This is a genomic window from Pedobacter sp. CAN_A7 (assembly GCF_015752175.1).
Lineage (GTDB): Bacteria > Bacteroidota > Bacteroidia > Sphingobacteriales > Sphingobacteriaceae > Pedobacter.
In genome coordinates, this window is the sequence record NZ_JADOUW010000002.1 from 403,700 (window position 1) to 519,042 (window position 115,343).

Here is a 115,343-nt window from a genome sequence, read left to right on the forward strand (position 1 = left end):
GATCAGTTCCTGATTGCTGAAATGGGTAGTAAGGATGTTGCTTTTGTTTCTTATGGGCTGATTCCAGCGCAACCTGGAGCTTATAAATTGCATAAGCTGTATGTATTGCCAGATGCACATGGCAAAGGTCTTGGCAAGTTCCTCATCAATGAGGTGGTCAACAAAGTGCGCCTGGCCGGGGGACAATCACTAGCATTAAACGTAAACCGGGCCAACAAGGCTAAAGATTTCTATGAAAGGGCAGGCTTTATAATCAAAGAAACCGTTGACCTGGATATTGGCAACGGTTTCTTTATGAATGATTATGTGATGGAGATCGCTATTGTTTAGGAATCCTGGTTGGGGTATCCGCACCACTGATAATCGAAGTGGCACTTTGGGCAATCGCCTTAATCGTAATGTAAATGTTTTCTGTAGCCAATGATGAATACTCATCATCTACCGTATGGTACAGTTTATCCGTATCAATCTGGTCAGTACTAATCGTATGTGCCGGAACACCTAAGGCAGCTAAAGTAGCATTATCGCTTCTGTAAAACAGGTTCTGCTCCAGGTAAGGGTCTGGATGAAAGGTAAAAGGACTTCCTTTTAAGTTTTTCTGTAGGATATTTCCAAAATCGGAGCGTTCAAAACCCGTAATAAAAGCAGCATTTTTACCAAACTTACTTTCCTTGCCAATCATTTCGATGTTAAACATGGCCGTCACGTCATCAGGGTTAAGCTGGTGAGAGAAATATTGTGCACCGAAACCGCCAATCTCTTCGGCAGTAAAGGCTACGAAGATTAAAGTGCGTTCATTGTTATTCAATTTCTTGTAGTATTTAGCCAGGGCAATCACAGCCGTCGTTCCCGTTGCATTATCGTCGGCACCATTGGCAATGCTATCCCCATCAACCGGAGGCATAATGCCCAGGTGATCGTAGTGGCCAGAGAAAACCACGATTTCTTTAGCCCTGGATTTCCCCGGAAGTACACCTGCCACGTTAAAAAGCGGCATTTTTGTAATGTTGTTTTTTACAGCTACTTTAAAATCTTTAGCCACCGTATCCTGGGTTAATACCATCACCAATGCATTGGCAGTGGCAGGCTTTAAATCTTTTTCGTTCACATAACTTCCACCCTTGCTACGGTTTTTCAACTGACCGAAAAAGTTCGCAAACTTGGCGTCTACCAATACCAGTTGTTGTTTTTTGCTGCCCATTAAGGCACGGTATTGTGCCATGAAAGGTTTTTCAGGATCCATTTTGGTCCAGCCGGCACTGTTACTTTGGTCAAAAGTAAGGTCGGCAGCTACATTGCCCAATACCACTACCTGTTCTGCCGGTATGGCTTTCCCGTCAATCGTTACTTCGGCTGATGTAGGTTTAACCTGGTATTTGTAAAAAGTCTGTCTGTAGTCCTTTTGATCTGGTAATGTTTTTAGTCCTATTTTCTTAAATTCTGCTTCTATAAAAGTTGCCGCACGGTCTATCCCTGGCGTGAAGGTGGCTCTTCCTTCCATCTCATCACTGCTTAAGGTTTTAATTAATCCGTCTACATAGTCTTTGGTAACAATTTTATTAATGTCCTGAGCGGACACCGGTCCTGCGAAAAGCAGTGCCAGAGCAGCATAACGTAAGTGTTTAATCATCTTTTATCTATAGTTTTTATTTATTCCAATCGTAGTTGTGCAAGTCGTGTTCGGCCTTGCCTTTAATAATTACTTTTTGTTTCTCCGTCTCCGTTTGTACCCTGGTGTCCTGCACCGCATCGGTGACGTCCACCTCAAAGTCGCGGTTCCTGGTAGAAGAATTGTTTTGTGCATCTTCTATATTCTCTACAGAACGGTCATACGGGCCCCTGCTGCTCATCATTTTTACAAATACAGGCAAACATTCAAAGAAGATGAACAAGAGGCCAATAAAAGTTACTGCCATGGCAGTAGCCGTATCGCGGGTGCCATCAGGGTTAAAACTTAACTGCCCTAAAGCCCAGTTACGATCGGCAAAACCTGCATGGCTGGTCAGGCTGTCCAATTGTTTCCCCGTATATAGCCTTTCTGTCATTAAACCATCAAAGTTCTTGCGGTCATCTACAAAACGCTCCAGTCGCTGCACATCAGTAGTTAAGGACTCCAGATTTTGCGTGCGCTGCTGTAGCTCCGCTTCCTTTCTTTTCGCATAAGGGCCATAACCCATCACCCCCGATGTTTCGTTGGTTTTATTGCCAAATATTTCAAAGTTCAGCTTCTGGCGGTCAGATTCAATGCCACTGGCTAAAGAATCGCGCCTGGCCTTGGCTTCATTCAATTGATTCAATTCAAAGGTATACTTTTTATTAAAGGAACTGTTAAGGGTGTCGATTCTGGAACGCTGGCTATTGATATAACTGATTTTTAAGCGCTCTTTAATCTCCTTATCGAAGATTTTAAGCTCCAGAGGCCGGGATATTACAATCCCGATCATAATAGCCAGTAAAATTCTTGGGGTGGCCTGGGCAATTTGTTTCCAGGTAGAGGCGTTCTTATTAATACTGGATACAATGTAGCGGTCCATGTTAAAGATGGCCAGTCCCCAAAGCAACCCAAAGAACAAGGCGAAAAATACAGCGCCGGGGTCGCCTTTAAAGACAAAATACATGGCATAACCGCCAGACAAAGCTGCGAATAAGCCAGTAAAAAATATGGTGGCACCAATCCCCACGTATTTGTTGTGTTCTGTAGGGTGTTTCTCCAGCGTAGCGATGTGTATGCCAGAACAGAACCAGAAAAAACGGTAGATGTTATTCATGCTGAGCTCTTAAATTAATAAAGACTTATATTAAACGCCGCCGAAACTTACTTGTTACAGTAAAGGACTTAAAATAAATTCGTTATAACCAATTTATTTCGCCTTTTATCGCATTTGTTATAAATGAGTATATTTGATAAAATTTTAGGAGATGAAAGAAGTTACCGTACAAGAACTGAAACAGAAAATAGATAATAAAGAGGATTTTCAATTGATCGATGTTAGAGAGACTTTTGAGTATGAAACCTCTAACCTGAATGGAGAAAATATTCCATTGGGTGGTTTGTTGATCGAAGCAGATAAAATTTCAAAAGATAAACCTGTAATCATGCAGTGCAGAAGCGGTAAAAGAAGTGCTGCAGCAGTGATGCAATTGGAACAAATGCTGGGTTTTGACAATTTATATAACCTTAAGGGTGGGATTTTAGCGTGGCAGGAAGCGTATGATCCAAATATGCCCGTTTACTAAGTAAAGAATGAAGAAACAAATTGCAATGAACGTGTTTTACACGTTAGGTATAATTGTGTCGGTACTCGGCATAAAATGGGGTTTTGAAAATAATCAACAGGTAGCTGGTGGATTTTTTATCGTAACGACCATCTTCTTTTTATACCTGAAAATAAAATTAACCAAGGACTTCCGCAAAGCGCTTAGAGACCGGGCCAATCAATCTTAATTCCTTCCAGGCCAAGGCCTGGAAGATTTTTTAACACATACCTGCCATCCTTCATTTCAGGATGATCAAAAGGGTTGTTTTTCGTTAACCAGGGGCCATCCAAATCGGCCCAGTCGCATAATGGAGCCAGTGCTGTGGCGGCCAGCGTTGCACAGGAAGTTTCACTCATACAACCAATCAACACTTTCATGCCGAATTTGCGGGCTTTCAGAATCATCTGATGGGCCTCATACATGCCTGCACTTTTCATCAACTTAATGTTAATGCCATGATATGCACCTTTTAACTGGTCCATATCCGCCAGGCGCTGCACGGCTTCGTCGGCAAGGATCGGAATCGGACTTCTGCCAGTTAACCAAGCATTACCATCCAAATCATTTTTATCCATCGGCTGCTCAATTAATACCACCCCCTGGTCGTGTAACCAGTAAATGGTTTCAATGGCCTTTTTACGGTCAGACCAGCCCTGGTTGGCATCCACATATAAAGGCAGGTCGGTTAAACTTCTAATCGTGTTAATCAGCTCCCGGTCATTGTCTCTGCCCAGTTTAATCTTCAGTACTTTAAATCCATTAGCATCCGCTACTTTTTCTTTGATCACTTCCGGACTGTCGATTCCGATAGTGTATGATGTCACCGGCATGGTTAGCGGGTCGGCACCATAAATCTCATAACAAGGCTTATTTTTTATCTTGCCATTGATGTCATTTAAGGCAATGTCAATAGCCGCTTTAATGGCCGGATGGCCGGGAGCCAGGCTATCGAGGTAAGCTAAAATTTCCTCAAAATCGAAAGGATACACCATGCGAAGCCAATCTACCTGATTCAAAAAAGCTACGGCTGTTTCAAAACTTTCACCCATGTAAGGCACCATTGATGCTTCTCCATAACCGTCCACATGTTCGTAACGCAATTTTAAAATCAACAGGGGCGTGCTGGTTCTAGAAAATTTAGCAATAGCGAAGGGGTGTTTTAATTCGAGGTTGTAGGAGATATAGGAAGCTTCCATGAGGTGCGAGCCGTTTAGTAATATCAAAGTTAAAAAAAGATGTGCCGGAGCTAATGTAAAAATAATATGCCTAATATTGCCCTATCTTATGAACAGCACCGTATACCAACCGTTTAAAAACTTCGACTTCAAATATAAAAACTGCTTTTTAAGTGGTGATATTTTCTCTGCTCCGGTAGTGGAAACGAATGTTTTACCCGAATGGTTGTTGGCGGTGGCCAATTATACTGGCGAAGAGCGCATTAAACTTTTAGATGAAAGTGTGCGTTCCTACAATACGCTGAAAGTGCCGGTAAGCACAGAAATCCAGGAGAACTTTATACAGCCCCTGGAAGATAAAATTGCCCATGCTTTCTCGATCGGTTACGAAGCCGTAAGTCAGCTTCCGGAAGAGGATCTATTCAAGTGGATCGGTAAGTTTATGTACAGCCTGATCTATATTGAGATGAATGCCGCCATTAAATTGCAACAGTTAAGTGGCGATGGCATGAACATGTCACAGGGCCTGATGCATAAATTCGGGCACCTTAATACCATGGTGCAAAGTGTATACCGCGATGTGGTTTATGAAGGCTTTACGCCCTGGTCAATTATAGTGGTTCCCTTAGCGGATACTGATCATTACTTCAGCTTCCGCGATGAGATCAATACCCTTACCTTTTCCCTGAAATTGAAAGATTTCGGCATCATTGCCTGTTTGCAAGACAATGGTACCAATAAAAAGTTTCACCAGGAAATACTGGACAACATTGCTGGTAAAGCGCTGAGCGAACAGCAATACGAAGAGCTTTGTGCCCGTTTCTTTTACTCTGCTTATTTGTTTAACCGACTGCCAGAATACAATGTGATGGCCGTAGAAGGTAGCGTATACATCGATGCCATGCCTTTAAAAGGCGCATTTAACAAACCCTTGTTTGATGTATGGCAACATAAAACCTATGCCCAGGTGCTGGAGAATTTCTGGAAGCCATGGGGACAAACCCTTTTTGAAATTATTAAAAATCCCAGAGCTCCCATTAGCTTCTTTGATCCCCCTTGTTTACCCGAAGCGGGTTAACCGATTGCGGTCAGTAATTGCCCAAAGAAATGCGGGATGATTTTAGGCTCTAAGATGATGGTAATAATAACCCCAGAAATGGCGCCATAAAAGTGGGCGTCGTGGTTAATGTTATCCCTGGAGTTCCTGGACATATACGCGCAATAGATCAGGTAAAGTACCCCAAATAAACAGGCCCAGATGGGTATTGGCAGAGGAAAGATCATCAGGGTAGAAAAAGGATAAAACAGAATATAGCTGAATAATACTGCTGATACCGCACCGGAGGCCCCAAGACTGTTGTACCAGAAATCATTCTTGTGTTTCACTACCGTAGGCAGGTCGCTTAAAATTAAACCCAGCATATAAATGGTGGCAAACTGCCAGTGCCCTATGGTTTCTTCCAGGCGGAAAGCGAAAAAGAAAAAGGTAAACATGTTAAAAATAAGGTGCATCCAATTGGCATGGATCAACCCGCTGGTAATTAAGGTAAAAACTTTGTTTTTACGGTATACACTATATGGATGCAGCATAAACTTTCCGTATAAAACATTGTCGTTAAAGGCGTAAATGCTGGTGATGATGGTAAAGATGAAAATGAGGGAGGCTACTGGTGTGTTATTAATATATTCCATTCTGTTATTTTAAAACTAGGTTTATGTCTTTCTCAAGACGGGTAATGGGGTAACGTTTGTGTGTTTGCTCGTAATAAGCAGAGTTTTTGTATATAAAATCAAGTTGTGCAGCCGGGTTCTTTGCAAACTCCGGGTTATTAGCTTTCTCTTTCTCCAATTGTTCCTTTAAAGCTGGATTTTCTTTCAGGAGCGCTGCTGCAGTATCCTCAAATACATAGGCCGAGTAATGTTCTTTCTGTCCCAATACCGAATCAAAAAAGTTCCAGTTAAAAAAGGAATCTGTTGCTTGCGGTTCCAAAGTTTCCACAATATACCTGTTTTGAGGCTGATTCACATAAACTACATAATCGCCGGCAACATAACGTAGCTGTTGTTGCACCGTTTGAAGCTGTACCGCGGAATGTAAATAGTGTCCCTCGTAAGGGTAGGCGCTGGTTTTAAAATCTTTTAGGTAATAGGCATCCACAGGCAGGGTCATCTCTTCACGAAGCTCTTTCACCACCACATTGTTCAAGCGCAGCAGCTCCACCACACGGTCCCAGGCTTTAGGAATAATATAAGCAATGGGTTTATTTACCGTTACCGCAGGTTGAAAGCTGTTCCACTCCTTAATAGTTTTAGTATAAGGGGCCTTCCTGTCGTAATACAGGCGGTCGGCACCACTCACCTCACTCTTTTTGTACTTTGCCGCATACCCTTTAAAGGTCAGCGCTGTGGCTTCTTCCTTATTTAATTTCCATACCAAAGGGAAAGCGGTTTGTGCCGCTACGGCAGCATCTGCTTTGGCTTTATTTGCGCCAATCACCTGCGCATCGCGTACCATGATGTCAATATAAGTTTCCAGCAATTGGTAAGTCGACTTTACCCTTTGATCAAAGGGCTTAAGCATATGTGTTTCGGGCATAAAACCAATCACATTGTGCAGGGCAGCATACCCTGTAGAATAACGCGCATTTTCCAAAAAGCCCTCAATGCCTTCATCGGGTGTTTCTTTTACGCTGTTAATGTAGGGGATCAGCTCAAAGCCCTTTTTTGCCATCTGCTTATACAGATCGGGCAACATGGTTTTGCTCAGGTAATCAGCCAGTATAGGGTTCAGCTTGTCCTTTTGAGTCGGAATCAGCGTCATTGTATATTGGTAATCTGCCCCGTTGCTGGTATGGGTATCTACAAATACCTCTGGCTGCCAGGTATTAAAAATTAACTGGAAAGTCTGCGAATTTTTAGAGTCTGTTTTAATAAAGTCGCGGTTCAGGTCGTAATTCTTGCTGTTTCCCCGGAAGCCATAAGCTAAAGGGCCGTTTTGGTTGGCTCTTGATGTACTGCTGCGGTTATAACTTCCGCCAATATTATAGAGGGGAATAATACAGATGACCACATCGTCAGGCAGTTTATTGTTTTTAAGTAAATCGCGCGCCAGCATCATGGAGGCATCTACACCTTCAGGTTCGCCGGGATGGATGCCATTATTGATCAGTAAAATTCTTTTGTTATTTTTTTTAAGCACCTGCGGATCGAAAAGCCTGTCTTTCGACAACACCATCAGGTGTAGTGGTTTCCCAAAGTCAGTCTGCCCGTAACTTAGCAGTTTTGCCTGGGGGTAGGTTTTTGCCAGCTGTTCATAAAAACTGATTACCTGGGGGTAAGTAGCTGTTTCTTGTTTTTTACTGCTTTCAAAAGGGCTAAGCTGTGCAAAGCTGTGGAGGGTAGAACAAACAAGGATCAGGAAGAGTAGACGCATTCGTTAGTACTTTTTAAAGGTTTTTTGTGATACACCTTCCGGACCGAAGTTGTATTTAATGCCAAGGCTGAAGAAGGAGAAGATATCAGGTTTTCCGTTTTTAAAGGTGGCGATAGTGGAATCATAACCGTCGAGGCCTTCGCCAATAGCGATGTTGCTTTGAATATTGATATTGGCTACATAGCGGTACTGTCCATAACGATCGGGAAAAAAGTAGTTCAAACCGATATTTAAGGGAATGATAGGTTCTTTGGTAAAAGGAATATAAACCTGTTCTGGCGCATTCTCTATGCCACGGTCTAGTTGATTTACCCTGTTCTGGATAAATCCAAAGCCTGATCCTACATATAAACCCTTCAGGTGATTAAACCATACATTGTTTTTGTAATCGACTAGATTACCCAGGGCCAGTTTTCCGTTGATCGTGATGGAACGGTAGTCGTTAGTAAACCGGCGACCGTAAGGATCTACCTTGTTTTGACCACCTTTTACCTCTCCTTGTTGCACTTCCAGGCCCAGGCTAATAAAGGGTGTAAATAAATAATCGACGGTACCATAAGCGGCAACTGCATTATTCTTTTCAGGCAAATCGGCATAAGAACGGGTAATACCTGCACCACCACCTAAACTAATTTTATAGAAACTGGATTGCGCCGTAACACAAAACGAACATGCGAGAAAGATGCTGGTGAGTATTATTTTCAATTTCTTTACCTTTACGTTTTTTAGAATTATGCTAAAATATCAAAATAAAACCGAATCACTGGCAGATCGCTTTAAGAAGTATGTGCAAATTGATACACAGTCAGACCCAGATTCTGCAACAATACCCTCTACAGAGAAGCAAAAAAACCTGGGCCGTGTACTGGTGCAGGAGCTCTTGGATTTGGGCATTTCCGATGCGCACATCGACGAATACGGTTATGTATATGCCACCATTCCGGCAAACACCAACAAAATAGTTCCGGTCATTTGTTTCTGCTCGCATATGGATACTTCGCCAGATTGTAGTGGTTTAAATGTGAAGCCAATTGTGCATCACAATTACCAGGGACAGGATCTTATACTGCCTGATGACACAACTATTGTTTTAAAACAAAGCGAACACCCTGATCTGCAAAATCAGGTAGGAAACGATATTATTACCGCCAGTGGTACCACCTTACTGGGTGCCGATAACAAGGCCGGTTTAGCAGAAATTATGGAAGCTGCTGCTTTTCTAATGCAGCACCCGGAAGTAAAACATGGTAAAATAAGGATCTTGTTTACGCCCGACGAAGAGATTGGCCGTGGGGTAGATAAAGTGGATCTTGAAAAACTTGGTGCCGATTTCGCCTATACCGTTGATGGGGAAAGTCTGGGTTCTCTGGAAGATGAAACCTTCTCTGCCGATGGTGCTGTGTTAACCATACATGGCGTAAGTTCACATCCCGGTTTCGCCAAAGGTAAAATGGAAAGTGCCATCAAAATATTAAGTGCCATTCTGGATCGTTTACCTAAAGACCGGTTAACACCTGAGGCCACAAGTCATCAAGAAGGTTTTATACACCCGGTTAGTATACAGGGAAATGTAGAAACGGCACAAGCGCATTTCATCCTCCGCGATTTTGACGATGTGCTTTTAGCGCAGCATGGCGAAACGTTAAGGTCAACGATAGAAGAGGTGTTAAAAGCTTACCCGAAATCGACTTACCAATTGGACATCACCGAGCAATACCGCAACATGAAGAGTGTGTTGGATCAACACCCCCAAGTAATTGCCATTGGCATGCAGGCCATTGAAAGGGCAGGTGTTAGCCCAAAACAGCAAAGCATCAGGGGTGGTACAGACGGCTCACGTTTATCCTTAATGGGGTTGCCTTGCCCGAATATCTTTGCCGGTGAGCATGCGTTTCATGGCAAACAGGAATGGGTTTCGGTGCAGGATATGGAAAAAGCTGTGGAAACGATAATTAACATTGCTGCCATCTGGGAAGAGCAGGCATAAGCTTTTCCTTATTTCAGGGTAAGTTGTGCCAGGTATTGGTCGCTGTCATCCTCCATCACAATGTGGCTATTCCAGCCTGCTGCGGCAGCCACATCAGTTAACGTTTTCTGATCTAGATATACCCAATTGAACCATTTGCCTAGCTGTTGTTTGTACTCATAAGCAAAAGCCACTTCACCGAAATAAACATTTTCAGGCATGGGTACCTCCTGGTAGAGATAAGAAATATCGGAGCTGTCGAACAGCAATTGTCCCCCTGGTTTAAGGTAAGTTTTTGCTTTTTGCAGAAAGGCTTCAAAGCCACCCACACTTCCAGTTACGCCTATGCCATTCATCATAAAAAGCAACGTGTCATAAGGTTCGGTTAGGTGTAAGTCGAAAATATTTTGTTCTATAGCATCTTTAACGCCTCTTTTTTTCATAATGGCCACTGCCGTGGTCGATATGTCTAAAGCCGTAACTTCGATATTTCTTTGCTGTAAAACCAACGCATGGCTTCCAGCACCAGCACCAATATCTAATACGCGGCCGCGGCAAAGTTCCAGTGCCTTAAGTTCCAGCTCGGGCATTTCATCTTCATTCCTAAAAAACAAATCAACAGGCATCTCCTCGTCTTCGCCATAAGAATTATGTACCCATAGTGTTTCGGCTATTCCTTTTTCGAAATGATCCTGCAATGCTGCGCCTAAAATATCCATTGGCCAAAGGTAAGCTGATCTTAGGAATTTCCTTTGTATTCCAGCCTTGTTTTTGGTAAACTTTCCGGATAATGATCCCTGACGAAGGCCAGCATATGCTCTCTTACATCGCAGCGGAGGTCAAATGCCTGACTAGAATTCCGGGCACTCATCAAAAAGCGCACCTCAATGGTTGCTTCTTTATTGTCTGTTACCTGAACCACATTTACTCTTTTATCCCATAGGGGATGTACGTGTAATACCTTAGTCAGTTCTTCCCGTAAAGTTGGAATAGGGGTGTTATAATCGAGGTATAAAAATACCGTACCTAGCAAGTCGGCAGATACCCGGGTCCAGTTCTGGAAGGGTTTTTCTATAAAATAAGTGATGGGCAGGATCAGTCGCCGCTGGTCCCAGATGTTCACCACCACATAAGTAAGCGTAATTTCTTCTACCCGGCCCCATTCGCCTTCCACAATCACCACATCGTCAATTCTAATCGGTTGTGTAAAAGCAATCTGGAAACCTGCCAGCAGGTTAGCCAGTGTTTTTTGTGCGGCAAAACCAATGATAATACCTCCAATACCGACTCCAGTAAGTAAGCCGGCACCAATTTTACGCATGCTTTCAAAACTTAATAAGATAATAGCGGCGGTAACAATAAGAATCATCGAGATGGCGAATTTCCTGATAAACTGCAGTTGGGTGCGCAGTTTTCTTTCTTTGAGGTTATCCTCTTTATTCAGGTCGTAGGAGTGAAAAAAGCTTTCCTCCAGAATCTTGATGGTCTTGATCAGGATGATGCAGAAGTTGATAGTTAGCGCAATTTCCAGGGCCCTGTTCAGCTGGAGGTAGGCTGTGGCATCAAGTTTCATGAATTCAAGGGAGGAATCAAGCAGCACCAGCGGGATGAAAAAACCAACTGCGGTGTTGAGGTATTTGACCACCACATTTAGCGTGAAAGTAGCCCAGTACCTGGAAAAGAACAGAAACATTTTTTTCAGAATGAACTTTAATAGCAGGCCAATAATGATAGCCGCCAGTGCTATACCGAAGTTTTCGGCAGACTGCCTAACCAGGGGGCCACTGAAGCTATTAAAATCTATCATGTTTAAAGTTCGTACGTTTTATGCTGTTCAGGGATGGCTACATTTTTAAATCCAACATCGATTAATTTCTGCGCGAAACGTTGCTGTACCTCATGCTCTCCATGCACCAGAAACAGGCGTTTAATAAGTTCTGGGTCCTGGCAGGATATAAATTTGATTAAATCTTCGTAATCGCCATGAGCACTCATCGATTTAATAGAACGTACTTCGGCTACCACATCATATTCGTCCCTGAAGATTTGTACAACTTTATTGCCAGCTAATAACTTACCACCTAAAGAACCTGGTTCGCAGTAACCTACCATTAAAATAGTATTTTTTTGATTGCTGATGTTATTTCTAATGTGGTGCTTAACGCGGCCACCTTCGGCCATACCAGATGCTGATATAATGACACAAGGCCTGGTATCAGTGTTCAATGCCTTCGATTCTTCAATGGTTTCAATGAAACGCAGTCCTTCGAAACCAAAAATGTCATAATCTACTTTAAGTACTTCCTGTACTCCCTTATTGAAAACTTCCGTATGGTTTTTCAACACTTCGGTGGCCTTCTGGGAGAGCGGACTATCGACATAATAGGCTACATCAGGTAAGCGATTTTTTAGGGACAGTGAATTGAGTACGTAAAGCAGTTCCTGGGTGCGCCCCACACTAAAAGCAGGGATAATGACTTTACCTTTTTTAATATTGCAGGTATGGTTAATAATGTCAAGCAGACTTTCTTCAATAGGCTCAAGGTCTTTGTGAAGCGAATCGCCATATGTAGATTCCAGAATCAAATAATCTGCCTGAGGGAAAGGTTGTGGGTTTTTTAAGAGGAGGTCGCCATAACGTCCAACATCGCCGCCAAAGGATATTTTGGTTTCCTTACCGTCGTCTACAATAGTTAAATGAACAGCAGCGCTTCCTAAAATATGTCCGGCATCGGTAAGGCGTAAGCTGATGCGTTCATCAATTTTAAAGTCTTCATTGTAGTCCACCACCTTAAACAAACTGAGTGTTTTTACCACATCATCATCCGTATACAGTGGCTTTTCCTCTTCTTCACCTTCCCGCAGGTGTTTGTTGAGGTATTCCGCATCCTGCATCTGGATCTTAGCCGAATCCATTAATAGAATCCTCGCCAGATCCATCGTGGCTGGTGTGCTAAAGATATTACCGGCAAAACCTTCAGCTACCAGGCGGGGTAATAGTCCGCAATGGTCAATATGGGCATGCGATAAAATGAGGTAGGTAACGTCGCTGGGTTTAAAGCCAAAATAACCGTTCAATTTGTCGGTTGCTTCGCCCATACCCTGGAAAAGGCCGCAGTCTAATAAGATTTGGGTTCCATTAGTGAGGGTAATCAGGTGTTTGCTGCCCGTAACAGCACGGGCAGCACCATGAAAGGCTATCTCCATGTAGTCGTTAGGCGGTTACTTTAGAAATAGAGTCTTTTACGGTATCTGTAGCAGTAGCTAACCTGTCTTTAGAAGCATCGATAACATCAGCTAACCAGTCCGAAACGGTTTCTTTTAAGTCGCCACCTTTATCACTAGATATAATTAAAGCAACAGCAGCGCCTAAGGCAGCTCCTGCCAATAATCCTGCAATGATTTTAGTTTCTTTTGTCATGATTTTCGTTTTAAAAAGTTTGTAATTATATTTGTATATAGGTTTAAACAAGTAAAGCGCTTTTTAGTTTGTTATTTTAAAAAGAGGGCAGAAAATAGGTGCTGGAAACTCGCGGGCAACTGATTGCCAGGTCTAAATACCATATTTTTAACTATAAGTAGAACTCCTTGCCATCAAACTGCTTAACATTCATAAATCAGCGACAAATTTCTCAACATTTGCCTGTTATAAGCGATACAATCTGCGAAGTGGAGTTTGAGTGTAGCTACACGTCCATCCATATTCAGTCCAAGTTCAGTCCAAGTTGAAACCGTGTATTCTTAGAAATACTCGGACTCAATATGTAGTTTAATGATAAGGAATTTGGAATTAGGTGTAGCTGCTGTGCTGTTCGGGCAAGTTCCTTTTATTTAACAAGAATTGTGGGTAATCAATATCTACAAGTCTGGAGATGGAGTGGGATAGCCAATGTGTTAGTGGCTTAGCGTTGGCAAAAGCTTTTTTTCGCTTGGTAATAATTTATAGGCCTTAAAAGAATCCATAATATAAAACAAGAAACCCTCCTCATCCATTTTTTCTAATGCACGAAGCGTGGGTCTGTAAAGGACCATAAAGTTATCAAGTTCCTGATCCCGTAGCCTTGTTAATTTTGTTACTGTAGCTACATTAAAACGAGCGTCGATTTTCCTTTCTATTTTCTCTTGCTCCAGCCTCTTTTTAAATCGTCTGGCATTCTTTCCTTCTTTGCCAAAGAAACTGGAAGGGCTAAAAGAAAGCGGTTGATTTTGACTTAAGCGAATGGCCCTGGCTTTCTGGTATACTTGGTGATAGTCGACCACTGGATTAAAAGCTTCACCTTTAATTTGAACCGTTTTCAGCATTTGATCATTTGTAACCAGGTAGCGCCATACCGGATTTAGGTCTATTATAAGAAGGGTATCAGGTAAATACCCCGGTTGATAAAACAAGAGCAACTGACTTATGGCCGCCGGTATCGTAAATTCACCTTTGGCATTGGTAAGGGTTTGTTTGTTCGAGCTTAGATTTTTAACAATCACATTTTCTAGTCTTAAATCAGTAGCTCTGTCTTGAACAACACCCTTTATTTGCTGGCCATAGGCAGATTGTAATGAAAACAACATCAGTAAAAGAAACTTCAGGCAGTTGCTCATATTCAAATATAGTCTTTTGGCCCAAATCATTTTTATCCAATTTTAGCTTATTAATTTCTTTTTGCCTGAGTATTTGATTTATAAAAGATTTCTATCTATCTTTGCAGTCCCTAAATTTTAGGGGGAATAAAAGAATTATTAACAAATTAAATACAAGCAAGTGAATACGTTAAGTTACAAAACTGTCTCAGCCAATGCTAAAACTGTTAACAAACAGTGGGTTGTTGTTGATGCTCAAGGCGAGATTTTGGGGCGCTTGTCATCGAAGATCGCTATGATCATCCGTGGAAAAAACAAGCCAGAGTACACCCCACACGTAGACTGCGGAGATAACGTTATCGTTATTAATGCAGACAAGGTTAAATTGACCGGAAATAAATTCAGCGAGAAACAATACGTTTCATACACTGGATATCCAGGTGGTCAACGTTTCATTTCTCCGAAAGAGTTAATGGCGAAACACCCTACGCGTGTTATCGAGAAAGCCGTTCGTGGTATGTTACCTAAAACAAAACTTGGTGCTAAGTTATACACCAACCTTTTTGTTTACGCAGGAGCAGAGCATCCTCACCAGGCACAATCACCAACAACCATTACACTTTAATTAAAGGAAGAAAGAAATGTCAGTTACTAACACTTCAGGAAGAAGAAAGACTGCTGTTGCACGTATCTATTTAAAAGATGGCAACGGCGCCATTACCGTTAACGGTAAAGACCACAAAGTATATTTCCCTACATTACCTTTACAATATATCGTTAATCAATCCTTAGAAGTTTCTGAGTTAGTTGGTCAGTATGATATCAATGTAAACGTAGCAGGAGGTGGCATTAAAGGCCAGGCAGAAGCTATTCGTTTAGCTATCGCTAAAGCTATTGTTGAATTAGATGCTGAGAAAAAACCAGCATTACGTGCTAAAGGGTTAATGACCCGTGATATGCGTATGGTTGAACGTAAGAAACCAGGTCGCAAGAAAGCTCGTAAAAAATTCCAATTCAGTAAACGTTAATCTTAAGGAGACAACACAATGGCAAGAACAACATATCAAGACTTATTGGATGCAGGTGTACATTTTGGTCACCTTACCCGTAAATGGAACCCTAAGATGGCGCCCTACATTTTCATGGAGCGCAATGGAATCCACATTATAGATTTAAACAAGACTTTAACTAAAACTGAAGAAGCTGCTTCTGCGATTAAACAAATCGTAAAATCTGGTCGCAAGATCTTATTTGTAGCAACGAAAAAACAAGCTAAAGAAATTGTTGCTGAACAAGCAAAAAAAGTAAACATGCCTTTCGTAACTGAACGTTGGTTAGGTGGTATGTTAACTAACTTTCAAACTGTACGTAAGTCGATCAAAAAGATGTCTAACATCGACAAGATGACTAAAGATGGTACTTACTCGATTCTTTCTAAGAAAGAGCGTTTAATGATCCAACGTGAGCGTATTAAATTAGAAAGCTTATTAGGTGGTATCGCGGATTTAAACCGTTTACCAGCTGCTATCTTTTTAATTGATGTTAAAAAAGAGCATATCGCAGTAAGCGAAGCGTTGAAATTAAACATTCCAACTTTCGCTATGGTAGATACTAACTCTGATCCGTCAAACATTGATTTCCCTATTCCAGCGAATGATGATGCAACTAAATCAATCTCTTTAATTACTGATATCATTATCAAAGCAATTGAAGAAGGTTTAGATGAGCGCAAACGTGAAAAAGACGACGAAGCAGAAAAAGAAGCTGTAGCTGCTAAAGCTGCTGCTGACGCTCCGGAAGTTAAAGAACCAGGCGAAAGAAAGAGAAAAGTAAGTGCTGAATCTTCTGAAGAAGGTACTAGCGAAGCGTAAATAATATATTTTGGGTTGTATGTTGTGTGTTGCGGGTTTTACTTACAACTAACAATATACAACCCATTATTTTTTTATAAAACTTAAAAGGAAACAAAAATGTCAGTACAAATTACTGCTGCAGATGTAAATAAATTACGCCAACAAACCGGTGCCGGTATGATGGATTGCAAAAAAGCATTAACAGAAGCAAATGGCGATTTCGAAGCAGCCGTTGATTACTTACGTAAAAAAGGTGCTAAAGTAGCAGCAAGCCGTCAGGATCGTGATTCTAACGAAGGTGTTGTTATTGCTAAAGCGACAGCAGACGGAAAACGTGGTGTTGTTATTGAATTGAACTGTGAAACTGACTTTGTTGCTAAAAACACTGATTTCGTTGCCTTAGGTAATAAATTTGCTGATTTAGCAATCGAGAAAAACCCTGCAACTTTAGAAGAGCTTTTAGCTTTAGAAATTGATGGCGTTAAAGTTTCTGATATCATTGTAGAAAACACTGGTAAAATTGGTGAGAAAATTGGTATCTCTAAATTCGAAACTGTAACAGGTGAAAAAGTTGTTCCTTACATCCACGGTAACTACCGTTTAGGTGTTTTAGTTGCTTTAAATCAAGATGTTGCAGGTGTTGACGAAGCAGGTAAAGACGTAGCGATGCAAATTGCTGCCATGAACCCGGTTGCTTTAGATAAAGACGGTGTTGATTCAACGCTTATCGAACGTGAAACTGAGATTGCTAAAGAACAAATCCGTGCAGAAGGTAAACCAGAAGCAATGATTGAAAAAATCGCTGCTGGTAAATTGAATAAATTCTACAAAGACAATACATTGTTGAACCAGGAATTTGTTAAAGATTCATCTAAAGATGTTCGTAAATTTTTAACCGATACGGCTAAAGATTTAACCGTTACTTCTTTTAAACGTGTACAATTAGGTGCATAACCTTTTTGTAATGAATATAAAAAAAGTCCCTTATGGGACTTTTTTTATGCCTTATATTTACGAAAATAGATTTGCCTTATGATAGCAATTACAAACGGAAAGTTATTTACAAAGCATGGTTTGGCAGCAGACCAAACGGTTATTATAGAAAATGGAGCGATTAAAGCGATTAGCGACGGTACCATACCGGCCGACTATACCACTATTGATGCCGGGGGTAGTTATATCGTCCCTGGTTTTATAGACCTTCAAATTTATGGTAGCGGAGGGAACTTGTTTTCTGCATTTCCAACGGTGGAAACGCTGAGACAGATGGATGCCGACTTAATTAGCAAGGGTACCACCGGCTTTCTGGTCTGCCTGGCCACCAACTCCATGGAAGTTTTTTATGCGGCCATAGACGCTGCCAAGGCCTACCGTGCCGAAGCAAAAGCTTTTATGGGACTGCATTTAGAAGGCCCTTATTTGAATCCAAAACGTTTAGGTGCTCATATTCCTGAGTTTGTACACCTGGCAACATTAGCGGAAGTAAAAGCGCTCATCGAATATGCGGAGGGCACGGTTAAAATGATGACCCTGGCGGCTGAGCTACAGGATGAGGAAGTGATTAATTACCTGCGTGAGCAGGGCATCGTGTTATCACTTGGGCATAGCGATGCTACCTTTGAACAAGCTACCGACGCCTACAACAATGGTTTTACAACCACCACACACCTGTTTAATGCCATGCCATCCATACACCACCGCGCACCAAATTTGCCAGTAGCGTTGTTTAGTCACCCCAAAGCTGCTGCCAGCATTATCGCTGATGGACAGCACGTCAGTTACGAAATGGTAAAGATGAGCTATAAACTGCTTAAAGAGCGCTTATTTCTGATTACCGACGCGGTGACGGCCTGTGAAGTTGGACCATACCAGCATCGTTTGGTGGGTACTAAGTTTACCATGGCTGATGGCACGCTTTCGGGTTCCAATATTACCTTATTGGACGCCGTTAAAAACTGCGTAAATCATTGTGATATCCCATTGGGAGAGGCAGTTAATATGGCCAGCCTGCACCCGGCAAGGGTAATGGGCATGGCTGAACATATAGGCGTTGTGGAGCCTGGTAAATCCGCCAATCTGCTGCTTTTAAATGAGGAGCTGACTTTGCAAAAGGCTTTTGTTGCCGGAGTTGAACATTTGATCGTTAATAATTAAAACAAATAGCTATTTTTGGAGTCATGAAGTATAAAAGGATCCTTTTAAAGTTAAGCGGCGAATCGCTGATGGGCGATAAGCAATACGGTATTGACAATGAGCGCGTTAGACAGTATGCTGAGGATATCAAAGCAGTGCATGCCCAAGGACTTGAAATTGCAATTGTTATTGGTGGCGGCAATATATTCAGAGGTTTAAGTGCCGAAAAGTCGGGAATGGATCGCGCGCAAGCCGATTACATGGGGATGTTGGCTACCGTAATCAACAGTATGGCTTTACAGGATGCTTTAGAAAAAGTGGGTTTAAAAACCCGTTTACTTACTGCCATCAAAATGGAACAGATCTGTGAGCCTTTTATTCGCAGAAGAGCGGTAAGGCACCTTGAAAAAGGCAGGGTTGTGATTTTTGGTGCAGGAACAGGAAACCCTTACTTCACCACGGATTCTGCAGCGGCTTTAAGAGCCATTGAAATTAAAGCAGATGTGGTATTAAAAGGTACCCGTGTTGATGGTATTTATACTGCCGATCCGGAAAAAGACAGTACAGCTACCCGTTACAGCAATATCTCTTTCAAAGAAGTCTATGCAAAAGGGCTAAATGTAATGGACATGACCGCTTTTACACTTTGTGAAGAGAATGAACTTCCCATCATTGTTTTCGACATGAATAAACCTGGTAATTTCATGAAAATTGCTCAGGGCGAAGAAATAGGAACACTGGTTAAAGGTTAATAATTTTTTAATTTGCACAAACAACACCTCATATGAATGACCTCATAAAGAAACAATTACAGGAAGCACAAGCGACAATGGATAAAGCAATTTTACATTGCGAATCGGAGTTGACAAAAATACGCGCAGGTAAAGCTTCTGCAGGTATGCTGGATGGAATTACGGTAGATTATTATGGTACACCAACAGCATTGAGCCAGGTAGCCAGTATCAATACTCCTGATGCTCGTACTTTGCTGGTTCAACCCTGGGAGAAAAACTTGCTTACGCCAATTGAGCGTGCTATTATGGAAGCTAATATCGGTATCAACCCACAAAATGATGGGGTAGTGATTCGTTTAGTGGTTCCGCCACTAACTGAAGAACGCAGACGCGACTTGGTTAAAAAAGCAAAAGAAGAAGCAGAAAGAGGAAAAATTGCCATCCGTAACATCCGTAAAGATGCAAACGAAAAGATCAAACGTTTGAAAGGTGACGCGGTTTCTGATGATGAAATTAAAACTGGCGAAGGCGAAGTACAAAAAATCACTGATGTTTATATCCTTAAGGTAGATAAACACATGGAAGCTAAAGAGAAAGATATTTTGACGGTATAAACACCCAATTATATTTTTATTATCATAAAAAGGGAATGTAGCGAAAGCTGTATTCCCTTTCTTTATTTTTGCACCGAATGAATTTACTGCTGCAATATCTAAAAAATCACAAATGGACGGTTGCCCTTGCCCTCGTGCTGGCAGCCATTAACATCGGCTTTTCCTTGCTTGACCCTTATATTACGGGTCGTATTGTCGACCAGTTTATCGAGAAAAAGGATATACTGAGCAGAAGTGAGTTTGTATGGGGCGTACTGAGTTTAGTAGGCCTTGGCGTTGGTGCGGCCATGGTATCGCGACTGGCTAAAAACTTCCAGGATTATTTCACGAGCATCGTCGTGCAAAAAGTAGGCGCCCGCATGTATGCCGATGGCCTGAAACGTTCGCTGGAATTGCCTTACCAGGTGTTTGAAGACCAGCGCAGCGGTGAAACCTTAGGGATTTTGCAGAAAGTGCGCATCGACACAGAGAAGTTCATTACCTCCTTTGTAAGTGTAATTTTTGTGAGCATCATCGGTATGGTTTTCGTGATGGTGTATTCCACTTCCGTAAGTTATAAAGTGACGCTGATTTACCTGGCTGCAGTACCTACCATTGGTTTGGTCAGTTGGTTCCTCAGCAAAAAAATAAAGGTGATTCAAAGAACCATTGTAAAAGAAACGACTGCCTTAGCGGGTTCAACAACCGAATCACTACGAAATATTGAATTAGTGAAAAGCCTTGGCCTGGTAAACCAGGAAATAGAGCGGTTAAATAAAACTACTTACCAGATATTAGGTTTGGAACTGAAGAAGGTGAAATATGTGCGCAGCATGAGTTTTGTGCAGGGTACCACCGTTAATTTTGTACGGAGTTCCATGGTGGTGGTGTTGCTCATCCTGATTTTTGAAAATACCATTTCACCGGGGCAGTACTTCTCTTTCCTTTTTTATTCTTTCTTTTTATTCGGCCCACTACAGGAGCTGGGCAATGTGATCCTTTATTGGCGTGAAGCGGAAGTATCCTTAGCTAACTTTAAGCGCATTCTGAATACACCGGTAGATAAAAAACCTGTGAACCCGGTGCCTCTTGATAAAATTACACGACTTTCCTTTAATGGGGTCAGCTTCCGTCACCTGACGGGTAAAAGCAATGCCTTAAATCATATTAGTTTTAGTACTGACCGTGGGGAAACCATTGCTTTTGTGGGCCCTTCTGGCTCTGGAAAAACCACATTGGTGAAGCTTTTGGTGGGCTTATACCAGCCGGTTGAAGGTGAAGTTTTTTATAACGAAATATCCAGCGGCCAGATCGATCTCGACCAGCTTAGGGAGAAGATTGGTTTTGTAACCCAGGATACGCAACTCTTTTCAGGTACCATTAGGGAGAACCTACAATTTGTGCGGCCTCATGCTACCGACGAAGAATGCCTGCATGTATTACAGCAAGCTGCTTGTCAGAACCTGATGGCCAGGGCAGAACATGGACTGGATACCGTGATTGGTGAAGGTGGTGTAAAAGTATCCGGTGGCGAAAAACAACGACTTTCTATAGCCAGGGCATTGTTACGCCAGCCAGATATCTTAGTATTCGATGAGGCCACTTCTTCTTTAGACTCGCTCACCGAAGAAGAAATTACCGGAACCATCCGGGAGATCTCTTCTAAAACCAGTCACATCAGTATTTTAATTGCTCACAGGCTTTCGACCATCCGTCATGCCGATCGCATTTATGTGTTGGAAAAAGGCCATATCATTGAACAGGGAAAACATGAAGACCTATTAACTGAAAAAGGACTTTATTATGCCATGTGGCGCCAACAAGTTGGCGAGCGTGTCGAAGTGTAAACCTCAACACGCTGTTTGCTATTGATGGTTAAGGCATAGGTTTTAAACCCTCCCATTTTACATTCCACTTGCCGTTTTTCGGAAAGCCGGGGTTGTTCTCGGTTTGCCCGTCCCAACCTGCACACATCATGGCTACCGCCGTGAGCAGACCTCCATTGCCAGGCAGGTACAGGCGTAATCGCTCATCCTGGTAATTGTGGCCGTTAACCAGATACCTATTGGTTTGCACATTCATCATTAAGGCATCAATGGCCCGTTCAGGAATATTCAATCTGGCGGCTGCCATGGCCGTCATTGGGAAATCCCAGCCCCAGGTATCATTCCAGCTCCAGGTATCCCACACCAGGTCGAATGTCTTGCGCATGACTTTTTTATCCAGTAAAGGGGTTTCCGGCAACATGCCGTAAGTACCCAAAACCGAAGGGTGATCTGTTTTAAACTCAGGGTTGGTGTAAGAATCTTTTGCACTTTCGGTGGCCAGATAAACGCCGTCCTGCACAGGCAGTGGTGACAGTTTAGCCATCACGTCATCCAATTTGGCCGATCTTTGTAAACCTAGTCGCTCGCGCCATTGCTGTGCAATATTCAATGCCCAGTGCCAGTATGCCAGCTCGTAGGTAGGGTTAAAGGTTTCTTCCGCTTTAAAACGTTCCTGGGCAGGAATAACACCCGGACCTAAGCGATATTTTCCCGTCTCCTTATCTAAATAAGCAAAGGAAGCCATAAAATCGGCGGTACCAAAGACCAGGTCTTTGTATTGTTCTAGTGTTTTTTTATCGGGATGCGCCCGGTAACCCAGTTCGGCGAAAGTGATTAGGTGAGGTTGTTGCCAGATGAGGAGCGCACCAACTGATGACGGACTTTCATTACCATTGTTGTCGGTCATCTTTTGCCAGCGCAAGCCATCAAAACCCTGGCGTTCCGCTAATTTCTTTGCGCCGCTCGCCACTTTATGGTACCAGTTGGCCGTCTTTTCCATAATTTCTGGCCTTCCCCATAGGGCAAAATGCACCATATGCCACCAGGTCATTTCCAGGTGAGGTTTTCCAAACCAGCTGTTATAGGTTAAACCTGTTTCTTGGGGTGGGTAAGAGCCTGCACACTGTACTTTGGTGAGGTATTGTGATAAGATGACCCTACGCTCCAGTTCATGTGCCCTGGGGTCGCTGCTGCCAGCAAAATCAACGGCACCACCGCTTTGCCAGAATGTTTTCCAACCATGTATGCTATTGCTTTCGGTTTCTTTGAATGTCGGAATTGCTTGCTGTGTTTCTTTTTCCTGGAACCAGGCGGTTAATTCTAGTGTGTTTGATTTTCTATCGGGATGAAGCACGATATAATGCTTATCCTTAGTGGTGAGGTTTGCGTTCCCTGTCCATTTCAAGGCGGTGATGTAACTCGCCGAATCCAGTTGACGGGTAATCACCGCCGAACGCGCCGCAATTCTAGTCAGCTGGGTTTTATGTTTATCGACATTTGCATGGTTATTGCCTACATCCATCCATTCGGCAGTTGGGTAGGGATAGCGCAGTTTGACTTTCAGTCTGCCCGTGGTAAGTAGGTTGGAATTGATTTTAGTGGAAATCAGGTCATCCTGCTGGTGCGAAACCGTAAGCACTTCTACCTTTTCGCCCTCTACGGTAAAGTTGCTTTTTATGGTGCCTGTCCATAAGTTTAGTTCCTGATCAATATTTTTGATGTCGTCAGGACCGGCTGCTTTGCCATTTTTCAGGGTAATTTCTAAACCCAGGTTACCTAACTGCAGGCGGTGTACGTTTTTCCTGAACCAGTCTGAAGCATTTTTATTGCGCTCCGGCGTTTTTACCTGTACGGCATAAGTAATGTTGCGCCCGTATTGCTGGTATTCGCGCAACGATTCTTCAAGTGTAAAGTTTTCTGTGTTTTTGAAGGTATTCCAGCCCCATTCGGTTTGAGTACCCAAGGGGACGCCGTGTTGGTAACGGTCTGGGAAAGTTTGTAAACCTGTGGCATCTACTGTAAAAGCAAATTTACCATTGCCAACAGATAGGGAGGCTAAAGAATCTACCTGTTTTACCTTCACGTTGTGGCGGCTTACCAATGCCTGGCGGTTAATTTTTTGTGCTTGCAGGGTTAAACCTGCAAACAGCAAACAGCTGGCTAAATAATATTTAATCATCATCGTCCTTAAAGCGTCTATTTGGTTTGTTCCAAGATAGGGAAAAACGCTCCCTTAACTATCCTGTACAAACCTGCTCTCCTTAAGGCTTAACTTAGTAGGGCATGGAAATCCTCATAGGCGTCACGCAGGTTGGGCGACTGGTTAATGGCGGCCGATGCTGCCAGACCAAAGATCCCCGTTTCCATCAGGGCTTCTACATCTGCAAGTGTTACACCGCCTACTGCCAATACTGGAAAATCGATGTTTAATGCTTGTAATTGTGCCATTGCGGCTGTATATCCCTGGATGCCCAGTAAAGGGGAATTGTTGGGTTTTGTGGTGGTGATGTTAAAGGGCCCAAAACCAGCATAATCGGCACCTTCCTCAAATAACCTGATTAGTCCGGCTACTGTTGTTGCCGATCCACCGATGGTGGTTTCTTCGCCAAGCTGTGCCCTTAAGGCTTTAAAATCGGCGTCGAAATCTTCCACATGAAAACCTTGTATATCTGCTTTTCCTTTCAGCTGCACATGATCAGTGACGATCAGGGTAGCCCCCCAATCGTCACAAATCGATGCTATTTGATGTATTTCATTCAACAGCTCGTCCCCACTTTTAGATAAACAGCGGTACTGTATCCATTTAGCACCTGCTTCACAAGACTGTTGGGTCTGCTCTACATGACTAAAATCAGGCAGGTCATGGGTAATGAAATGTAGTTTCTCTATGTATTTTTTCATTTATCAATGCTGTTTATTTGCGGCGAGAAGCAATCATCAATTAAATAGCTTCATCAGGTTAATCTGGTGTTAAACAATTAAGCTCATGTGCTTGATTGCTGTCAACTAGAACTTCAAATTTACTGAAAGTAAGAAGTTTGTACCTGCCTGAGGGAAATAAAAGTTCTCTGTGGTAGTTATACCCTGGTAAATAGAACCATAGGTATAACCATTGCTTTCATATTTTTTATCGAATACGTTGTTTACCAAAAGGGCGAGGTTGATGTTTTTAACCCCAAAAGCTGTGAAATCATAGGCTGCACGCAGGTTGCTTACAAAATAAGCGGCCAACTTTCTCGATTCATTTTGTGTATTATCAAGGTATTGTTTGCCCACATATTTATTTTGTAAGGCAACGGCGAAACCAGTAACCGGTTTATAAGCTAATTCTGCAAACAAAACGGCAGCAGGGGAAAAGGAAATATCTGTAGTGGTGTATGCCGTTTCTACCGTATTGCTAATGTCGCCATTATCGTCGTACTCATAGAGGTAATCTATATAATCGCTAATCTTGTTGCGGCTCAAGGCGGCATTGGCGTTTAATACCAGTTTCCTGCTCAGCACATACGATGCATCCAGCTCTACGCCAATGCGGTAACTTTCAGGTACATTCTGACGTATCGATTCTCCTACGTCGTTGATTTTTCCGGTTACCACGATTTGGTCTTTGTAGAACATGCCATAGACGTTTAGACCTGCATTAAATCGGTCATTTTTAAAGCGGTAACCTGCTTCCACATTGTTCAAGCGTTCTGATTTAGGGAATAATCCGGCGGTGGCATTCACATAATCATCGCGGTTAGGCTCTTTATTAGCTACACTATACGATGCATAAACATTGCTTTGCTCCGTCAGAAAATAAGTAGCGCCAACCTTGGGATTAAAGAAGTTCATCTTGTCGTTAAGGTCTATCAGGTCCAGGTTTTTATCTGTACCGGCCACCTCATAATTCAGGTTTCGGTATTGCAGGTCGGCAAAGAGGCTCAGCTTTTCTGTCGGACTGTAAATTACCTTTCCAAAAATGTTGAAATCTGTTTTGTCGCCCTGGTTATCGTAGTAATGATCTCCGTATTGGCCATTAGAAGCATATTGCGCCCAAATGATTTCACCAAAGTGTTTTCCTGCATATTCATTATAAGCACCCCCCAAGGTAAAGGTCAGCTTGTTGGAAGGCTGGTAGTTAAAGTTATAAGTTACCCCGTAAAAGTCGTTATCAAGCCACCTGCGGCGAATTAAATCTGTCCTGTCCAGCGGACTGCCACCCAGATTTACGTTATCCAGACCATAATTGCTAAACTTCTGGCCGGTTCTAAATTCTTCGTAATAACCGCGGCCGTCGGTATAATGCAAGGCGCCGTTAAAGGAAAACTGCTCATTAAACTGGCGAGCATATAACAGCTGGTAATGGTTTTGCCAGTAGTTATCGGTCTGGTCTTTATAGGTGAAAGAATTATAAGTGCGGTTTCCTGAATTTAAAAGCAGGTTTGCATCCGCTTCACTCAGGTAATTACGGTCGATATAAGCCTGCATACCGGCCAGGTCGCCATTTAAACGCGATTCGGGAATCCCGTTCCAGGCCTGGTAGGTGGTTTCGGCACCTGCAAACACATTGATCCGTAAAAGGTCCTTTTTACCATGGTAGGCACCCGATAAAAAGTATGATTTTAAGTCGGAGGCTGCACGATCAATAAAACCATCTGATTTGATGCGCGATAAACGACCATCAAAGCTAAATTTATCATTGATAAGTCCGGTTCCTACTTTTACCGTGTTTTTCCAGGTGTTAAAAGAGCCATAGGTATTGTTTATTTCCGCAAAAGCCGCTCTGGAAGGGGCGCTGGTTTGCACATTTAAACTTCCGCCAAAAGCACCAGCGCCATTGGTTGAAGTACCCACACCACGCTGGATCTGGATGTTTTCTACCGAGGATGCAAAGTCGGGCATGTTAACCCAAAAACTTCCCTGGCTCTCGCTATCGTTATAAGGAATGCCATTCACCGTCACGTTGACACGTGTGGCATCGCTACCGCGAACCCTGATGCTGGTATAACCAATGCCAGATCCGGCATCAGAGGATACTACCACACCAGGTGTATTATTTAAGAGAAAGGGCAGGTCTTGTCCAAAGTTGTTTTCGCTGATTTCTTCCTTGCTCAGGTTCCTGTAAGTGGTGGCCGATTTCTCGGTGGCCCTGGTGCCTCTCACAATCACTTCATCGGCCAGGAAGGCTGAAGGTGCCAGAGCAACGTCTAAGGTAAGGTTGGATGTTAAATTTATGGTTTTCTCCTGGGTTTCGTAACCTATGTAGGAGACCACTAAAGTGTAATTTCCAGGTTGCAGGTTTTTAAACTGGTATTCGCCAGAACGATTTGCGGTGGCACCACGCTGTGCAGATTTAAGCTTCACGCTTGCGCCGGATAAGGGTTGTTTAGCATCAGAAACAGTTCCTGATAGGGTAAATTGTGCTTTCGTTAATAACGGAAACAGCAACATGGCAAGGGCCATGAATAGTAATTTTTTCAATTTTAAAAATTGTTTTTAGTTAAACAAGCTGTAAGCAGGGGTACTCACAGTTTAGTTAAACTCCATAACTCCAATCCCTCCGCCGGCATTATCCGGATCAGGTGCATACATCCAAACCTATATGTTGTTTGATGTAATGGGTATGTTCTCAGCCTGTTTTTGTGTTTTTTACAAAACAAGGCACCCCTTTTTGATGGTACAAATGTATAAAAATTATTTACATCTGCAGAAAATGATCAACTGCAGCTACGGCATGGGCAAAACGGTCGTTAGTGCCGCTCACCACCACATAATTAGCCTGCAGATTTTGCAGTTCTCGGTGCCATACCTGCATAAAGTGCTCCCTGAGGTCTGGGAAATCCCGCAAGGGGTCTTCTTCCCAGGGCAGGTCGATATCCATGAGCAGGTATAGGTCATAAGGGCGGGCATGTAAAGCATCGAGTACCAGTTGTGGCGTTTCTCCAAATAGGTGATCGGTCCATATTTTAACCGTGAGGAAGGTCGTATCGCAAAAAACAAGGTCTTTTTCTGTGGATGCCAGCACAGAATCTTCTAGGGCCACTTGCCCGTGAAACATGTTCATTTCATCCTGCAGCGTGCAGGGGCCGTTTAAGGCCGCACAATAATAGCGAGCGTATTCTGCTACCCAGGGGCTATGATATTGCCTGGCCAGCTGTTGGGTTAGGGTTGATTTGCCGGTACTTTCCGGACCAACGATGGCAATTTTCTTTACTGATTTATTCACGATATGTCTTTCTCCGATTTAATGGCCTGCAGTTGCGTTACAAGCCGTAGGTATTGGTGGCCTAACCAGCGGCAAATTAAGTGATACCGGCATGATAATGCAAAAAAAATCCGGCATAAGATAAACTTATACCGGATAATAAACCAAACAAACTATTTATGAAGAATATCCTTCCTAGGGAAGAATGCGTTTAATCTTAATTAACCGTGTTAGGCGAAGAGCTGAAACTTAATGCTGCTTTAACGCTTACATCGGTGGTTACACCACTTCTTAACACATATTCTGCTCTGATGCGCAGGCTGTTTCCTTTGATGTAATTATCTAAGAAACGTGAATTGTCGATGTCTAGTACAAGCGATGATCCGATATTTTCAGCAATATCATTTCGTGACGCTACCATGACTTCTCCACTATTTCCATTAGAAATAAAAACTTTTACCGATTTGAACATACCCATGCTCTGGGTGTTTGGATTTGAGGCATTAATCTTTGCCGAAGCAATTCTTACTTCTTTGATGTAGCTATTTCCACCCTGATTTCCGAAAATTTCATCAAAACTACTGGCTGCACTGGTAGCAGAAACGGTAGTATTGGCTTTTGTTGATGCTGGAATAATCAGTGTTGCCGTATAGGGAAAGCTGGATTTGATAATTGATTGTACAGTGGCACATCCGCTAATGCCTATAGAAACGGCCAAAAAGGCAATGATTAGTTTTTTCATGTTAAGGAAAGAACAAAATTTGTTCCAAAGGTGTTTTTTGTGCATCTTTAAGCTATAACGGCTAAATCATATTTCTATGAAAAATATCGCCTACGCCTCCATCATTGTTTTCTTTTGTGCCTCCTTTGCTTTTAAAGCAGCAAACAGTGGCGCCATACAAGGAAAAATCAGTCCGCCGGAAGGTATTGCGGAGATCCTGGTAATTGCCGGAACTGACACCTTAAAAGTGCCACATCAACAGGGTAACTTTGAAGTTAAAAGCCTCAAGGCGAATACCTATACGGTACATGTAAAGGCCATTGCGCCATATCAGGACTATATTTTAAATGATGTGGCTGTTATTGACAGTGCCACTACAACTATCGGGCAGATCAAACTGCTGCCTAAGTAATCCAAATTTTTTAAAAAACGTATCCAGTTTATGCGCTAAAAGCGTAACTTTGCACCCCGACAGAGTTGTCGGGATCTTTCTCTTCGTATTGAAAATCTCGCGAGCAAAACTTTAAAAAGCCATATGCCTAAAGACACTTCCATACGCTCCGTATTAATTATCGGATCCGGACCAATTATTATCGGTCAAGCCTGTGAATTCGATTATGCAGGATCTCAAGCAGCCTTATCTTTAAAAGAAGAAGGAATTGAAGTTTCCATCATAAACTCCAATCCTGCTACTATTATGACAGATAAGGTCATTGCTGACCATGTTTATCTTCGCCCTTTAACAGTCGACGCTATTGAAGAGATTTTAATCGAGCGGAAAATTGATGCTGTTTTACCTACTATGGGAGGCCAGACCGCTTTAAACCTTTGTAAAGAGGCAGAAGAACGCGGTGTTTGGGAAAAACATGGTGTTCGTGTAATCGGTGTTGATGTTGCTGCGATTGAAAAAACTGAAAACAGAGAAGCTTTCAAACAGCTGATGATCGATATCGGCGTGGGTGTTGCTACTTCCAGAATTGCCAATTCCTTTTTAGAAGGTAAAGAAGCAGCTCAGGAAATCGGCTATCCATTGGTTATCCGTCCATCGTACACCCTTGGTGGTTCAGGTGGTGGTTTTGTCCACAAAAAAGAAGAATTTGATTTAGCTTTAAAACGTGGTTTAGAGGCTTCTCCAACACACGAAGTGCTGGTAGAACAAGCGGTTTTAGGCTGGAAAGAATATGAGTTGGAATTGTTGAGAGACAGCGCTGATAACGTAATTATCATTTGCTCGATCGAAAACTTTGACCCAATGGGTATCCATACTGGAGATTCCATTACGGTTGCCCCGGCCATGACTTTGTCTGACCGTTGCTACCAGGACATGCGTAACCAGGCCATCAAAATGATGCGCGCAATCGGTAATTTTGCCGGTGGATGTAACGTACAGTTCTCGGTAAATCCAGCTAACGACGAAATTATTGCGATTGAGATCAATCCAAGAGTTTCCCGTTCTTCGGCTTTAGCCAGTAAAGCTACAGGTTATCCAATTGCCAAAATCGCTTCTAAATTAGCGATCGGCTATAACCTTGATGAAATAGAAAACCAGATTACTAAAACAACCTCTGCTTATTTTGAGCCAAGTTTGGATTATGTGATCGTAAAGATTCCTCGTTGGAATTTTGATAAATTTAAAGGTGCCAACATGGAACTAGGCCTGCAGATGAAATCTGTTGGTGAAGTGATGGCCATTGGACGTACATTTATTGAAGCCCTTCAAAAAGCTTGTCAGAGTTTAGAAATTGGCAGAGCCGGATTAGGTGCTGATGGTAAAAACGTTCGCAGTATTGACGAAATCATGTACGGTTTGGAGCACCCAAGCTGGAACAGGTTGTTCCTGATTAAAGATGCCATGGCTATGGGTGTACCTTTGGAGTCGATCCGTAAAGTTACCCGTATTGATAAATGGTTCTTATCACAAATTCAGGAGCTTGTACAACTGGAAACAGAATTAAAAAGATACACCCTAAATAACGTACCTAAAGACTTCCTGTTTACCTTGAAACAAAAAGGTTATTCTGATATTCAGATTGCTCATTTGTTAGGTAATGTAACGGAAGATGAGGTCTATGACCGCAGAAGATCTTTAGGAATCAAACGTGTTTATAAAATGGTTGATACTTGTGCTGCGGAGTTTGCTGCACAAACACCATACTACTATTCTACTTTCGAAGAGGAAAACGAATCTATTGCTTCCGACAAAAAGAAAGTCATTGTTTTAGGTTCGGGACCTAACCGTATTGGTCAGGGTATAGAGTTTGACTATTCTTGTGTACACGGGTTATTAGCCGCTAAGGAATCTGGCTTCGAAGCCATCATGATCAACTGTAATCCTGAAACGGTCTCTACCGATTTCAATATGGCTGATAAGCTTTATTTTGAGCCGGTATTCTGGGAACATGTTCGTGAGATCATTGACCTTGAAAAACCTGAAGGGGTAATTGTACAGCTTGGTGGTCAGACAGCCTTGAAAATGGCTGAAAAACTACATGAGAACGGCATCAAAATCATTGGTACGTCATTCAACGATATGGATGTTGCGGAAGACCGTGGCCGTTTCTCTGACTTGTTAAAAGAATTGGATATTCCTTATCCAAGATATGGCGTTGCCGAAAATGCTGAAGAAGCGATTGTGGTAGCTAATCAAGTAGGTTACCCGGTACTGGTTCGCCCAAGTTATGTGTTAGGCGGACAAGGCATGAGCATTGTCATTAATGACGAAGACCTGGAGAAAGCAGTAGTAAAGCTTTTAGGTGATCTACCTGGAAACCGCGTGCTGATTGACCATTTCCTTGACCGTGCTGAAGAAACTGAATCAGATTCAATCTGTGATGGCGAAGATGTACATATCATTGGTTTAATGGAGCATATTGAGCCAGCCGGTATCCACTCGGGAGATTCATTCGCCGTATTGCCTCCATTCAGTCTTTCTGAAAAGGTAATGAACGATATGGAAACTTATTCTAAGAAAATTGCCAGGGCTTTAAATGTAAGGGGATTATTAAACATTCAGTTTGCCGTTAAAGATGGTAAGGTTTATGTTATTGAGGCTAACCCAAGGGCGTCTCGTACGGTGCCTTTCATCGCTAAAGCTTACGATGTTCCTTACATCAATATTGCAGCGAAAGTGATGTTAGGCGTTAATAAGTTGAAAGACTTTACCATAGAGCGTAAGCTGGTTGGTTATGCCATTAAAGAGCCTGTATTCTCTTATGAGAAATTCCCTGAGGTAACAAAGGAATTAGGTCCTGAAATGAAATCAACGGGAGAATCAATCCGTTTCATTAAAGATTTGGAAGATCCTTATTTCAGAAAGTTGTACAAAGATAAATCAATGTACTTATCTAAATAAGTAGATAAAAATACGATACGAAGCGGGTGGTCATTAAAAGATCACCCGCTTTTTTTATAGAGTTTTTTGGAGATCAGAAAATTTGTAAAGGAGGACCCAAAGAATATTAACTTGCAGCATGACTAAGATAATGCCGTTTACTTGTCCATCCAGGATGGGCAAAGTCTTCATCGTCCTTGGAAATCTTTCAAAAATCTGGAACAGCTAAAACTGCGTGCCGGTGATCAATTGTTGTTAAAGAGGGGAAGCCGTTTCCTTGAAGTGTTGAGAATTTCTGGCCAGGGTGAAAAGGGCAATATCATTCGGGTTGATGCCTATGGCGAAGGTAATAAACCCCAGGTTCTTGCCCCTGATGCATCATTATATGCGGTATTATTGAGTAACTCGAGCTACCAGAGCATGCAAAACCTTGAAATAGTGAATACCGGGACACAGCCAATGGCCGGTACGGGGAACATTGACGCCAGGTTTTTAGCTATACTTATCCTGGACATTAAGGCGCTGTCAGCGGACGACATTGATGCCATGATACGTTCTGTTAACTTTATTTATGTTGCAGATTGGTTAAGTGCCTATGTGATAAAGCAGCATCCTAATCATGAAGTTCTCCGAGAGAGATGGATGTCTACTGATCACCTGATGGCTGCCCGCGCAGGCTGGAGCCTTACCAGCGGTAGGGTGGCAAGAAATCCGGATGGACTCGATATTCAGGCACTTCTTAATCTCATTGAGGCTGAGATGCCAAATGCAACGCTGGAAGTGCAATGGACAATGAACACTACGTTAGCCCAAATTGGAATACACCATCCTGAGTACCGGGACCGTGCTCTTGCTATGGGCGAGAAAATGGGCATATATCGAGATTATCCAGTTTCTAAGGGTTGCACTTCACCATTTGCTCCCATTTGGATCAACGAAATTGTTAGCCGGCAAGGTAACGTTGTTGCAATTATTATTTAACAGCTAAAAGTCTGTTTAAACTTCGCAAGGTAACTCCCAGGTAGGCGGCCATATCTTCCTTTGATATGGAAAGCTGGTGTTCAGACTGCAGCATCAATAACTTTTTCAACGCATGCTCCACACTATATAATTGCTGGAAGGAAGAGCGGCTACTGGTGTTAATGATGCGCTCTGCAAGTTCGGTCAACAACATGTGATTAAATAAGGGGTTATTTGCTAACAACGACTTCACTATGGGAACAGTTAACACATAGGCCTGCACTTCTGTTACGGCTTCTATATTACACAGGCAATTAATATTTTTAATCACCTCCAATTCTCCTGCTATTTCTCCGGCACCCAAAAATTCCAGGATATAATTTTTCCCATTCTCCTCACTGAAATAACATTTAGTGATCCCTTCGGCTACAATGAATATTTTACTGGCCTTTTCCCCCTGTTGTAACAACCTGCTTCCTTTTGGGAATCGTTTTAAATGAATTTCCTTATGATGCTTTTTAGTTTCATAAAGCTGTTGTATAAAGGAAAGAAATGAATTGTTGGTGCGTAACATAGTTGCGTTGGGACAAATGTCCTTTTAGTTAAGGGGGTGTCGCTTTATTTTTGTCTCGATGTCAAATATAGTAAATGAACCAAAACATAAATTTTCAATGATGAAAAAAGAAATTGATCTGATTAACTGGCCACGTAAGGACCATTATGAGTTCTTCTGTCAATTTGAAGAGCCATTTTTTGGCGTAACGGTAAATATTGATTGTACATTAGCCTACAAACAGGCTAAAGAAAAAGGCGCAAGTTTCTTTTTATGGTATTTGTACCGCGCCTTAAAAGCTGCTAACGTTGTAGAGGCCTTCAGGTATCGTATTGTGGATAAAAAGGTGTTTATTTTCGAAGAGGTCCATGCTTCTTCGACGGTTAATCGTCTCGATGAAACCTTTGGGTTTTCTTATATGAACTATCATGAGGACGAAGAACTGTTCTGTCAAAATGCCCAACAAGTGATGACGGAAGTTAGGCAAAGCAAAGGGTTACATCCTTCAGTTTCAGGTGAGAATGTAATACACTTTTCGGCTGTTCCCTGGCTTAACTTTACCTCTTTGTCTCATGCAAGAAGTTACAGCTTTCCTGATAGCATTCCGAAAATATCTTTTGGACAAATGACAATACTCAATTGTGTTCATACTATGCCAGTTTCCATTCATGTGCATCATGGTTTAATGGATGGGTATCACGTAGGGCTATTTGTAGAAAAGTTTCAGCAATTCATGAATAGTTAATCATTCATATTTAAGGGAGTCTACTGGGTTTGCCCTGGCTGTCTTATACGCTTGTACACTCATTGTAAGGAGCGCTAGGAATAATGTGCCAAACGCTGCGGTTGCAATCATCCACCAGCTGATCTCCGTACGGAATTCAAATCCCTGGAGCCATTTATTCATCGCATAATAACTTATAGGTATAGCTAAGCCAATGGCAAGAACGATCAATTTTATAAAAGACATTGATAACAATTGCATTAAACTGCTCACCGAAGCGCCAAGCACTTTCCTCACGCCAAATTCTTTGGTGCGCTGTTCGGCACTGTAAGCAACGAGTCCAAACAGACCTATACAGGAAACAAAAATAGCCAGTCCGCCAAATAGATTGGATAAAATGCCTAGTATTTTTTCTTTTTGAAGTAGCTTATCGTATGACTCATTTACAAAACTGAGTTGTACTGGAAAGGCAGGGTTTAGGTTCTTCGTGGTTTTTTCTATAATCTCCATGGTCTCCTGCAGGTTTTTATCCGGATTTAACCGCATCGTAATGTTTCCCGCTTCTCTGCCAAGATAAACGATCATTGGGTTATTGGATTGGTAAGGCGAATCCCATGCGTAATCTTCAAAAACACCTATGATGTTGAAATTTTCACCCTGAAATTTTATCAATTTGCCGATCGGATCAGTAAGGTTCATGACTTTGACCGCCGAACGACTGACCAGCAGTGCAGCACTATCCGATGCATACTGCTTAGCGAAATCCCTGCCTGCTATTAGTTTTAACCCGGTGGTTTCAATAAAATTGTAGGATGTTCCCATCTGCGTAAACATCATGCTGCTTTCAGCAGGTGTCATTCCTGGCCATACCAAATTATTAAAGTTCTGGCCATGGTGTAATAAACTTATACTTGTTTCTGTTGCTGATACAATGGCGCCTGCATTAATCAACTGTGATTTTAATAATTCAAACCTGCCTTTCAAGGCGCCTTCACTGGGCATCTCCACTAATGCATTCATATCTATTCCAACGGGTCTGTTCTTGATATATTGAATCTGCTTATAAATTACCAGGGTTGAAATCATTAGCATTACGGCAAAACAAAATTGCCCAACGATCAGCAACTGCCTTAAGCTGAAGGAGAAAAATTGCCGCCCTTTTACTTTTCTCTTTAATGCCTGAATTGGGTGGAAAGAGGAGAGGTAAAAAGCAGGATAACTTCCGGCGATAACGCCCGTGAGGAGTACTGTGGCTAGGATAACCAGCCAGGTTTGAAAGCTGAATAAGGAAACTTCGAATTTTATCTGGAGCAGATTGCCAAAAGCAGGGAGCAATGCTTCTACAGCGGCAATGGCAATAAATACACTGATGAGGGTGAGCACCATGGACTCTGTAAGAAACTGGAGGACTAATGAACCACGGGTAGCGCCTATCGTTTTTTTGATACCTACTTCTTTGGCTCGTTTCTCAGATTTCGCCGTAGCCATATTCATAAAATTTATGCAGGCAATGAGCAAGATACCAATGGCTAAACCCGTAAAGAGCCATATTTGATCAATAGCGCCGCCTACACTTTTTCCATTCTCGAATTTGCCATATAAGTGGAGTTTGTGCAGTGGGAATAAAAAAAAGGGAGAACTTTTCCAGCCTGTTTGTTTTTTAACAAGGGGATTTATCTTGTGATTGACGTTAAGCAAGTCGGCCGTTGGATTAAGCCTCACCAGCGTCACAAAACTATAGTTGTCCCAATTCAATGCTTTGGAAGAATGGTCTACCAAATCGTAAGATGACCAGGGCATCAAATAATCAAAGCGGTTAGAACTGTTGCTGGGTAGATCTTTAATTATACCAGTAATCGTTAAGGTGGTTTTATCTTCAAAACGCAGGGTTCTGTTTAACACATCAGTTTTACCAAATAGCTTTTTTGCCATGCTTTCCGTAAGGATTACTGAAGCAGGTTTTGTCAAAGCGGTCTTCTTATCCCCTGCGATAAAGTGGTATTCATAAATGTTTACAATATCAGCGTCAGCAAATTTAGCCGTCTTTTTAAAGCTGTTTTCACCGTTGGCGATTAAATGTACGCGGTCATAGCTAATCCGGGCGATATGTTTGATTTCTGGAAGGCCGGCTGCTAGTGTAGTGGCTAAAGAGGTTGGCGTGCCATCAAAAGTCATAATGTCTTTGCCAAAGTCATCGGTAACATGTGACATGGCTATGTATACCTGTTCTGCGTGTTTTGCTTGTTTGTCAAAAGTCCACTCATAAGAAACATAAACTAATAACATCAAACAAGCGGCTAAACCAATGGCCAGGCCGATGATGTTGATAAACGATGTCACTTTGCTTTTCCAAATGTTGCGTAGCGCAATTTTGAGATTTAAGAATAACATAAATATTAGTTTTAGTTAATCAGATGTTTCCTATTGTTGTCTTGCTGGAGACTAAGTTTGTGCCAGAATAGCGTTAGCTATTAATGTGTTGTTATACAAGGTAATATCGTGCTATTTTAAATGTCATTGTTCATTATTGAACAGGAGTTGTCCGCCAGCGAACAGCAGCCTCCGCTAAATGATGTGGGTTGTTTCTGTAAATCGTTAGGCACCCTAACCGTTCAGTTTAGAAATACTGATGTTTCGTAATTGGCTAGATTTGACCGTTTGGTGGGCAATGGATACCAAGATATCTGCTAAAGCATACGGTCAAGAATCTTAATCGGCTTTTCAATAAGCACGGTGTCAAAGTCTTCGCCTTCAACAGTAATTTTCTTTTGCGTTCCACTCACTTTCCAATTATTTTGGACTTTACAGATACCTATAGGGTAGATATCGATTCCTTTGTCATGAATTTTCATTCGCGTAAAGTTCTTAAAATTCGGCTCTGCCAAGGCGGACGATGATTCGTCATCATGCATGCCCAGCAAAAGGTTGGAGAGGTATAAATACACCCCCATGGTGAAAGCCGATACAGTGCCTCCACTAAGGCTAAAAATCACAATGATGATTGCATTGCCCCACCAGTGCCCCCAATAATCCATTAAATTGGTTTGTGCAAACCAATACATGGTTCCAAATAACATCATCGTCTGACCCACCGCATGAACAAGTCCTACCCAATAACTTCCACGTTTTTTTGAAACCCTGTCTACAAACAGCCAAAATCCCGCAAATAGGGCCCCAATGCTGATTGCTAATGATGGGCCGCCGACGAAATAGTCAAACATCGTTTCGAAAAACCGGTCAGTTGATATCCCGGTGAATCCACTGAGAAAAAAGCCGCCTTCTAAGGAGGCATGGTGACTTTGAAACAGCCAAAAAATGTAAAAATAAACCAGCCAGGCCAGGGAAGTAAAAGCAGGGTTTTTAAATGGGAAAAGAAAATTGCCTAAAAGCAGCCGCCTGGATGTCGATACATCCGGGAAAACTTTTTTCTGCGTAATAATATCCTCAGGTTTATTGCCCTTTATGGCGTCCAGCGTAGAAGGCAAATTGTGCGTAAGGTGCAGAAATGCACCTCCGCCTCCGGAAGTGATGTATTGATGGCCATTTTCTGTAAGGCAATACCGTGAATAATGGTGTAGGTCTCCGGTAATATTCACTGCAAGTTTGAATTTCTTCCCAATGATATGTTGTTCATCAAGAATATTTCTGGAAATAAAATATTTCAGCCTTTCAAAACTCTGGTCATTTCGTCTGATTTCATGATATACCCAGGCAGGTTCGGCCGTAACCAGGATAATCTTATCACCTTCCTGCATTTCTGCTTTGGCAATGCGGCTGAAATAATCAAGCTGAGGCTGGTCGATATTTGAATTTAGCTGGATATCTGTAGCCCAGATCCAGTAATTATGGGGAAGTGGAATTGCAAAGTAACTCCTTTTTTGAGCGGTCTGCCAGATCCCAATACGGCGTTGCTGGCAAAATAGTTTCATGAAATTACCAAGGCCATCATACCAGTCGTGATTGCCGGGGATGGCGAATAAAAGTGGCCTGCTCTCGTCAGTTAGTGGTTCTGTTCTATCGCCAGCGGCATCAAAAGGAATGCGGAATTTTGTATTATAAGTATCAAGGGTAGGAAAGGGATATACTTCATCGCCACCTAAAACCAACACATCGCCACGGTTAGTGGTATAGGAGGGGCTGTTGGGGTCATCTGTTTGCAAGACCAGGTTCTTTTGTGCCGCTTTTCTAGCTACCGAAAACGTGGAATCAAAACCGTCACCGGTGTCACAAATAATGTCAACCCAGATCTCTTTTTTCCCAGTCACCAACCGTTGCCGCAACCGCTCTGGTTCGGCATCTTCATCGCTGTTACTTAATGCCGCCTGAAGCTCCCTGCGATCGGCGTAATTACCGAAAGTGCCTGAAATAACCGATTTTAAAGCAACGTTGAGTAACATTGATGGCTGGAACCAGTTTGTCATCCGTGCTTTTTTATAGGGCTTTTCTTCCATGAGGTTAAGTTAGCAAAAACTTACTTGCAGAGGGTAACGAAAAACAGAAACGACTACCTTCTCCAATGGCAGATTCTACCCAAATGTTACCGCCCTGCGCTTCAATGAAATCTTTTGAAATGGCTAAACCTAAACCTGAACCCGATTTGTTATTCCCATCCGTAGGGACCTGAAAGTACCGCTCAAACAATCGCTTTTGATACTGTTCATCGATTCCTTTTCCAAAATCCCGAACCGAAAACTCTATTTGATGGCCATTTTCAATAACCTGAACCACAATTCTTGATTTTTCTACACTATAACGGAGTGCATTTGACAAGAAGTTCACCAATACCCATGCCGTCTTTTCCGTGTCTACATTCACTTGTGGCAAGTTATTCCGGCTTATCAATTCCAGTTCAATAATTCGCTGCTCCGCCTGAAAGCGCACGGCGTCCATGGCGTATATCGCAATTTTACGGGGATCTGTTTTTACAAAATTCAGCTGCAGGTTCCCAGTTTCCACCTGCGCCAGATCTAACAACTCACTGGTAATCTTTAATAACCGGCCGCAATCTTCTTTAATATGCTGTGTTAATTCCTTTTGTTCCGAATTCATCACACCAACCCGCTCATCTTCCATCAGCTTTAAGCTCATTTTTATCGAAGAAATGGGTGTCTTGAGTTCATGGGAAACCGTTGCAATAAAATTAGTCTTCGCTTCATCCAATTCTTTGTACCGGGTAATGTTTTTTAATATGTAAACTTCACCTGCCGCTTGGCCAACAGAACTTGCTTCTTGTACGGAAACACCAGCGGGCACTAATATCTGTCGGCGTTCAAGCTGAAAATACGATTCTTTATTATCGGCATATATTTTTAAAGGTTTCTCCAGGCTCTCCATTTGCAGAATCTTTTTTAGCAGGTCATTTTTATTCATGACATCGCTGGCATTTAAACCAATCGTTTCTTTCACATTCAGGTTCAGCAACTGCCCTGCAATTTTATTTAAAAATAAAAACTCATTTCGCTCATTCACGCCAATAATGGCGTCCTGCATGTGTTCAATGATGGCCTCAATCCGCAACTTTTCAGAGCTGATTTCAGATAGGCTACTGTTCTCCCAATGGTTAAGCTTTGCCGCCATCACATTAAATTCAGTAGCTAATTCTGAAAATTCATCATGTCCCTTAAACTGCAACCGTTGTTTGTAATTCTTCTTACTTATTTCCTTCAGGGCTTCAGAAAATTCCTTCAATGGGTTTGCTACAAAGCCTGGAAAATTAACACTAAATGATAACAAGATTAAAAAACAGGCAGAGGCAGAGAAGATGATATACAGGGTTGCTTTGTCTACCGCAGCTTGGGTAGCCCCGTTTTTCCTGACAATTGCATTCATATTGAGCTCGTCGATAAGCTTAATTTGCCTTCTGGCTTCTCTTAAAGCGGATTGCTTAAGAGGCACGGCTAAAGCTGGATCAACAATTTGTTTAAAGGCTGCCTCCAGTTTATGAACAGCTTCAGCCTCTCCTTGCTCCGTCAAGTTTTTTTGCTCTCCAGCAAGCTGTTTGGTAAACAAAACTTCTGCTTTTTCAGAAAGTGGTAAACTGTTTTCATCAAGTATAGCACGCATGTTGCGGGTATACTGTAATGTTTTGTAGTTGTCCTTTAATACAACCTTGGCGCTGGTGGAAATCTTGTTTACAAAAATAAGTGAAAATGCGCCAAACAGCATCACCATCACAAATAAGAACCCGAAACCCAGGTATAGTTTGGTTTTAATTTTCATTATGATACAATGACAAGGTCAGTTTCAGTTTCAGAAATCGTCTTCAATAACTGGTTAAAAATAGCTGTTCGCATCAGTATTTGAAGAAGATTCAAATGAGGTTTTCCAATGCAAATGGTGGTTACTTCTTTTTCTTTGGCTATTCTGCTTATGGTTTCAGTTACCTCATCACTTTTAACTTTTATCACTTCGGCGCCCAGCTCTGTGGCTAACTTAAAACTATTAATGAGGTGCCTTTGCAAATCAAGCTTAATCCTGTCGCCACCTTCCGTCGTTCTTTGCACATAGAGTACAATCCAGGGCGACCCATAATAGGATGCCAGCCTTGCTGTTTTGCGAATAATAACTTTCGCGGTCTGGTGATTAGTAGATATACAGGCCATAAACTTTTCCGGGCGAAGTTTAACCTGACTGGGAACTTCTATATTAATTTTTCTTTCCAGGTGATGGGCTACTTCTTTTAAAGCCAGCTCGCGAAGTTGTAATATTTTTCCGGGTTGAAAGAAATTATTCAATGCCCGTTCAATTTTACTTTGATCATAAATCTTCCCCGCTTTTAAACGTTCAATTAAATCATCAGCTGTTAAATCTATATTCACTACCTCATCAGCTGCTTCCAGAATCTTATCCGGGATGCGCTCCGTGACCCGAACACCGTTAATCACCTCAATCTCCTGGTTCATGCTTTCCAGGTGTTGAATATTCACCGCAGATATGACGTTAATTCCGGCATCAAGAATATCTAAAACATCCTGCCACCTTTTGGCATTTTTACTGCCTTCAATATTGCTATGTGCAAGTTCATCAACAATCACAACTTCCGGGTGAATGCTAATAATCGCATTCACGTCCATTTCTTCCAGTTGCTTGCCTTTATAATAGAGCTGTCGCCTGGCAATTACCGGAATGCCATGTAGTAACTCCTCCGTTTCTTTCCGTTTATGCGTTTCTATATAGCCAATCTGAATATTTATGCCATTTTTAAGTAAAGCATGGGCCTCCTGTAACATTCGGTAAGTTTTACCTACGCCCGCGCTCATTCCGATATAAACCTTAAACTTTCCTCGCCTTGATGTTTTAATCAAGTCGAGGAAGGTTTTTATAGAAGTTGAAGAATCTGCGTTCATCGTTTGTTTTTAAAAGGACACCGCAATACTAGCAGTAAGGGCAGTATTGCTGCGCGCTGCATCATATACTTTCCCTTCCAGCCTGATCACCGCATTCGTTACCGGAGCATAATCTACATTTAAAGAGTAACCAGTAGTTTTAAAACCTTCCGGGGAGTCTGTAGTAATAAAAATACCGTTTTTATCTTCATAATATTCTACCCTTCCGGCAATAGCCCATTGATCAGTCATCTTGTATTGGGCAATTGCTACAGTCGATATCACCTCATTTTTGTCGTCACTGCCTTTTGCTTTTTCCTGGGTACCATAATCCAGTCCAAGTGTCAGTCCGAATTGATCCGTTAGCTGAAATATTCCATAAACATTATGGTAAAAGCGTTTTACACGTACTGAATCTGCACCTTCTGTACCCAGGTAATTGCTGTAATTTAGCGTTACGCCTGTTGTCGGTTTCCAAGTAAGCTGTAATCCTCCCGCTGGCTGGCTGTTTCCATTTTGACGGTTCATTCTTTGCCATCCGTTAAGGTATAAGGCAGTAATCGTCATTTTTCCATCATCGGTACCGTAGGTAATTTTTGCCCCAGATTCATAATATGGCGTGTTTTCTGACGAGATATTGCGGGTAAGCACCCAGCAGTCTTTAGAAATTGCACTTTCAAATCCAATATGCGAGGAGAAAATACCAGCATCAAGCCATAAATTTGCAGTTTTAGATAGCTTTACCCCTGCATTAGCTTCGAAAATATTTTTTAGTACGCCTGGTTCAGCGGCCAGGTTAGCATTACTGTATGTTCCTGCCATTACCGCCAGGTTTGCCCTAAGGCTGCCATTGTCGTAACTTCCTTTGATGAACCCAATATTGAGGTTAACCTCATTGTGGCGGTTATGTGAGTATATAAAACCCGGCCTGTTATTGTCTGCTGGTCTGTTAAAATCATAGCCATAATAAGTTTCCAGGTAACCACTTACCTTAATCTTTGGCTCTTCCTGTGCATTGGCTAAAGTACCTATTGATAATGCTGCAGCTAATATTAAAAGTTTTTTCATGTTATTGTATTTATTGTTCTTGAATTTTCCAGTCCCGGCTGCCTGATCTTCTTGTTGGCAAACGCGTGATCAAGCAGCTAGGCGGAAAGGGATGTTGATATTATTTTAATTGATTTAGGGCCATATTTAATTGAAGTACATTAACCGTTGAAGGGCCAAATAAACCCATGAATGGACGGTTAGTGTGTTCAACAACCAGTTCTGCTACCTTCCGCTCGTTAATACCCCGATGTGCAGCGATCCTTTTGATCTGGATAATCGCACCTTGTTCTGAAATATTAGGGTCTAATCCGCTGCCAGATGCAGTAACCATATCTGCCGGGATGCTTTCTTTTTTCAAATAAGGGTGATACTTTAGCAAGGTGTCGATTCTGTTTTCCACTTCTTCCAGGTAGGCAGCATTGGATGGTCCTTTGTTACTACCGCCAGAACCTGCAGCATTATAGCCTGTGGCAGATGGCCTGCCCCAAAAGTATTCCGGTTGAGTAAATGATTGCCCCAGCAGTGCATAACCTTTAACTTTTCCGTTTACAGTCACCTTTTCTCCCCCGCCGTTACCTTTCGAAAATCCACCGGCAAAGGCTACCATTAAGGGGTACACTACGCATAGCAATACCATGAGCACAGCGGTAAGACGTATAGATTGTAATATGTATGTTTTCATCAGTTTATAATTTGTTTTTTATTTGTAATGAAGCTATCATAAGCTTATTTTTTGCTTTTTTGTAAGCTGTAAGCTTATGATGGTTTCATGTTTTTGAATGTTGTCTAAACGAATAGACCTACGACCATATCGATCAGCTTAATGCCGATGAATGGCGCAATTATACCTCCTAAACCATAGATGAAAAGGTTTCTGCGCAGTAGCGCACTAGCACCAATGGGTTTGTAATCCACACCTTTTAGCGCCAGCGGTATTAATATGGGAATGATGATCGCATTAAAGATGACTGCCGACATGATCGCGCTTTCAGGACTATGAAGGCCCATCACATTCAGACTTTGTAAGGCGGGTATAGCTGCGATAAACAAAGCTGGAACGATAGCGAAATATTTAGCCACGTCATTGGCAATGGAAAAGGTTGTCAGCGTTCCACGGGTAATTAACAACTGTTTGCCGATTTCAATAATCTCGATAAGTTTAGTTGGGTCATTATCCAGATCGACCATGTTTCCTGCTTCCTTAGCCGCCTGGGTGCCACTGTTCATCGCTACACCAACATCAGCCTGGGCAAGTGCCGGCGCGTCATTCGTTCCGTCGCCCATCATGGCAACAAGCTTGCCTTCAGCCTGCTCTTGTTTAATGTAGTTCATTTTATCCTCAGGCTTAGCCTCCGCTATAAAATCATCTACGCCTGCTTTATCAGCAATGAACTTTGCCGTCAAAGGGTTGTCGCCCGTCACCATCACTGTTTTTACACCCATTTTGCGCAAGCGCTCAAATCGCTCACTAATCCCGGTTTTAATAATGTCCTGAAGCTCAATAACCCCCATTGCCTTCTCATTCATAGACACCACTAACGGTGTTCCGCCATTTCCGGCAATTGTTTTTACAAAATCTTCCAGGTCTGAAGGGAAAGGATTTCCCGCCATTAAAACCAGGTTTCTGATGGAGTCAAATGCACCTTTCCGGATTCTGGTGCCATCGGGAGTATCTACGCCACTGGACCTGGTCTCAGCGGTAAATTTGATAAAAGTTGAACCTTCAGGTATTTCAGCGCTCCGGCGATTACCAGAATTTACTAGCTCAATAATTGATTTACCTTCCGGTGTTTCATCTGCAAAAGAGCTTAGCGTACAGGCAAGCATAAATTGCTCCTGGTCTACGCCTCTTGCAGGGTAAAAATGGGTGGCTTTACGGTTGCCGATCGTGATCGTTCCGGTTTTATCAAGCAACAGCACATCAATATCACCTGCAGTTTCTACTGCTTTCCCAGATTTGGTAATTACATTAGCACGTAGTGCACGGTCCATCCCGGCAATGCCGATGGCGGATAACAACCCCCCGATAGTGGTTGGAATCAAACATACAAAAAGTGATATTAATGCAGCCACCGTAATAGGTGTATTAGCAAAATCAGCGAATGGTTTCAAGGTTACACATACAATGATGAACACGAGCGTAAAGCTGGCCAGCAAAATGGTTAAGGCAATCTCATTCGGAGTTTTTTGGCGTGATGCACCTTCTACCAATGCAATCATTTTATCCAGGAAACTCTCTCCGGGCTGCGTATTTACCTGTACTTTTATCTGATCTGACAATACTTTTGTGCCGCCGGTAACTGATGACTTGTCGCCACCAGATTCACGGATAACCGGTGCAGATTCTCCGGTTATTGCAGATTCGTCGATGGTCGCAATGCCCTCGATAATCTCCCCATCCGTAGGGATGGTATCGCCGGTTTCACAAAGAAAGATATCTCCCTTTTTGAGGAAACTAGACGACTGGATGACTATGCTGCCGTCGCCTTGAATGATTTTAGCTGGTGTTTCTTCTCGTGTTTTTCTGAGCGAGTCGGCCTGGGCTTTCCCCCTGGCTTCTGCAATGGCTTCCGCAAAATTTGCAAAAAGCACCGTCAGGAACAGAATTAGAAAGATAAAGAAATTATATATGGGCGATCCCTGCCCGCTATGGCTCATCGAATAGAAGGTTACGTAAGCCATGATCACTGTACCTATGGCTACTGTAAACATCACCGGGTTCCTGATCATGGAACGTGGGTCTAGCTTAATAAAAGACTGTTTCCATGCGGTTTTTACTAATGCAGGTTCGAACAGTTTATTTGAAGATGGTTTCATCTGATTTTTATTATGTTGTTGATGAAAATATTATTTATATAGGGTAAAGTATTCTGCCAATGGGCCTAAAGTGAGTGCTGGGAAATAAGAAAGGGCATTCAACACCACGATGACCGCTAAGGTCATGACACTGAAAGTCAGCGTATCGGTTTTAAGCGTTCCTGTAGATTCAGGGATGAACTTTTTAGCACCTAATAGGCCTGCAATGGCGATAGGGCCAATTATTGGGAGGAAGCGGCCTAGCAATAGCACAAACCCGGTTGATATGTTCCAAAACACATTGTTATCGCCCAGACCTTCGAAACCTGATCCATTATTGGCGTTTGAAGAGGTCATTTCATACAGCATTTCTGAGAAACCATGTGAGCCAGGGTTATTAAGCCAGTTTTGTGGCTGTACAGCCCATGCGGCCTCCCCATGATTGTTAAATACATAAGTGGCGATAGCTGTTCCGGCAAGTATTAAAAACGGACTCAGTAAAGTGATGATCGCAGCGATCTTCACTTCCCGCGCTTCTACTTTATGTCCAAGAAATTCTGGTGTCCTTCCAACCATTAATCCTGATATGAAAACGGCGATGATGAGGTAGATGAAATAGTTCAAAATACCTACCCCGCAACCGCCATAAAACGTGTTGATCATCATGGCCAGTAATTGCCATAATCCGGTTAAGGGCATGGTACTGTCGTGCATACTGTTTACCGAGCCTGTAGAAATGACGGTGGTTACCGTACTCCAGTAGGCAGATATGGCAGGGCCGAAGCGCATTTCCTTTCCTTCCATGGCGCCGGTGCTTTGGGAAATGCCCATTTTTGCGAGTGCCGGATTTCCGCCTAATTCTGAACTTAGGGTCGGCAGCAGCAGCAGGAGCATACCGAAGGTCATGACGCCGAAAATCATCCAGGAAAGTTTCCTCCTTCTTATAAAAATACCAAAGGCAATAACCATGGCGATTGGAATAATCATCTGTGCAATGAGCTCCACCATATTGGTCAGGTAATTAGGGTTTTCCAGAGGGTGTGAAGAGTTTGCGCCAAACCAGCCGCCTCCGTTTGTGCCGAGGTGTTTAATGGCAATCATGGCAGCAGCAGGCCCCCTGGATACATTTACAGTGTCGCCTTGTAGCGATATAAACTGGTCTTTTCCCTCATAGCTGGTTGGTGTACCATTAAAGGCAAGCACTAAGGCGATGACGAAAGATAAGGGTAACAATAAACGCGTAATAGATTTCACGAAGAAGTCCCAGAAATTACCCAACTGCGTAGTTGTTTTATCTCTGAAGGCTTTAAATAACACTACAGCAGCAGCAATTCCCGTTGCAGCACTTACAAATTGTAAGAACATGACCACAACATGCTGGGTTAAATAAGTAACACCGCTTTCGCCCGAATAATGCTGCAGGTTACAGTTAACCACAAAACTGATAATGGTATTAAAGGAAAGGTCGGCTGTCATGCCAGGATTCCCATCTGGATTCAGGGGAAGTTTATCCTGGTTCATTAACACAAAAAAGCCGTAAATTAACCACACCAGGTTAATGGTGAGCAAGGCTTTCATGTGCTGTTTCCAGTTCATTTCTTCTTTGGCATTGATGCCTGATAGTTTGAAAATGCCGGTTTCAAGGGGCTTTAAAAAGTCTGTCCAGACTTTTTCTCCGGCAAATACCTTTGCAAGGTATTTGCCGAGTGGAATAGCGATGACCAGCGTAAGCAGGAAGGTCGCTATTATTCCAAGTAGTTCTGTGTTCATAACGTTTGATTAAAATTTTTCTGGTTTAATGAGCACGTAAATCATATAAATGAATACGGCAATGGCGATAATAAATAAGGTGATCATCATGGCGGCCTAAATTTTTTCGAACCAGTCGATTGATTTGTAAAATACCCAGCATAACAGGAGCAGGGCGAGAAATAGTAAAATCGTTAGCATAATTTATCTTGTTTTTACGGCCACTATCCAATTGAAAGGCCATAATATTAATGTGACTTATAAAGGGTTGACTGGTAGTTGTTTAGGGTATTTATTTTATTTTCAGCCATTTTTAGGCAAAAAAAAACCCTTCCATTTTGGAAGGGTTTTTTCATTACGATAAGCGGGTGCCTGATTACACGATGTGGTATTCTTCGATTTTTCTGTACAGCGTAGTGAGTCCAATGCCAAGCAGTCGTGCGGTTTCTGTTTTATTGCCTTTAGCGTAATTTAATACTTTAATGATGTGCTGCTTTTCCATCACCTGCATATTCAGTGGATCCTGACCAGGGCTTTCATCATAGAACTCGTAAGGAAGCAGGTCGGCTGTTATTTCATTGGTGTCGGCAAGAATAACTACTCTTTCCATCACATTTTTCAGTTCCCTGATATTTCCTTTCCAATGGTGGCTCAGCAGCAATGCTGAGAATTTTTTATCAAGGCTGAAAGGGGGCTTATTCACCTTCGCTGTAAACTCCTGCAAGTAATGCATGGCAATGGGAATAATATCTTCCTTTCTATGCGACAAAGGAGGAAGTTCGATGGTGAAAACCGATAAACGATAGTAAAGATCAAGCCTGAACGTATTGTTCTCCGCCTCCTTTTTTAAATCTCTGTTGGTTGCGGCTATAATTCTTAAATTAGTTTTACTGGTTTGGGTAGCCCCGACCTTGATAAACGTCTGGTTCTCTAAAACCCGAAGTAATTTGGCCTGCAGGTCAATACTCATCTCGCCAATTTCATCCAGAAACAGCGTTCCGCCATCAGCTTCGTCCAACAGTCCTTTTTTATCCTTCACGGCACCTGTAAAAGCGCCTGCGAGGTAACCAAAAAGCTCACTTTCCAGCAATTCCGGATTAAAGCTGCTGCAGTTTACCGCTACAAAGGGTTTCAATTTCCTGTGACTGCCATAATGTATAGCTTGGGCAAAAACCTCTTTACCGGTGCCGGTTTCACCTAGTAATATTACAGTGGTATCTGTTACGGCAACCTTTTGTGCCAGGCTAATGGCATTAGCAACGGCTTTTGATTTCCCTAATATGGCATCAAAGCTGTGTTTATCAATAATTTTGTTCTCCAGTTCATCAACCCTGAAGTTTAATTTTGCCTTTTCCAAGGCTTTATAAACCAGTGGAATTATTTTGTCATTATCATCTCCCTTGGTGATGTAATCAAAGGCACCGTTGCGCATGGCCATTACACCATCGGCAATGGTGCCAAAAGCGGTCAGGTTAATGACCTCTGCCGATGGCCTTACTTCTTTAATCGCTTTAACTAATTCGATGCCACTATAATCAGGTAGTTTTACATCACTGAGCACCACCTGCACATCATGGTTTTTAAGCAATTTTAGTCCCTCTTTTCCGGTATAAGCCTGAAGCACAGTGAAACCTTCTAAACCGATGATCCGGGCAAGCAGGTTGCATATTTTTTTTTCATCATCTATGATGAGCACGGTATCAGGCATGGTTTTGTTTTTCTGGTGTCGGTGCCAAATATGGAAATAATATCATTTGTATTAACTGTGATCTGAAGTTTTTACTACGCTGCGATGTTCCTGTTGGTAATAGATCACTGGATCTAAATTATTTCACATGATAAAGAGAATTCTTAAATCTTTTCGCTAACAGGCCAGTCGCCAGTTCCAGGCCTTATCAACGCGATTTTTTAAAAATTTCCAACATCGTTTTTGTATCCACACCTGCCATCTCCACCAGTTTTAATGACTTCACCATTTTCAAGGTTTCCTTTTTGTAATGTAAAAAATGTGGCGTTTTCAAATGAGTATCGTAAGCTGCCTTATCCGCATAAATCTCAAGAATTCTTACCCTGGTTGGGTGCTCCTTTTCATACATCGGGAATATGACTATTACCCCTGGTTCCAATTTCACTGATGCTGCCGCTTCAACTTTAAGAATTTCCTTATACGCTTCCAGGTATTCAGGAATTATTTCTATTTCTGCTATACGTACCATCAAATCACTTTTAGCATGAGCACTCCGTTCTGCAAGGGGTTTTGTCAGCTTGCTTTCCTGTGCATGCACGTATAAAGTTTTTGACAGGAGTGTCAGCAAGAATATCAAATAGCAGAATTTAACGGAGCTTACCTTTGTTTTTATCGTTTTTAACATAACTAATGGTTTCAGCATTTATTACAACCTGTATTCTATCAACAATGAGGCGATAACTATCGCATGATGTTAAAAATAACTCTTTTTTCATTTATTATGGAATGTTTTCATGCTATGACTTATATCATTGAAGTTATTCCAAAACCCTCAATCATCATAGTGGTTTAATGTTCACTTAACACCGCCTTTATAGATTTGCGATTCAATTAATAACGTATAGTTAAAAATTATGAAGGCTTATCTTTTCCAGTATTTCGCCGTTTTATGGTTGGTTCTATTTGTCCTACCCATAAGCGCCCAGGTCAGACAAAATGTTAAAAAACAGGTTAACCTACCCAACATCCCAGGGCATGTAACGCTTAAATGTGATTTTCATATGCATACTGTTTTTTCTGATGGGCATGTATGGCCAAGTTTTCGGGTAAATGAGGCTTTAAGAGACGGGCTTGATGCTATTTCGATTACAGAACATATCGATTATGAAGGTTTCCCTGACGAAATTAAAAAGGATTACAATAAAACTTATGAACTGGCTACTGCTGCCGCAAAGAATAAAAACCTCCTAATCATTCCTGGGATAGAAATTTCTCCCCGTGTTCCTCCGTATCATCATAATGCACTGTTTGTGACTGATGCCAATAAATACCCAAGTGAATACATGAAGGACGGAAAGAAAAAATTCATCATGAAGCCGGATTTAACAAAGGCGCAGTTGATGGCACCGTTTTTAGAAGCTAAAAAGCAGCAAGCCTTCGTCTTCTACAATCATCCTTCTTACTCTTGGTGGGATAAAAAAGATACCACTGTATTTACACAGTTTCATCATGAATTGCTTGACCAAGGTATTATGGCAGGAGTGGAAGTCGTAAATTCTGGCAACTACAATATCCTGGCTCATCGCATGGCCATGAAATATAACCTTACGTTTTTAGGAAACAGTGATGAGCATTACGACTTATACCCACGTTACGCCGACACCCACCGCCCGATGACACTGGTTTTTGCAAAAGACAAAACAGCTGAAGGTATCAAACAAGCTTTAATAGCACGTAGGACTGCCATTTACGTGGATGATTTTATTATCGCTCGCCAAAATGAAGCCGAGCAATTTTTTAAAGCCGCGGTGCAACTCACCTCAAAGAAAATAGACCGTAAAGGAGAGCCCATCCTGGAAATTAAATTATCAAATAACAGTGATATCCCCTTTAAAGTAAAGGCTACAGCTCAGTATGATATTGAGGCATTTCCTGGCGGACAAACCACTTTACTTCCACAGCAAACCACCACGCTGATTTTAAAAGCCATATGGAAATATCCTGCCAAAACGCCACTAAAATTGGAGGTCTACAACATATTGGTTTCAGCTGATGAAGTACTTGAAACCACATTCGACATTGCCATTGATCAATAATTCTAAATCACCCTTACAACCTATAGTTTAACCTAATTCTAAATGTTTAAAAATTCTACAAAAAAAGTTTATTTCCCATTGCCGGAAACGTGGTGGAAGCCTGGGGCTCTCCCTAAAATTACCCTCTCCTTCTTGCTCTTAGCGGGCGGTCATCAGCTTGAAGCGGCTTCGGTTACCCCAAATAAGGAAAGTGTAAATTGGGTTAGCAATACGGCGCCTATTGCCCTTGCTAAAATTTCAGTAACAGGAAAAGTGACCGACGAAAATAATCAGCCTCTTCCAGGTGTTACGGTTCGTGTTAAAAATACCAAGTTAGTCACCTTAACGGATACAGATGGCAGGTATAATTTTACTAGTCCTGAAGAGGGAAGTATCTTAGTGTTTAGTCTACTTGGCTATATAGATAAGGAAGTTGCCATCAATGGCGGAGTAGTCAATGTTTCGTTACTGCCTTCACAAACAGACCTCAGTGAGGTTGTTGTAGTTGGTTACGGAACACAAAAGAAAGCCAACTTAACCGGTGCTGTTGCACAGATCACTTCCGAAACTCTTGAAAATCGCCCGGCACCTAGCCTTACGCGAATGTTGCAGGGAACACTGCCCAACCTAAACCTAAAAATGGTAGATGGCAGTCCAACACGGGGGGCAAGTTTTAACGTTCGTGGTATTACGTCAATCGGTGCAGGTGGAAATGCCTTGGTATTAATTGACGGTGTTGAGGGAGATCCAAACATGATTAACCCCAATGACGTGGCCAGTGTTACTGTATTAAAAGATGCTTCGTCAGCAGCAATTTATGGATCACGTGCGGCATTTGGTGTCGTATTAATTACAACCAAGTCGCCAACAACAGGAAAGGTAACGGTTAATTTTAACACCAATTACTCCATCAATCAACGTACAGTAACGCCAAATGTGGTTACTAATGGTTATCAATGGGCGAAAAATTTTGATGAGTCATTTAATGCATGGTATGACTACAATTCTCATCCAATCTCCATCAACAATATTTATCCCTTTTCCCTTGAATATTTAGATGCATTGAAATTGCACGATGAGAATCCGGACTTGCCGAAAACGGAATATAATGAGTCTAAAGGGCGCTATGAATATTTCGGAAATACCGATTGGTATTCGCAACTCTATAAAGACAATATGCCTACAACAGAACAGGCTTTAAGTGTGTCAGGAGGGTCGGAGAAGGTAAATTATTATATTTCTGGTCGTTATTACTATCAGGATGGTATTTACAGGTATAATTCAGATGAATATAATAAGTACAATGTTAGAGCCAAGGGAGATGTAAAAGTAGCATCGTGGTTAACCTTCCAGAATAACTTTGACCTCTCTACTTTTTCATACGATTATCCAATGTTTGCCGATGGCGATGGTAATCCATGGCGTCAATTTGAACATCAGGGTTATCCTATGGCCATGGTTACCAATCCAGATGGAACGTATACACATACTGGTGTTTATACAGGTATTGCTTCTTACATGGAGGGCAACAATGAGTCAAACCAAACCAATCTATTCATTAGGAATACGGCCGGTTTTATAGCTAAGCCCTGGAAAGATTACCTCACCATAAAAGGTGATTTTACTTATTCCAATGAAGCTGAAAAGGAACGTAGAACTAACAATTTTATCAACTATAGTAATGGCGTAGGCCAGACTGACCGCTTTGGAAGAAGTTTACTAAGACAGTTTAGTAATAATAAAACTTACCTGGCTTCTAATTTAACAGCTGGCTTTGACCGTAAATTCAAAAAGCATGATGTGAAAGCTCTGGTTGGTTATAATGTGGAATCATCTAGATATAATATTTTTAATGCCAGCCGCGATGGGATTTTGTTGGAAGACAAGCCTGATTTTAATTTAATGGATGGTTTAAATTATACCATTAACGGTGGCGGAGATGAGTGGTCTTATACAGGATTGTTCTACCGATTTAATTATGCTTTTAATGACCGCTATTTACTAGAATTAAATGGCCGTTATGACGGTTCTTCTAAATTCCCTGAAAATCAGCGTTATGGTTTCTTCCCTTCTGTTTCTGCCGGATGGAGAGTTGCCGAAGAAGGTTTCATGGATTGGAGTGATTCCTGGTTGGATAACTTTAAAATCAGAGGCTCTTATGGTTCCCTAGGGAATGGTAATGTGGCACCATATCGTTATTTAGAGCAAATGAGTGTGAGTAAAACCAGTCTGATTCTGGAAGGTACACAAAAAAACTATACGCAATTGCCGGGTGTAATTCCGGATGGCTTAACCTGGGAACGTTCTACAACCCTGGATATTGGTGTCGATCTTAATATGTTTAAAAACAGGCTGGCTTTAAGTTTCGACTGGTATGAGCGTAAAACGCAAGATATGTTTACCGTTGGGCAGCCTTTACCTTCAGTATTTGGTTCTGCAGTGCCTTTTGGTAATTATGCAGATTTATCTACCAAAGGCTGGGAGGTTACTGTTGGCTGGAATGATCGCGGCTCTTTATTTGGCAAAGATTTTTCTTACGGCATCAATGGTTCATTATGGGATAGTAAATCTGTTATTACCCGTTTTAATAACCCTAAAGGTACCTTGTCTTCAACTTATTACGAAGGTCATGAAATTGGCGAAATCTGGGGATACCAGACCGAGGGTTTCTTCCAATCGGATGAAGAAGTGGCTAATCATCCAAATCAAAAGTTTCTACAGAATTCAAATAACAACGTTTATTTAGCGGGTGATTTAAAGTTCGCTGACTTGAACGGCGATGGTGTTATAAATGCTGGTGATAATACCATTTACAATTCTGGCGACAGAAAAATTATTGGAAATAACGCTGCACGTTACCAGTTTGGCTTTACCTTATCAGGTCGTTGGAATGGTATTGGTGTTTCTGCTTTCTTCCAGGGTATTGCAAAACGCGATTGGTATTTCGGTCAGGAAGCAGGTTTATTCTGGGGGCCATATAACAGACCCTATGGTTATCAGCCTGTGAAGATGATGGATGACATATGGACTCCTGAAAATACGGATGCCTATTTCCCAAGATACAGAGGGTATACGGCTTTAAATGCAAATCGTTCCTTAGGTGCACCGCAAACTCGTTATTTGCAGGATGCTAGTTATTTACGCCTGAAAACGCTAACCGTTGATTATGAAATCCCAACACAATGGTTGAAAAAGATTGCTATAGCCAAGGCATCCATATTTGTAACCGGTCAGAACTTGTTCACTTTATCTGGCTTGTTTAAGCATACAGAAAACTTCGACCCTGAAATTATGGAAGCTCCTATTGGCGACTTAACTAATGGAAGCGGCCAGGGCTACGCATACCCTATGTTAAAAACAACCACCATTGGTTTAAACCTTAACTTTTAATTCTAGCATTTAAAACATGAAATCAATTAATAAAAATATATTATCAATTATAGGTATTGGACTGACCCTTGGCTTGGGTTCATGCACTAAGGATTTCTTAGACAAGGAGCCTTTAGATAAACTGGTGCCCGGGTCGTTCTTTACTACTGAAAAAGACCTGGAGCTTTATACCAATTCCTTTTATCAAAGAATGCTGCCTGCAGGTTTAGCCGTTGTACAAGCTGATGAAATGGGCGATTATACTTCTAAAAGTAATTCCTCAAATTTTATTGCTGGCGCGTATTCTTCCGTAAACGAAGGAAGCTGGTCGTGGACAAATCTGCGGAATATCAATTATTTTTTAGAGAAATCTAATGATCCTGGTATAAGTCAAGAAGCGAGAAACCATCATATCGGTTTAGCACGTTTTTTCAGGGCTTATTTTTATTACGACAAGGTGCAAACCTATGGAGATGTGCCTTGGTATTCGGGTACTCTATCTGTTGATGATCCAGATTTGTATAAAGGTCGCGATTCAAGGGCCTTAGTGATGGATTCTGTGCTTGCTGATTTAAATTTTGCTGCAACACATATCAGGGAGACCAAGGATAATACTTCTTCTATTGTAACCAGGCAAGTTGCCTTGGCTTTTAAATCCCGGGTATGTTTATTTGAAGGTACCTTCAGAAAGTACCATCCAGAAATAAATCTGGCAGGGACTGCCAATAAATGGTTGGAAGAGTCAGCCTTAGCTGCTAAACAAGTCATAGATGCCAACCAGTACAAAATCCACAATACCGGAAAACCGGAAAGCGATTACCGTACCTTGTTTACCAGCGAAAATCCGGTTTCAACTGAAGTGATGTGGGGTCTGGTTTATAATAATGCTTTAAGAAGGTGGCATGAAGTAACCTGGAAATTTAACAGTGCAACTTATGGTTCTCGCTGGGGCTTAAATAAACAGTTTATTAATACGTATCTGAAAACAGATGGTTCCCGATTTACTGATGTGAATGGATACGATACGGTGCAATTTGTGAGAGAGGTTAAAGACCGGGATTTCCGTTTGTCGCAAACCATCAGAACCTTAGGTTATAAACGTAGCGATGGAAGCGCTGCTCCCGCAAATTTCGGGTATACTTTTACAGGATACCATATTCTTAAATTTAGTTTAGATGATAAACGTTTTGATGGCGTTACAGAATCATATAACAGCATTCCATTGCTGCGGTATGCTGAGGTCTTATTGAACTATGCAGAAGCAAAAGCGGAACTTGGACAAATGAATAGTTCTGTATGGGCACAAACCATTGCCGTACTACGTAATCGTGCAGGTGTAAGTAATGCCGAACCTTTAGTTGCTGATCAGTATTTGCAACAAGTCTATTTCCCTGAGATCAATGATAAATATCTTTTAGAGGTGCGTCGGGAAAGAGGGGTGGAACTTGCCTATGAAGGCTTGCGTTACGAAGATTTATTACGCTGGAAAAAAGGCCGCCTGCTGGAAATGCAATGGAAGGGGATTTATGTTCCTGCAATGGGTTTACCAATGGACCTTGATGGTAATAAAACACCTGATGTTTCATTCGTAGATAAAATTCCAGCAACCAAAATACCTGGGGTTGTCTATTACGTGGTTGACGGTAAAGCGGCAAAATTAACGAATGGTAATTCGGGACACATTACCTGGAGAGATGATGAAAATAGGGTGTTTGACGACAAAAAATATTTTAGACCAATTTCTAATGCTGATATCGTACTTAATCCTGAACTTAAGCAAAATCCGGGGTGGTAATTGGAATGTTGTGTTTATATTTAAAGCAATATAATTATATAAAGATGAGCGTACCAAACCTATTAAAGGCGGTTATTCTACTGGTTATTATTAATGGCGCTGCTGGCGAAGCAAATGCCCAGAAACTTCATAAAGTAAAAGTGAATAACCTTAAACAGTTGCAAAGCTATTTTACTTACGATAAAAAGAAGGACATTGTTATTAGCGGTCACCGGGGTGGAATGATGTCAAATTATCCTGAAAATAGCATTGAAGCTTGCGAAAAGACTTTAACCATGATGCCTTCGTTTTTTGAAATTGATCCTCAATTAACTAAAGATAGTGTGGTTGTTTTAATGCACGATAAAACCATTAACAGAACTACGAATGGCAAAGGTTTAGTGTCAGACTATACGTATAAAGAGCTACAGCAATTTTTCCTGAAGGATAGAGAAGGTAAGGTAACAACTTATAAAATCCCAACCTTAATGGAAATGTTGGTTTGGGGGAAAGATAAAACCATTTTCAACTTTGATAATAAAGGGGTGCCCTGGGAAATTTATTCAACAATGCTCAACGAACACAAATTCGCCAACATCACCTTAAGTGTGCGCAGTGTTAAAGAAGCCTTGTTTTATTATGAGCGAAATGATCAGGTGATGCTGTTTGCAGGTATAAAAAATATGGACGACTACCTCGCTTACGAAAAGTCAGGTATACCCTGGAACCGCATCATCGCTTATGTGGGGGAAACCATGGATCCTAAACATCAAAAGGTTTATGATATATTACATGGCAAAGGGGTGATGTGTATGATTGCTGTTGCGCCAACACAAGATAAGCTCCAGACATTGAATGAAAAACATGCAGGATATAGGCACGAAATTAGCCTTAAGCCCGATATTATCGAAACTGATTATCCTTCGTTATTTAGTGAGTTGGATTTAAAAAAGTAAAATGCTAAAAATGCCTTATGGATTTAAATCTATAAGGCATTTCTTCCTTATATAACCAGGCTATTTTATCACAAATAACAATATTTGCATTATTTTTTATAAATTTAGTTTCCTTAAACCGGCAACACTGCCTGAATAAAAATGCGCTATTATCCACCGTTTCTGGCGGATTCGTTCACAACAAAATCACTATCCTAAAATTTATTAACTGCTTAACATAAGTCCCACCAGGGCTCGACTGTGATTCGTTGCAAGACCGTACCTGAGACGCACTTTGAACAGACCTCGTACGGGACTCGTTCGACAACTCCCGTACGAGTCCCGTACTAATGCCGTACCAGGTACGTTGTTACCCCGGACTTACGACGAACCTGAGTGGAACCCAGGTCAGCCTGTACACAAGCCGTGCTGTAACTACAATAAAATTTTAGGGGATGAGTGGCGTTAGCTAGCCGAATAAAGCACTGAAAACATCTTCGATTTTTCCAACGCCTACCACTTCGAGCTTGTACTTTTCTAAATTTAAGCCTTTTAGGTTATATTTTGAAATAAATATACGTTCAAAGCCTAATTTGTCTGCTTCGGCAATGCGCTGGTCAATGCGGTTTACCGCCCTGATTTCTCCCGACAAACCTACTTCAGCCGCGAAACAGTATTTCGAAGGAATGGCAATGTCTTCATGAGAAGAAATAATAGCCACCATGATGGCCAGGTCAATCGCCGGGTCTTCCACACGGATACCGCCCGCCAGGTTTAAAAACACATCACGTGCACTGAGCTTAAATCCGCAACGTTTCTCGAGCACTGCAAGCAGCATATTCATTCGCTTGGTGTCAAAGCCTGTAGCAGAGCGCTGAGGCGTTCCGTATGCTGCGGAACTCACCAATGCCTGCGTTTCAATGAGCATAGGTCTGGCGCCTTCTAATGTGGCCGAAATGGCGATGCCACTCAGTTCCTCCTCCCGTTGGGAAAGCAAGATTTCAGAAGGATTAGTGACTTCGCGTAATCCACTACTGTTCATGGCGTAAATGCCTAGTTCGGCTGCGGCACCAAAACGGTTTTTAATAGCGCGTAAAATGCGGTAGATGTGGTGCCTGTCGCCTTCAAACTGCAGCACTGTATCCACCATATGTTCCAGTATTTTTGGTCCGGCAATAGCGCCATCTTTGGTGATGTGGCCAATCAGGAAGACAGGAGTATCTGTTTCCTTTGCAAAACGCAGGAGTTCTGCTGTACATTCCCTTACCTGGCTTACGCTGCCGGGTGTAGATTCGATGTGCGAGGAGTGAAGGGTTTGAATGGAATCGACAATGACGATTTCAGGTTCCAGCGCTTCAATCTGTTTAAATATATTTTGAGTGGAGGTTTCTGTTAAAATGTAACAATCGGCTGTTGGTTTAGCCGTGATGCGTTCCGCACGCATTTTAATCTGCTGCTCACTTTCCTCCCCAGAGATGTAAAGAATACGTTTGTTGCCCATGTTTAAGGCCAGCTGCAGCATCAGTGTTGATTTACCAATACCAGGTTCGCCGCCAATTAAGGTTACAGAGCCTAGCACGAGTCCACCGCCCAATACACGGTCCAACTCCTGGTCGCCGGTTAACATGCGTTTTTCGGTAGAAGATACAATGGTATCTACCTTACTTGGTTTATTGATGCGGGTAGAGCTGCCGGCACTTTTCCAGGTTGGAACTTTTGTTGCTGTTTTTTCAATAACTTCTTCTACAAAAGTATTCCATGAATTGCAGGACGGGCATTTGCCGAGCCATTTTGCGGTTTCGAAGCCGCAACTCTGACAAAAATATGCTGATTTAGTTTTAGCCAAGGTGTGTTGTTTAAGGGCTACTAATTTAAGGCTAATTAGATAGACCAACGAAAGTAATTGCTAGAAATAAGCAACACTTTAGGCAGCAGCGTTAATGGATTTGAGGGGAGTGTGGAAGTAAAGCCAAAAGGGTGAAAATGAATAAGCCTGACTTCGTTATGAAGTCAGGCTTACCATTAAGCTTTAAACAGGAGGTTACATTTTAATTTCTTCGTCTTTAGCAGACAAGAAATGGAACTCTGTCAGGTTGTACGAAGGTACAGCCCTTATTTTGATGCGTTGGCCAAATTTGAAGAACCATTTCCATTGCAAGGAATAAATCCCTTTTTTAATGAAGGCTTCAATATAAGGATGTACGCACAGCGTAACGTTTTTTTCATTTTGTTCCTGTAAAATATACATCAGGTTATTCTCAATGTCATCCATCAACACGATGCTTGCTTTGATTTCTCCTGTACCATCGCAGGTAGGGCATTTTTCACTAGTTACAATGTTCATTTCAGGTCTCACCCGCTGGCGGGTAATCTGAACTAAACCAAATTTACTTGGTGGCAAAATCGTGTGTTTGGCACGATCAAGTTGCATAAGTTCACGTAAATAGTCAAATAACATTTTACGGTTAACCGGTTTGTGCATGTCAATAAAATCGACAACAACAATACCACCCATATCACGCAGCCTTAGCTGGCGTGCAATTTCTTTTGCGGCTTCTTTATTCACCTGAAGGGCATTCTCTTCCTGGTTTTCTTTGCTCGCCGTTCTGTTACCGCTGTTTACATCAATAACATGTAATGCTTCTGTATGTTCTACAACCAGGTAAGCACCACCAGGAAGGTTTACCGTTTTTCCGAAGCCGTTTTTGATCTGTTTATCCAGGCCAAAGTGCTCAAATATGGGTTCTTTCTGTTTGTAATGCTTCACTATCTTCTCCATTTCGGGAGAAATTTCATGAACATAAGAACGAATGTCTTCAAATAAACTTTGATCGTTTACATAGACATTAGTGAAATCTGTGCTCAGGATATCGCGGATCAACGTTGACGTACGATCCATTTCTCCCCAAACACGTTTTGACGGTTCTGCATCGGGCAACTTCTTCATGAAGTTTTCCCATTTGGCTACAGAATCCAAGAGATCTTTTTGTAGTTCTGCTACACCTTTTCCTTCTGAAACGGTTCTAATAATAACCCCAAAGTTTTTAGGTTTAATACTTTCAATAATCTTCTTTAAACGATTACGTTCGGTATTACTTTTTATTTTTTTGGATATAGAAATAACGTTAGAAAACGGTACCAATACAATATAGCGACCCGCTATAGAAAGGTCAGAACTTAAGCGTGGACCCTTTGTAGAAATAGGCTCTTTGGCTATTTGAACAGGGATGACGATATTTTTGGCAACTACTTCAGATATTTTACCGGCCTTGTTAATATCGGGCTCCAGTTTAAAATTGTCTAATAAAGTTCCATTAACAGAGCCATTACGCTTAATTTTTGTAAGCTTTAATAAAGATTGCACTTGCGGTCCCAGATCAAAATAATGCAGGAACGCATCTTTTTCATAACCGACATCAACAAACGCAGCATTTAGTCCCGGCATAATTTTCTTTATGCGGCCCAAATAAATGTCGCCAACAGCATAGTTGTTGTTGATGTGTTCCTTATGAAGTTCTACAAGATGTTTGTCTTCAATTAAAGCTATGGTTACCCCCGTAGGAGCTGAATCGATAATTAATTCTTTTACCAAAAGCTGTAAATTTTAAGGTATATCAAAATACCCTATTAACACATGGACTGATATGAAAAACATGGTAAACAGGCAAAATATACGCCAATAAATCAACGTATATTTTACCTGTTTACATTTTAAAAGAAGAGGCTATTTCTTCTTGTTTTTATGTCTGTTCTTTCTTAAGTGTTTTTTACGTTTGTGCGTAGCCATTTTATGTCTCTTTCTTTTTTTACCACTTGGCATAATGTTGTAAGTTTAATATTTTTATAAATCTGTTTATTAATTATTTACTGAGCTCTTCCACACGTTTGTCAATAAACTTCGACAAGGTAGGATTTGCTGCAAGCTTTTTACTATTTAAATAAGCGGCAATCGCTTCTTTTTTTCTGCCCAGGTTTTCATAAGCGGTAGCCAGGTAAAAATAGGCATCTGGTGTTGGCTTCTGCGCAATAATGTCATTAAATCGGGTAATGGCTTTATCAAACTGACCAGATTTAATAGCAAATGTGCCTAAGCTCATGTTTGCTTCTAAATTAGTCGGGTCTTTGGCAACTACTTCCATCAGCATGGTTATACCTTTCATCGGCATGCCCATCCCATTTACTATCGTGATACCTAATCCGGTTTTTGCAGCTGCACTAGTCGAATCGATGGCAAACGCATTGGTGTATGATTGATGAGCTTTTTGAAGTAACGCAGGCTGCATAACGCTGTCGCGTGTTAAATCATAAGCTTTCATAAATCGTGCACCGGCATTTATCCAGTTTGTAAGGTTTTTATCCTTGTTGGCAATAATTTCCAGGTACAATGCACTTGGAATTGGCTGTTCAACATCATCCCATTTCTGGGCAAGGTTTTTAGCTAATGGTAATTTTTTGTCTTCGGAAGCACCTTTATAAGTGTTCTCCAGGTTCTTAATTTCATTAGCAAGACTGTTGTTGATCAGGTTTTTGCCTGTCCTGGAAACTTCTTCCAGATCGATCTCCTTGGCGGCAACTGGTGCCATTTGTTCGGTAGCAGGAGCACTAGCAGTGTCTTCTTTAGGTTTTTCCAGACCAGTAATATCACGTGTAAACAAAAAAGCAATAAGCAATACAACTGCTCCAATGATAACGATTTGTTTAGTACGGATATTTTTAATCATAATATTAAGCCTCTACGCTAAGTTTTTTAGTGTTATTTTTTACTTTATCTACAAAAACTTTTGCAGGTTTAAAGCTTGGAACGAAATGTTCAGGGATAATAATGGCGGTGTTTTTAGAAATGTTTCTTGCAGTTTTTTGCGCTCTTTTTTTAACTACAAAACTACCAAAACCTCTTACATAAACATTCTCTCCACCGATCATGCTATTTTTGATCACTTTGAAAAATGCTTCAACAGTCTCCTGCACATCTACTTTTTCAATTCCTGTCTTTGTTGATATTTCTGAAATAATATCTGCCTTAGTCATATTCTCTATTATTAATTATTGTGTGTTTAAATATTATAAGTGATTTGGGGTTGCAAAAGTATTGCTTTTTAATGAGATAGGAAAATAAAAGATCAATTATTTGCTTGTGTAATCATCACTGAATTGCAACATCTAGAAAAAGCGATGGAATAGAACGTATTTTTGGAAAATGAAATTTCAGCAGGAAATTGTTAACTGGTATCAATTGCATAAAAGGGATTTACCCTGGCGGCATACGCAAGATGCTTATGTAATCTGGCTCTCAGAAATTATTATGCAACAAACGCGGGTAGAGCAGGGGCTGCCTTATTTTAACCGATTTTTGGAGGCCTTTCCAAGGTTGGAAGATTTTGCTTCGGCAACGGAAGCACAGGTGTTGCGGCTATGGCAAGGTCTGGGTTATTATTCGCGTGGCCGTAACATGCATCATACGGCACAGCAGGTGCTGGCCTTGCATGAGGGGGTGTTTCCGGTTCAATATGATGAGCTCATTAAACTGAAAGGCATTGGTGATTATACTGCTTCGGCTATCTCCTCTTTTGCTGCTGGTGAATTGCGTGCGGTGCTTGATGGCAATGTTTTTAGGGTGCTGGCCAGGTATTTTGGTATAGCCATCCCCATTAACAGCACGGAAGGAAAAAAGGAATTCTCGGCACTGGCACAGGAGCTGATTGTGGGTCAAAACCCCATGTTATATAACCAGGCCATCATGGAGTTTGGTGCCCTTCAGTGCAAGCCAAAATCGCCCGATTGTGAGGTATGTCCCTTACAAGATCACTGCGAAGCCAGGCGGTTAAACTTGCAGCACACGCTACCGGTAAAGCTTAAAAAAATGCCCCCCCGCAACCGGTATTTTAACTACCTGATTATGGAGAATGACGGGAATATTTTGGTTAAAAAAAGACAGCCCGGAGATATCTGGCAACACTTATACGATTTTCCTTTAATTGAAACAGCAGGCGAAACAGGCTTTCCGGATGAATTTTTAACATTAGAAATTCAAAAACTATGCGGTGAACAGGTTGTTATACAGCCATTGATGGCTAAAAAACATGTCTTGACTCACCAAATAATATATGTTCAATTTTTTGCTTTGGCTAATTATATCATTAACTTTAATCAAGATGCAGGTGTAAAATGGGTGGGCAAAATGGAGTTAGACGATTTGCCCCAACCTATAGTAATCACCAATTTCATAAATGCCTATTTAACCAAATAATTTCATTTTCATGTCAGGTATCAATAAAGTAATTCTCGTAGGACATTTAGGTAAAGATCCTGAAGTTCGTCATTTAGACGGTGGTGTAACCGTAGCAAGCTTCCCTTTAGCAACTTCCGAAACCTTTAATAAGGACGGTAAGCGCGTTGAACAAACAGAGTGGCATAACATTGTGCTTTGGCGTGGATTAGCCGAGGTAGCGTCTAAATACCTGCAAAAAGGCAAGCTGGTGTACATAGAAGGAAAGCTTCGTACACGATCATTTGAAGACAGGGAGAAAGTAAAAAAATATGTAACGGAGGTGGTAGCAGAGAACTTTACTATTTTAGGTAGAAAAAGCGACTTTGAAAGCAGTCCGACACCAGCTGTAGCTACCCACAGTACCCCCAAACACGATGATGAATTCACTAACCGGGGTGATTTAGGAGGCGATATCCCATTTTAAATTAAACAGCAAAAAAAAGGGTCACTTCATAGAAGTGACCCTTTTTTTTGTAGAACAGTAAAAAGACTAGTCGATTTTTGTATAATAAATGTTCAGTTTAATTTTATTGGTGCCATTAGACATGGAGCCGATCACTGAGCGGTGTGCGGTAGTGATGTTAGGCGCTATGCTATATTCGGCCATGGAAGGAGGAGCTGGTGCTAAAAATGTACCGTAATCCTGGGTTTTGCCATCGATGAGGTCTTGAATATGACCAGTAACAATAAAACTGTATGTTTTTGACACGCTGTTATAACCAGAACCAAAATTACCAGTGTAGCGCTTATCTGTACTGACTTGATCGGCAATTAATGCGCGCTGACCAGCGATATCCAACTGGTAAAGGGCAAGACGTTGTGCTGGGATAAATGGAGCTACATCAGTACCTGCACTTAAATCTACCACAAGTTCAGCTTTGTTGATAACAATTCTGCTGCCTACATTTTTAGCGAAAGCCTGAAGGTGTGGAAAAGTGATTTTGTTTTTTAAACCAGCAAGGCTTTGCAGGTATGTAACATCGTATTGTTTATTGCTTACATCTGCAAGCTGGGTAGCGATCGCTGTGCCTTCGTAATCATGTTTAATAGAAGCCGCAACGGGGCCCGATGTTTTACCAACCGGGAATACTGAAGCTACTGTATCAATGGAGGTGGCGGTTGTTGCGTTTTGTCTTCTATAGTAAACTTCTAATTTTGAGTTTGTGCCATCCAGGTTAATGTGCATGATGCCGCCATTGCCTGTTGTTTTAGCTTTATTAATGCTGACGTGCAATCCTTTAAAATATTCATTAAATACTGTGCTGTTTGCCAGGTTAGCTGCACTTAAGTTAGCCAGGTTAGCTTGTGCGAAGGCTTTGTCCAGTTTTATCCGGATTGAAGCAGGCGCTGCTTTTAGGGTGTCTGTAGCACCTGTAAGTACAGCAGTCACTTTAAAAGGCGTATTAGGTTTTAATTTACCTGTAAAGTTTCCGGTAAGGGTATTTTGGTAAGCGTATTGTTTGTTGCTTAAGTAATTTGCTTCCTTGGCGATGTTATTTGTTAACTGATGTACATCAATGCTGTACACTGAGGTAGTAGTGTCTCCATAAAACTGTGGTGCATAAGGTAAAACCAGTACAGCAGAATCAATGATGGGATTGGTGCCAAAACTGAAGGCTGAATTGGGTACAGCAACACTTAGGGCCAGACTGGCTTCGGAAGTTCCAAATACAGGATCTTTAATAAAGCCTAAAGGAAGTAGAGAAGGGTTTGCTTCTGAGGATGCACCATAAAAGGTTGATGAAGGATCATCGGCCATTGTTTTTGTTTGAATGGTTAATGTATCAACCAAAGCACCCTGGACTGCATTTTCAGGATCTAGATCTAAGCCTAAAGTGTTAGACTCATTACACGATGCAAAAAGAAAAAGACTTATCAACAGGGTCAATAAGTCTAGTTTTGAGAATTTCATATTTAAATTAATAATACCGTTTGTTATGCTATTGAAACCATTTCTTCGCTCGAAATTTCTTCATAAAGATTGAAGAAGTTGTCGAAATTTTCGGTTAAATTATAAGCTAAAGTTGGCTTATTAGAATCTTTAACAAATTTTAACACATCAGCATCAATTTTTTCCGCTGCATAAACAACTGCATCAGAATAAGAGATTGCACCAATATGCATGGTGTTGTTGGTCGGATTTTCGAATACTTTAGTGTCCTCGGCGGTCATGGCATTCATGACAGCTTTTTTATGCAAATCCGTATTTAACGTTTCTGTAAAACAGTTTTCATAAATGGAGTAAACTACTTTAGCATTTTTGAACGTTGGATCGTTTTTGTAAGATGTTTTAATGTAAGCAGGAACAAGTGCGGTCATCCAGCCATGGCAGTGAACGATATCTGGTGCCCAGCCTAGTTTTTTAACTGTTTCCAATGCGCCTTTGCAGAAAAAGATCGTTCTTTCATCGTTATCAGCATAAAATTTGTTTTCTTTATCGCGGAAAACGTATTTACGTTGAAAATAATCCTCATTGTCCAAAAAGTAGACCTGCATACGTGCTGCAGGAATAGAAGCTACCTTAATGATTAATGGGTTGTCATTGTCATCAATGATGATGTTCATGCCAGACAAACGGATTACTTCATGTAACCTGTTTCGTCTTTCATTAATGTTACCAAACCTTGGCATCAGAATGCGGATTTCGAATCCTTTTTCCTGCATGGCCTGAGGTAATTGGCGGGTAATTTCTGAAATTTTGGTGAGTTCGAGGAAAGGCGACATCTCGTGTGTAACAATCAGTAGCTTCGTTTTTGCCATCTCCATATTCGTAAATAAAATTATGTTAAAGAAAAGATAATCAAGGGGCAAAGATAGTCATTATTATAATATTTATCAAGTTGTTGGCCAAGATGTTTTGTTAAGAATGTATAAATAACCAACTTTGGCGCTGTAAATTTTTCACACTGGTTTGAAAATCATAAAAACAATCGCAGCATTAAAAATGCTGCTGGAGCCCCTAAAACGGGCTCAGCAAAAAATAGCGCTGGTCCCAACGATGGGTGCTCTTCATAAAGGTCACGTCTCGTTAATCGCTATGGCAAAGAAACAGGCAGACCTGGTAGTGTGTAGCATTTTTGTTAACCCTACACAATTTACCGACACAAAAGATCTGGAGAAATACCCAAGGCCTTTAGAACATGATATCCAGCAGCTTGAAGAAGCAGGTTGTGATGTGGTATTTATGCCTAGTGTTGAAGAGATGTATCCACAACCGGAAACATGGCAGATTAATTTGGGCGCCGCAGAATTTTTACTGGAAGGTGAATTTCGGAAAGGACATTATCAAGGTGTGACCCAAATTGTGAAAAAACTGTTTGATGCGGTGGAGCCAGATCTTGCTTTTTTTGGGCAGAAAGATTTCCAGCAGGTGCTGATGATTGAAAAGATGGTGGAACATTTTAACTTGGAAGTGAAGATTGTCAGCTGTCCGATTATCAGGGAAAATGATGGTTTAGCCATGAGTTCGAGAAACATACATTTAACGGCAGCAGACCATGAGCACGCCCTGGTGTTGAGTAAATCGCTCGAATATGTACGCAACAATTTCAAGTCTAAAGCCATCGAAGAGTTGGTTTCTGAGGCGAAAACGATGATTAATGCAGAGCCAGGTGTAGCACTTGATTATTTTACCATCGTAAATGGAGAGACACTTTTGCCGGAGACAGATAAAAATGCCCCTTACCTGGTGGCACTGGTGGCTGCTAAAGTTGGCGAAACCCGTTTAATCGATAACATGTTATTGCATTAACAATTCTACCCTTACAACTATTTAATTTTAATTAAATTTGCAAAATGATTATCGAGATATTAAAATCGAAAATACACCGCGTTAAGGTAACGCAGGCAGAACTGAATTATGTTGGCAGTATTACCATTGATGAAGATCTATTGGATGCAGCAAACATAATTGCAAATGAAAAAGTGCAAATTGTGAACAACAATAATGGAGAGCGCTTTGAGACTTATACGATTAAAGGTGAGCGTGGATCTGGCATGATTTGTCTAAATGGTGCAACAGCAAGAAAAGTGCAAGTAGGCGATATCCTGATCATTATGTCGTATGGTTCTTTGCCTATTGAAGAAGCAAAAAATTACCATCCCATTTTGGTGTTCCCTGACGACAACAATCATCTGTTGAAATAGCCTCCTTGCGCTTTTGCTTAGAAATTATTATGCAACCATAGTATTTTGGTTTAGAATAACTAAATTTGGCCTAATACATATTTTTAAAAATAATTATTATGCTATTTCAACTAAGTGAAGAACAATTAATGATTCAGCAGGCGGCCAGGGATTTCGCGCAGAGTGAACTTAAGCCTGGGGTGATTGAGCGTGATGAGCATCAAAAGTTTCCTGCAGAACAAGTTAAGAAATTAGGAGAATTAGGTTTTCTGGGTATGATGGTATCCGAGACATATGAAGGAAGTGGTTTAGATGCACTTTCGTATGTTTTGGTGATGGAAGAACTTTCTAAAATTGATGCTTCTGCATCAGTAGTGGTATCGGTTAATAATTCATTGGTTTGTTACGGATTAGAAGCTTTTGGGTCAGAAGCTCAAAAAGAGAAGTACTTAAAACCACTTGCATCTGGCAGACAGATTGGTGCGTTTTGTTTGTCGGAACCAGAAGCGGGCTCTGACGCTACCTCACAACAGACTACTGCCGAAGATAAAGGCGATTATTACTTGTTAAACGGCACTAAAAATTGGATTACCAATGGTGGCACCGCATCAACTTATCTGGTGATTGCACAGACACATAAAGAATTAAAACATAAAGGAATCAATGCTTTCATTGTCGAAAAAGGCATGGAAGGTTTTACCATTGGTCCGAAAGAAAATAAATTAGGCATCAGGGGGTCTGATACGCATTCCTTAATGTTTAACGACGTGAAGGTGCCTAAAGAAAATCGTATTGGTGAGGATGGTTTTGGGTTTAAGTTTGCGATGAAAACACTGGAAGGCGGCCGTATTGGTATTGCTGCCCAGGCATTGGGAATTGCAGCTGGTGCTTACGAACTGGCTTTGGAATATTCGAAACAACGCAAAACTTTTGGTAAGCCGATACATGAACACCAGTCTATTGCCTTTAAATTGGCAGATATGGCTACTCAAATTGAAGCCGCACGTTTATTGGTGTATAAAGCAGCCTGGTTGAAAGATCAGGGGCAATCGTACACCCTTGCAGGTTCAATGGCAAAATTGTTTGCTTCTAAAGTAGCGATGGATGTAACCATTGAAGCGGTACAGATTCATGGTGGTTATGGATTTGTAAAAGAATACCATGTAGAGCGCTTAATGCGAGATGCGAAAATTACTCAAATTTATGAAGGCACATCAGAAATTCAGAAAGTGGTAATTTCAAGGGATATTTTAAGATAAGTAAAATTGATATAAACAGAAAAAGCACCTGATCAGGTGCTTTTTCTGTTTATCGTGTTTCGTGTTATGATCTGGAATTAGCCAAACCTCCGAATACCATTTTGATCACAGCCATTACAATAGCTAAAATAGCTGCTGCCCAGAAACCAGAAGTATTAAAGCTGGTCATCATACTGTCTACTAATAAAATCATCAATACAGTAATAATAAAAGAGAACAAGCCAAGGGTAATGATATTTAGTGGCAGGGTAAGTATCCTGAGGATAAACCCGATGGTGGCGTTAGCCAAGGCAATTAATACGGCAGCTAAAATTGCGCTTCCAAATCCATTTACTTCTACGCCAGGCGTGATGTACGATCCAAAGAGCATAACCAGGCCCATCAATAATATTTCCAGAATAAAGCTCATAATGTTTAATTTAGTGTGATGATAAAGTGTTTTCCTAAGTTAGGTTTAATTGTTGTTTTTATTACCTGTTTGTTTGCTAGTTGCAGCATATCAAATAATAAGCCAGTTATTATAGAATTTACGGCTGATAGTGCGGCTATATGCTTGAAAGGGATAAATCCGGTTGGTTTGCTGGAGTTGCAGCATCAAGTTGCGCAAGATTCTACAGCTGGTGATTGGGTAAGGGTTTCTGCCGATGGAAAAGAGGTGCCGGGTAAGTTACGTATGCAGAATAAGGAAATTTGGTTTATACCGAATGCTGCTTTTGAAAGGGGGAAAACCTATTTGGTAAGTACACCGTTAAATGCAACATTTGGTGATGCAGACCAGGTGTTGAAGGGGAAAGTGCGTTATCATTTACAGCCACAAGAAGTGCTGTTGGAGCGATAGTTGCTTATGACTATAGAATGCGATGGCGAATAAGGTAGTACTTTTTTTTTTGAATAAAAATATCTATCTTTGCAAAGATATAGAGAATTAGAGGGGGCTGGTGTCCCCTCTTTTCTGTTTTAGCAAATTGGTTATGCAGATAGAAAACAGAGTAAGAGAACTGGTTGAAGAAAAAATTGCGGATAGACCGGAATTATTTTTGGTGGAGGTGAAAATGCTTCCAAACAATAAGCTAATTATTCATGTGGATGGCGATGAAGGCATTAGCATACAGGATTGTGCTGCCATAAGTAGGCATGTTGGTTTTCATTTGGAAGAAGAAAACACCATTGTACAGGCCTATAACCTGGAAGTATCGTCACCAGGGGTAGGTGAGCCGTTAAAATTGAAAAGACAATATGAAAAAAATATTGGAAGATTAGTTGACGTTAAACTACCAGGCGGTGATAAAAAAGAAGGTAAGTTGCTTGCCGTTGATGAGGCTGGAATCATAATTGAAGAGAGCGTTAAAGAAAAAGGTAAAAAGGCGCAGCTGGTAGAAACCCAGATCGCGTTTAATAATATAACAGAAGTAAAGGTTTTAATTTCATTTAAATAAAATGAGCAATATTAATTTAATCGATTCGTTTCAAGAATTTAAGGAATTCAAGAACATCGACCGCCCGACAGTGATTAGTGTGCTGGAAGAGGTGTTTCGTAGCATGTTGCGAAAAAAATACGGTACCGATGAGAATTGTGACGTCATTGTTAACCCTGACAACGGGGATTTAGAGATCTGGAGAACCAGAAAAGTGATGGAAGATGGCTTTTCTGAGGACGATGATTTAGAAATTGAACTTTCTGAGGTGAAGAAACTTGATGCGGATATGGAAGTTGGCGACGACTACATTGAGCAGATTACTTTAGAGAGTTTTGGCCGTCGTGCTATTTTAGCTGCCCGCCAGACTTTAGTATCTAAGGTGCTGGAATTAGAGAAAGACGAAATATTTAAGAAATATAAAGACAGAGTTGGCGAAATTGTAACTGGTGAAGTTTACCAGGTATGGAAAAAAGAGACTTTAGTGCTTGATGATGAAGGTAATGAGCTGATGATGCCCAAAACTGAACAGATTCCTGCAGATTATTTCAAAAAGGGAGATACAGTTCGTGCAGTGATATCAAAAGTTGATATGATGAACAGCTCACCTAAGATTATTATATCCAGAATAGCCCCAGAATTTTTACAGCGTTTATTTGAGATCGAAGTTCCAGAGATTTTTGATGGTTTGATTACCATTAAGAAAATTGTTCGTGAACCAGGAGAGCGTGCGAAAGTGGCGGTTGAATCTTATGATGACAGAATTGACCCGGTTGGAGCATGTGTTGGTATGAAAGGTTCACGTATTCATGGTATTGTAAGAGAATTAAAAAACGAGAATATTGATGTAATCAATTTTACAAACAATATTTCTCTATATATCACCCGGGCATTAAGTCCGGCTAAAATCAGTTCTATTAAACTGGATGACGTGACAAAACACGCATCTGTTTACTTGAAGCCTGATCAAGTGTCACTGGCTATTGGCCGTGGTGGACACAACATTAAGCTGGCCGGAAAATTGACCGGTTATGAGATCGATGTTTATCGTGAAGCAGGAGAAGAAGATGAGGATGTGGATATCGAAGAATTCTCAGATGAAATCGATAGCTGGATAATCGATGAGCTAAAAGCCATTGGTTGTGACACAGCAAAAAGTGTATTAACACTATCGGTAGATGAACTAGTAAAACGTACTGATTTAGAAGAAGAAACTATAAAAGAAGTTATCAATATTTTAAAGTCAGAATTTGAGTAACCGCAGGGAAGTTTTGTATGGCGTGTGAGATTTTTTAAACAAATGACATACACATGAAATAAAACAAGAATAAACGTTACTTTTGTATAAGATTTAAGAAAAAAGAGGAATATCAATGTCAGACGACAAACCAATAATTTTATTTAAGGCAGTTAAGGAACTTAACGTAGGCATAGCTACGGCCGTTGAGTTCCTGGAAAAGAAAGGCTTCTCTGTCGAGAATAAACCCACTACCAAGCTTTCAAAAGATATGTACGATGCATTATTGAAAGAATTTCAGGGAGATAAAATCGTAAAAGAACAGGCCGATCAAATTGTTATTGGTAAAATACGTCGTGATGAGCCTGATGTAATTGAAAAAGCGCCTGAAGCACCACAGAAGAATGTAGAGTTCGAAAATGAAGGTATTCTAGTAAAGAACCTTCATAGCTATAGCCCTCCGGCGGAAAAAGCAAAAGAGGAGCCTGTTGTTGTAAAAGCACAGCCAGCTCATCAAGCGGAAACTCCTCAGGTGCAAACACCTGATAAGGTTGAAGAAAGCTCTTTGCCAGGCGTTAAAGTTATTGGCAAAATAAATCTTGATGATTTAAATTCGAAAACGCGTCCAGTGAAAAAAGAGGAAACTCCAGCTCCGGCAGCTACACCTCCTGCTCCAGTAGCGGAAGTTAAAACAGAAGCTCCAGCTCCAGCACCTGCACCGGTTCCTGCACCAGAAGTGGTTAAGGAAACACCGAAAGCAGAAGTAAAGGAAGAAGCGCCTGTCGAAGTGAAAGCAGAAGCAAAACCTGAAGCGGCTCCGGCTGCTCCTGTGGTTAAAGCAGAGGAAAAATCTGCCTCGGCAGAGAAACCTGTGGTTAAACCTGCAGCTGTTGCTAAACCAGAGCCTGCTAAAGAAGCACCTGCTACTCCAAAGGTTAACAAACCCGAAGAAGTAGAAGTTATCAAAGCCAGGTCTGTAAAATTGACTGGTCCGAACATTATTGGTAAAATTGTTTTGCCAACAACGCCAGACCGTAAGTCATCACCAATCGCTTCTTCAAATGACAGCGACGCTGCGAAGCGTAAGCGTAAACGTAAAAAGACACCAGGAACTCCTCACCCAACTACTGGGCAGGTTTCGGGTACAGGTACACCTGCACAAACTACTGGCGGAGCACATCCACCAAAACCTGCAACGCCACCTACGTTTACCAACAGACCGGATTTTAGAAACAACACAAATAATACAGCCAACAGGCCTAATTTTAGAAACAGCAAACCAGGTGGTTTCGGTGGATCTAAGGAAGAGCCTACGGAAAAAGAAATACAAGATCAGATTAAAGCCACGCTTGCACGTTTAAGTGGAGCAGGTAAATCTGGTAAGTTTGCACAAAGAGCGAAACTTCGTCGTCAGAAACGTGATGATGTGGCTTTAACTGCGGATGAATTAGCGTTAGAAAAAGAGGCTCAATCGAAAGTATTAAGGGTTACGGAATTTGTTACGGCAAATGAACTGGCCACGATGATGGAGGTACCAGTGACCAAAATTATTGGTACTTGTATGAGTCTGGGTATGTTTGTATCGATTAACCAACGTTTGGATGCAGAAACCCTAACTATTGTTGCTGATGAGTTTGGTTATGAAATTCAATTCATTAAACCAGATGATGAAAGTGATATCCTAGAAGAAGAAGAAGATGCAGCAGAAGATTTAGTACCAAGAGCACCAGTGGTGACTATTATGGGTCACGTGGATCATGGTAAGACATCACTGTTGGATTATATACGTAAAGCCAACGTTGTAGCTGGTGAAGCAGGTGGTATTACACAGCACATTGGTGCTTATATGGTAACCACACCTACAGGTAAAAAAGTAACGTTCCTGGATACTCCAGGTCACGAAGCCTTTACCGCGATGCGTGCACGTGGTGCTAAAGTTGCAGATATTGCAATTATTGTAGTTGCAGCGGATGATGCCGTGATGCCTCAGACAAAAGAAGCAATTAACCACGCACAAGCTGCAGGCGTACCATTGGTATTTGCTTTTACAAAAATTGATAAACCAGGTGCGAATTCAGAACGGATCCGTGAGCAGTTATCAACGATGAATATTTTGGTCGAAGATTGGGGTGGTAAATTCCAGTCGCAGGAGATATCGGGTAAAAGCGGTTTAAATGTAGACTTGCTTCTAGAGAAAGTATTATTAGAAGCTGAATTTTTAGACCTTAATGCTAATCCTAAGAAACGTGCTACAGGTAGTGTAATTGAAGCTACCTTAGATAAAGGTCGCGGAATTGTAACCACTGTTCTTGTTCAGGCAGGTACGTTAAAAGTTGGTGATCCAATTTTAGCAGGTAGTTACAGTGGACGTGTTAAAGCGTTATTTAACGAGCGTGGACAGAAAGTTGCGGAGGCTGGACCTTCGGTACCGGTTCAGGTATTAGGTATGCAAGGTGCCCCAACAGCGGGAGATCGCTTTAATGCACTGGATACAGAACATGAAGCGAAAGAGATTGCAAACAAACGTTTACAATTGATGCGCGAACAAGGTTTACGTACACAGAAACACATTACTTTAGATGAGATCGGTCGTCGTTTGGCTATCGGTAACTTTAAAGAGCTGAACTTGATTATTAAAGGTGACGTGGATGGTTCGATTGAAGCATTATCTGACTCTCTATTGAAACTGTCAACAGAAGAAATTCAGGTGAACATTATTAGCAAGGCTGTTGGTCAGATCTCTGAATCTGATGTATTGTTAGCTTCTGCATCTGATGCGATTATCATCGGTTTCCAGGTACGTCCTTCTACAGGAGCACGTAAATTAGCGGAAGCAGAACAAATCGATATCCGTCTGTACTCGATCATCTACGATGCGATCAATGAGATCAAAGCGGCGATGGAAGGTATGTTGGCTCCAGAATTTGAAGAGAAGATTACTGCTAACGTGGAAATCAGAGATGTCTTCAAAATCACTAAAGTGGGTACCATTGCAGGATGTATGGTATTGGATGGAAAGATTACCCGTAACAGTAAGATCCGTATCGTTAGAGAAGGTGTGGTGGTTTACACAGGCGAGTTAGCTTCACTGAAACGTTATAAAGATGATGTGAAAGAAGTGAATTCTGGTTACGAGTGTGGTTTGAATATCCATAACTTTAATAACATTGAAGTGGGTGATATTGTAGAAGCCTACGAACAAGTAGAAGTGAAAAGGAAGTTATAAATCCAATCAATCATATCATATTAAACACCTTGCAATTTATTTTGCAAGGTGTTTTTTTTGTAGAAGATTCCAGGAATGGAGATTATAGGGCAATCCAGTTTGCTGGAGTAGACATACTTTCCTTGGCTTGATTGTCATTAACCCATTTTTGAGGGTATATTACAATTTTAGATTGATTAGGGTTAAGCCAGGCTGCCCACCAGCTGAAACTGCTATTAGCGATGATATTGTGTTTACAAGCACTCATTAATTGCATATCAATGTAACTTTCTGAACCTTTATTCCAGGATATAAATTTTGCTTCTGCTAATACCAGGTGTTTTTGGCACCAGGCAATGTCGTCTGAGAAAACGAAATATTTTGGTGAGTTCACCTTCAATTGCATATGATTGATTGCTTCCTGATAGTATGCTGGTCCGCATAATCCCCCCAATAGTGGGTCTTTGAGGTAATCACCCCGTCTAACATGGATAGCTATGCTTTCTGTTTGTTGGATCTCTGATAGCGTCTGCTGGTTTGCTCCGGTGAGCTTGTTCTTAAACTCAAAGTCAATCCTTAAATCATCAGCAATAGCATCAAAATACCGAAGATTTTGCCAATAACCCCAATAGTAGCGTGACTTAGGTTCAGCTAATATGGATGGGTCGAAACTAAATAGTGATTTTTCTTCCTGATAAGCGTTTCTGAGGTTGAGTAATCGCCTAAGTTTCCTATAAATCCACTTTCTGTTATGTTTGTTATATAGATTTTTAGTAAAAGGGGTGATCTTATTTAGTTTAATGTTGAATATGTTTTCAAGCTCAAAACCATTATGTAAGGAGTAATTTTTATAGCTATGCAGGTCAGCTTTAACGTTTGGAAATTTCTGTTGAAGTACTTTGTATAATGCGTATTGAAACATCTGATTGCCTAATCCGCCTAAAAATTGAATGATTTTCATGGAGTAACCGATAGTAGTCTTAATATGTAGTATTATTTAGATAAAGTTCCTATCCCTCTTAGCGACAGTTTAAATGTCTTCCTGAATTGCTTTGCTGTTAGGTATCTAAAATTAAATAGTTTTTTACTGAAGAGTAAGGCCAAGGCATTTCCTTTCGCCTTTTTAATCATAATTATCTTGAACCAGTATTCAAAGAGCCTTTTTTCAAAAGGCTCTTTTGGATATATCTTTAATTTCTGGTTTGCTGACTTCAATTTCCAGAAAAGTGATAAATAGTCTGAAAAGTCAAAAGGCTCAAAATTGTGGGCCAACACGCTATAGAAAACCTCTATAAGCCTTTGATCTGCTTCGATGTGAAGCCGATTCAATTGGTTCTTCTTTATCTCATGCACTTTTCTGCTGCCTGTGGATACCTGAACGACAGAAGTATTGTGATCGTGATCCCTGTATTTTACTAATACGGTGTCGATATTATCGACAGCATATTTATCTGCTATACGTATAAAAAGTTCGTAATCTTCGGCAGGTGCAAAGTCATTGTAACCATTAAGTTCCAAGAGAACTTCCTTTTTATACATCACTGTGGAATTTACGAAAGTATTTAAGAACAGTAAAGTAATTTTAATGTTTTCTGGTCCTATTGGTACAATGAGTCGTGGATCATTAATGGTATCTCCCGAGTGATTGATAACCTGTCCATGACCACCGCATAAGGCTAATTCGGGATGCTTTTTAAAATGTTCATATTGTAAGGCTAACCGGTTGGAAATTGCGATATCATCGCTATCCAGAATGGCAATATATTCCCCTCTAGCTTCTTCTAATAACACATTTCTTGTAAATACTAATCCTCTGTTTCGGTCATTATGAATTAGCCTTATCCGGGGATCATGAAATTTATTGATGATTGCAACGGTATTATCCGTAGAACCGTCATTAACGATTAATAGTTCAAAATCCTCGAATGTTTGATGTAAAATGCTTTCAATTGCTTCAGTAATATATTTGGCTGCATTGTATGCGGCCATAAAAACAGTTATTTTTGGGGACATATAAAACAAAGGTAGCTTGAAAAAAAGAATTTTATTCATCACCCAGCATCTTGGCAGAACGGGTTCAGAAATGGTTTTATGGTATTTGTTGAAAAATTTAAATAATCAGGATTACGATGTTTCTGTGTTCTGCATCAGGAAAGGGGAATTATATGATCTTTTACCAGATTTTATTGAAAAGCATGTGATGTATAAGCATAGCCCCAAATGGACAGATAGGGCCATACGACGCATCGTGAAAATGTTTGGTATAGATCCACTCCAATATCAGTTAGATAAGATACAGCGTAGCTTTAAAGCAGATGTATGGTATGTTAACACGGTGGCTGTTCCCGAAGTTTTTGAATTAGCTCGTCCAGTAGGAGTTAAACTAATCACACATATACATGAATTTTTATATGCCTTTAGTGATATCAAGCGTCAGACACTTGAAAGGGTCTTTTCCTATTCTGATGCATGGATAGGCTGTTCTGATATGATATGCGAAAAAATCAGTGAACTTAAGGATACAAATGTGTATTTACAAAACAGCTTCATTGATACGGACACGATTAATACGGACTCGCAGAAAATACAGGACATCAAAAATAGATTGGGTATTTTACCTGATGATTTTGTGTGGGTAGTCTCGGGAGGAACAAAGTATATGAAAGGACTCGATTATGTATTGCCAATATTAGAACATTTTAAAGACAAGCACATAAAAATAATGTGGTTGGGCCCACAGCTAAGCAATGGGTTAGAATTTTACGTTAGAAATGTGGCTGAAAAAAAATACCCTGATCGATTGATTTTTACAGGGAACTTATCTGAAGATTATTATAATTACATGGCTGTTGCTAATGGGTTTTTGTTATTGTCTAGGGAAGAAACCTTCTCTCTGGTCATGCTGGAAGCTGCCTATTTAGGGATTCCAATGGTGGCCTTTAAAACAGGAATAGCAGCCCAATTTATTAAAGGGGAGATGGGAATTAGTGTTGATAATGGTAATTTGCCTGAGCTCCTAACAGGAATGCAAAGAATTCATGAAGGCGATGTGGTAATTGATACCTTTAAAATGAGGGAGGCCGCCATGATATACGATGTAAAACATCAATTGCCACTTTATGAGAAGTTGATTAATCAAATATTTAAAACGTTGCTAAACTCAAATAATTAAGCGGTTAATTTTAAAAACTTTTTTATCCTTGCTAAGAAGGATGTGTTTTTAGTTGTATAATAATTTGGTAGGTTAATATAACGCTGATATTCATTATTCTTTAAGCGTTCGTGATACTTAGAAAGCAGAGGAATTATATCTGGGCGCATTTGTGTATTAAATAATGCCCATTTTGAAATCTGCAACGGATTGTTAAAGTCCCAACCACTGAAATGAAAAAAGTATAGCGGAATTGTATTGTTAACTACAAATTGACCATCTCTTTCTGTTATTCGCCTTTCATGCAGGTTCCAATAAGCGACGTTTAGACCTACGCTAGGCTCTATATGCGCATATTTAAAATAAAGCGGAATAAAATTCAGCCACAACTGTTCTCCATAATAACCCCTACTGAAATCGTATATACAATCTAATACAGCTCTTTCTCTCAACCAAGTGATAAACAATTCAGTTTCGTTTGATTTTTTTAATTTAAAGAAACCCCCGTTATACAACCCAGCATTTAATACTTCAAGTTCCTGTCTTTTCATATCAATGGGCGGTGGAGATGAAAAATGGGGCGTGAAAATAATCTGCTGATCATCAATTACCTCTTCTGGCAGCCGATTAAAGAATAGCATATCCGCATCTGCGAAAATAATTTGGTCAATTTTTTCCTGATTCAGGAAGTGCCTGGCAAATAGAATTTTTGAGCTATTTGCCAACTGCATAGGAGTATAGTTTTGCGTAATGAAATCGAATTCTTCAACACCTAATTCATGCAACTGCAGTAAAGGGTACCGAGTTGATAAAGAATGTTCTTTGATTTGATTAACGTCCAAATAGTCTGTGAGGCAAACACAAAATTCAAATTCCGGGTGAAATTCCCTCACTGAGTCGAGTAAGGACACTGCAAAGGGAAGGTAATTTGTGGTAGAAATGGTGAAGAATAACGTCATGTTTAAAATAATGAATCTAGTCTTTTATAACAATTCTGTTGTTCATAATTGCTTTCAAATGTCAATTTTGCGAGTAAAGATTGTTGATGGTAGAGTTCAGAGTTATCTAACAAATCTAAAATGTTTTGTGTAAATTTAAATGGGTCGTCACTAACTAAACAACCGTTATCGGATTTGTTTGTCATTCCATCTACCCCTCGCAAATTGCAAACAACTGGAAGTTGGTAAGACAGCGCTTCTATGACTTTTATCTTCGTTCCTGTCCCTGAAAGCATTGGGCATATAGCAATTTTTGATTCGTGATAAAAGCTGCTAAGATTCTCCGAAAAAGGTACCAGCGTAATATTTTCAAAATCCTTGCCTATAGAATCTGTTATTTGTCCAATAAAGCAAAGAGTAATGTTTGACGGTAACTGAGGATAAACTTTCGTCATGAACCAATTCGCAGCTTCTATGTTATGTGGATTTTTACTCGCTACATATATGATGTCGAACTTTCGGTCGGAAATCCCTAATGAAGCCAAAGCTGGCTTTTTAAGCATAACAGGCGCCAAAGCTACACTTGCTTTACAAAACTGGCTGAATATGTATTGCTCTTCAACTGATATAGCTAAAACTTGGTCGAATAGGGATAGCCGTCTTATTTCCTCATGAAAAGAGGATCCGATAGGGTATTTATGTTGGTGCTGAGCCGTTAAAAAATCATGAGTGTCGATTATAGTTTTGGCTTTGTCAATTAGCTTATTGTCCTCAATTAAAGATGACCAGGAGGCATAATTAATGAAGATATAATCATATTTATTTTGCTGCAAAATACGGTTAAAACGTTTTTTTAATATTGAAGTCACTAACTCTGGAAAAGCCTCTGGAATAATTCCCCATTTCTTCTGATAAAAGAAGTTTGGTATTTTATAGGTAAATAAATAACTTAACAAGTTTCCTTTGGAAGGTTTACGATGAATAATATAGGTGTTTTTCGCAAGGCCACTAAGCTGGAACTCTTCTATGTCTTTATGATTCCATTCGCCCCAAAAATATTCGCTGACAAAATCGACATGCATATCTCTCGATTTAAAATATTGCAAAAAGCTTAGTGCTCTGATTTTATTACCAGCATTTTTTTTCAAAGGGTTATCAGGCATAAAAAATAAAACCTTTTTCATCTATTCTTCAAAAGTCTGCATATCTATTAATCGTCTATATAAACCGTTTTTTGCCATAAGCTGGGCATGAGTACCTTGTTCCACAACCATAGATTTATCTAATACAAAAATGAGATCTGCATTTTGTATAGTCGATAAACGATGCGCAATAATTAGAGATGTGCGATTTTGCATGAGTTTATATAGGGCATCTTGAACTAATTTTTCAGATTCTGTGTCAAGTGCAGAAGTCGCTTCATCCAGCAACATAATAGGTGGATTTCCAATTACAGCTCTTGCAATGCAGAGCCTTTGTCTTTGTCCGCCCGACAAGCGTATGCCCCTATCTCCAACAGAAGTTTCATAACCATTTTCAGAATTAAGGATAAACTCGTGAGCATTTGCAATTTTTGCAGCGGCAATGACTTCCTCCATAGAAGCATCAGGCTTTCCGAAGGCGATATTGTTATATATAGTGTCATTAAAAAGGATGGATTCCTGATTGACGAAACCCAGCTGATTCCTAAGTGATTCTACAGTTATATCTTGGATATCTATCCCATCAATAAATATTTGACCAGTCTGCGGTTCTATAAATCTTGGAACCAGGTCCATTAAAGTCGATTTACCACCTCCAGAGGGGCCAACAAGGGCAACGATTTTTCCTTTAGGTATTTCTATATTGATGTTTTTTAGCACTAATTTTTCTCCATATGCAAAGGTTACATCTTTGAACATGATGGCCTTTTCAAACGAGGGGATGCTAAGAGCATTTGGTTTGTTGGAGATTTCTGGCTCAACATCAATCAGATCAAGCACTCTTTTTCCTGCTGCTAATCCTGTATGGATACCGCTAAAAGCATCTGATAATGCTTTTGCAGGGCGCATGACCTGAGAGAAAATTGCGATATATGCGATAAATTCAGATGAGGTTAATGAAGATTGCCCTGTTAAAACCATTGACCCACCAAAATAAACGATCCCTGCGACCATCATAACACCTAAAAATTCAGATACTGGGGATGCTAACTGTTGTCTGCGTACCATCTTGCGAGTGATATTTGAATAGTTAACGTTTTCCTGATGAAACCTGCCTTTAACATATTCTGTAGCATTAAAAGCTTTAACAATCTTAATTCCTGAAAGCGCCTCATCAAGGTAGCCAATCATATAAGCAAAGGTTTCATGTGCTTTAGTGGCCTGCGCTCTCAATCTTTTAACGATTTTTGCAATAATAAGGCCGGAAAGGGGGATGATGAGTAACGAAAATAGAGTGAGTTTTATTGATATCGAGAATAGTAAAACGATATAAACGATGAGTGTGACCGGTTCCTTAAATACAACTTGTAGTGTATTCGTGACAGTGAACTGTACAACTTGGACATCAGAGGATATTTTTGATATAATATCTCCTTTGCGTTGATTGTTAAAGTATCCAAGATGCAAATTCATCACATTATTAAATACTGTTTTACGTAAATTTAATAAGGTATGTACACGAAGGTCTTCCATGATTCGCGCTGAATAATACCTGAAAATATTGGATAGAAAAACAGATGCAATAATGACGAGACAAACAAATTGTAATGCTTTCTGTGGGCCATAATTATGAATGTAATAATCGGTAACACTCCTGAAGTTGGCCATAATATCCCACCATGATTTTTTTTCGACTGCTGTAGTGGCAATCGCTTGTGATGTTCTACTGTTAAAAAGAGTATCAAGCAAAGGCGCTAAAAGCGCTAGGTTTAAAGTGTTGAATAGAATATAAAGTAGCGTCGTAAAAACATATGGAATTGCAAACTTTTCAATTGGTTTGGCAAAATATAGTAGTCTAAAATAATCTCTCATTAAAAGTGGCGATTTCTACAAATGTACAGATTTACTGTCAGGTATAAAATCATTCCTATTTAATGCATTAGACTTCGGTATACTTCCCAGTACGCTCTGGCGCTGTTGTTCCAGTTGAACTGGCTGGCATGATTTATAATTGATTGTTCCGGCCTTGTAAGGGCGAAATCCTTCATCCCTGATTTGAAAATCTCCTGCATATGCTCGGGTTCGAAATTTTCGAAATAATAAGCACAATCTCCGCCAATTTCGGGTAGGGATGTAGTTGTTGAAAGAAAGGTTGGCTTACCAAATTGCATCGCTTCAATAACGGGTATACCAAATCCTTCTGCAATAGATGGAAATAGAAAGGCTTGGCAATTTTTATAATACCAATATTTATCTTCCTTACTAATCGGGCCGATTATCTTCACCCTGTCCTCAACCCCAAAAGAGGTTGCCTCCCTCTTAATCTTCTTCACGTAAGCAGAGTCTTCTGTGCCTGCAATAATCAGCTCAAGGTTGGTATTTTTGATTAAACAAGGTAATACATGGAAGTTTTTTTTTGCATTATTTGTTCCAAGCGCAAAAAGAAATTCCTTTTGAGGTTGGTAAACGGGAGTATTGTGCCGTGGAAATTTTTCAGTGTTACACCCATTATAAATCACGCTAATAGGGACATTTACTTTTAGGTGTTTTAGAATGTCCTGTTTAGTATATTCTGATATAGCTACAATATGATCTGCACGATCGATGTTAATCTGGTGTTTCTTCAAGTAGCATTTACGTTTTAACTCGGATTTCTCTTCGTAAAGAAAGTTCAGATCATGAAATGTGATGACAATCTTAGCATGTCTATTTGCGGGCGGCAAGTATCTTGAGGTTTGATGTGTTGCGTGCCAAATATCGATTTTCGTATCTATTTTCGGGAAAATATATTTGTGAAGTGTACGCTGAGGCTTAATTGACGTACCTTCGGCAAAATACTCCAAATTTTGTTTCTGTGTGTAGATTACTAAATGATCGTCGCTCGCTTTTGTAGTTAATAATGCGTGGCTTAGTTGATAACAATATTCGAATAAACCGGTGTACTTGTATTTCATTCGCTCACAATCTAAAATGATTTCCATTCTTTTTACGCTGGTTTACTTTACAAAGTTAAACTGCTATTCCTGCGAAAACGCTACACAGCTTATTTAATAATTTATAGTTATTGTATTTTCCAATTTTCCAACCAGATAGCTGTTCAATGAAATGCAATTAAACACTTCGTAAGGAGAATACTATCCTTTTTGGGATTATATATGAATACTCAATCTTTGAACACTATTGTTTGTTTAATAGTAACAGGTTTAATATTAAGGCATGTGCAAAGTTACAATTCTTATTAATATGATAGCGACTACAAATACTTGATGGTTTTTGTTGAGATTGAGCGGTTAATCATCTCCATTACTTTATTTACGTCGATATCAATTATGTGATCGCTACGCAGGTGTTTGATATTATTCCTTGAACGCTCAATTGCTGTATGATATTGTAAATATTGTTTGTAACTGAAAAACATCCATGTTTTACCTGCCATTATTTTAGGCAATACCTCAACAAGCAACGCATAAGCAGGCCACAACTTAAGTCGCCAGCCTTGGAGGTGAATGGCATGGAAAATAAAGCGGTTGCGGTAATAAATGGTTTTAATAAAAGCAGATTTAATTTGTGTCTTGGTACTGCCGCTAACCTGGTGGTAACAGATGGATTGATGTTCGTAATAACACTTCCAGCCTAATAGCCATGCACGTAAACTAAGGTCTGAATCTTCTGAAGAGAAAGGTGAATATATTTCATCGAAACCCTTAAGTGCTTTCAGTTTTTTAGTGTCTATTAAAGCATTTGCCCCTGACAAATAGGCTGTATATACATCCTTGTCATTGTTATTGGTGCTATAATAAAATCGGTTGGCTTTTATTCTGCAGCCATTGTAGAATAAAATTCTGGCCGCATCCTCAATAGTTGAGCCGTCTGCGCTCATAATTCTCCCCATCACACCAAAGGTGTCTTCATGCTGGAAATAAGGCCATTGTTTCTCGAAGTAATCGTGCGTAAGCCTGACATCTGAATTTAATAACAAGGTCAGTTCGTTGCGAGCGATGTTTATACCCTGGTTGCAGGTGTATGAAAAGCCTCGATTAGTTGCATTTACTAATAAAGTAATATGGGGATACAAGCTTTTAATAAATGGTATGCTATCGTCTTTGGAAGCATCGTCAATGATGATCAGTTCATAGCTTACGCCAGTATTTTCTAATGCTTCAAAGACCGAAGGCAGGTATGATTCCAGCAAGTGTTTGCCGTTATAATTGGGAATTATTACGGAAAGACTTTTCTTCATGAAGATGATTTGACGATTTTATAGTTTCGGTATTCAAATAACCTGACACCTGTAAGGTCTTCAATTTTTTGGAGTGTCCTTCGGCGGAAATCCATTTTAGGCGTCAGTTTGGTGATGTCCTCTTCAAATTTCCAGTTGGTGGCCTCAATTCTGGGTGCGATTACTGCTGGATGAGTTTCTGTAAATTTAACCAGCCGATCTGCATTTCGCAGGTCAAATGATTGCTGAACGGGGAAATTTTCTTCTACCCATGCTGCTGTTTGGTAAAATTGATTAAAATTTCTAACTTTTCCTTGAAGTGCAGCAGGTGTTTTAACCCAGCCATAATGGTATATGCAAGCATCAATAAGTTTAACCCGAAGTTTTCGACCATCGATTCTGAAACCCTGCGCATCTTTATATGAGTGTATGCCTGGTAAATTCTTCAGAATTCTGATCTCCCGGCGATACCAGCGACGTGATTCAGCAAAATAATCGTAAGAGCCATAGAAATGTTTGTATTTTAACAACAATGCTTCGATATGCTGGTCTGAAAGGGTCTTAATCATTTCTTTTCTGATGAGGTCGTGGTATTTTTCGTGTAAAACTTCATCTCCCTGGATATAGATCATCCAGTCTGTGTCTTTTGAAATCTCGGCTATAGCTTTATTGGTTTCCAGGGCGAACACCTGTCCTCCAGCCCTTAATGAATCGTCCCATACTGTGTTTACAATTTTTATTTTATTGGTGTCCAGGTTTTGAATAAGCGCAGCAGTTTCGTCGGTAGAATTCCCTAGGGCAACAATAAAGTCGTCGCATAAAGGTAGAACCGATAGAATGGCTTCACTTACAGGGTAATCATTAACAATCGCATTTCTGATAAATGTGAAGCCGGTTACTTTCATAAGAGGTATCAAGTAAAATTTAGTTCCAAAGATATACCTTTAATTTTGATCTGTTTCTTTGTCGCGCATGACAGGTGTGGTGAGCTGTTTTTTTTTCCAATGTTCCCCTTTTTCATACAGTAATTTACTAAAGGGATATTTAAATTTAAGGTGTCCCTCGTAATCTGTTCCGAAGAGCCGGTAAGGGGAGTCAGGGTTTTCTTTAAGGCATAAATTTATAGCGTTACTATAAACCTGTGGCCCTGTCATTTTATGAACGTCGTGTTTGTATTTGTTTGTCCGAAGGTTTTCGAGTACAAGTTCCAGTGTTTTCTTAAGGAAGGGGTGATGTGCTTCAAAAATTAATGCCCATTGCACAAATAGACCTTCGTTTCTCTCTTTAGAGATGACCGCCACGTCGGTCGGAAGGATAAAATCACTTAGTTTACCTTTAATGGCACTGTCGATATCGAGGTATACTCCGCCTTTCTTATATAATACCGCATACCTAAAGAAATCAGCTTTAGCGGCACCGATATTAATTCTTTTATATAAAGAGAATACCTCATTGTCATATTCTGCTTGTATAAAGCGATCAATACGATCATCATCATAAAATTCATACACATAATCCGGGTTCTTCTTTCTAAGCCTGGCAATATGCCAACGCGTCAGAAAATGAAATTTCGCCGTTTTAAAGGTCTGATGTATGATTTTTGGAATGGGCATAATCGGTATTAAGTACTAAAGCTACCACTTCAGCATAAACTCTGCAAATAAGAATAATTTCCATTTATTTGTAGAACAAACGGTAGATGGCATGGAGCAGACAGACAAATTAATTCAAGGGATTACCGCAGGGAATTTCATATCAATTGCCAGGGCATTAACGCTCGTGGAAAATGAAATCAAACCTTCGGCAGTTCTTTTGCGCGCATTACCAATACGGGAAGTTCCGGTAATAGGAATTACTGGCCCCCCGGGTGCAGGTAAAAGTACCTTGGTCAATGCGATTACTGCAACGTTAGTAGAAAACGGCAAAAAAGTAGCCATTTTGGCGGTAGACCCGACATCGCCATTCAATTTCGGGTCTTTACTAGGTGACAGGATAAGAATGTCGCAACAGTTTAACAACCCTCATGTATTTATTCGTTCTGTAGCAACAAGGGGCGCTTTGGGTGGCATTTCCACAAAAACTATTGAAATGGTAGATGTGATGCGGGCTGCCAATTTTGACCTTATTCTGGTGGAAACCGTTGGTGTAGGGCAATCTGAACTAGAAATTGCAGGATTGGCAGATCGCACAGTGGTCGTGCTGGTGCCAGAGTCTGGAGATGAAATACAGAACATTAAGTCTGGCCTTATGGAAATAGCACAGGGCTTTGTGGTAAACAAGGCTGACCGGGAGGGTGCTGATACTTTTGCAAATAACTTGTTGAAATTGCTTAGGCAGCAGCATACACATTTACCAGTATTTAAGACAGTCGCTGACAAAGGGGAAGGAATTAAAGCATTATGTGATTGGTTGTTAACTCCAATGGAGTTTGATAATAAACTTAAACCCTACTTGTTAGCCGAAAAAGCTTTTAAAATATTACAGCATGAACGAATGCGTGATATAGATAAAGTAAAATTAAGGGAAGCTGTAAAAGTCGCATTAAGAAAATCAGATTTCAATATCTACAGCTTTGTTGATCGATGGGCAAGTAGTAATCTTAAATCATCTGTATAAAAAACTGGACTGGTGTGTATAGAAGTACAAATCTTAATGATCATGTTACGGTTTTTTCTGCCAAAAAGCGCCTTTAAGGCGTATAAATAACATCGTTATATTATTATGACATCAGCATTAAATTATATTTAAACTTTAATTAATTAGGTATACTATTGATTATTAGTTAATTAGTGTGTATCTTTGGCGTTGCTAACATTTTAGCGGGTGATGCGAATAGAAGGTAGAAGGTACGCTTCTTCTGTAATTTGTCCGATGTTCTAAGTTTGGAACGGTGTTTGTATAACAGTTTGAGAATTTAAAAATTTGTTTAATTTTGCTACACAAAAAAAATTAGACGATTAAAATTTGTTTAACCTTAAAAAAGAAAATTATGAATTATTCTACTTTAAAAAAAGGTCTAGCAGTTTCTTTTGTTGCATTAATGGGAGCTACGACTCTTGCAAGTGCACAAGACTCTACTATGACAACATCTTCAGCCAAGGTATTTGGTGGAAGAGGACAGTACAGAACTTGGTCAATCGGTGTGAATGCGGGTGTTATGTCTCCATTCTTAGTTATCGGTGGTACTAACGACTTCACAAACGCAGACGTTAACTTAGGTTACGGTTTGTCATTGAAAAAACAATTAGGTCATGCATTCGCTTTAGAAGGTAACGTTTTCCGTGGAAAAGTTTCTGGAACAAATAAAGATTTTGCTGGTGGTTCACAATTCGGTGTTAGAGAATTTGAAACTGAAATTGGTTACTCTGCAGACATTAGAGGTGTTGTTAATGTAGCAACAGTTGACTTTTTACGTCGTGAGAACTCAGTTAACTTTTTCGTATCAGCTGGTTACGGTTTAATCGCTTATGCTCCATCATTCACTTCTGAAGCTGGTACAGTTTCTGACTGGAAAGGTGTTGCTGGCGAATCAAGAGATAAAGAATATGTGAAAGAAGCTTATATCCCAGTTGGTGCTGGTGTTAAATTTAAAGTTTCTGACCGTGTTGCTTTTAACTTAGGTTACACTATGCACTTTATTGATAGCGATAACTTTGATGGTGTTTACGCTAAACCAACTTCAAAAGATAAATTTTCTTACGGATATGCAGGTTTAGAATTCTCTCTTGGTTCAAGCGACAAGCCTAACTTAGAATGGGTTAACCCACTTGCTTTAATGTATGATGAGTTGAAAGATCCATCTTTACGTCAAGAAGTTGAAGCATTAAAAACTCGTGTAACTAACGTAGAAAGATCTATCGAAGATTTGAAAAAAGATACTGATGGTGACGGTGTTGCTGATCAATTTGACAAATGCCCTGGAACTCCAGCAGGTACTGCAGTTGATGGTTCAGGATGTCCACTTCCAGTAGCTACTACAACTGTTAACGGTGATGTAACTGGTTATGAGCCAATCCAATTTGAATTCAACAGTTCAGTATTAAAAACTGAATCATACCCTATCTTAGATAAATTATCTTCAGGTTTACGTGATAACGGTGGTAAAGTAACTTTAAACGGTTATGCTTCAAGCGAAGGTACTGCTGCTTACAACATGAAGTTATCTAAAGACAGAGCTAATTCTGTTAAAACATACTTAGTAAACTCTGGTGTTAATTCTAGCCAAGTAGCTGCTAAAGGTAATGGTGAAGCTAATCCAATTGCTTCTAACGATACTGAAGAAGGTCGTATCCAAAACCGTCGTGTTGAATCTTCAAGAAACTAATCTTTCTTAAGAACATACTTTAAAAAAGAGGGCTTCGATATTCGAGGCCCTCTTTTTTTATTTATACATTTGTGTATGTACTTCTTTCGAAAAAAGGATAGCAACAGACCCACCAGCGGGAGTCTTAAAGCCATGCATTTTATTAATGCACTGGCTATCTTGATTTTTATTGCCGGTATAATCTGGAAATTAATTGACCTACTCATTTTAAAATAATACTGATGAAACAAATCATCTATACTGCCGATGCGCCAGCGCCAATAGGCCCTTACAGTCAAGCCGTTTTAGTCAATGGATTTCTTTATATTTCAGGCCAAGTTCCAATTGAGCCTACAAGTGGCGAATTGGTACAAGATTCTATTCAGGCGGAAACAACCCAGGTGATGGCTAACTTAAAAGCATTATTACTGGAAGCTGGTTACGGTTTTGAGCATATTGTAAAAACTACTATATTCTTGTCAGACATGAGCTTGTTTGCTGAGGTTAATGAAATCTATGGATCTTATTTTACTTCTGATTATCCAGCCCGTGAAACTGTTGCCGTTAAAGGTTTGCCCAAAGGTGTTAACGTAGAAATTTCGGCCATTGCTTACCAGGCTTCTTAGTCACCCAAGCAAAAACATACATTTTGTATACAGGAGTTTTATCATCCCCAATTGAATACCTGAAAGGTGTTGGTCCCAGACGTGCCGAGCTCTTGAAAAAGGAGCTGGGCATTTTTTCTTATGACCAACTCTTAAATTATTATCCATTCAGGTATATTGACAGAACGCGTTTTTATAAAGTAAACGAGTTGGATCCTGAACTACCCTTGGTGCAGGTTGTAGGTAGAATTACCGATAAACAACAAATTGGAGAGAAACATAAAAAGCGCATTGTTGCTAAATTTACTGACGAAACCGGCACCATAGAGCTGGTATGGTTTCAAAGTTTGAAGTGGGTAGATGAAAATGTAATGCGTGGAAAGGTGTATATCGCCTTTGGCAAACCTAATGTTTTTAATGGCACGTATAGCATTTCGCATCCTGAGCTGGAGACCTATCCACGGCCAACTACTATTACAGGTAACTTAACACTCCAACCCATTTACAACAGTACAGAAAAGCTAAAGAAGCACTTTTTGGATAGCAAAGGCATCCAGAAGCTCCAGGCCTCCATTATTCAGCAGCATGTGCGTGAAGTTATGGAAACTCTTCCTGGTTATATCAGTGATAAATATAAACTGATCAGTAAACGAGAAGCTATTCTGCATATTCATTTCCCGGCTACCGCGCAGGCGTTACAAGATGCCGAAAGACGATTGAAATTTGAAGAATTATTTTTTATTCAGCTTCAGCTACTCAATAGTAAACAACAACGCACATTAAAATATAAGGGTGTGCGTTTTGATAAAGTTGGCGATAAGGTGAATACCTTTTACCGCGAAATGCTTCCTTTTGAATTAACTAATGCCCAAAAAAGAGTAATCAAAGAAATCAGGGTAGATACACAGAGAGGTGTTCAAATGAACCGTCTTGTGCAGGGTGATGTAGGAAGCGGTAAAACCATTGTGGCCTTGATGAGCATGCTTTTGGCTAATGATAACGGCTGCCAAGCCTGTATGATGGCGCCTACAGAAATATTAGCCCGTCAGCATTACCAATCCTTAACTGCACTTATTCCGGATGATTTTTTGAAGGTGTCTATCCTTACTGGTAGTACATCTAAGAAGCAACGTACAGTATTACACCAGCAGTTGGAGGCTGGAGAGATAGATATCTTAGTAGGTACACATGCGTTGATTGAAGACAAAGTCCAGTTTAATAACCTGGGTATTGTTGTCATCGATGAGCAACACCGCTTTGGCGTTGAACAGCGTGCAAAATTATGGCGCAAGAACATCATTCCCCCACATATTCTGGTCATGACCGCTACGCCGATTCCACGCACTTTGGCCATGACCTTATATGGCGACCTGGATGTTTCGGTCATTGATGAACTGCCTGCCGGTAGACGGCCTATTGAAACCCGTCACCTATATGAAGGGCAACGCCTGCGTATGTTTGGTTTCATGAAGGAGGAGATCAAAAAAGGAAGACAGGTTTACGTAGTCTATCCCTTGATTAAAGAAAGTGAAAAACTTGATCTCTTATATTTAGAAGTAGGTATTGAGCAAATGCGTTATCAGTTTCCGCTACCTGATTTCCAGATTAGTGTGGTACATGGGAAGATGACTAATGCCGATAAACAATACGAGATGCAGCGGTTTGTGGAAGGAAAGACTCAAATTATGGTGGCGACTACGGTAATTGAAGTAGGGGTAAATGTACCCAACGCCTCGGTGATGGTTATTGAGAATGCTGAACGTTTTGGCTTGTCGCAGTTACATCAGTTGCGTGGGCGTGTAGGCCGCGGTGCCGAACAATCTTTCTGTATTTTGATGTCAGGTAATAAACTTACCCGTGAGGGAAAACTGCGGTTGGAAACGATGGTGAAAACCAATAATGGTTTTGAAATTTCTGAGATTGACTTACAGTTGAGAGGGCCCGGCGACCTTTCCGGTACGCAGCAAAGTGGGGTGCTTGATTTAAAACTGGCTAACCTGGCAAAAGATCAGATTATTTTGCAGGAAGCCCGAAATACCATTATAGCTTTATTTGAGGAAGATCCGATGCTGGAACTCCCTCAAAATCATTTGCTAAAAACTTACCTGGAAAAGAAGAACCAGGGAATTTCCTTTGATAAAATATCTTAAACTTTAATCTTCATCACTGCCCGGGATGGAGCCACTTCCAGAATAGGCACCTTTACGGATTACAGGCATTTTTAAATGTTTATATAAATCGTCCAGGTGCAGCAGGCTGCCATTGGTCAGGTTGCCAAGAAAGATCACCACAATCTTACTATCCAGGTCACGGACATAAATGTGCCTGAAACCATGCCACCATCCTGTGTGGTAAGCCACCTTACGGCCTTTATCTCCTTCAAATAAACGCCAGCCATAACCATAGTTGAAATGACCATTTACTGCTTTATTATGACCAGTATAGGCAGAGTCTAGACTAGTCTTTTTTAGTAATCTGCCTTTACGCAAAGCATTATCAAATAATACCAGATCGTGCAGGGTACTGTAAATTCCTTTATCGCCCACCGGGCCATCTAAAAAGTTTTGTACCACTGAATACCTCCAAGAACGGTCGTGTCCAACCACATCAACCGGAATTTTGGGGTAAACCGTTGTAGAATACACGTGTGTATTTTTCATGCCCGCAGGTTTAAACACATTTTCCATCATGTAATCAGCATAGGTTTTACCCGTAACCTTTTCGATGATGGCCGCCAGAAGCATATAGTTCGAATTATTATAATGGAAACGTGTGTCAGGTTTCGCATAACGTGGCGGTTTATGTTCTTCAATCAATCGCATGACATCCTGATTGCTCATCGGTTTCTTTTTATCCTTCCAGATCCCATCTGTAAAATAGACATAGTTCATCATTCCGCTTCTATGGGTAAGTAACAGTTTGATGTTGATGCCTTCGTAAGGGAAGTTAGGGTAAAACTTTTTAACGTCATCTGTAAGGTTTAGTTTCCCTTTTTCCACCAACTGCATAATGGCTGTTCCAGTAAAAGGTTTAGTTACTGAAGCCAGCTCAAACTCAGAGTTAATTTTAAGGCTGTCACGATGTAAATAATCTGCCCAACCTACCGCTCTCTGGTAAAGGATTTTGCCATCTTTTGCCACCAATACGTTTCCATTAAAACCATATTTTTTATGCAGATTTTGCACAAAGTTTGCAATAAATTTATCTTCTTTTTCCGGTTTGTAAACGATTAATAAACTATCGGTTTTATCGTCACTTTCAGTTCGTATGGTAGGGTCAACGGGATCTTTACTGGATGATGAACAGCTTGTAAATAGGAAAGTGGCCATTGTGGCCACCATGAGAATTCTTCGGTAGATCATGAATAAAAAAGGGTTCTTTTAAAAAGCTGGAAAATTAAGAAATATACCCCTTTAAACGTAAAATTGTTTTAAACATTATCGGATACTTTACATTCACGTATAAAGATAAAGCTTAAATTTGCAGCAAAACTTATAAAATTATGGCTTTTAGAACGGAACACGATACCATGGGTGAAGTACAGGTGCCTGCTGATAAATACTGGGGAGCACAAACTGAACGATCACGTAATAATTTTAAGATTGGACCAGAGGCATCCATGCCGAAGGAAATTATACATGCTTTTGGTTATTTAAAAAAGGCGGCTGCAATGGCCAACCAGGAATTGGGCGTTTTAGCCGATGATAAAAAAGAGTTAATTGTTAAAGCCTGCGATGAAGTGATTGCCGGAGACCTGGATGACCAGTTTCCATTGGTGATTTGGCAAACAGGATCAGGTACCCAAAGTAACATGAATGCAAATGAGGTAATTGCCAATCGTGCACATGTGATCAATGGCGGCGACCTGAATGACAGTAAAAAAGCACTTCACCCGAATGATGACGTGAATAAGTCGCAATCGTCAAACGATACCTATCCTACAGCCATGCACATAGCAGCCTATAAACAAGCTGCAGAAATTACGCTTCCTGGCTTAGAAAAATTATATACTACCTTAAATGCTAAAGCAGCAGAATTTTCTGACATCGTAAAAACTGGCCGTACCCACTTTATGGATGCTACGCCTTTAACTTTAGGTCAGGAATTTTCTGGTTATGCACAGCAAGTGCGTAATGGCATTAGGTCTGTAAAAAATGCTTTAGAAATGATAACTGAAGTAGCTTTAGGTGGTACTGCAGTAGGTACAGGGTTAAATACTCCTAAAGGTTACGATGTGTTGGTTGCAGAGAAAATAGCTGAACTAACCGGTTTGCCTTTTGTTACCGCTCCAAATAAATTTGAAGCATTAGCTGCCCATGATGCCATGGTAGAACTGTCTGGCGCTTATAAACGTGTGGCGGTTTCCTTAATGAAAATAGCAAATGATGTCAGGATGTTAAGTTCTGGTCCGCGTTCTGGTATTGGTGAAATCATTATCCCAGATAACGAACCAGGTTCATCAATTATGCCAGGTAAAGTAAATCCCACGCAACCAGAGGCTTTAACTATGGTTTGTGCACAGGTTATTGGTAACGATGTTGCCGTTAGTATTGGCGGATCTAATGGTCATTTTGAACTGAATGTATTTAAGCCGGTTATTGCAGCAAATGTATTACAATCGGGCAGGTTAATTGGTGATGCTTGTGTATCATTCAATGACCATTGTGCTGCCGGTATTTTGCCGAACCTTCCGGAAATAAAAAAACACCTTGAAAACTCGCTCATGTTGGTTACTGCATTAAATCCTCATATTGGTTATGAGAATGCAGCAAAAATTGCTAAAAAAGCACATAAAGAAAATAAAACCCTTCGTGAAGCGGCCGTAGAACTGGGCTTATTAACCAATGAGCAATTTGATGAGTGGGTTAAACCAGCAGAAATGGTTGGGAGTTTAAAATAATTTGACCAGGAACATGATAAAAAACCTCTTCCTTTTGCTGCTGTTTGTTAGTGTAATCACGGCCTGCAAAAGACTGCCAAACGTACAAGGAAAAGGAGAGGCCTTCCTTCAGGGCGTATGGAACCAGGATAGCATTTCAAATGCAGATAAACTGCTCAGTTATACCCAGCATAAATTTAAGTTTACCTGCGATTCTTTCTATGTTGATTTAACCACCCATTCTAAAGTGAACTATTACGCCGATTCCTGTTATAATAACGGGATATGGAAAGAGTATGCTAAAGGCGTTTATGTGGTGCGTAACGACAGTCTTTTTATGGAAGGTGATTATACTAAACCGAATTACAAGCAAAAGGTATCTGGATGTTTCCATACCGGTCGTTACATTAAAAGTTTCTTTGTCAAATCCATCAGTCCTAAGCTCATCCAAATGGAGAGCGCCAGTGATCAGCGTGATATCAATTTAGCGCTGAAGGAAAGAATTGTATGCGAGCAAAAACCATTATAAAATGAACATTACAGCGATTAAGAATAAAGTAAAAATTGGGTTGGCGCTTGCCATATTCACGTATATGCCTATTAAAGCCAGTGCCTGGGGAATGATCGGGCACCGCGTTGTGGGTGAAGTTGCAGAATCATATTTAACAAAAAAGGGCCTTAAAGGTGTAAAAACTGTTCTAGGTTCAGAAACGCTTGCAATGGCCAGCAATTGGCCTGATTTTATAAAATCAGATACCACCTTTAACTACATGGGCTCCTGGCACTATGTTAATTTACCAGGCGGACTGGACAAACAAGGGGTATATCAATTTTTAAATGCTGAAAAGGCACCAAATGTTTACGGACAGATTAATGCCATGGTTAATATATTAAAGGATAAACAAAGTTCTGCTACGCAGCAGCAAATGGCAATGCGCGTGTTGATCCACCTGGTGGGCGACCTTCACCAACCCATGCATACGGCCAGAAAGGAAGATCTTGGTGGCAACAAAGTGTATGTAACCTGGTTTGGTGCGCGTTCAAATCTCCACAAAGTGTGGGATGAAGAATTGGTAGATTACCAACGCCTTAGTTATACAGAATACGCTACAGCAATTAATCATCCTTCCAAAGCGCAGGTGAAAACATGGCAGTCAGCTTCTTTGCAAGATATGGTATTTGAATCATATGAGGCTTGTAATGTTATTTACGATACTACTAAACACGATGATAAGTTAGGTTACCGCTATAACTTCGACCACGTTGATACCTTGAATGAGCAGTTGCTTAAAGGTGGTATCAGACTGGCCAAAATTATTAACGATATCTATGGAAAAGCTTAAATTATACATGATCATGCTGGGTTGTAAACCTGCAGGCAGGCATACAGAGCAGCATGATATTTTCTTCGCAATAGCTAGTTCTTTAAAAGAAACTATACCTTATGCTAAGGCCTTTTGGCCAGAAGCACAGGATAATATGCATTTGGATGCCTGGCGGGAAGTAACACATGTTGATGGGTATGAGGTAATTGTAGTGCCAAAGGTAATTGAGCCTGAAGAAAACAAACTGTTTTTTATCAACTTAGGGGGTTACAGGGCTGGTGAATTCGATGAACCTCATTATAAACTATTGGTGGTGGCACCAGATCTGGCCTCGGCCACAAAGCAAGCAAAGCAAACTGCCTTTTTTAAACATACTGGTTTTACCGGTGCCAATGCTCATATTGACGATAAATATGGCGTGGATGTAGATGATGTTTACCAAGTAGAAGACATCCTTCCTGCGGTTTTTCGTAAACATTATAGCTTGTCTGTCAAGCACGTAAGCGAACTGCCGGCTGACGAATTGCACCTTGGATATTTTAAACTTAAAACTATTTTAGGCTAAAGCTGTTATTTCCATACATCTAAATTATAATAATATGGGAAATAGCACAGTAAACGCAGAAATCTTAAACGACCTGGTACAAATCAATAATGATCGCATTGCAGGATATGAAAAAGCAATGGCAGAGTTAGAACCAGCAGATAGTGACTTAAAAGCGCTGTTTGTTAAAATGATTGGTGAAAGTCATAAACATAAGTTAGCCCTTGCTACTGAAGTTCAGGCTTTAGGAACTGATATCGATCAGGGTACTACCAATTCTGGTAAAATTTACAGAGCATGGATGGACGTCAAAGCTGTATTTACCGGCCATGACCGAAAAACAGTATTAAACAACTGTGAATTTGGTGAAGACGCGGCACAGAAAGCTTATAAAACAGCTTTGGAAGACGAAGATTTATCGGCAAACCTAAGAGCACTTATTTCTGAGCAAAAAGCAGAGCTAAGGGTTTCTCATGACCAGATTAAAAGCTTAAGAGATATGCAGGCTTCATAAGCCTCGAGTATACATAAAAAAAGGTTGTACCATTGTGAAAAATGATACAACCTTTTTTTGTGCTTGTATTTTACCGGTTAAACCCCATATTCCTTATCTAGGTACTCTGTTACCTTAACTATGGCGTTGTCAATGGTGTTACTCAATATAGTATAAAAGGAACCCGACTTTGCCGTGGCCATAATGTACTTTAAGGTATCATCGCCATTATTGTTAATGATGACTTCCATTTCAGGTTTTATCTCATAAATACCATCCAACAGAATGTCGATCAGGTCTTGTTGATTACGTCCCCTCAGGTATTTCTCCTGACAAATAATGATTTTATCAAACATCATGGCTGCTATTCGGGCAGTTTCTTTAATATCCTCATCACGCCTGTCGCCAGTCCCGGAAAATACACCCACATGTTCTGTGGATTCTACAGTTTTCAAGAAATCTTTAATGCCATTAAATCCATCAGGGTTATGTGCAAAATCAACCATGATCTGGAATTCTTTAAACTTAAAGATATTCATACGGCCCGGAGTAAGTGCTGCTGAAGGGATGAAGGTTTGCAATGACATCCGGATATCTTCGATTTTGTAACCACAAAGAAAGGTAGCTAACGTGGCTGCCAGTACATTCTCAATCATGAACTCTACAGTACCTCCAAAAGTTAAAGGAACATGGGTAACTTTATCCACCCTGATTTTCCAGTCGCCTTTTTTAATGGTAATGTAACCATTTTCATATATGGCAGCAGTACCACCTTTTTTGCAATGCGCTATAATGGCAGGGTTGTTTTCATCTGTGCTGAACAAAGCTACCTGGCAATCGGCATCGTTAGCAATTTTTAAACAATGTTTGCTGTTGGCATTTAACACTGCCCAGCCACTTCGTTTTACTGCACCCACAATCACGCTTTTTACACGCGCAAGGTCCTCCAATGAATGAATATCTGCAATGCCTAAATGGTCTTCCTGTATATTGGTTACTATACCGATATCACACTTGTTAAAGCCCAATCCTGCACGTAATATACCACCGCGTGCGGTTTCCAATACGGCAAACTCCACTGTTGGGTCGCGAAGAATAAACTCTGCACTTACCGGGCCTGTGGTATCACCTTTCTGGAGCAGGGTGTTTTGAACATAAATCCCGTCAGACGTGGTGTAACCAACCCTTGTTCCATTGCTTTTTACAATATGGGCAATCAAACGTGTGGTAGTAGTTTTGCCATTAGTGCCGGTAACCGCAATGATAGGTATTCTGGCCGATTTTCCTGGCGGGTATAACATATCGATCACAGGTGCAGCCACATTTCTGGGTAAACCCTCACTCGGCGCCAGGTGCATCCTAAAGCCGGGGGCAGCATTAACTTCCAGTACTACTCCACCATTATCTGTTAGGGGTTGGGTAAGATTTTCTGCCATGATGTCGATCCCACAGATATCCAGGCCGATAATTCTGGAAATGCGTTCACTCATAAATATATTTTGTGGGTGAACAAGATCCGTTACATCGATAGAAGTGCCACCTGTACTTAAATTAGCAGTTGATTTTAAGTAAAGGATTTCTCCATTAGGTACTACGGTATCTAGGGTGTATCCTTTTTTATCCAATAAATCTTCAGTATCCCGGTCTACAACAATTTCAGTCAGCACATTTTCATGTCCGTAACCACGCCTGGGATCTGTGTTTTCCTGGTCAATTAATTCCTTTACGGTAAGTTGACCATTGCCTTTCACATGGGCAGGAACACGTAAAGCGGCTGCAACCATCTGGTGGTCTATAACCAGTACCCTAAAATCGTATCCGGTAATAAAGCGCTCTACAATGATTTTTCTTGAATACTGTTTTGCATACTCAAAAGCTTCTAATGCAGCAGCATCTGTTTTTACATTGATTGACGCACCTTTACCGTGGTTACCATCCAGTGGTTTAAATACCAACGGAAAACCTACAGATTTAAGGGCATTGTGCAATTCCTCTTCGGTTGAAATGGTCACGCCAGCAGCAACAGGAATAGCCGAATCCTGTAATAATCTTTTCGTTTCATCCTTATTGCAGGCAATATCAACGGCAATGCTATTTGTTTTTTCGGTCATTGTGGCCCTAAAGCGCACTTGATTTTTACCGTAACCCAATTGGATCAAGGAACTTTTATTCAACCTGATCCATGGAATATCTCTGGCAATAGCTTCATTAACAATGGAACCTGTACTTGGTCCTAAACGTTCCAGTTCACGCAATTCGCGCAATTTCTGAATATGATCTTCCAGCTTACAGTCATCTCCATTGATCAGGTCTTCTACAATTTGCACAGAAGCTTCAGCGGCATATTTACCAGCTTTTTCTTCGATGTAACTGAAGACCACATTGTATACTCCAGGTGTTTTAGTTTCGCGTGTACGGCCAAAACCGGTGTCCATACCGGCAATGGTTTGTATTTCCAGGGCAATGTGTTCTATGACATGGCCCATCCAGGTTCCTTCCTGTACCCTTTCGAAAAATCCACCAGCATGTTCTTTAGAGCAGCGGTGTGAATATAAACTGGGTAAAGCTTGTTTAAGGCGCTCACCAAATCCATCAATTAAGTTTGTTGGTCGTTGTTCGAGGTCTTCCAAGTCCAGACGCATTTGAATAAGTTTCTTTCTTTTAATAGACCAGATATTTGGTCCTCTGAGCACTTGAATGCCTAATATATTCATGTATAATTCTATTTTTTCGTTTTTGTCTGATTGGTCTGTTTTTGGGGGCACTGCAATTATATAGCCAAAACCTACTAAACCAATTATTGGTTTTTTTGTCTATAAATTTAATAAAATAATTGATGTTTTATTTGGGTACATAATGTTAATCGCTGGTATTCTTTTGATAAAAAAGGATAGATATTAATTCTTAGCTCATATATTTGAAATAATAGGGATTTAAAAGACTAAAATGACTCCAAAAGGCAAATTAATAATTATTGGTGGCGCAATTGATACTGGCAGTTTCACAGAAACACAGTTTGGTTTGCCACAGAATATGAATTTCTTCGAAAGAGGCATTTTGAAACGCATCACTGTCGAATCATTGCACAATACAGCGTCGAGATTCGAGATTATTACCACTGCTTCTTTAATTCCAGAGAAAGTTGGTGAAGAATATATTAAAGCATTTGCACAACTGGATGTTCATGATGTGGGGGTGTTAAATATTGGGAGCCGGGAACAGGCCAATTCGCAGGAAAACTGTGACCGTATACAAGCTGCAGATGTACTGGTATTTACCGGGGGCGACCAACTTAGATTATCATCAATTTTCGGTGGAACTAAAATCCACCAGATCATGCTAGATAAATATCAAAATGAGGAAATTGTGATCGCTGGCACTTCGGCAGGCGCTGCAGCCAGTTCTAAAAATATGATCTACCAGGGCAGCAGTAAAGATGCCTTGCTTAAAGGCGAGGTTAAAATTACCGGTGGCTTAGGTTTTATTGATGGCGTTATAGTGGATACACACTTTGTGCAAAGAGGCAGAATAGGGCGGTTATTATACGCTGCTGCCAGTAATCCAGGTAATTTAGGCATCGGTTTAGGCGAGGATACCGGATTATACATTACCAATGGCCATATGATGCAGGCCATAGGATCGGGAATGGTTATCTTGGTTGATGGCCGTCATATGGCAGACACTAATTTAACTGATGTAGAAATGGGAAAACCAGTATCAATCAAAAATATGGTGGTACATGTGATGTGTGAAGGCGATTTATATGACCTTGCAGAACATAGCCTGACTATTCATCATCCTAAAAGCATTGGAGCCATTTCATGAAAATAATTATACATGGTGGGTTTTTTAGCGAGTCTAATAAAAACCAGGAGACCAAAATAGCTAAACAGGAAGCTTTATCAGCTATTGTTACTGAAGCTCATCACTTTTTACAAAGCCACAGCGCCGTGGAAACGGTTGTTTTTGCAGTGAGCTTACTCGAAGACCATCCTTTGTTTAATGCCGGCTTAGGGTCGCAGATTCAAAGCGACGGAAAAGTGAGGTTAAGCGCCTCGCTGATGGATGGAAAAACACAACATTTTAGTGGGGTCATTAACATAGAGGATGTGAAAAATCCGATTCAGGTGGCGCAGCGGCTGTCGGTTTTGGACGACCGTGTATTAAGCGGTGAGGGTGCTTTAACTTTTGCCAGGGCGCATGGTTTCAGTTACTTTAACCCCATAACTGACCAGCGGAAGGCAGAGTATGAAGAAAAACGTAACCAGCAAAACAGACAAGGAACGGTAGGTTGTGTAGCACTTGATCGTGATGGATTTTTAGCGGCTGGGACCTCCACTGGTGGTAAAGGTTACGAAATTCCCTGCCGGGTAAGCGATTCTGCAACCGTTGCCGGTAATTTTGCCAATGCGCATGCTGCTATATCTTGTACCGGCGTAGGGGAAGATATTGTAAATACTGCCCTGGCAACAAAAATTGTTACTCGGGTAATGGATGGCAGTTCACTTGAAGCGGCCACAGTAAAGTCCTTCGCCGAACTTGCAACCATTGATGGTTTCGCAGGTGTGATTGGCATCACCGCTGCCGGTGAACTCTATCATTTAGATTCTCATGATTATATGGTCTGGGCAGCTTTTGATGGTAGCTTACAGGTGTTTAACTAAAATAGTTTATATTTGTAAAATGTATAAAGTTTGCCTTACGGTGTGTAGTGTGCTTTTCTGCTTCGGAGCAATGGCACAAACCAATAATTTTATTCCTTCTGTTCCTATGGGTGCAGGAGGCGCAATAAATATTGCAGTTTCTACACCAGATGAGGCAGATGGAGATGCTTACTTTGCTGAAGCAGAGAAAACACAAAAAAGAGGAGAATTAAACCAGGCTTTAACCTTATTTGGTAAAGCGGCTTTCGAATATAACAGTGCTGGACAATATACATCTTACGGTACGGCACTACTCAAATTAAGTAATGTTCATTTATTACTTAGTCATTATAACGAAGCGGCTCAGGTAATTTTAAACGTAGCGCTTAAAAATTACTCCCGTATTGGTCACCGGGGCGGACAAATGGACTCTTATTATCAATTAGGAAAAGTTTATTATGCATCGAATAAATTGACAGAGTCATTATGGTTCTATACACAGCAAGGCATTATTGCCCGTCAGCTGCGCAACAACCCTGCCTATATCGATTCTATGATGGGCATTATCCAGGTTAAGATAAAAAAGAAAGAGTATAACCTTGCCTTGAAAGATGTGAGTAAGGCAGAGCTTTTTGCACGTACGAATAAAGTGAGTCAGTATAATACCCAGTTTAAAAATACACGTAGTTTATTAAAGGAAAAGGTAAACGCAAAAAAGTAGCAGGCATTTGATTGTCACTATTTAAGTTTACAAAAAAGAGACCGTAATAATGCTGTCTCTTTTTTGGTTATTTCAGAAATTGGTATCATATTGGTTGTTGATAAAAAAATGGATTTTAAATTATTTAAGCAAATGTTGAAAAGAATTCTACTGGTAACTTTTACCGCTGCTGTGTTGGCCTGTCAGGCCTCACCAAAACAACAGCCTGTGGTGGAAGGAATACCTAATATAAAACCGGCTGAGCAACAAAGTTTGGTAGCGAGAGAGGTGGTTGCGCTGATTGAGAATTACAACTACAAGAAATTGAAGCTGAATGATTCTATTTCATCATTGGTATTTGATGCCTATATCGAGTCGCTTGACCCCTCCAAAAATTATTTCCTGAGTGCTGATATAAAGGCATTTGAAAAATACAGAAACACGCTGGATGATGATTTCAGAAATGGTGACCTGAGTGCGCCATTTTTCATATTTAACGTTTATTTGAAGCGCTATAACGATTGGATCAGCTACTCCATCTCACAGGTGAAGCAAAAGTATGATTTTACCAGGGATGAAACTTATGTGTTCGACCGGGAAAAAATGCCTTGGGCAAACTCAGCAGTCGAGCTTCAGGATATATGGAAGAAAAGAGTAAAATATGAACTTGTTAACCTTAAAATTGCCGGTACTGAGGAAGATAAGAACATAGAAACTTTAACTAAAAGATATACTAATTTAAAATCTCAAGTTGGTAAAATCAATAATCAGGATGTGTTTCAATCCATCATGGATGCCTTTACCGAAACTATAGATCCCCATACCAGCTATTTTAATCCATCTAATGCGCAGGCATTTGCCGAAGACATGGCCCGTTCTTTCGAAGGCATCGGTGCAAGGTTACAATTGGACAATGAAGTAATTAAAATCAGTGAGATTATTCCTGGCGGCCCAGCTTTTAGAAGTAAAACCCTTAGCGCTGGCGACCGTATTATTGGTGTTGCGCAGGGCGATGGCGAGTTTGAAGATGTAATTGGATGGAGATTAGAAAATTCTGTAGCTAAAATTAAAGGCCCAAAAGGTACTAAGGTTCGCTTGAAAATCATTCCTTCAGGCCAGGAAATGTCTGCTAAACCAGTCATCATTGAACTGGTAAGGGAAAAAATCGTTATGGAAGAGCAGTCTGCTCAAAAAGAGGTGAAGACAATTAAGTCAAACGGAAAGGACTACAAAATAGGGATAATAAAAGTTCCGGCTTTCTATGCTGATTTTAAAGCGGCAAAAGCTGGCGATCCAAATTATAAAAGTACTACCCGTGACGTGAAGCTATTGTTAGATACCTTAAAGAATATAGACAAGGTTGACGCGGTGATGATGGATCTGAGAGCTAATGGCGGTGGATCTTTGTTAGAAGCGATCAGCCTGACAGGCTTATTTATAGATAAAGGACCTATAGTGCAGGTTAAAGACTTAAGAGGTGGCATTGAGGTAGATGAAGATACAGAAGCGGGTGTGGCCTGGGATGGTCCATTTGGTGTAATGGTAGATCGATTGAGTGCTTCGGCATCTGAAATCTTTGCCGGTGCCATTCAGGATTATGGTCGTGGTATGGTATTCGGTACTCAAACCTATGGAAAAGGTACAGTGCAGTCATCTATAGACCTGAACAGCCTGGTTAACCGCTCTATATTGCAACGACTGGCTGCTTTAGTTAACAAAGATGGAGCAGTTGTAGCTGGCGGCTCACAACCAGAAATGCCGCAGTTAGGATTAATTAACCTGACCATGGCTAAATTTTACCGTGTTAATGGTAGTAGCACACAGCATAAAGGGGTGATGCCTGATATTGTTTTCCCTTCTGTTTATCCAATGGATAAAATAGGAGAGGACACAGAGCCTTCTGCCTTGCCTTGGGATGTGATCAGAAAATCGACATTCCTTCCGGTAACGGATTTGACTGCAACTAAAGAGAAATTAAAAGAACTGCATGACCAGCGCATGGAAAAATCAGAAGAGTATAAAATGCTTCAGGAAGATATCCAGGAGATGAAAAAGCGTGAAAAAGAAGTTTCGGTGAGTTTAAATATGGCCAAGCTAAAAGCGGAAAGAGATAGTCTGGAAGCAAAGTCTTTAGCAAGAACAAATCAATTAAGGGCTTTGCGCGGCTTAACACCTTTGAAAAAAGGCGATAAAAGCACCAAAGAAGAGCGCTTTGATTTTGTTGAAGATGAGAGTTTAAAAGTGATGGTGGACTTGATGCAGATCAAGTAAATCAACTTCAATCCATAAGGAAGGGCTGCTGTATTCATTTACAGCAGCCCTTCCTGTTTATATCCCGGCACAGATATTGTATTTATGCAAACATAATCATCAAAAACTTATGAATGTAAAACGTACTTTCGGAACAATCTTAACAATTTTAGGTATCATCGGATTAATCTGGGCCGGTATAGGTTTCGTTAACCACAGCATACAAATGCGTGAGTTGATCGTTGTAGCTATTATCGGGATCATCTTTTTTATCTCTGGTATCGGCTTAGTTAGAAATACTAAGGACGAGGCATAATTACTCAAAAAAAAATCCTCCTAAGCAATTAGGAGGATTTATAATAAGTTAACTAGGGCTACTCTTGAATCAGATCGCTTTTCACGCCATCAAGAATACGGCCGCCTTTATAAAAATAACGGGAGTAATAAGGTTCGTTAAGGTTGCTGATCACTACACCTCTGGAAGAGGACGCATGGGCAAAGCGGTTATCGCCTAAATAGATGCCGATATGAGTAATGCTTCTGCTCTTTATTTTAAAGAAGACCAGGTCTCCCTCTTTCAATTCGTCCTTTGGTAAAGGATTAACCATGCTAAAGATATCTCTGGAGTTTCTTAAGATGGTAGTGTTAAACACCTTATCATAAATTGTCTTAGTAAAAGCAGAACAATCAATGCCTTTCTCTGAATTACCTCCAAATCGGTAAGGTGTCCCTATCCATTCATAAATGAATTTGTAGAGTTTAATGTTTGAAGTTGCATCCATGGCAACACCCATTACCTGGGAAAAATATTGGGAAGCTAAATTATCAGGATCAGCTAATTTGTTGGTTTCTTTATCTTTTGATTGTGCGAATGCTGCGGTAGATCCACAGAGCACAACTAGCGAAGAAAACAAAAATTTCTTTATCATGTTGGTATTAAGTTTGGGTAAAAAGCACTTGCACTTAAACTTACACCCTTATGGGCTTATTGTCATCTTTCCAAAACTATGGAATTTCAAAATGCTATCCAAATGTAATCTTAACATTTCTTAAAGTTATTAACATTTAGGCTCGTGCCTATGTGTATTTTACATTCAATTTCTTCGATATGTTACAATAATAAAGTAGATTTGCTCTCGTAAAAAAATCAACACCCAAAATGAGTGCAGTAGAAATTAATAAAGATACCTATTTGAAGTGGTTTGAGTCGATGTTGCTAATGCGCAAATTCGAAGAGAAAACTGGGCAATTATACGGACAACAAAAAATCCGTGGTTTTTGTCACCTATATATTGGTCAGGAGGCTGTTGTAGCCGGAGCAATTTCTGCTTTACAACCTGAAGATTCCATGATTACTGCTTACCGCGACCATGCCCATGCTTTAGCGAAAGGCGTTAGTGCAAATAGCATTATGGCAGAAATGTACGGTAAGGCTACTGGTTGCTCAAAAGGTAAAGGTGGATCTATGCACATGTTCAGTAAAGAATTTAATTTTTACGGCGGACATGGTATCGTTGGTGGACAGATTCCTTTAGGTGCAGGTATTGCATTTGCAGAAAAATATAAAGGAACTAAAAATCTGAACGTATGTTACATGGGTGATGGAGCTGTTCGTCAGGGTGCTTTAAACGAAGCATTCAATATGGCAATGCTTTGGAAACTTCCAGTAATATTTGTTTGTGAAAATAATGGTTATGCCATGGGAACCTCTGTAGAGCGTACCACCAACATGACTGACATATATAAAATCGGTTTAGGTTTCGACATGCCATGTGCGCCAGTAGATGGTATGGATCCAGTTGCGGTTCACAATGCAATGGATGAAGCTGCACAGCGTGCACGTAACGGAGAAGGACCAACCTTCTTAGAAATGCGTACTTATCGTTACCGCGGTCATTCGATGTCGGATCCGGCAAAATACCGTACTAAAGATGAGTTAGAAGAGTACAAAGCAAAAGATCCTATTGAATTGGTGCGGGAAGTTATCTTGAAAGAGAATTATGCTGACCAGGCCTGGATTGAGGAAATTGAAGCTAAAGTGAAACAGATCGTTGACGATTCTGTGAAATTTGCTGAAGAATCTCCATGGCCAGAAGCATCAGAATTATATACTGATGTATATGTTCAGGAGAATTACCCTTACGTACTAGATTAATATTTACCGTTTATCATTGATATTATAGAATGGCTGAAGTAGTTAGAATGCCCAAAATGAGCGATACCATGACCGAAGGGGTGATGGCAAAGTGGCATGTTAAAGTTGGCGATAAAATTAAAAGCGGCGATGTAATGGCCGAAGTGGAAACCGACAAGGCGACCATGGATTTGGAATCATATTGGGATGCTACAGTATTGTACATTGGCGTTGAAGAAGGTAAAGCTGTTCCAATCGATGCTGTAATTGCCGTTGTAGGTAAAGAAGGCGAAGATTATAAAGCTTTATTAGAAGCAGAAAGCGCTCCGGCTGCACCAGCAGCCGAAGCAGATAAAACTGCTGCTCCAACACCAGAAACAAAAAATGATGCAGCCGCTTCGGCGCCGGCATTGTCAGAAGCTGATCTGGAGAAAATGGGTGTTACCGTGGTTCGCATGCCTTTGTTAAGCGATACCATGACGGAAGGTGTTATTGCAGAATGGCACAAAAAAGTAGGTGACCAGGTTAAAGACGATGATATCCTTGCTGATGTAGAAACCGATAAGGCAACTATGGAAGTAATGGGTTATGCAGCGGGTACTTTATTACATATAGGTGTTGAAAAAGGCCAGGCTGCTAAAGTTAACGGCATTATTGCTATTGTTGGTCCGGAAGGAACTGACATCAGCGGTATCTTAAGCCAGGGTGATGCACCTGCAGCAGCTGGTAAAACAGAAGCGGCAGCTACACCTGAAGCAGCAGCGCCAGTTGCAGCAGAACAAAAAGAAGCTGTTACTGCTGATGGCGGACGTGTTAAAGCCTCTCCTTTAGCTAAAAGAATTGCAAAAGAAAAAGGTATCGACCTTGCACAAGTTGCAGGTAGTGCCGATGGTGGTCGCATCATCAAAAAAGATATAGAAAACTTCAAACCTGCAGCAGCAGCTCCAGCCGCTTCGGCGTCTGCACCAGCAGCAGCAGCAGAGAAACCAGGTGTTACCATTCCTCAATTCATTGGCGAAGAGAAATTCACAGAGAAACCAGTTACCCAAATGCGTAAGGTTATTGCCAAACGTTTATCGGAAAGCTTGTTTACTGCACCGCATTTCTACTTAACCATGAGCATTGATATGGATGGCGCAATTGCTGCCCGTGGAAAAATCAATGAGTATGCACCGGTTAAAATATCATTCAATGACATGGTGTTAAAAGCAGTTGCTATTGCTTTGAAACAACATCCAAATGTAAACTCATCATGGTTAGGCGATAAAATACGCTACAATGAGCATGTTAACATTGGTGTGGCTGTGGCTGTAGAAGATGGATTATTGGTTCCTGTGGTACGTTTTGCTGATGGAAAATCATTGTCACACATCTCTGCAGAAGTGAAAGATTTCGCACAACGTGCAAAAGCTAAAAAATTACAACCAGCAGATTGGGAAGGTTCAACCTTTACCATCTCTAACCTGGGTATGTTTGGTATAGATGAATTTACAGCGATTATTAACCCACCTGATGCTTGTATTTTAGCCATTGGCGGAATTTCGCAAGTACCAGTAGTTAAAAATGGTGCTGTAGTTCCAGGAAACGTAATGAAAGTAACGTTGAGTTGCGATCACCGCGTGGTAGACGGGGCAACCGGTTCTGCTTTCCTTCAAACGCTGAAGGCGCTTCTAGAAGAACCTGTGAGGTTATTAGTTTAAAAAATAGAAAAGCTGCCTAGGCAGCTTTTTTTATGCCTGTTACTTTTTGTACTTTTGCCGCTATGTCTATCATCAAACCATCTTTAGTAAAAGGAACCCGCGACTTCTCTCCACAGGAAATGATCAAAAGAAACTTTATTTACGACACCATTAAAACTGTGTTCCGTAAATATGGTTATGCCGAGATACAGACACCATCCATGGAAAACCTATCTACCCTAACTGGTAAATACGGGGATGAAGGCGATAAGTTGATTTTTAAAATCCTTAACAGCGGCGACTACCTGGCTAAAGTAGACGCTGATTTACTAAATAACCGCAACTCAAATGCGGCAACGTCGTCTTTGAGTGAAAAGGCTTTGCGATACGACCTAACGGTTCCCTTTGCGCGTTATGTGGTGATGCACCAGAATGACATAGCCCTTCCCTTTAAACGTTTCCAGGTGCAGCCGGTATGGCGTGCCGACAGGCCACAAAAAGGCCGTTACCGCGAGTTTTATCAGTGTGACGTTGACGTAGTAGGTTCAGACAGCCTGTTGAACGAAGCAGAGTTCACCTTAATTTATCAGGAAGCGCTGCAAAACTTAGGATTGACTGATTTTACCATTAAAATTAACAATCGTAAAATCCTTTCTGGCATCGCCGAAATTATAGGTAAACCAGAATTGATCATCGACATGACCGTGGCCATTGATAAACTTGATAAAATAGGTTTTGAAGGAGTTACCAAAGAACTGCTGGAACGTGGTTTTACAGCTGCAGATATTGAGGTCTTAAAACCCGTTATTTTATTGGAAGGCACAAATGATCAGAAGTTATCCCGTTTGAAAGAAGTACTGGCTAATTCTGTCATTGGATTAAAAGGTATTGAAGAAATAGAGCGCGTTTTTAACTATATAGAAGCCCTGTGTGGCACGCTACCTACAGCCATGAAGTTGGAGCTGGATATTACCCTGGCCAGGGGCTTAAACTATTATACAGGCTGTATATTTGAAGTAAAAACCAACGAAGCTGCAATGGGCAGCATTGGTGGAGGTGGCCGTTATGATGACCTGACCGGGATGTTCGGCTTAAAAGGCCTTACTGGCGTGGGGATCTCCTTTGGTGCCGATCGCATTTATGACGTGCTAGAAGAGTTAGATCTTTTTCCGGATTCGGCTGTTGCCGGCACTAAAGTATTGTTTAGTAATTTTGATCAGGAAGCCGAAAAATATGCCTTGCCACTTTTACAGCAACTGCGTGAGGCTGGTATAGCTGCAGAGCTTTACCCTGCGGCAGCCAAGCTGAAAAAACAGATGGGTTATGCTGATGCTAAGAACATTCCTTTTGTGATCCTCATTGGCAGTGATGAAATGCAAAGCGGACTGCTTACCCTTAAAGATATGCAATCAGGCACACAAGAAAAACTACCACTTGCAGCTATCCTGATCCGTTTACAAACCTTCATTGAAGAAAACCAGTCCTAAGTATTGCAGCGCGCAACCGTAGTCCTGTGCTAAATCAAAACAAACAGGCAATTCCTTGTGTTTAGCTTAGACAATTTATCGTTGGCTATGAGAGCAATTTGGAAAGGATCTATCGGTTTTGGTTTAGTAAATATTCCGGTTAAACTATATTCTGCTGTGCAGAAGAGCAACCTGGACTTGGATATGCTTGATGCAAAAGATCATTCCCGCATTAAATTTCAGCGGATAAATGAAAGTACCCGTAAGGAAGTGTCTTACGATAAAATCGTAAAGGGTTATATGCTTAACGACAACTACGTAATCCTTGATGATCAGGATTTCTCGGATGCTAGTCCGGAGAAAACTAAAATGATTGAATTGGAAAATTTCGTCGACATCAAGGAAATCAATCCCATTTATTATGAGACTTCTTATTATGCCGAGCCTGAAACACAGGGTAAGAAGGCTTATGCGCTTTTGTTAAAGGCTTTGATCCAATCTAAAAAAGCAGGTGTGGCCCGTTTTGTCTTGCGCAACACGGAGAATATGTGTGTGATTCATCCTTTAGGTGAGGTGATTACCGTGACTAAGATTCGATTTCAGGAAGAAATTCGCAGCGCTGAGGATGTTAAGGTGCCTGCCCTGAGCAGCATCAGTAAAAAGGAGCTTGATGTGGGGATGGCTTTAATTAAGCAATATTCCTCGCCATTTAATATCGAAAGCTTTAAAGACGAGTATACCAAGGAGCTATTAAAGATTATTAAAGCGAAGGCTAAGGGTAAAAGAGCAACGGTTAAAAAGCTTAAACCAAGAGCTGCAACAAGTGATGACCTGTATGATCAATTGCTGCAAAGCCTTGGTGGTAAAGGCGCTTAACAGTAGGTATTACCAGCCAGAATACCTTCTATACGGTCAAGCAATTCATCTATATCGAAAGGTTTAGCTAAAAAGCCATTAGGTTTATAAGCCCCATGTTGAATGTTTTGTTCTGTATAACGGGCAGAAATCATGAGAACTGGTATATCCATGGTGTGTTCTGCCCCACGTAATTCCTCCAGAAGGGTACGACCATCACCATCTGGTAACATAATGTCCAGAATAATTAAATCAGGTTTAACGTCATCGATATGTTTTAACATATCAGCACTCTTCTGCAATCCGGTTACCTTATATGATTCACTTTGCAAAATCAGGGTAATCACGTCTAAAATGGCATGATTATCTTCAATTACCAATATATTCTTATATAAGTTCGATCCTTTAGCCAATGTGATTTAATTTAAGCGTTACAATATTCAAAGTTAAATAATGTTTATCAATTTTTATTAATCCCATAAACAAGATTAATGCATTTTTTCTGTTATTATCTATACGCTGTCATAACAATGTTAAGTTAACAATTTAGCGTATGGATTGGGCAATGTAAAGGATATGTTAGGTAACAAAAGGATGTTATTCTTATAATTTGATTAATTTTGCCCTGTTGTATTCGAAAAACAAACATATCAGCCGTTGTTTATCTGTGTTATTGCTCCTGGTTTTTACCATTGCACTAACGCCATGGAATGCTTTGCACCATCATCCGGAAGTAGTGGTTCACCAGGAAGTAGAGAAATCCTGCACCCATGAACTGCACCTGAGCAGTCATGTGGATTCTTGTTTGGTATGTGAGGCACATTTTGTGAAAGATTTTGTTAACAGTACTGCCACTTTCCAGGTGTTTATCAGTACCACCTCATGCCTAATCGTTAACCCTTCTCTGCGTAGTTCATATACGGAACTTGTTCATACCTCATTGAGAGGACCCCCGGCAGCCACCGCTTAATTTATTATTGAGGTCCGCTACAGAAGTATTGCTACTTCTCCATTCTTATTAAACACTTACATGAAACGATTCCAATTGGTAATAGCTATGCTATTCCTATTCCTTTCGGTACGCAGTAATGCTGCCGTACTCATACAATTTAAAGGCAAAGTGATTGATGCTCAAACTCAGCAAGGTTTACCTGGCGCTGTCATTTCCATTCCCGATTTACGTGTGGCTGCCATCACCAATGCCGATGGCGAGTTTACCCTGAAAAACATTCCAGGTCAGGGCAGCTTTCTGGTACAAATCAGGTATATGGGCTATGAAACATTAACCCGCATGGTCGATTTTTCTAACATTGAAACCAACACTTTTTCTCTTAAACAGAGTGTTATTGAAGGCCGCGAGGTGGTGATCACCGGAACGGCAACCAGTTCCAATAGCCGTAAAAACAGTACATCCATTAGTACGGTGAGCAAAGCCGAGTTGCTTGCACACCCATCGACCAACCTGGTTGATGCACTGTCACGTGTACCTGGTGTTTCACAAATTACCACTGGAAACGGCATTTCTAAGCCCGTAATTCGTGGTTTAAGTGGTAACCGGATATTAACCCTAAATAATGGGGTGAAACAACAAGGCCAGCAATGGGGCGATGAGCATGGATTGGAAATAGACCAGTATAGTGCCGACCGTGTAGAGGTATTAAGAGGTCCGGCAAGTTTATTATATGGCTCAGATGCATTGGGCGGGGTAATTAACGTGCTTGATGCACTTCCTGCACCCGAAGGTACCTTGCAAGGTGAGTTATTAAGTAATTACGCCACAAACAGTGGCTTAACCGGTACCTCCTTGATGTTACAGGGTAATGAAAATGGTTTTGTTTACCGTGCCCGCGGATCGTATAAAAATGCACATTCTTTTAAAACACCAACAGGTTATCTGCCTAATTCTGGCTTTAATGAGACCAGTTTCAACGGACAGCTGGGTTTAAATAAACACTGGGGTTATGCACACCTGGATGTTTCGAGTTTCCGTACTAATTTAGGTTTTTACGAGCCTGCGGTAAATGCTGCCGGTCAGTTTGTGGATGAGGATGAAAACACCTTTACCAATGACCAGCTGACCAGCCGCAGTTTGGCCTTTCCAAAACAGGATGTACGCCACTTTAAAATAGCCATGAACAGTAATATTTTGTTTAACTCTGGGAGCTTAAAAACCACCCTGGGCTATCAAAAAAATAACCGTAAGGAATTGGAAGCAGCTGATGAGGTGCCAGAATTGCTGCTCAACATGCATACCTATACTTACGATTTTAAATATTCCTTTAAACCAGTTAATGGCTGGGCACCCGTGATTGGTACTTCAGCTGAATTTATTCACAGCTTGAACACCGAAGGTATGGAGGCCCTGATTCCTGATTTTGATTCTCAGAGTTATGGTGCTTTTGTTTACGTTAAAAAAACCTGGGATAAAAATACTATCAATGCCGGTGCACGTTTCGATTACCACCAACTGGATGGCAAAGAACATATAGCTGAAGAAGAAATGGTATTCCAGAACTTTAAAAATAAGTTCTCCAACGTTTCTGCTGGTATAGGTTATACGCACGAATTTAACGAACAGCTGGGTTTTAAAGCCAATGCCGGTTCTGCTTTCCGTGCGCCAAACATCGCCGAGCTTTCTTCAAATGGTGTGCACGAAGGAACTTTCCGTTATGAAATTGGTAACAGCAATTTAAAAGCCGAACAAAGTTATCAGTTTGATGCTTCCCTGGATTACCAGACGAGCACTTTGAGTGCCAGCATAGGTGGTTTTGTTAACCACATCAACAATTTTATTTTCTATAATACCACAGGTGAAACCATCGACGAGATGCAGGTTTACCGTTCTGTACAGCGTGATGCGCTTTTGCGTGGATTAGAGGCATCACTTACCTTGCACCCGGTAGAATTCCTGCATATTGAAAACAGCTTCTCCTACACCCGTGCTACAAACAAAGCGACTGATCAGCCTTTGCCTTTTATCCCGGCAGCTGCCTTGCGTAATGAACTTCGTTTTGAACCTTCAATTCCAGGAACAGAGAAAACTTACCTTTCCCTGGGTTTAGACAATTTCTTTAAGCAAAACCGTGTAGATGAGTTTGAAACAGCAACCGGCGCTTATAGCTTGTTAAATGCTGCAGTAGGCACCACCCTGAAACTTGGTAAAACGCAGGAGATTTCGCTGTATGTTTCGGGTAAAAACCTGCTGAACAAAAAATACTATGATCATTTAAGTCGCTATAAGCCAGGAAGACTGGATGCCGGGGATCCTACATTCGGAGTGTATAACCCGGGGCGTAACATTACGTTTGGGCTAATTATGCCTTTTAACTTAAAATAAGATATATTAAAATCTGCAAAGGCCGGTTCATTTCAAAATGACCGGCCTTTGTCATTGGTATAAGCCCAATTACCTGGTAACAATGCGCCACGACTTTTAAAACCGTGGCGGTTACGAAAGCTGCATCCTTCGAAATTGCCAAGTAAAGGAATAATATAGTTTATCTTTAGAACTTTCAATAGACCTTATTGTTACTCTAATAAACACATCTACATTGAGAAGACTACACTTATATATCCTGACTATTCTTACACTAAGCACTTCTGCCATAGCCCAACAGACAGATACCCTTTCCATCACCCTGGAAAATGTAAAATACGCTTACCCTATCAAATACTTTCCTATTGTTACTGAAGGCCAGGATTTACGAATGGCTTATATGGATATAGCACCAACAGAGAAGCCCAATGGTCGTACGGTGGTGTTATTTCATGGTAAAAACTTTGGTGGTTATTACTGGACCAACGTTATCAAAGCCTTAACTGCAAGAGGTTTCAGGGTAATAGTGCCCGACCAGATCGGTTTCGGTAAATCATCCAAACCTTTTATTCACTACAGCTTTCATCAGCTAGCGGCCTGGAATAAAGCTTTGCTAACCTCCTTAGGTGTGCAAAAAGCCAATATCTTAGGTCATTCTATGGGTGGCATGTTGGCCACCCGGTATGCCTTACTTTATCCGGAGGCTACCGAAAAATTATTACTCGAAAATCCGATCGGACTGGAAGACTACCGCCAGATTGTTCCTTATGTAAATACAGAACAGCAATACCAGACGGAGTTAAAAGCAACAGCTGAAAGTGTGCGGAACTACTATAAATCCTCCTACTTTACTCAATGGCGGCCAGAATATGAGGAGCTGGTTCGTATTGCCGCCGGGGTAATGCATAGTGCTGATTTCCCACGTTATGCGAAAGTTGCCGCTATGACCTTCACCATGATCTATGAGCAGCCCGTGGTACATGAATTTGCCAATCTCAAGGTACCTACGGTATTATTCATTGGTAAAGACGATAAAACCATTGTAGGAAAAGGTCTGTTAACCCTAGAGCAACAAAAAATGTATGGACAGTACCGTGTGTTGGGTAAACAAACGGTAGCTAAAATACCAAAGGCCAAGTTGGTGGAGTTTGATGCCTGCGGCCATATTCCTCATCTGGAAATTCCCACAGAATTTATGGTGTCTTTATTAGGTGCCTTGTAACTTATTACTATTCATCTTTAAAAAATCCATAAATCTTTACATGAAGAAAGCATTTCTATTATTCTGTTGTACCATTATCCTAAGCTCAGCAAATGCTCAAACCAATAACACTGTAGTTAAATTTAAGAAGAAAGATTCTATAGCAGGTATCTTGCAAAAAGCAGTTCCCACTAAAACAGTAGCCGGAGCGGATAAGGAGAGTCCTGATAATTTCTATATAGACAATTCTATTGGTAAATTGTATGGGACACTTACCCTACCTAAAGACAAAAAGAAAGTGCCTGTGGTGTTAATGATTGGGGGCTCCGGACCTACAGACCGTAATATGAACCAGGGGCAGGGCCTTAGAACAAATTCATTCCTGCTACTTGCAAAAGGTTTAGCAGAAAACGGAATTGCTTGCCTGCGGTATGATAAACGAGGGGTAGGGTCAAGTATGGGGGCAGTAAAAAGCCCAAACTTAACTTTAGATGATTTTATTAATGATGCCAACCTCATGGTGTCAAAACTCGCGTCTGATGATAGATTTTCGCACATCATCGTTCTAGGCCATAGCGAGGGAGCAGCCATCGGCTTAATGACCTCCATAATGACCATGCCTGCAGCATTTATATCACTTAGTGGATATGAAAATGACATGGTTACATTAATTGGCGAACAATTAAGGCCAGCGCTTACCCCGCAGGATTACAAAATTTATACTGAACTGGCAGATAGCCTTAAAGCGGGAAAGATTGTAAACAGGAACTTATCGGCAACACTGGCACCCATCTTCACAACTACCTCCCAGATATTTCTGAGCTCTACCATGAAATATGATCAAAGTAAAGAGATCGAGAAGTTGAAAATCCCAATATTAGTGATCGGAGGTACTACAGATCTACAAATTCAAGCGGAAGCGGCAAAACGGCTCGCGGCAAAGAACCATAGAGCCACCTTAAAAGTTATTCCTGAAATGAATCATGTGTTGAAAAAAGCACCATCAGATCGCCTATCGAACCTTGCCACTTATAATAACCCATCGCTACCGCTTCACGAAGACATCATTCCTGTTATAATGTCCTTCCTTAAAAACCACAGTATATTATAAGCCAATTATCTATTTACTCCAACCTGCTATTTGCTTTCTAAAACTTCCAGCTGCCAAAGTATTTGCTCCTCTCTAATCGGGAAAGATTTGTCCGCTGTTAA

Annotated in this window: 103 protein-coding genes (2 of these 103 running past the window's edge); 54 read left to right on the forward strand and 49 right to left on the reverse strand. The window is 40.8% G+C overall.

Annotation, left to right across the window (positions count from 1 at the left end; all coding sequences use genetic code 11):
• Positions 1-330: the 3' portion of a GNAT family N-acetyltransferase gene (locus IWX76_RS07840; protein ID WP_196859352.1), read on the forward strand. 168 nt of this gene lie to the left of the window's left edge; 330 of the gene's 498 nt are visible here — the last part of the coding sequence; its start codon lies off the left edge, out of view; the stop codon is at positions 328-330.
• On the opposite strand, the gene IWX76_RS07845 is transcribed toward IWX76_RS07840, so the two are convergent.
• Together IWX76_RS07845 and IWX76_RS07850 are read right to left on the reverse strand one after the other, a co-directional pair.
• The gene (locus tag IWX76_RS07845; protein ID WP_196859353.1) at positions 320-1,630 is read right to left on the reverse strand and encodes a M20/M25/M40 family metallo-hydrolase; all 1,311 of its coding nucleotides are present in this window, start codon (positions 1,628-1,630) and stop codon (positions 320-322) included. The two genes, IWX76_RS07840 and IWX76_RS07845, sit on opposite strands and share 11 nt — an antisense overlap.
• 16 nt (positions 1,631-1,646) lie before the next feature.
• Positions 1,647-2,768 carry a DUF4407 domain-containing protein gene (locus tag IWX76_RS07850; protein ID WP_196859354.1) on the reverse strand — a complete coding sequence of 374 codons (1,122 nt, stop codon included), beginning with the start codon at positions 2,766-2,768 and terminating at the stop codon, positions 1,647-1,649.
• A gap of 151 nt (positions 2,769-2,919) precedes the next feature.
• On the opposite strand from IWX76_RS07850, the gene IWX76_RS07855 reads away from it, so the two are divergent.
• On the forward strand, positions 2,920-3,237 hold the full coding sequence (locus IWX76_RS07855) for a rhodanese-like domain-containing protein (RefSeq protein ID WP_196859355.1): 318 nt from the start codon (positions 2,920-2,922) through the stop codon (positions 3,235-3,237).
• 7 nt (positions 3,238-3,244) lie between these two features.
• A complete protein-coding gene (locus IWX76_RS07860; protein WP_196859356.1) occupies positions 3,245-3,445 on the forward strand; it encodes a DUF6358 family protein in 201 nt (66 codons plus the stop codon).
• Here IWX76_RS07860 and IWX76_RS07865 read toward each other — a convergent pair.
• Entirely contained in the window at positions 3,420-4,454 is a 1,035-nt protein-coding gene (locus IWX76_RS07865; protein ID WP_196859357.1) for a dipeptide epimerase, read from the reverse strand. The genes IWX76_RS07860 and IWX76_RS07865 overlap by 26 nt on opposite strands.
• Before the next feature lie 88 nt (positions 4,455-4,542).
• Here IWX76_RS07865 and IWX76_RS07870 point away from each other — a divergent pair, with 88 nt between their 5' ends.
• Positions 4,543-5,511 (forward strand): hypothetical protein, encoded by a 969-nt coding sequence (locus IWX76_RS07870; protein ID WP_196859358.1) that lies wholly within the window; start codon positions 4,543-4,545, stop codon positions 5,509-5,511.
• On the opposite strand, the gene IWX76_RS07875 is transcribed toward IWX76_RS07870, so the two are convergent.
• From IWX76_RS07875 to IWX76_RS07885, 3 genes are read right to left on the reverse strand one after another with little or no spacing between them, the layout of a single operon-like run.
• Positions 5,508-6,125 (reverse strand): rhomboid family intramembrane serine protease, encoded by a 618-nt coding sequence (locus tag IWX76_RS07875; protein WP_196859359.1) that lies wholly within the window; start codon positions 6,123-6,125, stop codon positions 5,508-5,510. The two genes, IWX76_RS07870 and IWX76_RS07875, sit on opposite strands and share 4 nt — an antisense overlap.
• Positions 6,126-6,129: 4 nt before the next feature.
• A complete protein-coding gene (locus tag IWX76_RS07880; RefSeq protein ID WP_196859360.1) occupies positions 6,130-7,866 on the reverse strand; it encodes a M14 family metallopeptidase in 1,737 nt (578 codons plus the stop codon).
• Positions 7,867-7,869: 3 nt separating this feature from the next.
• On the reverse strand, positions 7,870-8,571 hold the full coding sequence (locus IWX76_RS07885; RefSeq protein ID WP_196859361.1) for a hypothetical protein: 702 nt from the start codon (positions 8,569-8,571) through the stop codon (positions 7,870-7,872).
• 28 nt (positions 8,572-8,599) lie between these two features.
• Here IWX76_RS07885 and pepT point away from each other — a divergent pair, with 28 nt between their 5' ends.
• Positions 8,600-9,853 (forward strand): peptidase T, encoded by a 1,254-nt coding sequence (gene pepT / locus IWX76_RS07890; protein WP_196859362.1) that lies wholly within the window; start codon positions 8,600-8,602, stop codon positions 9,851-9,853.
• A gap of 8 nt (positions 9,854-9,861) precedes the next feature.
• Here pepT and IWX76_RS07895 read toward each other — a convergent pair whose 3' ends face one another.
• The 5 genes from IWX76_RS07895 to IWX76_RS07915 form a co-directional block, all read right to left on the reverse strand.
• Positions 9,862-10,551 (reverse strand): class I SAM-dependent methyltransferase, encoded by a 690-nt coding sequence (locus IWX76_RS07895; RefSeq protein ID WP_196859363.1) that lies wholly within the window; start codon positions 10,549-10,551, stop codon positions 9,862-9,864.
• 20 nt (positions 10,552-10,571) lie between these two features.
• On the reverse strand, positions 10,572-11,639 hold the full coding sequence (locus IWX76_RS07900; protein ID WP_196859364.1) for a mechanosensitive ion channel family protein: 1,068 nt from the start codon (positions 11,637-11,639) through the stop codon (positions 10,572-10,574).
• 2 nt (positions 11,640-11,641) lie between these two features.
• Positions 11,642-13,039, reverse strand: a complete 1,398-nt coding sequence (locus tag IWX76_RS07905) for an MBL fold metallo-hydrolase RNA specificity domain-containing protein (RefSeq protein WP_196859365.1) — start codon at positions 13,037-13,039, stop codon at positions 11,642-11,644.
• Between the two features lie 7 nt (positions 13,040-13,046).
• On the reverse strand, positions 13,047-13,253 hold the full coding sequence (locus IWX76_RS07910) for a YtxH domain-containing protein (RefSeq protein WP_196859366.1): 207 nt from the start codon (positions 13,251-13,253) through the stop codon (positions 13,047-13,049).
• Positions 13,254-13,726: 473 nt separating this feature from the next.
• Positions 13,727-14,425 carry a hypothetical protein gene (locus IWX76_RS07915; RefSeq protein ID WP_196859367.1) on the reverse strand — a complete coding sequence of 233 codons (699 nt, stop codon included), beginning with the start codon at positions 14,423-14,425 and terminating at the stop codon, positions 13,727-13,729.
• 160 nt (positions 14,426-14,585) lie between these two features.
• Here IWX76_RS07915 and rplM point away from each other — a divergent pair, with 160 nt between their 5' ends.
• From rplM to IWX76_RS07955, 8 genes are all read left to right on the forward strand, one after another.
• Positions 14,586-15,029, forward strand: a complete 444-nt coding sequence (gene rplM, locus IWX76_RS07920; protein ID WP_196859368.1) for a 50S ribosomal protein L13 — start codon at positions 14,586-14,588, stop codon at positions 15,027-15,029.
• Between the two features lie 16 nt (positions 15,030-15,045).
• Positions 15,046-15,432 (forward strand): 30S ribosomal protein S9, encoded by a 387-nt coding sequence (gene rpsI, locus IWX76_RS07925; RefSeq protein WP_196859369.1) that lies wholly within the window; start codon positions 15,046-15,048, stop codon positions 15,430-15,432.
• Between the two features lie 18 nt (positions 15,433-15,450).
• On the forward strand, positions 15,451-16,275 hold the full coding sequence (gene rpsB, locus IWX76_RS07930; RefSeq protein WP_196859370.1) for a 30S ribosomal protein S2: 825 nt from the start codon (positions 15,451-15,453) through the stop codon (positions 16,273-16,275).
• 99 nt (positions 16,276-16,374) lie between these two features.
• Positions 16,375-17,211 (forward strand): translation elongation factor Ts, encoded by an 837-nt coding sequence (gene tsf, locus IWX76_RS07935; protein WP_196859371.1) that lies wholly within the window; start codon positions 16,375-16,377, stop codon positions 17,209-17,211.
• A gap of 78 nt (positions 17,212-17,289) precedes the next feature.
• Complete coding sequence (nagA, locus tag IWX76_RS07940; RefSeq protein ID WP_196859372.1) at positions 17,290-18,411, forward strand: N-acetylglucosamine-6-phosphate deacetylase; 1,122 nt, start codon at positions 17,290-17,292, stop codon at positions 18,409-18,411.
• A gap of 23 nt (positions 18,412-18,434) precedes the next feature.
• Positions 18,435-19,142, forward strand: coding sequence for a UMP kinase (gene pyrH, locus IWX76_RS07945; RefSeq protein ID WP_196859373.1), 708 nt, complete (start codon positions 18,435-18,437; stop codon positions 19,140-19,142).
• Positions 19,143-19,174: 32 nt separating this feature from the next.
• Positions 19,175-19,738, forward strand: a complete 564-nt coding sequence (gene frr, locus IWX76_RS07950) for a ribosome recycling factor (RefSeq protein ID WP_196859374.1) — start codon at positions 19,175-19,177, stop codon at positions 19,736-19,738.
• 77 nt (positions 19,739-19,815) lie between these two features.
• Positions 19,816-21,564 (forward strand): ABC transporter ATP-binding protein, encoded by a 1,749-nt coding sequence (locus tag IWX76_RS07955; RefSeq protein WP_196859375.1) that lies wholly within the window; start codon positions 19,816-19,818, stop codon positions 21,562-21,564.
• Between the two features lie 28 nt (positions 21,565-21,592).
• Here the strand turns inward: IWX76_RS07955 and IWX76_RS07960 are convergent, their stop codons facing one another.
• The 5 genes from IWX76_RS07960 to IWX76_RS07980 form a co-directional block, all read right to left on the reverse strand.
• On the reverse strand, positions 21,593-23,725 hold the full coding sequence (locus IWX76_RS07960) for a hypothetical protein (RefSeq protein ID WP_334641490.1): 2,133 nt from the start codon (positions 23,723-23,725) through the stop codon (positions 21,593-21,595).
• A gap of 86 nt (positions 23,726-23,811) precedes the next feature.
• Entirely contained in the window at positions 23,812-24,444 is a 633-nt protein-coding gene (locus IWX76_RS07965) for a thiamine phosphate synthase (protein WP_196859376.1), read from the reverse strand.
• A gap of 105 nt (positions 24,445-24,549) precedes the next feature.
• A complete protein-coding gene (locus IWX76_RS07970) occupies positions 24,550-27,006 on the reverse strand; it encodes a TonB-dependent receptor (RefSeq protein ID WP_334641491.1) in 2,457 nt (818 codons plus the stop codon).
• 217 nt (positions 27,007-27,223) lie between these two features.
• Complete coding sequence (locus IWX76_RS07975) at positions 27,224-27,751, reverse strand: AAA family ATPase (protein WP_196859377.1); 528 nt, start codon at positions 27,749-27,751, stop codon at positions 27,224-27,226.
• 196 nt (positions 27,752-27,947) lie between these two features.
• Positions 27,948-28,472 carry a hypothetical protein gene (locus IWX76_RS07980; RefSeq protein ID WP_196859378.1) on the reverse strand — a complete coding sequence of 175 codons (525 nt, stop codon included), beginning with the start codon at positions 28,470-28,472 and terminating at the stop codon, positions 27,948-27,950.
• A gap of 76 nt (positions 28,473-28,548) precedes the next feature.
• On the opposite strand from IWX76_RS07980, the gene IWX76_RS07985 reads away from it, so the two are divergent.
• From IWX76_RS07985 to IWX76_RS07995, 3 genes are all read left to right on the forward strand, one after another.
• A complete protein-coding gene (locus IWX76_RS07985; protein WP_196859379.1) occupies positions 28,549-28,863 on the forward strand; it encodes a carboxypeptidase regulatory-like domain-containing protein in 315 nt (104 codons plus the stop codon).
• 123 nt (positions 28,864-28,986) lie between these two features.
• Positions 28,987-31,803 carry a carbamoyl-phosphate synthase large subunit gene (carB, locus tag IWX76_RS07990; RefSeq protein WP_196859380.1) on the forward strand — a complete coding sequence of 939 codons (2,817 nt, stop codon included), beginning with the start codon at positions 28,987-28,989 and terminating at the stop codon, positions 31,801-31,803.
• A gap of 141 nt (positions 31,804-31,944) precedes the next feature.
• Positions 31,945-32,763 (forward strand): DNA alkylation repair protein, encoded by an 819-nt coding sequence (locus IWX76_RS07995; RefSeq protein ID WP_334641494.1) that lies wholly within the window; start codon positions 31,945-31,947, stop codon positions 32,761-32,763.
• Here the strand turns inward: IWX76_RS07995 and IWX76_RS08000 are convergent.
• A complete protein-coding gene (locus IWX76_RS08000) occupies positions 32,756-33,316 on the reverse strand; it encodes a Crp/Fnr family transcriptional regulator (RefSeq protein ID WP_196859381.1) in 561 nt (186 codons plus the stop codon). The genes IWX76_RS07995 and IWX76_RS08000 overlap by 8 nt on opposite strands.
• Before the next feature lie 97 nt (positions 33,317-33,413).
• On the opposite strand from IWX76_RS08000, the gene IWX76_RS08005 reads away from it, so the two are divergent.
• On the forward strand, positions 33,414-34,040 hold the full coding sequence (locus tag IWX76_RS08005) for a chloramphenicol acetyltransferase (protein WP_334641495.1): 627 nt from the start codon (positions 33,414-33,416) through the stop codon (positions 34,038-34,040).
• Here IWX76_RS08005 and IWX76_RS08010 read toward each other — a convergent pair whose 3' ends face one another.
• The 11 genes from IWX76_RS08010 to IWX76_RS08060 all read right to left on the reverse strand — a co-directional run bounded on the left by IWX76_RS08010 (position 34,041) and on the right by IWX76_RS08060 (position 49,311).
• Positions 34,041-36,410 (reverse strand): ABC transporter permease, encoded by a 2,370-nt coding sequence (locus IWX76_RS08010; protein ID WP_196859382.1) that lies wholly within the window; start codon positions 36,408-36,410, stop codon positions 34,041-34,043.
• 296 nt (positions 36,411-36,706) lie between these two features.
• A complete protein-coding gene (locus IWX76_RS08015; RefSeq protein ID WP_196859383.1) occupies positions 36,707-38,470 on the reverse strand; it encodes a hypothetical protein in 1,764 nt (587 codons plus the stop codon).
• A gap of 4 nt (positions 38,471-38,474) precedes the next feature.
• Positions 38,475-40,238 (reverse strand): HAMP domain-containing sensor histidine kinase, encoded by a 1,764-nt coding sequence (locus IWX76_RS08020; RefSeq protein WP_196859384.1) that lies wholly within the window; start codon positions 40,236-40,238, stop codon positions 38,475-38,477.
• Complete coding sequence (locus tag IWX76_RS08025) at positions 40,238-41,365, reverse strand: sensor protein KdpD (protein ID WP_196859385.1); 1,128 nt, start codon at positions 41,363-41,365, stop codon at positions 40,238-40,240. Before IWX76_RS08025 ends, IWX76_RS08020 begins: the two co-directional genes overlap by 1 nt.
• Positions 41,366-41,374: 9 nt before the next feature.
• Positions 41,375-42,412: a porin gene (locus IWX76_RS08030; RefSeq protein ID WP_196859386.1), complete on the reverse strand. Its 1,038-nt coding sequence runs from the start codon at positions 42,410-42,412 to the stop codon at positions 41,375-41,377.
• Positions 42,413-42,512: 100 nt separating this feature from the next.
• Positions 42,513-43,076 (reverse strand): K(+)-transporting ATPase subunit C, encoded by a 564-nt coding sequence (locus tag IWX76_RS08035; RefSeq protein WP_196859387.1) that lies wholly within the window; start codon positions 43,074-43,076, stop codon positions 42,513-42,515.
• A gap of 104 nt (positions 43,077-43,180) precedes the next feature.
• Positions 43,181-45,211, reverse strand: a complete 2,031-nt coding sequence (gene kdpB, locus IWX76_RS08040; protein WP_196859388.1) for a potassium-transporting ATPase subunit KdpB — start codon at positions 45,209-45,211, stop codon at positions 43,181-43,183.
• A gap of 30 nt (positions 45,212-45,241) precedes the next feature.
• Positions 45,242-46,960, reverse strand: coding sequence for a potassium-transporting ATPase subunit KdpA (kdpA, locus tag IWX76_RS08045; RefSeq protein ID WP_196859389.1), 1,719 nt, complete (start codon positions 46,958-46,960; stop codon positions 45,242-45,244).
• 9 nt (positions 46,961-46,969) lie between these two features.
• Complete coding sequence (gene kdpF / locus IWX76_RS18175) at positions 46,970-47,050, reverse strand: K(+)-transporting ATPase subunit F (RefSeq protein ID WP_196860035.1); 81 nt, start codon at positions 47,048-47,050, stop codon at positions 46,970-46,972.
• A 265-nt stretch (positions 47,051-47,315) separates the two neighbouring features.
• Positions 47,316-48,647 carry a sigma-54-dependent transcriptional regulator gene (locus tag IWX76_RS08055; protein ID WP_196859390.1) on the reverse strand — a complete coding sequence of 444 codons (1,332 nt, stop codon included), beginning with the start codon at positions 48,645-48,647 and terminating at the stop codon, positions 47,316-47,318.
• A gap of 187 nt (positions 48,648-48,834) precedes the next feature.
• Complete coding sequence (locus IWX76_RS08060) at positions 48,835-49,311, reverse strand: putative quinol monooxygenase (protein WP_334641498.1); 477 nt, start codon at positions 49,309-49,311, stop codon at positions 48,835-48,837.
• Positions 49,312-49,687: 376 nt separating this feature from the next.
• Between IWX76_RS08060 and IWX76_RS08065 the strand changes: the two genes are divergently transcribed.
• Genes IWX76_RS08065 through IWX76_RS08080 form a run of 4 tightly spaced genes read left to right on the forward strand, consistent with a single transcriptional unit; the run spans position 49,688 to position 56,800 of the window.
• Positions 49,688-50,722, forward strand: coding sequence for an Sb-PDE family phosphodiesterase (locus IWX76_RS08065; protein WP_196859391.1), 1,035 nt, complete (start codon positions 49,688-49,690; stop codon positions 50,720-50,722).
• Between the two features lie 42 nt (positions 50,723-50,764).
• Positions 50,765-54,091 carry a SusC/RagA family TonB-linked outer membrane protein gene (locus tag IWX76_RS08070; RefSeq protein WP_196859392.1) on the forward strand — a complete coding sequence of 1,109 codons (3,327 nt, stop codon included), beginning with the start codon at positions 50,765-50,767 and terminating at the stop codon, positions 54,089-54,091.
• A 16-nt stretch (positions 54,092-54,107) separates the two neighbouring features.
• Complete coding sequence (locus IWX76_RS08075) at positions 54,108-55,865, forward strand: RagB/SusD family nutrient uptake outer membrane protein (RefSeq protein WP_196859393.1); 1,758 nt, start codon at positions 54,108-54,110, stop codon at positions 55,863-55,865.
• Between the two features lie 44 nt (positions 55,866-55,909).
• Positions 55,910-56,800, forward strand: coding sequence for a glycerophosphodiester phosphodiesterase family protein (locus tag IWX76_RS08080; RefSeq protein WP_196859394.1), 891 nt, complete (start codon positions 55,910-55,912; stop codon positions 56,798-56,800).
• Between the two features lie 448 nt (positions 56,801-57,248).
• Here IWX76_RS08080 and radA read toward each other — a convergent pair whose 3' ends face one another.
• The 4 genes from radA to IWX76_RS08100 form a co-directional block, all read right to left on the reverse strand.
• Positions 57,249-58,625 (reverse strand): DNA repair protein RadA, encoded by a 1,377-nt coding sequence (gene radA, locus IWX76_RS08085; RefSeq protein ID WP_196859395.1) that lies wholly within the window; start codon positions 58,623-58,625, stop codon positions 57,249-57,251.
• A 195-nt stretch (positions 58,626-58,820) separates the two neighbouring features.
• A complete protein-coding gene (locus tag IWX76_RS08090) occupies positions 58,821-60,371 on the reverse strand; it encodes an Rne/Rng family ribonuclease (protein WP_196859396.1) in 1,551 nt (516 codons plus the stop codon).
• Positions 60,372-60,639: 268 nt separating this feature from the next.
• Positions 60,640-61,500 carry a tetratricopeptide repeat protein gene (locus IWX76_RS08095; protein WP_196859397.1) on the reverse strand — a complete coding sequence of 287 codons (861 nt, stop codon included), beginning with the start codon at positions 61,498-61,500 and terminating at the stop codon, positions 60,640-60,642.
• 4 nt (positions 61,501-61,504) lie between these two features.
• Positions 61,505-61,807: an HU family DNA-binding protein gene (locus IWX76_RS08100; protein WP_133555877.1), complete on the reverse strand. Its 303-nt coding sequence runs from the start codon at positions 61,805-61,807 to the stop codon at positions 61,505-61,507.
• A gap of 169 nt (positions 61,808-61,976) precedes the next feature.
• Between IWX76_RS08100 and mutY the strand changes: the two genes are divergently transcribed.
• Together mutY and IWX76_RS08110 are read left to right on the forward strand one after the other, a co-directional pair.
• On the forward strand, positions 61,977-63,026 hold the full coding sequence (gene mutY / locus IWX76_RS08105; protein ID WP_196859398.1) for an A/G-specific adenine glycosylase: 1,050 nt from the start codon (positions 61,977-61,979) through the stop codon (positions 63,024-63,026).
• A gap of 10 nt (positions 63,027-63,036) precedes the next feature.
• Positions 63,037-63,471 (forward strand): single-stranded DNA-binding protein, encoded by a 435-nt coding sequence (locus IWX76_RS08110; protein ID WP_196859399.1) that lies wholly within the window; start codon positions 63,037-63,039, stop codon positions 63,469-63,471.
• 66 nt (positions 63,472-63,537) lie between these two features.
• Here IWX76_RS08110 and IWX76_RS08115 read toward each other — a convergent pair whose 3' ends face one another.
• On the reverse strand, positions 63,538-64,959 hold the full coding sequence (locus IWX76_RS08115; protein ID WP_196859400.1) for a DUF4270 domain-containing protein: 1,422 nt from the start codon (positions 64,957-64,959) through the stop codon (positions 63,538-63,540).
• A gap of 23 nt (positions 64,960-64,982) precedes the next feature.
• Positions 64,983-65,807 carry a glycogen/starch synthase gene (locus IWX76_RS08120; RefSeq protein ID WP_196859401.1) on the reverse strand — a complete coding sequence of 275 codons (825 nt, stop codon included), beginning with the start codon at positions 65,805-65,807 and terminating at the stop codon, positions 64,983-64,985.
• A gap of 151 nt (positions 65,808-65,958) precedes the next feature.
• Here IWX76_RS08120 and panC point away from each other — a divergent pair, with 151 nt between their 5' ends.
• The 3 genes from panC to IWX76_RS08135 all read left to right on the forward strand — a co-directional run bounded on the left by panC (position 65,959) and on the right by IWX76_RS08135 (position 68,431).
• Entirely contained in the window at positions 65,959-66,798 is an 840-nt protein-coding gene (panC, locus tag IWX76_RS08125) for a pantoate--beta-alanine ligase (RefSeq protein ID WP_196859402.1), read from the forward strand.
• A 44-nt stretch (positions 66,799-66,842) separates the two neighbouring features.
• Positions 66,843-67,193: an aspartate 1-decarboxylase gene (gene panD, locus IWX76_RS08130; protein ID WP_196859403.1), complete on the forward strand. Its 351-nt coding sequence runs from the start codon at positions 66,843-66,845 to the stop codon at positions 67,191-67,193.
• Positions 67,194-67,291: 98 nt separating this feature from the next.
• Complete coding sequence (locus tag IWX76_RS08135; protein WP_196859404.1) at positions 67,292-68,431, forward strand: acyl-CoA dehydrogenase; 1,140 nt, start codon at positions 67,292-67,294, stop codon at positions 68,429-68,431.
• 64 nt (positions 68,432-68,495) lie between these two features.
• On the opposite strand, the gene IWX76_RS08140 is transcribed toward IWX76_RS08135, so the two are convergent.
• Entirely contained in the window at positions 68,496-68,840 is a 345-nt protein-coding gene (locus IWX76_RS08140; protein ID WP_196859405.1) for a phage holin family protein, read from the reverse strand.
• Between the two features lie 18 nt (positions 68,841-68,858).
• Here IWX76_RS08140 and IWX76_RS08145 point away from each other — a divergent pair, with 18 nt between their 5' ends.
• The 4 genes from IWX76_RS08145 to infB all read left to right on the forward strand — a co-directional run bounded on the left by IWX76_RS08145 (position 68,859) and on the right by infB (position 74,309).
• Complete coding sequence (locus IWX76_RS08145) at positions 68,859-69,269, forward strand: hypothetical protein (RefSeq protein ID WP_196859406.1); 411 nt, start codon at positions 68,859-68,861, stop codon at positions 69,267-69,269.
• 133 nt (positions 69,270-69,402) lie between these two features.
• A complete protein-coding gene (gene rimP, locus IWX76_RS08150) occupies positions 69,403-69,867 on the forward strand; it encodes a ribosome assembly cofactor RimP (protein WP_196859407.1) in 465 nt (154 codons plus the stop codon).
• A 1-nt stretch (position 69,868) separates the two neighbouring features.
• Positions 69,869-71,104 carry a transcription termination factor NusA gene (gene nusA / locus IWX76_RS08155; protein WP_196859408.1) on the forward strand — a complete coding sequence of 412 codons (1,236 nt, stop codon included), beginning with the start codon at positions 69,869-69,871 and terminating at the stop codon, positions 71,102-71,104.
• Between the two features lie 115 nt (positions 71,105-71,219).
• A complete protein-coding gene (gene infB / locus IWX76_RS08160; protein WP_196859409.1) occupies positions 71,220-74,309 on the forward strand; it encodes a translation initiation factor IF-2 in 3,090 nt (1,029 codons plus the stop codon).
• 82 nt (positions 74,310-74,391) lie between these two features.
• Here infB and IWX76_RS08165 read toward each other — a convergent pair whose 3' ends face one another.
• Complete coding sequence (locus IWX76_RS08165) at positions 74,392-75,249, reverse strand: alpha-1,2-fucosyltransferase (RefSeq protein ID WP_196859410.1); 858 nt, start codon at positions 75,247-75,249, stop codon at positions 74,392-74,394.
• A gap of 32 nt (positions 75,250-75,281) precedes the next feature.
• On the reverse strand, positions 75,282-76,340 hold the full coding sequence (locus IWX76_RS08170) for a glycosyltransferase family 2 protein (RefSeq protein WP_334641509.1): 1,059 nt from the start codon (positions 76,338-76,340) through the stop codon (positions 75,282-75,284).
• Between IWX76_RS08170 and IWX76_RS08175 the strand changes: the two genes are divergently transcribed.
• Positions 76,318-77,460 carry a glycosyltransferase family 4 protein gene (locus IWX76_RS08175; protein WP_196859412.1) on the forward strand — a complete coding sequence of 381 codons (1,143 nt, stop codon included), beginning with the start codon at positions 76,318-76,320 and terminating at the stop codon, positions 77,458-77,460. The genes IWX76_RS08170 and IWX76_RS08175 overlap by 23 nt on opposite strands.
• Here the strand turns inward: IWX76_RS08175 and IWX76_RS08180 are convergent.
• The 7 genes from IWX76_RS08180 to IWX76_RS08210 form a co-directional block, all read right to left on the reverse strand.
• Positions 77,457-78,398, reverse strand: a complete 942-nt coding sequence (locus tag IWX76_RS08180) for a glycosyltransferase (protein ID WP_196859413.1) — start codon at positions 78,396-78,398, stop codon at positions 77,457-77,459. The two genes, IWX76_RS08175 and IWX76_RS08180, sit on opposite strands and share 4 nt — an antisense overlap.
• Positions 78,399-78,400: 2 nt before the next feature.
• A complete protein-coding gene (locus IWX76_RS08185; protein ID WP_196859414.1) occupies positions 78,401-79,561 on the reverse strand; it encodes a glycosyltransferase in 1,161 nt (386 codons plus the stop codon).
• The gene (locus IWX76_RS08190) at positions 79,562-81,391 is read right to left on the reverse strand and encodes an ABC transporter ATP-binding protein (protein WP_196859415.1); all 1,830 of its coding nucleotides are present in this window, start codon (positions 81,389-81,391) and stop codon (positions 79,562-79,564) included. It abuts the gene before it with no gap.
• Positions 81,392-81,450: 59 nt separating this feature from the next.
• Positions 81,451-82,500, reverse strand: a complete 1,050-nt coding sequence (locus tag IWX76_RS08195) for a glycosyltransferase family 4 protein (protein ID WP_196859416.1) — start codon at positions 82,498-82,500, stop codon at positions 81,451-81,453.
• 272 nt (positions 82,501-82,772) lie between these two features.
• Positions 82,773-83,759, reverse strand: coding sequence for a glycosyltransferase family 2 protein (locus IWX76_RS08200; RefSeq protein ID WP_196859417.1), 987 nt, complete (start codon positions 83,757-83,759; stop codon positions 82,773-82,775).
• Positions 83,756-84,643 carry a glycosyltransferase family 2 protein gene (locus IWX76_RS08205; RefSeq protein ID WP_196859418.1) on the reverse strand — a complete coding sequence of 296 codons (888 nt, stop codon included), beginning with the start codon at positions 84,641-84,643 and terminating at the stop codon, positions 83,756-83,758. Before IWX76_RS08205 ends, IWX76_RS08200 begins: the two co-directional genes overlap by 4 nt.
• 39 nt (positions 84,644-84,682) lie before the next feature.
• Positions 84,683-85,351 (reverse strand): glycosyltransferase family 32 protein, encoded by a 669-nt coding sequence (locus tag IWX76_RS08210; protein ID WP_196859419.1) that lies wholly within the window; start codon positions 85,349-85,351, stop codon positions 84,683-84,685.
• Positions 85,352-85,442: 91 nt separating this feature from the next.
• On the opposite strand from IWX76_RS08210, the gene meaB reads away from it, so the two are divergent.
• From meaB to recG, 5 genes are all read left to right on the forward strand, one after another.
• Positions 85,443-86,354 carry a methylmalonyl Co-A mutase-associated GTPase MeaB gene (gene meaB, locus IWX76_RS08215; RefSeq protein WP_196859420.1) on the forward strand — a complete coding sequence of 304 codons (912 nt, stop codon included), beginning with the start codon at positions 85,443-85,445 and terminating at the stop codon, positions 86,352-86,354.
• Between the two features lie 373 nt (positions 86,355-86,727).
• Positions 86,728-88,062: an OmpA family protein gene (locus IWX76_RS08220; RefSeq protein WP_196859421.1), complete on the forward strand. Its 1,335-nt coding sequence runs from the start codon at positions 86,728-86,730 to the stop codon at positions 88,060-88,062.
• Between the two features lie 75 nt (positions 88,063-88,137).
• On the forward strand, positions 88,138-88,278 hold the full coding sequence (locus IWX76_RS18070) for a DUF6728 family protein (RefSeq protein ID WP_334641511.1): 141 nt from the start codon (positions 88,138-88,140) through the stop codon (positions 88,276-88,278).
• Positions 88,279-88,283: 5 nt separating this feature from the next.
• Positions 88,284-88,667 (forward strand): RidA family protein, encoded by a 384-nt coding sequence (locus IWX76_RS08225; protein ID WP_196859422.1) that lies wholly within the window; start codon positions 88,284-88,286, stop codon positions 88,665-88,667.
• A 23-nt stretch (positions 88,668-88,690) separates the two neighbouring features.
• Positions 88,691-90,796 carry an ATP-dependent DNA helicase RecG gene (gene recG / locus IWX76_RS08230; protein ID WP_196859423.1) on the forward strand — a complete coding sequence of 702 codons (2,106 nt, stop codon included), beginning with the start codon at positions 88,691-88,693 and terminating at the stop codon, positions 90,794-90,796.
• Between the two features lie 3 nt (positions 90,797-90,799).
• Here the strand turns inward: recG and IWX76_RS08235 are convergent, their stop codons facing one another.
• A complete protein-coding gene (locus IWX76_RS08235) occupies positions 90,800-92,008 on the reverse strand; it encodes a serine hydrolase domain-containing protein (RefSeq protein ID WP_196859424.1) in 1,209 nt (402 codons plus the stop codon).
• A gap of 140 nt (positions 92,009-92,148) precedes the next feature.
• On the opposite strand from IWX76_RS08235, the gene fumC reads away from it, so the two are divergent.
• From fumC to IWX76_RS08260, 5 genes are read left to right on the forward strand one after another with little or no spacing between them, the layout of a single operon-like run.
• The gene (fumC, locus tag IWX76_RS08240) at positions 92,149-93,546 is read left to right on the forward strand and encodes a class II fumarate hydratase (protein ID WP_196859425.1); all 1,398 of its coding nucleotides are present in this window, start codon (positions 92,149-92,151) and stop codon (positions 93,544-93,546) included.
• Positions 93,547-93,559: 13 nt separating this feature from the next.
• The gene (locus IWX76_RS08245) at positions 93,560-94,054 is read left to right on the forward strand and encodes a fumarate hydratase (protein ID WP_196859426.1); all 495 of its coding nucleotides are present in this window, start codon (positions 93,560-93,562) and stop codon (positions 94,052-94,054) included.
• A 1-nt stretch (position 94,055) separates the two neighbouring features.
• Complete coding sequence (locus IWX76_RS08250) at positions 94,056-94,868, forward strand: S1/P1 nuclease (RefSeq protein ID WP_196859427.1); 813 nt, start codon at positions 94,056-94,058, stop codon at positions 94,866-94,868.
• Positions 94,855-95,415 carry a DUF1543 domain-containing protein gene (locus tag IWX76_RS08255; RefSeq protein WP_196859428.1) on the forward strand — a complete coding sequence of 187 codons (561 nt, stop codon included), beginning with the start codon at positions 94,855-94,857 and terminating at the stop codon, positions 95,413-95,415. The genes IWX76_RS08250 and IWX76_RS08255 overlap by 14 nt, the downstream gene beginning before the upstream one ends.
• Positions 95,416-95,449: 34 nt before the next feature.
• Positions 95,450-95,908, forward strand: coding sequence for a PA2169 family four-helix-bundle protein (locus IWX76_RS08260; RefSeq protein WP_196859429.1), 459 nt, complete (start codon positions 95,450-95,452; stop codon positions 95,906-95,908).
• A gap of 77 nt (positions 95,909-95,985) precedes the next feature.
• On the opposite strand, the gene cphA is transcribed toward IWX76_RS08260, so the two are convergent.
• Entirely contained in the window at positions 95,986-98,601 is a 2,616-nt protein-coding gene (gene cphA / locus IWX76_RS08265; RefSeq protein ID WP_196859430.1) for a cyanophycin synthetase, read from the reverse strand.
• A gap of 232 nt (positions 98,602-98,833) precedes the next feature.
• On the opposite strand from cphA, the gene IWX76_RS08270 reads away from it, so the two are divergent.
• From IWX76_RS08270 to IWX76_RS08290, 5 genes are all read left to right on the forward strand, one after another.
• On the forward strand, positions 98,834-99,712 hold the full coding sequence (locus IWX76_RS08270) for a cyanophycinase (protein ID WP_196859431.1): 879 nt from the start codon (positions 98,834-98,836) through the stop codon (positions 99,710-99,712).
• Positions 99,709-100,551 (forward strand): isoaspartyl peptidase/L-asparaginase, encoded by an 843-nt coding sequence (locus IWX76_RS08275; protein ID WP_196859432.1) that lies wholly within the window; start codon positions 99,709-99,711, stop codon positions 100,549-100,551. Before IWX76_RS08270 ends, IWX76_RS08275 begins: the two co-directional genes overlap by 4 nt.
• A gap of 19 nt (positions 100,552-100,570) precedes the next feature.
• Entirely contained in the window at positions 100,571-101,251 is a 681-nt protein-coding gene (locus IWX76_RS08280) for a hypothetical protein (protein WP_196859433.1), read from the forward strand.
• A gap of 132 nt (positions 101,252-101,383) precedes the next feature.
• Complete coding sequence (locus IWX76_RS08285) at positions 101,384-103,501, forward strand: carboxy terminal-processing peptidase (RefSeq protein ID WP_334641516.1); 2,118 nt, start codon at positions 101,384-101,386, stop codon at positions 103,499-103,501.
• Between the two features lie 109 nt (positions 103,502-103,610).
• On the forward strand, positions 103,611-103,796 hold the full coding sequence (locus IWX76_RS08290) for a hypothetical protein (RefSeq protein WP_196859435.1): 186 nt from the start codon (positions 103,611-103,613) through the stop codon (positions 103,794-103,796).
• 58 nt (positions 103,797-103,854) lie between these two features.
• Here IWX76_RS08290 and IWX76_RS08295 read toward each other — a convergent pair whose 3' ends face one another.
• Positions 103,855-104,409: a C40 family peptidase gene (locus IWX76_RS08295; protein ID WP_196859436.1), complete on the reverse strand. Its 555-nt coding sequence runs from the start codon at positions 104,407-104,409 to the stop codon at positions 103,855-103,857.
• A 230-nt stretch (positions 104,410-104,639) separates the two neighbouring features.
• On the opposite strand from IWX76_RS08295, the gene pdhA reads away from it, so the two are divergent.
• The 4 genes from pdhA (at position 104,640) to ku (ending at position 109,635) form a co-directional block, all read left to right on the forward strand.
• A complete protein-coding gene (gene pdhA, locus IWX76_RS08300; RefSeq protein ID WP_196859437.1) occupies positions 104,640-105,635 on the forward strand; it encodes a pyruvate dehydrogenase (acetyl-transferring) E1 component subunit alpha in 996 nt (331 codons plus the stop codon).
• 29 nt (positions 105,636-105,664) lie between these two features.
• Complete coding sequence (locus IWX76_RS08305) at positions 105,665-107,314, forward strand: 2-oxo acid dehydrogenase subunit E2 (protein WP_196859438.1); 1,650 nt, start codon at positions 105,665-105,667, stop codon at positions 107,312-107,314.
• 62 nt (positions 107,315-107,376) lie between these two features.
• Positions 107,377-108,780: a histidine--tRNA ligase gene (gene hisS, locus IWX76_RS08310; protein ID WP_196859439.1), complete on the forward strand. Its 1,404-nt coding sequence runs from the start codon at positions 107,377-107,379 to the stop codon at positions 108,778-108,780.
• Between the two features lie 87 nt (positions 108,781-108,867).
• A complete protein-coding gene (gene ku / locus IWX76_RS08315; RefSeq protein ID WP_196859440.1) occupies positions 108,868-109,635 on the forward strand; it encodes a non-homologous end joining protein Ku in 768 nt (255 codons plus the stop codon).
• Here the strand turns inward: ku and IWX76_RS08320 are convergent.
• Positions 109,632-110,027 (reverse strand): response regulator transcription factor, encoded by a 396-nt coding sequence (locus IWX76_RS08320; protein WP_196859441.1) that lies wholly within the window; start codon positions 110,025-110,027, stop codon positions 109,632-109,634. The genes ku and IWX76_RS08320 overlap by 4 nt on opposite strands.
• Positions 110,028-110,242: 215 nt before the next feature.
• Here IWX76_RS08320 and IWX76_RS08325 point away from each other — a divergent pair, with 215 nt between their 5' ends.
• The 4 genes from IWX76_RS08325 to IWX76_RS08340 all read left to right on the forward strand — a co-directional run bounded on the left by IWX76_RS08325 (position 110,243) and on the right by IWX76_RS08340 (position 115,242).
• A complete protein-coding gene (locus IWX76_RS08325; protein ID WP_196859442.1) occupies positions 110,243-110,584 on the forward strand; it encodes a hypothetical protein in 342 nt (113 codons plus the stop codon).
• A gap of 60 nt (positions 110,585-110,644) precedes the next feature.
• Positions 110,645-112,951, forward strand: coding sequence for a TonB-dependent receptor (locus tag IWX76_RS08330; protein WP_196859443.1), 2,307 nt, complete (start codon positions 110,645-110,647; stop codon positions 112,949-112,951).
• Positions 112,952-113,165: 214 nt separating this feature from the next.
• Positions 113,166-114,152, forward strand: a complete 987-nt coding sequence (locus tag IWX76_RS08335) for an alpha/beta fold hydrolase (protein WP_196859444.1) — start codon at positions 113,166-113,168, stop codon at positions 114,150-114,152.
• A gap of 40 nt (positions 114,153-114,192) precedes the next feature.
• Positions 114,193-115,242: an alpha/beta hydrolase family protein gene (locus IWX76_RS08340; RefSeq protein WP_196859445.1), complete on the forward strand. Its 1,050-nt coding sequence runs from the start codon at positions 114,193-114,195 to the stop codon at positions 115,240-115,242.
• A gap of 26 nt (positions 115,243-115,268) precedes the next feature.
• On the opposite strand, the gene IWX76_RS08345 is transcribed toward IWX76_RS08340, so the two are convergent.
• Positions 115,269-115,343, reverse strand: partial view of a Gfo/Idh/MocA family oxidoreductase gene (locus IWX76_RS08345; protein WP_196859446.1) — the final stretch only. The gene runs 942 nt beyond the window's last position; 75 of the gene's 1,017 nt are visible here — the last part of the coding sequence; the start codon falls outside the window, past its right edge; its stop codon occupies positions 115,269-115,271.

Excerpts from the sequence above, each read along its gene's own strand:
- IWX76_RS07845 (WP_196859353.1), bottom strand. The coding sequence starts at position 1,630 with ATGATTAAACACTTACGTTATGCTGCTCTGGCACTGCTTTTCGCAGGA.
- IWX76_RS07850 (WP_196859354.1), bottom strand. The coding sequence starts at position 2,768 with ATGAATAACATCTACCGTTTTTTCTGGTTCTGTTCTGGCATACACATC.
- IWX76_RS07855 (WP_196859355.1), top strand. The coding sequence starts at position 2,920 with ATGAAAGAAGTTACCGTACAAGAACTGAAACAGAAAATAGATAATAAA.
- IWX76_RS07860 (WP_196859356.1), top strand. The coding sequence starts at position 3,245 with ATGAAGAAACAAATTGCAATGAACGTGTTTTACACGTTAGGTATAATT.
- IWX76_RS07865 (WP_196859357.1), bottom strand. The coding sequence starts at position 4,454 with ATGGAAGCTTCCTATATCTCCTACAACCTCGAATTAAAACACCCCTTC.
- IWX76_RS07870 (WP_196859358.1), top strand. The coding sequence starts at position 4,543 with ATGAACAGCACCGTATACCAACCGTTTAAAAACTTCGACTTCAAATAT.
- IWX76_RS07875 (WP_196859359.1), bottom strand. The coding sequence starts at position 6,125 with ATGGAATATATTAATAACACACCAGTAGCCTCCCTCATTTTCATCTTT.
- IWX76_RS07880 (WP_196859360.1), bottom strand. The coding sequence starts at position 7,866 with ATGCGTCTACTCTTCCTGATCCTTGTTTGTTCTACCCTCCACAGCTTT.
- pepT (WP_196859362.1), top strand. The coding sequence starts at position 8,600 with ATGCTAAAATATCAAAATAAAACCGAATCACTGGCAGATCGCTTTAAG.
- IWX76_RS07895 (WP_196859363.1), bottom strand. The coding sequence starts at position 10,551 with ATGGATATTTTAGGCGCAGCATTGCAGGATCATTTCGAAAAAGGAATA.
- IWX76_RS07900 (WP_196859364.1), bottom strand. The coding sequence starts at position 11,639 with ATGATAGATTTTAATAGCTTCAGTGGCCCCCTGGTTAGGCAGTCTGCC.
- IWX76_RS07905 (WP_196859365.1), bottom strand. The coding sequence starts at position 13,039 with ATGGAGATAGCCTTTCATGGTGCTGCCCGTGCTGTTACGGGCAGCAAA.
- IWX76_RS07910 (WP_196859366.1), bottom strand. The coding sequence starts at position 13,253 with ATGACAAAAGAAACTAAAATCATTGCAGGATTATTGGCAGGAGCTGCC.
- IWX76_RS07915 (WP_196859367.1), bottom strand. The coding sequence starts at position 14,425 with ATGAGCAACTGCCTGAAGTTTCTTTTACTGATGTTGTTTTCATTACAA.
- rpsI (WP_196859369.1), top strand. The coding sequence starts at position 15,046 with ATGTCAGTTACTAACACTTCAGGAAGAAGAAAGACTGCTGTTGCACGT.
- rpsB (WP_196859370.1), top strand. The coding sequence starts at position 15,451 with ATGGCAAGAACAACATATCAAGACTTATTGGATGCAGGTGTACATTTT.
- tsf (WP_196859371.1), top strand. The coding sequence starts at position 16,375 with ATGTCAGTACAAATTACTGCTGCAGATGTAAATAAATTACGCCAACAA.
- nagA (WP_196859372.1), top strand. The coding sequence starts at position 17,290 with ATGATAGCAATTACAAACGGAAAGTTATTTACAAAGCATGGTTTGGCA.
- pyrH (WP_196859373.1), top strand. The coding sequence starts at position 18,435 with ATGAAGTATAAAAGGATCCTTTTAAAGTTAAGCGGCGAATCGCTGATG.
- frr (WP_196859374.1), top strand. The coding sequence starts at position 19,175 with ATGAATGACCTCATAAAGAAACAATTACAGGAAGCACAAGCGACAATG.
- IWX76_RS07955 (WP_196859375.1), top strand. The coding sequence starts at position 19,816 with ATGAATTTACTGCTGCAATATCTAAAAAATCACAAATGGACGGTTGCC.
- IWX76_RS07960 (WP_334641490.1), bottom strand. The coding sequence starts at position 23,725 with ATGATGATTAAATATTATTTAGCCAGCTGTTTGCTGTTTGCAGGTTTA.
- IWX76_RS07965 (WP_196859376.1), bottom strand. The coding sequence starts at position 24,444 with ATGAAAAAATACATAGAGAAACTACATTTCATTACCCATGACCTGCCT.
- IWX76_RS07980 (WP_196859378.1), bottom strand. The coding sequence starts at position 28,472 with ATGAAAAAACTAATCATTGCCTTTTTGGCCGTTTCTATAGGCATTAGC.
- IWX76_RS07985 (WP_196859379.1), top strand. The coding sequence starts at position 28,549 with ATGAAAAATATCGCCTACGCCTCCATCATTGTTTTCTTTTGTGCCTCC.
- carB (WP_196859380.1), top strand. The coding sequence starts at position 28,987 with ATGCCTAAAGACACTTCCATACGCTCCGTATTAATTATCGGATCCGGA.
- IWX76_RS08000 (WP_196859381.1), bottom strand. The coding sequence starts at position 33,316 with ATGTTACGCACCAACAATTCATTTCTTTCCTTTATACAACAGCTTTAT.
- IWX76_RS08005 (WP_334641495.1), top strand. The coding sequence starts at position 33,414 with ATGATGAAAAAAGAAATTGATCTGATTAACTGGCCACGTAAGGACCAT.
- IWX76_RS08010 (WP_196859382.1), bottom strand. The coding sequence starts at position 36,410 with ATGTTATTCTTAAATCTCAAAATTGCGCTACGCAACATTTGGAAAAGC.
- IWX76_RS08015 (WP_196859383.1), bottom strand. The coding sequence starts at position 38,470 with ATGGAAGAAAAGCCCTATAAAAAAGCACGGATGACAAACTGGTTCCAG.
- IWX76_RS08020 (WP_196859384.1), bottom strand. The coding sequence starts at position 40,238 with ATGAAAATTAAAACCAAACTATACCTGGGTTTCGGGTTCTTATTTGTG.
- IWX76_RS08025 (WP_196859385.1), bottom strand. The coding sequence starts at position 41,365 with ATGAACGCAGATTCTTCAACTTCTATAAAAACCTTCCTCGACTTGATT.
- IWX76_RS08030 (WP_196859386.1), bottom strand. The coding sequence starts at position 42,412 with ATGAAAAAACTTTTAATATTAGCTGCAGCATTATCAATAGGTACTTTA.
- IWX76_RS08035 (WP_196859387.1), bottom strand. The coding sequence starts at position 43,076 with ATGAAAACATACATATTACAATCTATACGTCTTACCGCTGTGCTCATG.
- kdpB (WP_196859388.1), bottom strand. The coding sequence starts at position 45,211 with ATGAAACCATCTTCAAATAAACTGTTCGAACCTGCATTAGTAAAAACC.
- kdpA (WP_196859389.1), bottom strand. The coding sequence starts at position 46,960 with ATGAACACAGAACTACTTGGAATAATAGCGACCTTCCTGCTTACGCTG.
- kdpF (WP_196860035.1), bottom strand. The coding sequence starts at position 47,050 with ATGATGATCACCTTATTTATTATCGCCATTGCCGTATTCATTTATATG.
- IWX76_RS08055 (WP_196859390.1), bottom strand. The coding sequence starts at position 48,647 with ATGCCTGATACCGTGCTCATCATAGATGATGAAAAAAAAATATGCAAC.
- IWX76_RS08060 (WP_334641498.1), bottom strand. The coding sequence starts at position 49,311 with ATGTTAAAAACGATAAAAACAAAGGTAAGCTCCGTTAAATTCTGCTAT.
- IWX76_RS08065 (WP_196859391.1), top strand. The coding sequence starts at position 49,688 with ATGCATACTGTTTTTTCTGATGGGCATGTATGGCCAAGTTTTCGGGTA.
- IWX76_RS08070 (WP_196859392.1), top strand. The coding sequence starts at position 50,765 with ATGTTTAAAAATTCTACAAAAAAAGTTTATTTCCCATTGCCGGAAACG.
- IWX76_RS08075 (WP_196859393.1), top strand. The coding sequence starts at position 54,108 with ATGAAATCAATTAATAAAAATATATTATCAATTATAGGTATTGGACTG.
- IWX76_RS08080 (WP_196859394.1), top strand. The coding sequence starts at position 55,910 with ATGAGCGTACCAAACCTATTAAAGGCGGTTATTCTACTGGTTATTATT.
- IWX76_RS08095 (WP_196859397.1), bottom strand. The coding sequence starts at position 61,500 with ATGATTAAAAATATCCGTACTAAACAAATCGTTATCATTGGAGCAGTT.
- IWX76_RS08100 (WP_133555877.1), bottom strand. The coding sequence starts at position 61,807 with ATGACTAAGGCAGATATTATTTCAGAAATATCAACAAAGACAGGAATT.
- mutY (WP_196859398.1), top strand. The coding sequence starts at position 61,977 with ATGAAATTTCAGCAGGAAATTGTTAACTGGTATCAATTGCATAAAAGG.
- IWX76_RS08110 (WP_196859399.1), top strand. The coding sequence starts at position 63,037 with ATGTCAGGTATCAATAAAGTAATTCTCGTAGGACATTTAGGTAAAGAT.
- IWX76_RS08115 (WP_196859400.1), bottom strand. The coding sequence starts at position 64,959 with ATGAAATTCTCAAAACTAGACTTATTGACCCTGTTGATAAGTCTTTTT.
- IWX76_RS08120 (WP_196859401.1), bottom strand. The coding sequence starts at position 65,807 with ATGGCAAAAACGAAGCTACTGATTGTTACACACGAGATGTCGCCTTTC.
- panD (WP_196859403.1), top strand. The coding sequence starts at position 66,843 with ATGATTATCGAGATATTAAAATCGAAAATACACCGCGTTAAGGTAACG.
- IWX76_RS08135 (WP_196859404.1), top strand. The coding sequence starts at position 67,292 with ATGCTATTTCAACTAAGTGAAGAACAATTAATGATTCAGCAGGCGGCC.
- IWX76_RS08140 (WP_196859405.1), bottom strand. The coding sequence starts at position 68,840 with ATGAGCTTTATTCTGGAAATATTATTGATGGGCCTGGTTATGCTCTTT.
- IWX76_RS08145 (WP_196859406.1), top strand. The coding sequence starts at position 68,859 with ATGATAAAGTGTTTTCCTAAGTTAGGTTTAATTGTTGTTTTTATTACC.
- rimP (WP_196859407.1), top strand. The coding sequence starts at position 69,403 with ATGCAGATAGAAAACAGAGTAAGAGAACTGGTTGAAGAAAAAATTGCG.
- nusA (WP_196859408.1), top strand. The coding sequence starts at position 69,869 with ATGAGCAATATTAATTTAATCGATTCGTTTCAAGAATTTAAGGAATTC.
- infB (WP_196859409.1), top strand. The coding sequence starts at position 71,220 with ATGTCAGACGACAAACCAATAATTTTATTTAAGGCAGTTAAGGAACTT.
- IWX76_RS08165 (WP_196859410.1), bottom strand. The coding sequence starts at position 75,249 with ATGAAAATCATTCAATTTTTAGGCGGATTAGGCAATCAGATGTTTCAA.
- IWX76_RS08170 (WP_334641509.1), bottom strand. The coding sequence starts at position 76,340 with ATGAATAAAATTCTTTTTTTCAAGCTACCTTTGTTTTATATGTCCCCA.
- IWX76_RS08180 (WP_196859413.1), bottom strand. The coding sequence starts at position 78,398 with ATGACGTTATTCTTCACCATTTCTACCACAAATTACCTTCCCTTTGCA.
- IWX76_RS08185 (WP_196859414.1), bottom strand. The coding sequence starts at position 79,561 with ATGAAAAAGGTTTTATTTTTTATGCCTGATAACCCTTTGAAAAAAAAT.
- IWX76_RS08190 (WP_196859415.1), bottom strand. The coding sequence starts at position 81,391 with ATGAGAGATTATTTTAGACTACTATATTTTGCCAAACCAATTGAAAAG.
- IWX76_RS08195 (WP_196859416.1), bottom strand. The coding sequence starts at position 82,500 with ATGGAAATCATTTTAGATTGTGAGCGAATGAAATACAAGTACACCGGT.
- IWX76_RS08200 (WP_196859417.1), bottom strand. The coding sequence starts at position 83,759 with ATGAAGAAAAGTCTTTCCGTAATAATTCCCAATTATAACGGCAAACAC.
- IWX76_RS08205 (WP_196859418.1), bottom strand. The coding sequence starts at position 84,643 with ATGAAAGTAACCGGCTTCACATTTATCAGAAATGCGATTGTTAATGAT.
- IWX76_RS08210 (WP_196859419.1), bottom strand. The coding sequence starts at position 85,351 with ATGCCCATTCCAAAAATCATACATCAGACCTTTAAAACGGCGAAATTT.
- meaB (WP_196859420.1), top strand. The coding sequence starts at position 85,443 with ATGGAGCAGACAGACAAATTAATTCAAGGGATTACCGCAGGGAATTTC.
- IWX76_RS08220 (WP_196859421.1), top strand. The coding sequence starts at position 86,728 with ATGAATTATTCTACTTTAAAAAAAGGTCTAGCAGTTTCTTTTGTTGCA.
- IWX76_RS18070 (WP_334641511.1), top strand. The coding sequence starts at position 88,138 with ATGTACTTCTTTCGAAAAAAGGATAGCAACAGACCCACCAGCGGGAGT.
- IWX76_RS08225 (WP_196859422.1), top strand. The coding sequence starts at position 88,284 with ATGAAACAAATCATCTATACTGCCGATGCGCCAGCGCCAATAGGCCCT.
- IWX76_RS08235 (WP_196859424.1), bottom strand. The coding sequence starts at position 92,008 with ATGATCTACCGAAGAATTCTCATGGTGGCCACAATGGCCACTTTCCTA.
- fumC (WP_196859425.1), top strand. The coding sequence starts at position 92,149 with ATGGCTTTTAGAACGGAACACGATACCATGGGTGAAGTACAGGTGCCT.
- IWX76_RS08245 (WP_196859426.1), top strand. The coding sequence starts at position 93,560 with ATGATAAAAAACCTCTTCCTTTTGCTGCTGTTTGTTAGTGTAATCACG.
- IWX76_RS08250 (WP_196859427.1), top strand. The coding sequence starts at position 94,056 with ATGAACATTACAGCGATTAAGAATAAAGTAAAAATTGGGTTGGCGCTT.
- IWX76_RS08255 (WP_196859428.1), top strand. The coding sequence starts at position 94,855 with ATGGAAAAGCTTAAATTATACATGATCATGCTGGGTTGTAAACCTGCA.
- IWX76_RS08260 (WP_196859429.1), top strand. The coding sequence starts at position 95,450 with ATGGGAAATAGCACAGTAAACGCAGAAATCTTAAACGACCTGGTACAA.
- cphA (WP_196859430.1), bottom strand. The coding sequence starts at position 98,601 with ATGAATATATTAGGCATTCAAGTGCTCAGAGGACCAAATATCTGGTCT.
- IWX76_RS08270 (WP_196859431.1), top strand. The coding sequence starts at position 98,834 with ATGACTCCAAAAGGCAAATTAATAATTATTGGTGGCGCAATTGATACT.
- IWX76_RS08275 (WP_196859432.1), top strand. The coding sequence starts at position 99,709 with ATGAAAATAATTATACATGGTGGGTTTTTTAGCGAGTCTAATAAAAAC.
- IWX76_RS08280 (WP_196859433.1), top strand. The coding sequence starts at position 100,571 with ATGTATAAAGTTTGCCTTACGGTGTGTAGTGTGCTTTTCTGCTTCGGA.
- IWX76_RS08285 (WP_334641516.1), top strand. The coding sequence starts at position 101,384 with ATGTTGAAAAGAATTCTACTGGTAACTTTTACCGCTGCTGTGTTGGCC.
- IWX76_RS08290 (WP_196859435.1), top strand. The coding sequence starts at position 103,611 with ATGAATGTAAAACGTACTTTCGGAACAATCTTAACAATTTTAGGTATC.
- IWX76_RS08295 (WP_196859436.1), bottom strand. The coding sequence starts at position 104,409 with ATGATAAAGAAATTTTTGTTTTCTTCGCTAGTTGTGCTCTGTGGATCT.
- pdhA (WP_196859437.1), top strand. The coding sequence starts at position 104,640 with ATGAGTGCAGTAGAAATTAATAAAGATACCTATTTGAAGTGGTTTGAG.
- IWX76_RS08305 (WP_196859438.1), top strand. The coding sequence starts at position 105,665 with ATGGCTGAAGTAGTTAGAATGCCCAAAATGAGCGATACCATGACCGAA.
- hisS (WP_196859439.1), top strand. The coding sequence starts at position 107,377 with ATGTCTATCATCAAACCATCTTTAGTAAAAGGAACCCGCGACTTCTCT.
- ku (WP_196859440.1), top strand. The coding sequence starts at position 108,868 with ATGAGAGCAATTTGGAAAGGATCTATCGGTTTTGGTTTAGTAAATATT.
- IWX76_RS08330 (WP_196859443.1), top strand. The coding sequence starts at position 110,645 with ATGAAACGATTCCAATTGGTAATAGCTATGCTATTCCTATTCCTTTCG.
- IWX76_RS08340 (WP_196859445.1), top strand. The coding sequence starts at position 114,193 with ATGAAGAAAGCATTTCTATTATTCTGTTGTACCATTATCCTAAGCTCA.